At 70.4% G+C, this 111,610-nt stretch carries 106 protein-coding genes, 1 pseudogene and 1 riboswitch (2 of these 108 running past the window's edge); of the genes and pseudogenes, 51 read left to right on the top strand and 56 right to left on the bottom strand.

Features of this window, described 5'->3' with window-relative positions; all coding sequences use genetic code 11:
* Positions 1–326, top strand: the 3' portion of a protein-coding gene (locus HNR01_RS13835; RefSeq protein WP_183668086.1) for an amylo-alpha-1,6-glucosidase. The gene continues 2,011 nt to the left of window position 1, outside the view; only the last 326 of its 2,337 coding nucleotides appear in the window; its start codon lies off the left edge, out of view; its stop codon occupies positions 324–326.
* A gap of 148 nt (positions 327–474) precedes the next feature.
* Here the strand turns inward: HNR01_RS13835 and infC are convergent, their stop codons facing one another.
* Positions 475–996, bottom strand: coding sequence for a translation initiation factor IF-3 (gene infC, locus HNR01_RS13830; protein WP_231346348.1), 522 nt, complete (start codon positions 994–996; stop codon positions 475–477).
* Between the two features lie 176 nt (positions 997–1,172).
* Positions 1,173–2,402 carry a glycosyltransferase family 4 protein gene (locus HNR01_RS13825; RefSeq protein ID WP_017485083.1) on the bottom strand — a complete coding sequence of 410 codons (1,230 nt, stop codon included), beginning with the start codon at positions 2,400–2,402 and terminating at the stop codon, positions 1,173–1,175.
* A 156-nt stretch (positions 2,403–2,558) separates the two neighbouring features.
* On the opposite strand from HNR01_RS13825, the gene HNR01_RS13820 reads away from it, so the two are divergent.
* Positions 2,559–3,326: an alpha/beta hydrolase gene (locus tag HNR01_RS13820; RefSeq protein WP_183668162.1), complete on the top strand. Its 768-nt coding sequence runs from the start codon at positions 2,559–2,561 to the stop codon at positions 3,324–3,326.
* 45 nt (positions 3,327–3,371) lie between these two features.
* Here HNR01_RS13820 and HNR01_RS13815 read toward each other — a convergent pair whose 3' ends face one another.
* Positions 3,372–3,656 carry a BQ00720 family protein gene (locus HNR01_RS13815; RefSeq protein WP_017485085.1) on the bottom strand — a complete coding sequence of 95 codons (285 nt, stop codon included), beginning with the start codon at positions 3,654–3,656 and terminating at the stop codon, positions 3,372–3,374.
* A gap of 180 nt (positions 3,657–3,836) precedes the next feature.
* Positions 3,837–4,268: an Hsp20 family protein gene (locus tag HNR01_RS13810; protein ID WP_017485086.1), complete on the bottom strand. Its 432-nt coding sequence runs from the start codon at positions 4,266–4,268 to the stop codon at positions 3,837–3,839.
* 604 nt (positions 4,269–4,872) lie between these two features.
* On the opposite strand from HNR01_RS13810, the gene HNR01_RS13805 reads away from it, so the two are divergent.
* The 7 genes and pseudogenes from HNR01_RS13805 to HNR01_RS13775 all read left to right on the top strand — a co-directional run bounded on the left by HNR01_RS13805 (position 4,873) and on the right by HNR01_RS13775 (position 9,392).
* Positions 4,873–5,403, top strand: coding sequence for a Tat pathway signal protein (locus HNR01_RS13805; protein ID WP_183668085.1), 531 nt, complete (start codon positions 4,873–4,875; stop codon positions 5,401–5,403).
* Positions 5,404–5,468: 65 nt separating this feature from the next.
* Entirely contained in the window at positions 5,469–6,170 is a 702-nt protein-coding gene (locus tag HNR01_RS13800) for a MotA/TolQ/ExbB proton channel family protein (protein ID WP_153874968.1), read from the top strand.
* Positions 6,171–6,254: 84 nt separating this feature from the next.
* Complete coding sequence (gene tolR / locus HNR01_RS13795; protein WP_017485089.1) at positions 6,255–6,716, top strand: protein TolR; 462 nt, start codon at positions 6,255–6,257, stop codon at positions 6,714–6,716.
* A 55-nt stretch (positions 6,717–6,771) separates the two neighbouring features.
* Complete coding sequence (locus HNR01_RS13790) at positions 6,772–7,905, top strand: energy transducer TonB family protein (protein ID WP_017485090.1); 1,134 nt, start codon at positions 6,772–6,774, stop codon at positions 7,903–7,905.
* A gap of 72 nt (positions 7,906–7,977) precedes the next feature.
* A pseudogene (locus HNR01_RS13785) lies at positions 7,978–8,478 on the top strand (metallophosphoesterase family protein); the annotation flags it as partial.
* Between the two features lie 265 nt (positions 8,479–8,743).
* Complete coding sequence (locus tag HNR01_RS13780; RefSeq protein ID WP_017485092.1) at positions 8,744–9,070, top strand: hypothetical protein; 327 nt, start codon at positions 8,744–8,746, stop codon at positions 9,068–9,070.
* Positions 9,071–9,251: 181 nt separating this feature from the next.
* Entirely contained in the window at positions 9,252–9,392 is a 141-nt protein-coding gene (locus tag HNR01_RS13775; protein WP_017485093.1) for a hypothetical protein, read from the top strand.
* A 68-nt stretch (positions 9,393–9,460) separates the two neighbouring features.
* On the opposite strand, the gene HNR01_RS13770 is transcribed toward HNR01_RS13775, so the two are convergent.
* On the bottom strand, positions 9,461–9,703 hold the full coding sequence (locus HNR01_RS13770; RefSeq protein WP_017485094.1) for a hypothetical protein: 243 nt from the start codon (positions 9,701–9,703) through the stop codon (positions 9,461–9,463).
* Positions 9,704–9,879: 176 nt separating this feature from the next.
* Between HNR01_RS13770 and flaF the strand changes: the two genes are divergently transcribed.
* A complete protein-coding gene (flaF, locus tag HNR01_RS13765) occupies positions 9,880–10,254 on the top strand; it encodes a flagellar biosynthesis regulator FlaF (protein WP_017485095.1) in 375 nt (124 codons plus the stop codon).
* 271 nt (positions 10,255–10,525) lie between these two features.
* Here flaF and HNR01_RS13760 read toward each other — a convergent pair whose 3' ends face one another.
* Positions 10,526–10,873, bottom strand: a complete 348-nt coding sequence (locus HNR01_RS13760) for a flagellar protein FlaG (RefSeq protein WP_153874963.1) — start codon at positions 10,871–10,873, stop codon at positions 10,526–10,528.
* A gap of 231 nt (positions 10,874–11,104) precedes the next feature.
* Positions 11,105–12,997: a phosphomethylpyrimidine synthase ThiC gene (thiC, locus tag HNR01_RS13755; protein WP_183668083.1), complete on the bottom strand. Its 1,893-nt coding sequence runs from the start codon at positions 12,995–12,997 to the stop codon at positions 11,105–11,107.
* A gap of 73 nt (positions 12,998–13,070) precedes the next feature.
* A riboswitch (TPP riboswitch) is annotated at positions 13,071–13,176 on the bottom strand.
* Positions 13,177–13,444: 268 nt separating this feature from the next.
* Between thiC and HNR01_RS13750 the strand changes: the two genes are divergently transcribed.
* Positions 13,445–13,705 carry a hypothetical protein gene (locus HNR01_RS13750; protein WP_026105616.1) on the top strand — a complete coding sequence of 87 codons (261 nt, stop codon included), beginning with the start codon at positions 13,445–13,447 and terminating at the stop codon, positions 13,703–13,705.
* 9 nt (positions 13,706–13,714) lie between these two features.
* On the opposite strand, the gene trhA is transcribed toward HNR01_RS13750, so the two are convergent.
* Positions 13,715–14,395, bottom strand: coding sequence for a PAQR family membrane homeostasis protein TrhA (gene trhA / locus HNR01_RS13745; protein ID WP_017485099.1), 681 nt, complete (start codon positions 14,393–14,395; stop codon positions 13,715–13,717).
* Positions 14,396–14,666: 271 nt separating this feature from the next.
* The gene (locus HNR01_RS13740; protein WP_183668082.1) at positions 14,667–15,812 is read right to left on the bottom strand and encodes a COX15/CtaA family protein; all 1,146 of its coding nucleotides are present in this window, start codon (positions 15,810–15,812) and stop codon (positions 14,667–14,669) included.
* A gap of 183 nt (positions 15,813–15,995) precedes the next feature.
* On the opposite strand from HNR01_RS13740, the gene HNR01_RS13735 reads away from it, so the two are divergent.
* Together HNR01_RS13735 and HNR01_RS13730 are read left to right on the top strand one after the other, a co-directional pair.
* Positions 15,996–16,202: a DUF2842 domain-containing protein gene (locus HNR01_RS13735; RefSeq protein ID WP_017485101.1), complete on the top strand. Its 207-nt coding sequence runs from the start codon at positions 15,996–15,998 to the stop codon at positions 16,200–16,202.
* Between the two features lie 110 nt (positions 16,203–16,312).
* Positions 16,313–16,756 carry a hypothetical protein gene (locus tag HNR01_RS13730; RefSeq protein WP_017485102.1) on the top strand — a complete coding sequence of 148 codons (444 nt, stop codon included), beginning with the start codon at positions 16,313–16,315 and terminating at the stop codon, positions 16,754–16,756.
* Positions 16,757–16,768: 12 nt separating this feature from the next.
* Here HNR01_RS13730 and HNR01_RS13725 read toward each other — a convergent pair whose 3' ends face one another.
* Positions 16,769–17,821: a polysaccharide deacetylase family protein gene (locus HNR01_RS13725; protein ID WP_183668081.1), complete on the bottom strand. Its 1,053-nt coding sequence runs from the start codon at positions 17,819–17,821 to the stop codon at positions 16,769–16,771.
* Between the two features lie 193 nt (positions 17,822–18,014).
* Here HNR01_RS13725 and HNR01_RS13720 point away from each other — a divergent pair, with 193 nt between their 5' ends.
* Entirely contained in the window at positions 18,015–19,217 is a 1,203-nt protein-coding gene (locus HNR01_RS13720) for a GNAT family N-acetyltransferase (RefSeq protein WP_183668160.1), read from the top strand.
* 15 nt (positions 19,218–19,232) lie between these two features.
* Here HNR01_RS13720 and HNR01_RS13715 read toward each other — a convergent pair whose 3' ends face one another.
* The 5 genes from HNR01_RS13715 to HNR01_RS13695 all read right to left on the bottom strand — a co-directional run bounded on the left by HNR01_RS13715 (position 19,233) and on the right by HNR01_RS13695 (position 27,002).
* On the bottom strand, positions 19,233–19,445 hold the full coding sequence (locus tag HNR01_RS13715; protein WP_017485105.1) for a hypothetical protein: 213 nt from the start codon (positions 19,443–19,445) through the stop codon (positions 19,233–19,235).
* A gap of 156 nt (positions 19,446–19,601) precedes the next feature.
* Positions 19,602–23,354: a methionine synthase gene (gene metH / locus HNR01_RS13710; protein ID WP_183668080.1), complete on the bottom strand. Its 3,753-nt coding sequence runs from the start codon at positions 23,352–23,354 to the stop codon at positions 19,602–19,604.
* Between the two features lie 223 nt (positions 23,355–23,577).
* Complete coding sequence (metF, locus tag HNR01_RS13705; protein ID WP_017485107.1) at positions 23,578–24,498, bottom strand: methylenetetrahydrofolate reductase [NAD(P)H]; 921 nt, start codon at positions 24,496–24,498, stop codon at positions 23,578–23,580.
* 45 nt (positions 24,499–24,543) lie between these two features.
* A complete protein-coding gene (locus tag HNR01_RS13700) occupies positions 24,544–25,572 on the bottom strand; it encodes an ArsR/SmtB family transcription factor (protein WP_026105617.1) in 1,029 nt (342 codons plus the stop codon).
* Between the two features lie 254 nt (positions 25,573–25,826).
* Entirely contained in the window at positions 25,827–27,002 is a 1,176-nt protein-coding gene (locus HNR01_RS13695; RefSeq protein WP_183668079.1) for a patatin-like phospholipase family protein, read from the bottom strand.
* 325 nt (positions 27,003–27,327) lie between these two features.
* On the opposite strand from HNR01_RS13695, the gene ispG reads away from it, so the two are divergent.
* The 7 genes from ispG (at position 27,328) to HNR01_RS13660 (ending at position 37,383) form a co-directional block, all read left to right on the top strand.
* Positions 27,328–28,656 carry a flavodoxin-dependent (E)-4-hydroxy-3-methylbut-2-enyl-diphosphate synthase gene (gene ispG / locus HNR01_RS13690; RefSeq protein ID WP_026105618.1) on the top strand — a complete coding sequence of 443 codons (1,329 nt, stop codon included), beginning with the start codon at positions 27,328–27,330 and terminating at the stop codon, positions 28,654–28,656.
* 289 nt (positions 28,657–28,945) lie between these two features.
* Positions 28,946–31,027 (top strand): potassium transporter Kup, encoded by a 2,082-nt coding sequence (locus HNR01_RS13685; RefSeq protein WP_183668078.1) that lies wholly within the window; start codon positions 28,946–28,948, stop codon positions 31,025–31,027.
* A gap of 270 nt (positions 31,028–31,297) precedes the next feature.
* The gene (locus HNR01_RS13680) at positions 31,298–33,532 is read left to right on the top strand and encodes a TonB-dependent siderophore receptor (protein ID WP_183668077.1); all 2,235 of its coding nucleotides are present in this window, start codon (positions 31,298–31,300) and stop codon (positions 33,530–33,532) included.
* Between the two features lie 119 nt (positions 33,533–33,651).
* Positions 33,652–34,125 carry a hypothetical protein gene (locus HNR01_RS13675; RefSeq protein WP_183668076.1) on the top strand — a complete coding sequence of 158 codons (474 nt, stop codon included), beginning with the start codon at positions 33,652–33,654 and terminating at the stop codon, positions 34,123–34,125.
* A gap of 218 nt (positions 34,126–34,343) precedes the next feature.
* Positions 34,344–35,474, top strand: coding sequence for a histidinol-phosphate transaminase (hisC, locus tag HNR01_RS13670; protein WP_183668075.1), 1,131 nt, complete (start codon positions 34,344–34,346; stop codon positions 35,472–35,474).
* Entirely contained in the window at positions 35,471–36,421 is a 951-nt protein-coding gene (locus HNR01_RS13665) for a prephenate/arogenate dehydrogenase family protein (RefSeq protein WP_183668074.1), read from the top strand. Before hisC ends, HNR01_RS13665 begins: the two co-directional genes overlap by 4 nt.
* A gap of 17 nt (positions 36,422–36,438) precedes the next feature.
* On the top strand, positions 36,439–37,383 hold the full coding sequence (locus HNR01_RS13660) for a glycosyltransferase family 2 protein (protein WP_183668073.1): 945 nt from the start codon (positions 36,439–36,441) through the stop codon (positions 37,381–37,383).
* 184 nt (positions 37,384–37,567) lie between these two features.
* On the opposite strand, the gene HNR01_RS13655 is transcribed toward HNR01_RS13660, so the two are convergent.
* Together HNR01_RS13655 and HNR01_RS13650 are read right to left on the bottom strand one after the other, a co-directional pair.
* Positions 37,568–38,674 carry a DUF2125 domain-containing protein gene (locus HNR01_RS13655; RefSeq protein WP_183668072.1) on the bottom strand — a complete coding sequence of 369 codons (1,107 nt, stop codon included), beginning with the start codon at positions 38,672–38,674 and terminating at the stop codon, positions 37,568–37,570.
* 169 nt (positions 38,675–38,843) lie between these two features.
* Complete coding sequence (locus HNR01_RS13650) at positions 38,844–39,284, bottom strand: hypothetical protein (RefSeq protein ID WP_246417503.1); 441 nt, start codon at positions 39,282–39,284, stop codon at positions 38,844–38,846.
* Between the two features lie 339 nt (positions 39,285–39,623).
* Here HNR01_RS13650 and lptE point away from each other — a divergent pair, with 339 nt between their 5' ends.
* Together lptE and holA are read left to right on the top strand one after the other, a co-directional pair.
* Entirely contained in the window at positions 39,624–40,178 is a 555-nt protein-coding gene (lptE, locus tag HNR01_RS13645; protein WP_017485119.1) for an LPS assembly lipoprotein LptE, read from the top strand.
* 10 nt (positions 40,179–40,188) lie between these two features.
* Entirely contained in the window at positions 40,189–41,220 is a 1,032-nt protein-coding gene (gene holA, locus HNR01_RS13640) for a DNA polymerase III subunit delta (RefSeq protein ID WP_183668071.1), read from the top strand.
* A 143-nt stretch (positions 41,221–41,363) separates the two neighbouring features.
* Here the strand turns inward: holA and HNR01_RS13635 are convergent, their stop codons facing one another.
* The 7 genes from HNR01_RS13635 to HNR01_RS13605 form a co-directional block, all read right to left on the bottom strand.
* The gene (locus tag HNR01_RS13635; protein WP_017485121.1) at positions 41,364–42,260 is read right to left on the bottom strand and encodes a ParB/RepB/Spo0J family partition protein; all 897 of its coding nucleotides are present in this window, start codon (positions 42,258–42,260) and stop codon (positions 41,364–41,366) included.
* Positions 42,261–42,374: 114 nt separating this feature from the next.
* Positions 42,375–43,235 (bottom strand): ParA family protein, encoded by an 861-nt coding sequence (locus HNR01_RS13630; RefSeq protein WP_153874947.1) that lies wholly within the window; start codon positions 43,233–43,235, stop codon positions 42,375–42,377.
* Positions 43,232–43,867, bottom strand: coding sequence for a 16S rRNA (guanine(527)-N(7))-methyltransferase RsmG (gene rsmG, locus HNR01_RS13625; protein ID WP_183668070.1), 636 nt, complete (start codon positions 43,865–43,867; stop codon positions 43,232–43,234). Before rsmG ends, HNR01_RS13630 begins: the two co-directional genes overlap by 4 nt.
* A gap of 149 nt (positions 43,868–44,016) precedes the next feature.
* On the bottom strand, positions 44,017–45,891 hold the full coding sequence (gene mnmG, locus HNR01_RS13620) for a tRNA uridine-5-carboxymethylaminomethyl(34) synthesis enzyme MnmG (RefSeq protein ID WP_183668069.1): 1,875 nt from the start codon (positions 45,889–45,891) through the stop codon (positions 44,017–44,019).
* A 139-nt stretch (positions 45,892–46,030) separates the two neighbouring features.
* Positions 46,031–47,365, bottom strand: a complete 1,335-nt coding sequence (mnmE, locus tag HNR01_RS13615; RefSeq protein WP_183668068.1) for a tRNA uridine-5-carboxymethylaminomethyl(34) synthesis GTPase MnmE — start codon at positions 47,363–47,365, stop codon at positions 46,031–46,033.
* An 87-nt stretch (positions 47,366–47,452) separates the two neighbouring features.
* Positions 47,453–50,092: a leucine--tRNA ligase gene (leuS, locus tag HNR01_RS13610; protein ID WP_183668067.1), complete on the bottom strand. Its 2,640-nt coding sequence runs from the start codon at positions 50,090–50,092 to the stop codon at positions 47,453–47,455.
* Between the two features lie 122 nt (positions 50,093–50,214).
* Entirely contained in the window at positions 50,215–51,282 is a 1,068-nt protein-coding gene (locus tag HNR01_RS13605) for a DUF1963 domain-containing protein (protein WP_246417502.1), read from the bottom strand.
* Between the two features lie 111 nt (positions 51,283–51,393).
* Here HNR01_RS13605 and HNR01_RS13600 point away from each other — a divergent pair, with 111 nt between their 5' ends.
* The gene (locus HNR01_RS13600) at positions 51,394–52,158 is read left to right on the top strand and encodes a YggS family pyridoxal phosphate-dependent enzyme (RefSeq protein ID WP_183668065.1); all 765 of its coding nucleotides are present in this window, start codon (positions 51,394–51,396) and stop codon (positions 52,156–52,158) included.
* A gap of 33 nt (positions 52,159–52,191) precedes the next feature.
* Here HNR01_RS13600 and HNR01_RS13595 read toward each other — a convergent pair whose 3' ends face one another.
* A complete protein-coding gene (locus tag HNR01_RS13595; protein WP_183668064.1) occupies positions 52,192–52,779 on the bottom strand; it encodes a L,D-transpeptidase family protein in 588 nt (195 codons plus the stop codon).
* A 300-nt stretch (positions 52,780–53,079) separates the two neighbouring features.
* Here HNR01_RS13595 and HNR01_RS13590 point away from each other — a divergent pair, with 300 nt between their 5' ends.
* The 5 genes from HNR01_RS13590 (at position 53,080) to HNR01_RS13570 (ending at position 57,433) form a co-directional block, all read left to right on the top strand.
* Entirely contained in the window at positions 53,080–53,766 is a 687-nt protein-coding gene (locus HNR01_RS13590; protein WP_017485130.1) for a response regulator transcription factor, read from the top strand.
* A gap of 234 nt (positions 53,767–54,000) precedes the next feature.
* Positions 54,001–54,468, top strand: coding sequence for a Crp/Fnr family transcriptional regulator (locus HNR01_RS13585; RefSeq protein WP_183668063.1), 468 nt, complete (start codon positions 54,001–54,003; stop codon positions 54,466–54,468).
* 161 nt (positions 54,469–54,629) lie between these two features.
* Positions 54,630–55,472: a 2,3,4,5-tetrahydropyridine-2,6-dicarboxylate N-succinyltransferase gene (gene dapD, locus HNR01_RS13580; RefSeq protein ID WP_017485132.1), complete on the top strand. Its 843-nt coding sequence runs from the start codon at positions 54,630–54,632 to the stop codon at positions 55,470–55,472.
* Entirely contained in the window at positions 55,472–56,350 is an 879-nt protein-coding gene (locus HNR01_RS13575; protein ID WP_017485133.1) for an alpha/beta fold hydrolase, read from the top strand. Before dapD ends, HNR01_RS13575 begins: the two co-directional genes overlap by 1 nt.
* 204 nt (positions 56,351–56,554) lie before the next feature.
* Positions 56,555–57,433 carry an acid phosphatase gene (locus HNR01_RS13570; protein ID WP_017485134.1) on the top strand — a complete coding sequence of 293 codons (879 nt, stop codon included), beginning with the start codon at positions 56,555–56,557 and terminating at the stop codon, positions 57,431–57,433.
* Positions 57,434–57,548: 115 nt separating this feature from the next.
* On the opposite strand, the gene HNR01_RS13565 is transcribed toward HNR01_RS13570, so the two are convergent.
* Positions 57,549–58,838 carry a thermonuclease family protein gene (locus tag HNR01_RS13565; RefSeq protein ID WP_183668062.1) on the bottom strand — a complete coding sequence of 430 codons (1,290 nt, stop codon included), beginning with the start codon at positions 58,836–58,838 and terminating at the stop codon, positions 57,549–57,551.
* Positions 58,839–58,952: 114 nt separating this feature from the next.
* Positions 58,953–59,759 (bottom strand): hypothetical protein, encoded by an 807-nt coding sequence (locus tag HNR01_RS13560; RefSeq protein ID WP_183668061.1) that lies wholly within the window; start codon positions 59,757–59,759, stop codon positions 58,953–58,955.
* Positions 59,760–60,377: 618 nt separating this feature from the next.
* On the opposite strand from HNR01_RS13560, the gene HNR01_RS13555 reads away from it, so the two are divergent.
* From HNR01_RS13555 to HNR01_RS13545, 3 genes are all read left to right on the top strand, one after another.
* On the top strand, positions 60,378–61,307 hold the full coding sequence (locus HNR01_RS13555; protein ID WP_183668060.1) for a lipid kinase: 930 nt from the start codon (positions 60,378–60,380) through the stop codon (positions 61,305–61,307).
* A 27-nt stretch (positions 61,308–61,334) separates the two neighbouring features.
* Complete coding sequence (locus HNR01_RS13550) at positions 61,335–62,081, top strand: TerC family protein (protein WP_183668156.1); 747 nt, start codon at positions 61,335–61,337, stop codon at positions 62,079–62,081.
* Between the two features lie 228 nt (positions 62,082–62,309).
* Positions 62,310–63,263, top strand: coding sequence for a hypothetical protein (locus HNR01_RS13545; RefSeq protein WP_183668059.1), 954 nt, complete (start codon positions 62,310–62,312; stop codon positions 63,261–63,263).
* Positions 63,264–63,358: 95 nt separating this feature from the next.
* On the opposite strand, the gene fhuF is transcribed toward HNR01_RS13545, so the two are convergent.
* The 7 genes from fhuF to HNR01_RS13510 all read right to left on the bottom strand — a co-directional run bounded on the left by fhuF (position 63,359) and on the right by HNR01_RS13510 (position 73,064).
* Entirely contained in the window at positions 63,359–64,120 is a 762-nt protein-coding gene (fhuF, locus tag HNR01_RS13540) for a siderophore-iron reductase FhuF (protein ID WP_183668058.1), read from the bottom strand.
* A 25-nt stretch (positions 64,121–64,145) separates the two neighbouring features.
* Entirely contained in the window at positions 64,146–66,419 is a 2,274-nt protein-coding gene (locus HNR01_RS13535; protein ID WP_210313239.1) for a TonB-dependent siderophore receptor, read from the bottom strand.
* A gap of 283 nt (positions 66,420–66,702) precedes the next feature.
* Positions 66,703–68,436 carry a ubiquinone-dependent pyruvate dehydrogenase gene (gene poxB / locus HNR01_RS13530; protein ID WP_183668057.1) on the bottom strand — a complete coding sequence of 578 codons (1,734 nt, stop codon included), beginning with the start codon at positions 68,434–68,436 and terminating at the stop codon, positions 66,703–66,705.
* A 240-nt stretch (positions 68,437–68,676) separates the two neighbouring features.
* Positions 68,677–70,020, bottom strand: a complete 1,344-nt coding sequence (gene rho / locus HNR01_RS13525) for a transcription termination factor Rho (RefSeq protein ID WP_017485143.1) — start codon at positions 70,018–70,020, stop codon at positions 68,677–68,679.
* A 273-nt stretch (positions 70,021–70,293) separates the two neighbouring features.
* Positions 70,294–71,052: a Smr/MutS family protein gene (locus HNR01_RS13520; RefSeq protein WP_183668056.1), complete on the bottom strand. Its 759-nt coding sequence runs from the start codon at positions 71,050–71,052 to the stop codon at positions 70,294–70,296.
* Positions 71,049–72,332, bottom strand: coding sequence for a murein transglycosylase A (mltA, locus tag HNR01_RS13515; RefSeq protein WP_017485145.1), 1,284 nt, complete (start codon positions 72,330–72,332; stop codon positions 71,049–71,051). The genes HNR01_RS13520 and mltA overlap by 4 nt, the downstream gene beginning before the upstream one ends.
* Before the next feature lie 12 nt (positions 72,333–72,344).
* Positions 72,345–73,064 carry a Tim44/TimA family putative adaptor protein gene (locus HNR01_RS13510; RefSeq protein ID WP_183668055.1) on the bottom strand — a complete coding sequence of 240 codons (720 nt, stop codon included), beginning with the start codon at positions 73,062–73,064 and terminating at the stop codon, positions 72,345–72,347.
* Between the two features lie 516 nt (positions 73,065–73,580).
* On the opposite strand from HNR01_RS13510, the gene secB reads away from it, so the two are divergent.
* The 5 genes from secB (at position 73,581) to hisS (ending at position 78,265) form a co-directional block, all read left to right on the top strand.
* Entirely contained in the window at positions 73,581–74,087 is a 507-nt protein-coding gene (gene secB, locus HNR01_RS13505) for a protein-export chaperone SecB (protein WP_017485147.1), read from the top strand.
* Between the two features lie 248 nt (positions 74,088–74,335).
* Positions 74,336–75,589, top strand: a complete 1,254-nt coding sequence (locus tag HNR01_RS13500) for an MFS transporter (RefSeq protein WP_183668054.1) — start codon at positions 74,336–74,338, stop codon at positions 75,587–75,589.
* A gap of 98 nt (positions 75,590–75,687) precedes the next feature.
* Complete coding sequence (locus tag HNR01_RS13495; RefSeq protein ID WP_183668053.1) at positions 75,688–76,191, top strand: DUF3429 domain-containing protein; 504 nt, start codon at positions 75,688–75,690, stop codon at positions 76,189–76,191.
* Between the two features lie 109 nt (positions 76,192–76,300).
* Positions 76,301–76,672: a tRNA-binding protein gene (locus tag HNR01_RS13490; RefSeq protein WP_183668052.1), complete on the top strand. Its 372-nt coding sequence runs from the start codon at positions 76,301–76,303 to the stop codon at positions 76,670–76,672.
* A gap of 81 nt (positions 76,673–76,753) precedes the next feature.
* Positions 76,754–78,265 (top strand): histidine--tRNA ligase, encoded by a 1,512-nt coding sequence (gene hisS, locus HNR01_RS13485; protein WP_183668051.1) that lies wholly within the window; start codon positions 76,754–76,756, stop codon positions 78,263–78,265.
* A gap of 60 nt (positions 78,266–78,325) precedes the next feature.
* Here hisS and HNR01_RS13480 read toward each other — a convergent pair whose 3' ends face one another.
* The 4 genes from HNR01_RS13480 to HNR01_RS13465 are packed head-to-tail and all read right to left on the bottom strand — an operon-like array spanning position 78,326 to position 80,515.
* A complete protein-coding gene (locus HNR01_RS13480) occupies positions 78,326–79,159 on the bottom strand; it encodes a DUF883 family protein (protein ID WP_183668050.1) in 834 nt (277 codons plus the stop codon).
* Positions 79,160–79,217: 58 nt separating this feature from the next.
* Complete coding sequence (locus HNR01_RS13475; protein WP_017485153.1) at positions 79,218–79,601, bottom strand: DUF3618 domain-containing protein; 384 nt, start codon at positions 79,599–79,601, stop codon at positions 79,218–79,220.
* The gene (locus HNR01_RS13470; RefSeq protein WP_153874663.1) at positions 79,598–80,011 is read right to left on the bottom strand and encodes a phage holin family protein; all 414 of its coding nucleotides are present in this window, start codon (positions 80,009–80,011) and stop codon (positions 79,598–79,600) included. Before HNR01_RS13470 ends, HNR01_RS13475 begins: the two co-directional genes overlap by 4 nt.
* A 12-nt stretch (positions 80,012–80,023) precedes the next feature.
* Positions 80,024–80,515, bottom strand: a complete 492-nt coding sequence (locus HNR01_RS13465; RefSeq protein WP_183668049.1) for a hypothetical protein — start codon at positions 80,513–80,515, stop codon at positions 80,024–80,026.
* Positions 80,516–81,100: 585 nt separating this feature from the next.
* Between HNR01_RS13465 and HNR01_RS13460 the strand changes: the two genes are divergently transcribed.
* The 3 genes from HNR01_RS13460 (at position 81,101) to upp (ending at position 85,464) form a co-directional block, all read left to right on the top strand.
* The gene (locus tag HNR01_RS13460) at positions 81,101–82,522 is read left to right on the top strand and encodes an alpha,alpha-trehalose-phosphate synthase (UDP-forming) (protein WP_017485156.1); all 1,422 of its coding nucleotides are present in this window, start codon (positions 81,101–81,103) and stop codon (positions 82,520–82,522) included.
* 76 nt (positions 82,523–82,598) lie between these two features.
* Positions 82,599–84,692, top strand: coding sequence for a glycogen debranching protein GlgX (gene glgX / locus HNR01_RS13455; protein ID WP_183668048.1), 2,094 nt, complete (start codon positions 82,599–82,601; stop codon positions 84,690–84,692).
* 121 nt (positions 84,693–84,813) lie between these two features.
* A complete protein-coding gene (gene upp, locus HNR01_RS13450) occupies positions 84,814–85,464 on the top strand; it encodes a uracil phosphoribosyltransferase (RefSeq protein WP_183668047.1) in 651 nt (216 codons plus the stop codon).
* Positions 85,465–85,476: 12 nt separating this feature from the next.
* Here the strand turns inward: upp and HNR01_RS13445 are convergent, their stop codons facing one another.
* Together HNR01_RS13445 and HNR01_RS13440 are read right to left on the bottom strand one after the other, a co-directional pair.
* Positions 85,477–85,758: a type II toxin-antitoxin system RelE/ParE family toxin gene (locus HNR01_RS13445; RefSeq protein ID WP_017485159.1), complete on the bottom strand. Its 282-nt coding sequence runs from the start codon at positions 85,756–85,758 to the stop codon at positions 85,477–85,479.
* A complete protein-coding gene (locus HNR01_RS13440) occupies positions 85,755–85,979 on the bottom strand; it encodes a hypothetical protein (protein WP_017485160.1) in 225 nt (74 codons plus the stop codon). Before HNR01_RS13440 ends, HNR01_RS13445 begins: the two co-directional genes overlap by 4 nt.
* Positions 85,980–86,089: 110 nt before the next feature.
* On the opposite strand from HNR01_RS13440, the gene HNR01_RS13435 reads away from it, so the two are divergent.
* Positions 86,090–87,100, top strand: coding sequence for an NAD(P)H-quinone oxidoreductase (locus HNR01_RS13435; protein ID WP_183668046.1), 1,011 nt, complete (start codon positions 86,090–86,092; stop codon positions 87,098–87,100).
* A gap of 104 nt (positions 87,101–87,204) precedes the next feature.
* A complete protein-coding gene (locus HNR01_RS13430) occupies positions 87,205–87,483 on the top strand; it encodes a hypothetical protein (protein ID WP_183668045.1) in 279 nt (92 codons plus the stop codon).
* 82 nt (positions 87,484–87,565) lie between these two features.
* On the opposite strand, the gene HNR01_RS13425 is transcribed toward HNR01_RS13430, so the two are convergent.
* From HNR01_RS13425 to HNR01_RS13405, 5 genes are all read right to left on the bottom strand, one after another.
* A complete protein-coding gene (locus tag HNR01_RS13425; RefSeq protein WP_183668152.1) occupies positions 87,566–88,447 on the bottom strand; it encodes a 3-hydroxybutyryl-CoA dehydrogenase in 882 nt (293 codons plus the stop codon).
* A 140-nt stretch (positions 88,448–88,587) separates the two neighbouring features.
* Positions 88,588–89,541: an electron transfer flavoprotein subunit alpha/FixB family protein gene (locus HNR01_RS13420; RefSeq protein ID WP_183668044.1), complete on the bottom strand. Its 954-nt coding sequence runs from the start codon at positions 89,539–89,541 to the stop codon at positions 88,588–88,590.
* Positions 89,542–89,611: 70 nt separating this feature from the next.
* Positions 89,612–90,361 (bottom strand): electron transfer flavoprotein subunit beta/FixA family protein, encoded by a 750-nt coding sequence (locus HNR01_RS13415; protein ID WP_183668043.1) that lies wholly within the window; start codon positions 90,359–90,361, stop codon positions 89,612–89,614.
* Between the two features lie 161 nt (positions 90,362–90,522).
* Positions 90,523–91,095, bottom strand: coding sequence for a cob(I)yrinic acid a,c-diamide adenosyltransferase (locus HNR01_RS13410; protein ID WP_026105625.1), 573 nt, complete (start codon positions 91,093–91,095; stop codon positions 90,523–90,525).
* Between the two features lie 132 nt (positions 91,096–91,227).
* On the bottom strand, positions 91,228–91,866 hold the full coding sequence (locus HNR01_RS13405) for an acyloxyacyl hydrolase (RefSeq protein WP_096484759.1): 639 nt from the start codon (positions 91,864–91,866) through the stop codon (positions 91,228–91,230).
* Positions 91,867–92,133: 267 nt separating this feature from the next.
* Between HNR01_RS13405 and HNR01_RS13400 the strand changes: the two genes are divergently transcribed.
* Positions 92,134–92,634, top strand: a complete 501-nt coding sequence (locus tag HNR01_RS13400; protein WP_183668042.1) for a lipocalin-like domain-containing protein — start codon at positions 92,134–92,136, stop codon at positions 92,632–92,634.
* Between the two features lie 14 nt (positions 92,635–92,648).
* Here the strand turns inward: HNR01_RS13400 and HNR01_RS13395 are convergent, their stop codons facing one another.
* The 11 genes from HNR01_RS13395 to chpT form a co-directional block, all read right to left on the bottom strand.
* Entirely contained in the window at positions 92,649–92,834 is a 186-nt protein-coding gene (locus HNR01_RS13395) for a twin transmembrane helix small protein (protein WP_017485169.1), read from the bottom strand.
* A gap of 66 nt (positions 92,835–92,900) precedes the next feature.
* The gene (locus HNR01_RS13390; RefSeq protein WP_183668041.1) at positions 92,901–95,612 is read right to left on the bottom strand and encodes a TIGR02302 family protein; all 2,712 of its coding nucleotides are present in this window, start codon (positions 95,610–95,612) and stop codon (positions 92,901–92,903) included.
* A gap of 120 nt (positions 95,613–95,732) precedes the next feature.
* Positions 95,733–96,812: an apurinic/apyrimidinic endonuclease family protein gene (locus HNR01_RS13385; RefSeq protein ID WP_183668040.1), complete on the bottom strand. Its 1,080-nt coding sequence runs from the start codon at positions 96,810–96,812 to the stop codon at positions 95,733–95,735.
* A gap of 46 nt (positions 96,813–96,858) precedes the next feature.
* Positions 96,859–97,878 carry a 5-oxoprolinase subunit C family protein gene (locus HNR01_RS13380; RefSeq protein WP_183668039.1) on the bottom strand — a complete coding sequence of 340 codons (1,020 nt, stop codon included), beginning with the start codon at positions 97,876–97,878 and terminating at the stop codon, positions 96,859–96,861.
* A complete protein-coding gene (pxpB, locus tag HNR01_RS13375) occupies positions 97,875–98,600 on the bottom strand; it encodes a 5-oxoprolinase subunit PxpB (protein WP_183668038.1) in 726 nt (241 codons plus the stop codon). The genes HNR01_RS13380 and pxpB overlap by 4 nt, the downstream gene beginning before the upstream one ends.
* 47 nt (positions 98,601–98,647) lie before the next feature.
* Positions 98,648–99,502 carry a CheR family methyltransferase gene (locus HNR01_RS13370; RefSeq protein WP_183668037.1) on the bottom strand — a complete coding sequence of 285 codons (855 nt, stop codon included), beginning with the start codon at positions 99,500–99,502 and terminating at the stop codon, positions 98,648–98,650.
* Positions 99,502–100,650, bottom strand: coding sequence for a protein-glutamate methylesterase/protein-glutamine glutaminase (locus HNR01_RS13365; protein WP_017485175.1), 1,149 nt, complete (start codon positions 100,648–100,650; stop codon positions 99,502–99,504). The genes HNR01_RS13370 and HNR01_RS13365 overlap by 1 nt, the downstream gene beginning before the upstream one ends.
* A gap of 91 nt (positions 100,651–100,741) precedes the next feature.
* Complete coding sequence (locus HNR01_RS13360; RefSeq protein WP_375373192.1) at positions 100,742–101,179, bottom strand: response regulator; 438 nt, start codon at positions 101,177–101,179, stop codon at positions 100,742–100,744.
* Between the two features lie 19 nt (positions 101,180–101,198).
* Positions 101,199–101,678 (bottom strand): chemotaxis protein CheW, encoded by a 480-nt coding sequence (locus HNR01_RS13355; RefSeq protein WP_017485177.1) that lies wholly within the window; start codon positions 101,676–101,678, stop codon positions 101,199–101,201.
* A gap of 32 nt (positions 101,679–101,710) precedes the next feature.
* On the bottom strand, positions 101,711–104,446 hold the full coding sequence (locus tag HNR01_RS13350; RefSeq protein WP_183668036.1) for a hybrid sensor histidine kinase/response regulator: 2,736 nt from the start codon (positions 104,444–104,446) through the stop codon (positions 101,711–101,713).
* Between the two features lie 176 nt (positions 104,447–104,622).
* Positions 104,623–105,363 (bottom strand): histidine phosphotransferase ChpT, encoded by a 741-nt coding sequence (gene chpT / locus HNR01_RS13345; RefSeq protein WP_017485179.1) that lies wholly within the window; start codon positions 105,361–105,363, stop codon positions 104,623–104,625.
* Positions 105,364–105,669: 306 nt separating this feature from the next.
* Here chpT and HNR01_RS13340 point away from each other — a divergent pair, with 306 nt between their 5' ends.
* From HNR01_RS13340 to HNR01_RS13305, 8 genes are all read left to right on the top strand, one after another.
* On the top strand, positions 105,670–106,593 hold the full coding sequence (locus tag HNR01_RS13340; protein WP_183668035.1) for a 3'(2'),5'-bisphosphate nucleotidase CysQ family protein: 924 nt from the start codon (positions 105,670–105,672) through the stop codon (positions 106,591–106,593).
* Between the two features lie 6 nt (positions 106,594–106,599).
* Entirely contained in the window at positions 106,600–107,124 is a 525-nt protein-coding gene (locus tag HNR01_RS13335) for a GNAT family N-acetyltransferase (RefSeq protein ID WP_183668034.1), read from the top strand.
* A 165-nt stretch (positions 107,125–107,289) separates the two neighbouring features.
* Positions 107,290–107,904 (top strand): DUF1134 domain-containing protein, encoded by a 615-nt coding sequence (locus HNR01_RS13330; protein WP_017485181.1) that lies wholly within the window; start codon positions 107,290–107,292, stop codon positions 107,902–107,904.
* Between the two features lie 283 nt (positions 107,905–108,187).
* Entirely contained in the window at positions 108,188–108,886 is a 699-nt protein-coding gene (locus HNR01_RS13325; RefSeq protein ID WP_183668148.1) for a hypothetical protein, read from the top strand.
* A 220-nt stretch (positions 108,887–109,106) separates the two neighbouring features.
* Positions 109,107–109,385, top strand: a complete 279-nt coding sequence (locus HNR01_RS13320) for a 3',5'-cyclic-nucleotide phosphodiesterase (RefSeq protein WP_026105627.1) — start codon at positions 109,107–109,109, stop codon at positions 109,383–109,385.
* Positions 109,386–109,521: 136 nt separating this feature from the next.
* Positions 109,522–109,875, top strand: coding sequence for a hypothetical protein (locus tag HNR01_RS13315; protein WP_017485185.1), 354 nt, complete (start codon positions 109,522–109,524; stop codon positions 109,873–109,875).
* 130 nt (positions 109,876–110,005) lie between these two features.
* Positions 110,006–111,274, top strand: coding sequence for a diaminopimelate decarboxylase (gene lysA, locus HNR01_RS13310; RefSeq protein WP_183668033.1), 1,269 nt, complete (start codon positions 110,006–110,008; stop codon positions 111,272–111,274).
* 65 nt (positions 111,275–111,339) lie between these two features.
* On the top strand, positions 111,340–111,610 hold the 5' end (the start) of the coding sequence (locus HNR01_RS13305; RefSeq protein WP_153874649.1) for an RBBP9/YdeN family alpha/beta hydrolase. 281 nt of this gene lie beyond the right edge of the window; the window shows 271 of its 552 coding nt (coding positions 1–271); the start codon lies at positions 111,340–111,342; the stop codon falls past the right edge of the window.

Genomic DNA, 111,610 nt, shown 5'->3' with positions numbered 1-111,610 from the left:
AGCGGCTGCCGGAGCTGTTCTGCGGCTTCATGCGGCGGCGCCAGCGCGGGCCCGTGAGCTACCCCGTGGCCTGCTCGCCGCAGGCCTGGGCGGCGGCGGCTCCCTTCGCCTTCCTGGCGGCCTGCCTCGGGCTCGAGATCGACCACGCCCGCAACCGGATCCGCTTCCGCAACCCGATCCTGCCGCGCTTCCTCGAAGCGGTGGAGCTGTTCAACCTCAAGCTCGGCCCATCGCGGGTCGACATCCGCCTGCACCGCCATGGAAGCGACGTGACGGTCTCGGTGACGCGGCGCACCGGCGACGTGCAGATCTCGATGCTGAAATAGGTCTCCGCCCAGTGCCGAGCGGCCCCGTCCCTCGGGGCCGCCGGCGGGGATCTCTCGGCGCAAACGAAAAATGCGCCGCCCCCGCGAGGGAGCAGCGCATTCGCAGACGAGCCTTTTTCCGCGGGACGGCGGAAATGCCGGAACGTGTTCAGCGCGGCGCCAGGATCATGATCATCTGGCGGCCTTCGAGCATCGGTTCGCTCTCAACCTTGGCGATCTCCTGGGTCTCCTGCTTCACGCGCTCCAGGAGGCGCAGCCCGATATCCTGGTGGGCGATCTCGCGGCCGCGGAAGCGCAGGGTGACCTTGACCTTGTCGCCTTCCTCGAAGAACCGCTGCACGGCCTTCATCTTCACGTCGTAGTCGTGCTTGTCGATGCCGGGGCGGAGCTTGATCTCCTTCACCTCGACCGTCTTCTGCCGCTTGCGGGCCTCGTTCTGCTTCTTCTGTTCGTTGAAGCGGAAGCGCCCGTAATCGAGGAACTTGCAGACGGGAGGGACGGAGTTCGGCGCGATCTCGACGAGGTCGAGCCCGACCTCCTCAGCCATGGCCAGCGCGTCGAAGAAGGGCACGACACCCCGGTTCTGTCCGTCCTGGTCGATGAGCTGGACGTCGCGGACGCCGCGGATGTCCCGGTTTGCGCGCGGCCCGTCCTTCTGCGGGGCCGGCATGGCTCTCATTGGTCTGCGAATGGCTCAGTTCTCCTGTATCAACGACAAAACGGCAGCCTGAGAGCCACCGCGTCTGGCGAGCCCCGGCCACCGATTGATCCGGCTCGGCCGGACGGCACTAACTTGGCAAATCTTCTTGCGGAGTCAACTCGCGGGACTGATTTCGGTTCATCCTGTCACGTTTTCGCTCGGTTCAGAAGATCCGCGTAGACGTTCAGGGTGCCCTCGATCATGCGGTCGAGGGAAAAGTTCGCCTCGACATGGGCCTGCGCCCGCCGCGCCAGGGCGTCGCGGGCGCTGGCGCCCAGCGACAGGGCCTCCTTCAGCGCGTCGGCGAGCGCGGCGGCATCGCCCGGCGGCACCCGCCAGCCGGTGCGCTGGCCGGGCTCCACGTCGGGCGGGGCCAGCACCGTCTCCGGCACGGCGCCGAGATCGGAGACCACTACGGGGATGCCGAGCGCTTGGGCCTCGACCGCCGAGCGGCCGAACGCCTCCGGTTCGACCGAGGGCACCGCGACGACGGAGGCCGCGCGGAAGGCCGCCGGCATGTCGGTGCAGTGGCCGACCCGGCGCACGATGCTCCCCAGGTTGCGCGCCGCGATCAAGGCATCGAGCTCGCGCTCGTAGGCCGTGCGGCCCTGCGGATCGCCCGCGAGCACCACGGCGATGTCGGTCACGCCGAGATCGCGCAGGCGGGCCACCGCCTCGATCAGCACGCGCTGGCCCTTCCAGGCGGTGAGCCGGGCCGCGAGCAGCACGACCCGTTCGTGCGGCGCCACGTTCCAGGTCCGGCGCAGGCTCTCGACCCGGGCGGCCGAGACCGCCGAGGGCGTGAACGCCGCCAGATCCGTGCCGCGGTGGATCACGCTGATCCGGCCCCCGGCCTGATCGGGATGGGTCCGTCGGATCAGGTCGGCGGTGTAGTGCGAGTTGGCGATCACGACATCGCCCCGCGCCATCACCGAATTGTAGAGGATCTTGACGCTGGTCCGGCCCGAATAGCTGCCGTGATAGGTCGTCACGAAGGGCAGCTTCAGCCGGCGCGCGGCGCCCAGTGCCACCCAGGCCGGCGCCCGGGAGCGGGCATGCAGGATCTGCACGCCCTCCCGGCGGCACAGCCGGGCGAGGCGCTCGACGTTCAGCGCCATGGCGAGCGGGTTCTTGGTGTTGGCCGGGAACGGCACCCAGATCCCGCCCTTGGCCTGCAGCTCGCCGACGAGCCGGCCGCCCTCCGTCGCCACGAGCGGTCGCGCGCCGGCCTCGGCGAGCGCCGCCGCCACGTCGACGGTGGTGCGCTCGGCGCCCCCTGCCTCCAGCGCCGGGATGATCTGCAGCACCGTGACGCCCGCCAGCGGCGAGGTCTCGGAGAGTTGCACCGGGCCGCCCGACAGGCTGCCTGCGTTCATCGCGTCACCCGAGGCGGGACAGTCGCTTGGAAGTGGGTCATGGGATAAGGATCGTCCCCGCGGCTTTACGGTTCGGTAAACGAAGCGTCGTCGGCTTGTTTCGGAATCTCAGGAAATCCCGCGCCCGTGACTCAATCCACGCCCCATCCCCAGGCCATGCAGGGCGAATTGCCCGTCGTGACGCTCGATGTCGGACGGGGCGCCCCGCGCCGGCTGGCGGTGCGGGTGCGGGAGGGCGCCGGGCCGCCCGTGGTCTGGCTCGGCGGGTTCCGCTCCGACATGCGGGCCACGAAGGCCGCCGCCCTCGATGCCTGGGCCGCGCGGAGCGGCCGGCGCATGGTACGGTTCGACTATTCCGGCCACGGCGAGTCGCAGGGGCGCTTCGAGGACGGCACCATCTCCGACTGGCTCGCGGATGCTTGCGCCGTCATCGACCGCTACGCCGACGAACGGCCCATCCTCGTCGGCTCCTCCATGGGCGGCTGGATCGCCTGCCTCGTTGCCCGCGAGCGGGCGCGGCGCGGGGCGGGCGTCGGCGGGATGGTGCTGATCGCGCCCGCCCTCGACTTCACCGAGTCCCTGATGTGGGACGCGTTCCCGCCGGAGGTCCGTCAGACGCTGGAGCGTGACGGCGTGTGGTATCGCGCGACGCCCTACGCCCCGGAGCCCGATCCGATCCGCATGGCGCTGATCGAGGACGGACGGCGCCACCTTCTGCTCGATGCGCCCCTGGAGCCGGGCTGTCCGGTCCACATCCTCCAGGGCATGGCCGATCCGGACGTGCCCCATGCCCATGCCCTGCGCATTCTGGATCGCCTGCCGGCGCAGGGAGCGCGGCTGACGCTGATCAAGGATGGCGACCATCGCCTGTCGCGGCCCGAGGATATCGACCTCCTCGTGCGCACGGTCGCGGCGATGGCCTGAGGACGCCTCCCCGCCCTGCGGCGGGGCTGCGTCTCCGGTGCCGGTTCAGTGCAGGCTCACCGGGTAGAGCTGGTGGGCCATGGCGTTCGCCACCGCAACCTCGCGGGAATCGGTGAGCAGGATCGGCGCGCCGCTCGCCGAAAGCAGGGCGAACAGGTCGAGGCCGGGGCCCATCTCGGGCGCCTGCGGGAACAGGCTGCGGACCTCGTCCGAGCGGATCGGCCGGACATAGGCGATATGTCCCTCACCGAGCGCTGCGAACTCCGCCGGGTCGATGGCGGGCGTGGCGGTCGTGTCGATTGTCAGGTCGGTCGTGGTGACGTCGGTCATGAAGGCCCTCCTTCCGAGGCAGAGCATTGAATCGGATATGGTCCCGCGGATCGGCGGCGACAAATCCGGTTGGGGGTCGAGGTCCGGGTGACGGCCGGGCGCGGCCTGCGATGCATCGACGCGGTGATGGCGGGGGCGTGCCCGTCTTCCGCCGTTCACCGGTCCTTCTGCAGGTTCCGGTCACGGGTCCTTGGCGGCGATCGCGATCTTGCGCACGATCCGCTCCGGCTCCGGGCGCGCGAGATCGATCGACAGCAACCCGTTCGAGAGCTCCGCCCCCAGCACCTCCATGCCGTCGGCGAGGAGGAAGGCCCGCTGGAACTGCCGCGCGGCGATGCCGCGGTGCAGGAACTGGCGCGCCTTGTCATCGACCTGCCGGCCGCGCACGACCAATTGATTCTCCTCGAGGGAGACGTCGAGCTGGTCTTGCGTAAACCCGGCTACCGCGAGCGTAATGCGCAAGCGATCCGGCTCGCGCTCGCTGCGGGTGATGCGTTCGATGTTGTAGGGCGGGTAACCGTCGCTCGCGGCCTTGGAGACACGATCGAGTGCCTGCTCGATCTCGTCGAAGCCGAGCAGGAACGGATACCCGAACGGGGACGGCCGCGTCATCGTCACTCAAACCTCCGGCAAGGCCCTAGGGGTCGATCGGCATCGATCCCTTGGCGGCACCTCGCGGTTTCGAGCCCGCCTCGCGGCAGCGCTCTTGAGACGGGATATGGAAAGCGCAACAGCGCCGATCAAGGGTGCCGCCGGGGCGCCCCGCCCGATGCCGCGAGAGACAAATCGGGACAAATCGGCAATCAGCATCGGGATGGATCGGAAACGAAGGTCCGATCGAAATCGCTCGGTCCAATAGTTTGGAATTGCTCTGAAATTCTTTGCAAACCTTGATCAGCACCCTGATTGTCGGATAGGCACGCCCGCAAACGTACCGGAAGCGTACACGGTGCTGTGGGGAGCGCCGGACGTCACCTTTGCTGTATCCGCTGCTGTATCCGCATATCGCCACGCGGCCGAAAACCGCTTTGCGGTGCTCCGGTCCCGGCAGACGGCGCTCGCCGGTGCCGTGGACGCCCCGGGGCTAATGCCGGCGCGGGATGGCGGAACGCCTTGGGCCCCTTCTCGGGTCTTCGGGTCGAGCAGTCCGCCCCGGTTGTCCGGGGCGGCGCGAGAGTGAGGAGATGAGATCGTCGTGATTCAGGAAGGCTGGGGAATGGGACGTGCAATGCCGGGACGCGACGGGAACGGGGGACGCCGCTCGGGGCACCTGTTGGAGCGCCTCTTGGCAGGTCTCGCCCTCGCCGCAGCCCTGACCACGGCCATCCCCTCCGCGATGGCGCAGGATACCGCGCCGGAGGCCGGATCGGCGGCCCATGCGGCGGTCAAGTCGGATGCCGCGCCTCTGAAGATCGAACTGAACCGACTGGAACCCGCGGGCGAGGCCTGCCGCACCTATATGCTCGTCGATAACAGCCGCGGCCCGGCGCTGAAATCGCTCAAGGTCGACCTGTTCGCGTTCGACACCGAGGGCGTTGCCCAGAAGCGCCTCGCCGTCGAACTCGGCCCGGTTCAGGAGAAGAAGACCGTGGTCCGGCTCTTCGACTTCGCCGGGCTCGCCTGCCCGAAGATCGGCCGCCTGCTGCTCAACGACGTGCTGGCCTGCGAGGGCGGCGACGCCACCCGCGAGACCTGCCTGGAGCGGATCGAGCCCGCAAGCAAGACATCGGCCGCCTTCGATCGCTGAAGCCGGCCACGTCCGCCCGCCCGGCCGGTGCGACGGACGATCAATGGAGCCACGAGGAGTCACACATGGATCCGACGTCCGTGCCCGCCGAGGCGGTCGCTGCTGCCCACGACATGTCGTTCATCGGCCTGTTCCTTCAGGCCGACCCGATCGTCAAAAGCGTGATGATCCTTCTCGTGGTGGCCTCGCTCGCCTGCTGGACCGTCGTGTTCGAGAAGATCGTGCGCCTCTCCGCCGCCAAGCGGCAGGCCAGGGCCTTCGAGGCGATGGTCCGCTCCGAGGGCACCATCGACACGGGGCAGAAGGGCATCGCCGGCCACGTGGTCAAGGCGGGCCTCGACGCGTGGCGCGACCAGGATTCCAGCGAGAGCCGGGCCGAGCGCCGCGAGCGGATCGAGCGGGCGATGAAGGGCGCGCTCGGCGTCGAGGTGAAGCGCCTCCAGGCCGGCCTGCCGCTGCTGGCGACCTCGGGCTCCACCGCCCCCTTCGTCGGCCTGTTCGGCACGGTCTGGGGCATCATGAACTCGTTCTCCTCGATCGCGAAGAGCCAGGACACCAGCCTCGCGGTGGTGGCCCCCGGCATCGCCGAGGCGCTGTTCGCCACCGCCATCGGCCTCGTCGTCGCGATCCCGGCGGTGATGGCCTACAACAAGCTCTCCGGCGACGTCGCCCGCATCCAGTCGGGCTTCGTCTCCTGCATCGCGGTGCTCGGCAATCGCCTCGCCCGCGACCGCGGACCCCATGCCCGGGCCGCGGCGGCCGAGTAGCCCCCTTCTTCGCTGAACCCAGAAACCTTTGCGGCGTCCGCTGAAGCCCGGCGGAACGTCGCCGTCACCCGGGAGGGCGAAGCCATGGCCATGGGAACCGTTCGTTCGGCGAGCGACGACGAGGACGGCCTCGACGCGACGCCGATGTCCGAGATCAACGTCACGCCGATGGTCGACGTGATGCTGGTGCTGCTGATCATCTTCATGGTGGCGGCGCCGCTGATGACGACGGGCGTGCCGGTGCAGCTGCCGAAGACGACCGCCGCCAAGGTGGCGCAGTCGCAGAAGCCGCTCGAAGTCTCCATCGACAAGGACGGCAACCCGTTCATCGCCAAGGATGGCTTCACGCCGGAGACGATCCTGCCGCGGCTGAAGCAGCTCAAGGCGGAGAATCCGGATCAGGTCGTGCTCGTGCGCGGCGACCGCGACGTGCCCTACGGCAAGATCATGGAGGTGATGGGCCTCGTCGGCCAGGCGGGCTTCACCAAGGTCTCGCTGATCGCCCAGTCGGGCGGCGGCGCGCCGGCCCCGGGAACCGCCCGTTAAGCCGATGGCCGCTCCCAAGCCCGCCCCGAGCAAGCCTGCCCCGAGGGCCGTTGCCATGCCGCCGATGCCGGCTTCGATGCCCGCCCCCCTGCCCGCTCACACCGGTCACGGGCTTCCCTCTGGGCCTTCCGAGGGAGGTGGCCAGGGCCGCCTCGCGGCCGCCTTCGTCCTGGCCCTGGCCCTGCACGCCGCGGGACTGGTCGGCATCGCCTACCTGCGCCTGACGCCGCCCTCGCCGCCGGGGGACCAGGAGATCACGATCGATCTCGCGCCGCAGATGATGGAGGCCGAGACCCAGGCGCCCGCCGAGATGGCGCAGTCCGAGGCGATCCCCGAGGAGGCCAAGCCCGAGGGCGAGCCGGAGACGGTCCAGCCGGTGGAGACGCCCCAGGAGGTGCAGCCTCCGCCCCCGCCGGAGATGACTCAGGTCGCCCCGGACGAGGTGCAGCCGCCCCCGCCCACCGAGATGACGCAGGTGATGCCGGAGGAGGTGCAGCCGCCGCCTCCGCCGCCGGAGGCCGTCACGGAGGTCCCGCCCGACACGCCGCCCCCGCCGCCGGAGGACCAGATCATCGCCTCCGAGGCACCGGAAGCGGAGCCCCTAGCCCCGCCGCCGCCGGTGGTGGCGAAGACCGAGCCGCCCAAGCCCGATCCCAAGATCGAGGAGCGCCGCAAGGCCGCGCTGGAGAAGAAGCGCGAGGCCGAGCGCGAGGCGCGTCGCAAGGAGATCCTGGAGAAGAAGCGCGAGGAGGCGCAGAAGGAGGCGCGGATCAAGGCGGCCAAGGCCAAGGCCGAGCGCGAGGCCGCCCGGCGCGCCCAGGCGGCGCAGGCTGGCAATTCGCAGCGCAACTCCGCCGCCACCTCGCGTCAGAGCGCGACGGGCGCGGCGGCCTCGGCCAGCGATCCCAACGCCATGGCCGCCTGGAAAGGCTCCATCGCCGCGACGATCCGCGGCCGGATGAACCGCGAGGCCGCGGCTGGGACCAGCGGAGGCGTGGCCACGGTGCGGTTCACGGTGAGCCGCTCCGGCGCGGTGAGCGGTGCGGCCGTGGTCGGCAGCAGCGGGGTCGGGGCGATCGACGGTGCCGCGCTCGCGGCAGTGCGCGGCAGCCTTCCGCCCGCCCCCGCCGGCGTCACGCAGCCGAGCCTCGCCGTCACCGTGCCGCTGCGCTTCAGCCCGGGGCGCTGAGCCCGCGGACTGACCGCCGGCATCGTTCTCCCCTCCGCCGCGTTGTCCCGCTCACAGCGGACGGCGCGGCGGATGACGGTCTTCTTCACGAGCGATACGCATTTCGGCGATCCGCGAATCCTGCGGATCGACCGGCGCCCCTTCCCGGACCTGCCGACGCACGACGCGGCGCTGGTCGAGGCCTGGAATGCCGTCGTCGGGGCCGACGACACCGTCTGGCATCTGGGCGACTTCGCCCTTGGCCCGCCGCCGGAGCGCGTCGCGTCCCTGCTCGCCGCGCTTCGCGGCCGCAAGCATCTCATCATCGGCAACAACGACGGACCCGCTACCCTCTCGGCCCTCGGCTGGACCTCGGTGGCGCATTACGCCGAGACCGAGGTCGAGGGCCGCCGGCTGGTGCTGTGCCACTACGCCTTCCGGACCTGGAACGGCCTGGGCCGGGGCGCGATCAACCTGCACGGCCATTCCCACGGCCGGCTCAAACCGATCCCGCGCCAATACGATGTCGGCGTCGATGCGCAGGGCTCGGCGCCGGTCACCCTCGCCCAGATCCTCGTCTCTCGTCGCGGCCGGCAAGGTCTCGGCCTGGGTGCCGCCGCAGAGGCGCAGGGGATCTCGACAGGCCGATCGATCAAGCCGAAGCCGGCCGAAGATTCGGCCAAGAAACGGCGCAGATCCGATCGAGGAGTTTCGGAACCATCCGCTTAGCGTCGCCGTTCAAAAGACCGAAACGGACAGCGATGCATGGGCGGCAGCAGTGACGACACTGTGAAGCCCCCAGCGTCGAGCGATCCTTAACCTTCTCACGACTTCCTTCGAATTCAGCGTCGGTCTGCCCATGCGTCACCTCATGCGACACACCGCTCTCGCCGGCCTCGCGGCTTCCCTCGTCGGCGTCTCCCTCGTCTCCTCCGCGCTCGCGGCGCCCGGCTGCATCGACGGCCGCCGCAAGATCCAGGAGGCCAGCGCCCTGCGCTATCAGGCTCGACAGGAGGCCCGGCTCGGCAATCACGACCGGGTCTGCGACACCCTCGACGAGATCGGTGACCGCTATCACGAGGCCCAGGACGCCTTCGAGGATTGCGGTGCCGACATCGTCTCGATCGATCTGCGCAGCGAACTCCGCTCCCTGCGCGTCGCCAAGCACGTCAACCGCTGCGACTGAGCGGGGGACCCCCTCCGCCTTCGACGGGGCACCATGCAACGCGGTGTCGCGAAAGCCGGAATCGCCCCGGGGACGGGTGTGGTCCCGCACCGCGAAGCCTTGCCTTAAGGCGCAGGTTCATCCCAACGAAACGACTCGCCCCAGCCCGGACGAAACCTCTCATCTCCCTCAGGATTCCGCCATGATCACCACCGACGCCACCCTGCGCCAGCCCTCCGCCGAGATGCGGACCGGTCCGTCCTTCACCGCGGCCCTGTGCGGCTTCCTCGGCAGCACGGTTGCGACGACGATGGTGATGTTCCTGCTCAGCAGCAGCGTCTGAGCCAGGGGGCGAGCGCAAGGTCTCGTCGAAGGATCCCGTCGCAGGACGCGATCCTCAGAACGCGGCCCTCACGGCGCGACAGACCACAGGCGGCTGCGCGAGAACAGCATGTCCGGGCTGCCGACCGGCATCGTTGCCTTCGGCGCCGGGCACCGGGGTGACGTTTCGGGGCGCGGCGCTGGTGTGACCGCCGCCTGAGCCGCGGGCACGAGACCCAGCCGCAGCTGCACCGTCGGATGCCGCGCGGCGGTGATGGTGACGACGCCGGCGATGATGCAGCCGGCCATCAATCCAAGGAAGAAGTTCGTCATAGGTAGCGGGTTCCGGACCCGGTGCGGCGCGGTTGGGCGACGAGGCCGGCCACGGCGAAGCACTCTCCCCCTTTCGGGGCGCCAATGGGGCAGAACCCTTGCATACGGGCTTTTAACAAAGCGGATGCATGATTCGTCTGCGACCGGCCGAGGGCGGCGCAGGGAGAATTCCGATCATGCAGTATGCGGCCAATGCCTACGCGAAAGTCGCGCGCGTGGCGCTCTCGCCCCGGGAAGCGGAAGCCGCCGTTCTGCTGAAGGCTGCCGGACGTCTCCAGGCTCTCGGGTCCCAGGTCGAGATGGGGCCGGCCCTCAACGAGGCTCTCACCTTCAATCAGCGGGTCTGGACGATTCTGGCCTCCGCCGCGACCGAGCCGAGCAGCCCGTTGCCCGTCGAGGTGCGCAACGGCATGGCCCAGCTCTCGGCCTACGTGTTCCACACGATCGTCGATACGATGATCGAGCCCACGCCGGAGAAGATCGAGTCCCTGGTCTCGCTCAACAACCACATCGCCGCCGGTCTCCAGGGCGATGCCGGGCCGGGGGCCTGAGCCGCGCGAAGACGATTGCCCGGGGCGATCGCCGGCCTGCCCGCATCAGGCCTGCCTTTTCGAGCCTTCCGACGACATCACTCGTTCGCCGATGCAGCGTCCCGTCGTCGGACAGCGCTTCGGCCATGGGTGAGACGCGGCCGGAGGATGTCCCGCATCCGCCCGCGGGCATCGCGTGATTCCGGACACGTTCGGGCAACGCTCGCATGGCCCTTTCGCGAACAGGCTTCTCGGCGGGTTCGGCCGGACGGCGCTCAGGCGGTCTTGCCGTTCAAGCGGTCTTGGCGAAGCGCTCGCCCGGGAAGGGCGCCGTTTCCCGCGCGTAGGCGCGCGCCTTGAGGATCACCTCGTCGGGGATCTGCATCACCACGTCCCCGGTCTGCGGGTCGGTGACCCGGAAGACGAGGCTCTGGCTCTCCGCGTCGCGGATATAGGCGCGGCGCTCCGGCTCGGGCGGCTTCGCCTCGGTGCTCTCCGGGCTCACCGCGACGGTGACGGCGGGATCGAGCGGGCGGGAGGCCGGAGCCTCGTCGCGGACGGTCTCGGCGACGGGGCGAATGGGGGTGACCGGTGTGGTGGAGAGAGGCGGCGTCGTGGCCGCGGCCCTGATCGGGTCCATGGCTGCATTCCTTCGAGTTCCGGCACGGGGCCGGTCCTCAGGAAATTGCGTCCGTCGCTACCGGAGTCTTAAGGCCGGCGGCTTGTCCCCCGACAACGGCCGCCAGCCTGACTGAACCGTAAAGATTGCCTGAAGATTTTTCACGAAACGCGTCGGCGGACGCCTGACCTGGGATGGCTGCCCTTTCCGGGCGGCCATCCTCCGTTCGTCATCCTTCGTGTGGGGCGCCGTCTACTCCGCCGCGTCGACGTAGAGCTTGCCGCCCTCCGCCAAAAACTCCTGCGACTTCGCCGCCATGCCGGCCTTGCGCTCCTCCTCGGAGAGGGGCTTGGCCTGCCCGAGCACCACGCCGGCCTCCTCCATGGCGAGCACGTCGGCGCGCAGATCCTGCGTGATCTTCATCGAGCAGAATTTCGGGCCGCACATCGAGCAGAAATGCGCGACCTTGTGCGCGTCCTTCGGCAGGGTCTCGTCGTGGAAGCTGCGCGCCGTGTCGGGGTCCAGCGAGAGGTTGAACTGGTCCTCCCAGCGGAAGTCGAACCGGGCGCGGGAGAGGGCGTCGTCGCGCAGCTGCGCGGCCGGGTGGCCCTTGGCGAGGTCGGCGGCGTGCGCGGCGATCTTGTAGGTGATGACGCCGGTCTTCACGTCGTCGCGGTTCGGCAGGCCGAGATGCTCCTTCGGCGTGACGTAGCAGAGCATCGCCGTGCCGAACCAGCCGATCATCGCCGCGCCGATGCCCGAGGTGATGTGGTCGTAGCCCGGGGCGATGTCGGTGGTCAGCGGGCCGAGGGTGTAGAACGGCGCCTCGCCGCACTCGCGGAGCTGCTTCTCCATGTTGACCTTGATCTTGTGCATCGGCACGTGGCCGGGGCCCTCGATCATGGTCTGGCAGCCCTTGTCCCAGGCGATCTTGGTGAGTTCGCCGAGCGTCTCCAACTCGGCGAACTGAGCCGCGTCGTTGGCGTCGGCGATCGAGCCGGGGCGCAGGCCATCGCCCAGCGAGAACGACACGTCGTAGGCCCGCATGATGTCGCAGATCTCGTCGAACCGCTCGTAGAGGAACGATTCCCGGTGCCCGGCGAGGCACCAGCGCGCCATGATCGAGCCGCCGCGCGAGACGATGCCGGTGGTGCGCCGCGCGGTGAGCGGCACGTGGGCGAGCCGGACGCCGGCATGGATCGTGAAGTAGTCGATCCCCTGTTCTGCCTGCTCGATCAGCGTGTCCTTGAAGACTTCCCAATCGAGCTTGAGCGGATCGCCGCCGACCTTCTCCAGCGCCTGGTAGATCGGCACGGTGCCGATCGGCACGGGCGAGTTGCGCACGATCCACGAGCGGATGTTGTGGATGTTGCGGCCCGTGGAGAGGTCCATGACCGTGTCCGCGCCCCAGCGGATCGACCAGACCAGTTTTTCGACTTCCTCGGCCGCGGACGACGTCACCGCGGAGTTGCCGATATTGGCGTTGATCTTGACCAGGAAGTTGCGGCCGATCGCCATCGGCTCGAGTTCGAGGTGGTTGATGTTGGCCGGGATGATCGCCCGGCCCCGGGCCACCTCTTCGCGCACGAATTCGGGCGTGATGAAGGGCGGTACCGCCGCGCCGAAACTCTGCCCGTCGGCCAGGGCCGCCTCGGCGCGCTCCAGCATCTGCGCGCGGCAGGCGTTCTCGCGGTGCGCGACGTAGATCATCTCCTCGGTGATGATCCCGGCGCGGGCGAACTCGTACTGCGTCACCATCTGGCCGGGTTCGGCCCGGCGGATCGTGCGCTCGGCCGGGCAGGGCGCGACGAGCTTGTCTGCGGCGGCGAAACCGTTGTCCTCGGGCTTCACGTCGCGGGGCTTCACCGCCGCGTAGCCGCGCCCGACGATCCAGGGCTCGCGCACCGGAGCGAGACCCTTCTCAAGGTCGATCGCCGCATCGGTCTCAGTGTAGGGGCCCGACGGGTCGTAGACCCGCACCGGCTCCTCCTTCGGATCGGAGAGGGCGATCTCGCGGTAGGGCACGCGGATGTCGGGGCGGCCGGGGGCCTCGGCATAGACTTTTCGCGAGCCCTGGACCGGGCCGGTGGTGACGCTGGCAGGGCTGCCGTTGGGGAGATCTTTGGGACGGACGGGTGCGTTCATCGCTGTCGCTCCTGACGTGGGAGGCGACCCGTGGTCCCGACGATGGTGCGGATGGCCGCGGCTGCTTCGAGCAGCGGCCAATGGTTCCCGTCCCTCCGCCGGTACGAGCCGGATCAGGTTCAAGGGTCAGGGCGCCAGCCCACTCTCAGCCCCCTCACGGGGCCCCCCTCGGAACGATTCCAACCTCTTCCCTGTCGCGATCCTTGTCAATCCATCGCCGGAACGCCCCGATTTGGAGGAAACATTTTTCCGTTTCGGAGGGCGCCGCCTGTCACGGCGGATGCAGGGCGCAAAGCTTGATCGGTTGCGGCGGATCCGAGCCACGCTTTCGACGAAAAACTCACCAATTGCGACGGGAACTCCCCTTTTGCGACCGCGGGACGCGGCATGGGTGTGGATGACGCCCGGTCGGCGGGTGGCCATGCGCCCGCCTTTTCGCGACACACGATGGCGATGAGCACGATCATCCCTTTCCGCCGCCCTGCCCCCGCGACGCCGGCCCGCGCCGGCTGCGACGTGGCGGCCGTCGCGGGCGACCTGCTGGTCGTGCTGGATCAGCTGGAAGGGCTGGTGGCGCGCGCGGCCAACATGGACCGGCCGCGCATCGAGGTGGAGCGCAGCGTGCAGCATCTGCTCGACGCGATCAGCGCGGTCGAGCGGGCCTCGGACACGCTGGGCGAGGGCGGCAGCATCTCCGAGCCGGCGTGACGGACAGGCTCACGCGGCCGCGTTCAGAACGCTCGCCATGATCGTCCCGTAGTGGCAGGCGGTGGCGGCGAGCACGAAGGCGTGCCAGATCGCGTTCTGGAACGGCAGGCTCCGCCAGACGTGGAACACCACGCCCACCGAGTAGAGCAGGCCGCCGACCGCGAGGAAGCCCAGCGCCGACGGGGTGAGCCCGGAGATCACCGATTCGTAGGCGAGCACGCCGCTCCAGCCCAGCATCAGGTAGAGCACGATCGAGACCCGGTCCCAGCGGCCGGGCATCAGGATCTTGATCGCGATGCCGGCAAGCGCCACCGTCCAGATCAGGGCGAGCAGGGTCCAGGCGACGGGGCCGGAACCCACCAGCGCCACTACCGGCGTGTAGGTGCCGGCGATCATCAGGTAGATGAAGGCGTGGTCGAGCCGCCGCAGGATCCACTTGCGCGGGCTCACCGGCCACATGTTGTAGGCGGCGGACGCGCCGAGCATCGCCAGCATCGCGGTGGCGTAGACCAGCAGAGAAGCCCGCTCGATCCAACCGAGATGCGTCAAAGTCGCGGTGACGATCAAGCAGATCGCGCCGAGAACCCCGAGAGCGAGACCTGCGATGTGGACCGCACCATCCGCCCGTAATTCGCGCGGCGTGTAGTTCCAGGTCAGCGCAAGCGGGCGTCCGTCCTCGGCCAGAAACATCCTCTGCTCCTGTGTTGGCGAGGTATTTAAATCTATAGAGCCACGAGTCGTTCCATCGTCGAACTACCGAGTGCGGTGTCTTCCACCGAAATTGTCGCTGCGACGACTGGCATCCATCGATTGCGCCGCAAGATAAGCCGAATTTTATGCTGCGCCGCAATCGGCCGAGAGGGCGTTTCCAGCATCAGGGCCGATGGCGACGGTTTCGTGACCCCGCCCCGCGAGCGAGGCAGGTTTCACGCCAATCGGACGGGATAGATGCGCCGGTCCCTCAGATCCCGCGGCCAGCGAGCGCCTCCAGGCCGATCGGCACGTCTCCCGCCTCGGGCGCGGAAGCCGCGGGCACGCCCAGGCTGAGGCGGGCATGGACGGTCGCCATGATCAGCACCGCCATGGCGAAGACCTGATGCGCGAGCCCCGCCCAGAGCGGCACCTGCAGGAGCAGGGTGACGATGCCGAGACCCATCTGCGTCAGCGCCAGCGTGGCGACACCCATCGCCCGGCCCGCGGTGCTGCCGGGCGCGATCCGGACGGCCTGGACCGCGTGGGCGATGGCTGCCAGCACCACGAGGTAGGCGAAGAGACGGTGGTTGAACTGCACCAGAGCGAGGTTGTCGATGAAGTTCTCGATGAAGGGCACCTTGTCGAACAGCACCCGGGCCGGCGGCACGAGGCTGCCGTCCATGTCGGGCCAGGTGTTGTAGAGGAGGCCCGCCTTCGAGCCGGCGACGAGCCCGCCGAGCCAGATCTGAATCAGCACCAGCACCGGCAGCAGGCCGGCGAAGACCCGCACCGATTCAGGGGCGGGGGCAAGCGCCCGGGGGCGGGTGCCGGCGGCGAGCCAGACCAGGCCGGCGAGGATCAGGCTCGCGGTGGTGAGGTGGAGCGCGAGCTTGAGCGGCGCCACCGCCGTCATGCCGGGCTGGAGGCCCGAGGCGACCATGATCCAGCCGATCGCACCCTGGAGCCCGCCGAGCAGGCCCAGCCCGAGCAGGCCGAGCAGCAGGCGGCGCCCGAGCATGCCGCGGATCCAGAACCACGCGAAGGGCAGGAAGAACAGGAGGCCGACGATCCGCCCGAGCAGGCGGTGGCCCCATTCCCACCAGTACAGCGTCTTGAAGCCGTCGAGGCCGATGCCCTGGTTGAGGATGCGGTATTGCGGCGTGTCGCGGTACTTGTCGAACTCCACCGCCCAGTCGGCGGCGCTGAGCGGCGGGACCACACCGGTCACCGGCCGCCACTCGGTGATCGAGAGGCCCGAGCCGGTGAGCCGGGTCGCGCCGCCGACGGCGACCATCGCCACCACGAGCACGGCGAGCAGGTAGAGCCACGCGCGCACCGCGCCGTGGCCGGGGCGGTAGGAGGCCGCCGGGACGGCGTCGAAGCGGTCGAGGGACGGAGTGGTCGACAGTCTCATGGTCTCGCGCGTCAGGTCCGGCGGCCGGGATCGTTCGGGTGTGGCTTACGGGAAGCGGGGGCCCGCGCGCAACGCGGCCTATGACGCAGGCCCCCTGCATTGCGGCGCCCGAGCGGGACCGGTACGACCCGTTTCGGCGCGCGGACCGGCGCGCCGTCCCGACGCGAGAGATCGAAGGCCCCCATGCGCCGCCGTACGCGCACCCTGCTCGGAACCTTCGGGATCCTCGCCTTCGTGATCGTCTACGCGCCGCTCGCCATGGCGCTCGCCGACAGCCGCATCGCGGAAACCCATCCGGCGGTGCAGACGGTGATCTACTCGATCCTCGGGATCGCCTGGATCTTCCCGCTGATGCCGCTGATCCGCTGGATGGACCGGCCGGACGATTAGACCTGCGGACGCGGACGGACACGGCGGGCCCCTTTTTTCGCCGCACTCGCTGGCGAGAAGGCGGGACATCCTACGCTCAAGGTTCGTCTTCCGAAGGTCGACCGTCACCCATGCGCCCCTCCCCGCGCCGTCCCGCGCTTTCGTTCCGGCCGCATCGCCTCGTCGCCTCGCTCGTGATCCTCGCCGCGCCGCTCGCCGTCCTCAGCGCCGCTGCCCAGGGGACGCCGCGCTCGATGGCGGAATGCGAGCGGCTGAAGAACGACCTCGCCTACAACCAGTGCCTCGCCATGTTCGGTCCGCCCGCGCGGAACGTGGCGAGCGGCGGCGGCTATGTCAGCGGGGGCGACGCCGCCTCCAGCACCTCCTCGGTCGCCTCGACCGCGACCATCCCCGGCATTCCCTCGATCGAGGAGCCGGATGTCGAGCCGGTGCGTCGCCGGGGCCGGCGCTCCGGCCGCCGCGGCCGGGCCAGCGCCAGCTTCGATGTCGGCAGCGCCGATGCCGGGACGGGGGACTCGGAGGGCTCGCCGCGCTCGCGCCGCCGCCGCCGCTGACGGGCTGGCCCCTCACGCCACGTTGAGACGCCGCCCGCGATTCCAGGCCAGGAACGGCACGCCGGAGAGAAGGCTCGCCAGCGCCGCATCGCTCTGGTGCAGCCCGTTCACCGAGACCCGCGGCAGGGCGTGGCAATGGTCCGCGTGCTCTGTGAACAGATGGCCCGGCCGGGTCGTCACCGCGGTGGCGAAGCCGAGCTTTTTCGCGAGTCCGAACTCGCGCGGCCCCGCCGAGGTCGGGTCGCCGACGGGATAGGACAGGTGATGCACCGGGCGATCCAGCTCCGCCTCGATCCGTGCCCGGCTCTCGGCCATCTCCCGCTCCGCGAAGCCGGCCTCGTGCTTGGCGAGCATCGGGTGCGAGAGCGTGTGTGCACCGATGGTCACCGCGGGATCGCGGGCGAGCGCGCGCAGGGCGTCCCAGGTGAGGCAGAGGTCGCGGGCGAGTCCGCCCGGCTCGAACCCCGCCTCGCGGCAGAGGCGGGCGATGTCGTCCAGCAGCACCGCCTCCGATCCCGCTCGCAGGGTGCGGTAGACGGTCTCGAAGGCGGCCGTCTTCTCCGCGTCGGTCCGGGCCGGCAGGATGAGTCCGGAAGCGAGCGGCACCGCGTCGAGCCGGGCGATCGCCCGCTCCAGTTCGAGCCACCACAGCCGGCCGCGCCCGTCGGCGAAGTCGCTCGTCACGAACAGCGTCCAGGGCGCCCCGTGCCGGGCCAGGACCGGCCGGGCATGCTCGACATTGTCGCGGTAGCCGTCGTCGAAGGTCAGCACCGCGAAGGGCTTTTTGCTTTCCGGGGCCGCGAGCCGCTCGGGCACGCGGTCGAGGCCGATGAGGTCGAAGCCGCGGGCGGTTAGCAATCCGAGCGTCCGATCGAGGAAGGCGGGCGTGATCGACAGGAGGGCGTTCGGCGCGAAGCCCGGCACGGGGCCGGGGCGCACGTGGTGGAAGGTGAGGATCACGCCGCGCCCGCGGGCGGCGGGGGCGAGCCAGCGGTCGGCGCCCGAGGCGGCGATCGCCCGAAAGCCGGCGCGGAACAGGCGGTGTCGGGTGCGCGGCGACAGCATGGCGCCTCAGGGCTCGAAGCACCGGGCGGCCCCGGCATCGCCCGACCCTAGCGGGAGACGCGAAAAGCTTTCGTTACCCATCCCGGCAGATCGGACCTTCGCGTCAACCGCCGCTTGAGGCCGGGCGGGCAGGATCGCGCCGGCATTTCGCGCGGCTCGACGGTGACGGGCACAGGCGCCGGGGAACATGAGCATGGTGGCTCTCGCCGAGGATCTGGGGCAGCCCGTGCGCGCGGCTTTGCAAGGACGGGGCGGCCTCACCGCGGAGGTGTTCTCCGATCTCGCCGCGGTCGAGGGGCTGTGGCGCGCGCTCGAGGGCGATCCGGCGGTGCTGATGACGCCCTACCAGCGCTTCGACTGGGTGGCGGCCTATCTCGGCGGCGGGATCGACGCGGGCGAAGCGACCCGCATCCTCGTGCTGCGCGACGGGCTCGGGCGGGCACGGATGCTGCTCCCGCTCACCGTCGGGCGGCGCGGACCCTTGCGGGTCGCGCGGGTGATCGGCGATCGGCACGCCAATTTCCACATGCCGCTCTTCGCCTCCCGCGAGGCGGCGGCGATGCCGGCCGAGGAGCTGGCCGCGGCTTTGACCGAGGCCGGCCGCGCGGCGGGCATCGACGCCTTCGCCTTCCGCAACCAGCCGCGCTTCTGGGACGGAGCCCCGAACCCGCTGGCCGTGGGGGGCCTGCCGGCGCCGAGCGACGCCTACGGCATGCTGCTCGGCCCCGACGCCGAGGCCACCCTGCGCCGGGTGTTCAGCGGCGACACCCGCAAGAAGCTGCGGGCCAAGGAGCGCAAGCTCGTGGAGTTCCTCGGACCCGTCGAGCACCGGGTCGCCGGGACGCCGGAGGCGGCGGCCGAGATCCAGGCGGCGTTCTACGCGCAGAAGGCCGCGCGCTTCGCCGATCTCGGCGTCACCGACCCCTATGCGGACGCGGCGGTGCGCCGCTTCATCGCCGCCGCGACCGCGCCGGGCATGGACGGTGGCGCGCCGGCCGTCGAGGTTCATGCCCTGGTGGCGAGCGGGAGCGGACGCATCCTGGCGACCTTCGGCGGCGCGGTGGACGGCGCCCGCTTCTGCGGGATGTGGACCTCGTTCGACACCGACCCCGAACTCGGCCGGTTCAGCCCCGGCGAGATCCTGCTGCACCGGCTCGTCGGCGATCAGGCCGCGCGCGGCCGCAGGGCGCTCGACCTCGGCGTCGGCGAGGCGGGCTACAAGGCCAAGACCTGCGACGAGACCATCGAGCTCGTGGAGCACACCGTGCCGGTGAGTCCGGCGAGCCACGCGCTCGCGCTGGCCTCACGGCTGGCGGTGCGGCTCAAGCACCGGGTCAAGCGCTCGCCGCGGCTCTGGGCGGCGGCCCAGAGCCTGCGGCGGCGGCTGAGGCGCTGACGCCGTCCGGGGCTTTTAGAAGCCGCGGTTGGCGATCGAGGGCATCGAGGGCTGCGTGTAGGCGCGGTTCACGTCCCGGCGGGTCTGCGTGCCGTTGGTGTCGGACGACTGACGGAAGTTGCTGGCCTCGAACGCCGAGGACAGGCCGGGGCCGCCGGAATCGGTGCTGTTGCAGGCCGACAGCCCGGAAGCGAGGAGGGCGGCGAGGACGATCAGCGTGGGGCGCATCGGGACTTCCTGTCGAAGGCGGGGCTGCCCCGCGGGTCGGACGGACGGCGTGCCGCGCTCCGCCGTCCCGCGGCAAGGAAAAAGTCGCGGCGCGGGCGCGCCCGTGTGCGATCCCGCGCCGGGTGTGACCTATTCAACGTAGCCTATTTGGCGTGACTACTCGGCGGCCGCCTTGAGATAGCGGGCCGGGTCGTAGTTGAGGATCGGCCCGAGCCAGCGCTCGACCGCGGCGATGTCCATCCCCTTGCGCAGCGCATAATCCTCGACCTGATCGCGCTCGACCTTGGCCACGCCGAAGTAATGCGCCTCCGGATGGGCGAGATAGAGGCCCGACACCGAGGAGCCCGGCCACATGGCGTAGGACTCGGTGAGCCGCACGCCGATGCGGCTCTCCGCCTTGAGCAGGTCGAACAGCGTGACCTTTTCCGTATGGTCGGGCTGGGCCGGGTAGCCCGGCGCGGGGCGGATGCCGTCGTACTTCTCGTGGACGAGGTCGTCGGCGGTGAAGTTCTCGTCGGGGGCGTATCCCCAGAACTCCTTGCGGACGCGCTCGTGCATCCGCTCGGCGAAGGCCTCGGCGATCCGGTCGGCGAGCGCCTTGACGAGGATCGAGCGGTAATCGTCGTTCGCCCGCTCGAAGCGCTCGGCGATGCGCACCTCCTCCAGGCCCGCCGTCACCACGAAGGCGCCGACATAATCGGCGATGCCGGTCTCGGCGGGCGCCACGAAGTCGCTGATGCAGGTGTTGGGACGCCCGTCGCGCTTCGACAGCTGCTGACGCAGGCCGTGGAAGGTCGCGAGCGTCTCCTGCCGGCTCTCACCGGTGAAGAGGCGGATGTCGTCGCCGACGCTGTTGGCCGGCCAGAAGCCGATCACCGCCTTCGGGTTGAACCAGCGCTCCTCGACGATCTGCTTGAGCATCACCTGCGCGTCCTCGAACAGGGCGCGGGCCGCCGGGCCCTGCTCCGGGTCGTCGAGGATCGCGGGGTAGCGGCCCTTGAACTCGTAGGTCTGCAGGAACGGCGTCCAGTCGATGTAGGGGACGAGATCCGCCACCTCGTAGGAGCCGTAAGTCCGTGTGCCGGTGAAGCTGGGCTTCTTCGGAGCGTAGCCCGACCAATCGACCTTGAAGGCGTTCGCGCGCGCCTTGGCGAGCGGCAGGCGCTGCTTGTCGGCCTCGGAGCGGCGGTGGGCGTCGGCGACCTTGGCGTATTCCGCCCGCACCCGCTCGATCGTGGCGCCACGGCTCTCCTTCGAGATCAGGCTCGACACCACGCCGACGGCGCGGCTGGCATCGGTCACGTAGACCGCTTGGCCCCGCTCGTAGGCCGGGTGGATCTTCACCGCCGTGTGGACGCGGCTGGTGGTGGCGCCGCCGATCAGCAGCGGCATCTCCATGCCCTCGCGCTCCATCTCGGAGGCGACGTGGACCATCTCGTCGAGGGAGGGGGTGATCAGACCCGAGAGGCCGATGATGTCGACATTTTCTTTTTTCGCCGTCTCGAGGATCTTGGCGGCCGGCACCATCACGCCGAGATCGATGATCTCGTAGTTGTTGCAGGCCAGGACCACGCCGACGATGTTCTTGCCGATGTCGTGGACGTCGCCCTTCACGGTCGCCATCAGCACCTTGCCGGCGGCCTGGCGCTTGCCGTCGCCGCCGTTGGCCCGCTTCTCCTCCTCCATGAAGGGTTCGAGATAGGCCACCGCCTGCTTCATCACGCGGGCGGACTTCACGACCTGGGGCAGGAACATCTTGCCCGAGCCGAACAGGTCGCCGACCACGTTCATGCCGGCCATCAGCGGGCCCTCGATGACGTGGAGCGGACGCTCGGCCTCTTTGCGCGCCTCCTCGGTGTCGGCGACGATGTACTCGGTGATGCCGTTGACCAGCGCGTGCTCGATGCGCTTCGCGACCGGGGCCTCGCGCCAGGAGAGGTCGGCGGTCTTGGCCTGCGCCGAGGCGCCGGTCTTGAACCGCTCGGCAGCCTCCAGAAGGCGCTCGGTGGAATCCTCGCGCCGGTTGAGGACGACGTCCTCGCAGAGTTCGCGCAGCTCCGCCGGGATCTCATCGTAGACCGCGAGCTGGCCCGCATTGACGATGCCCATGTCCATGCCGGCCTTGATGCAGTGGAACAGGAACACCGCGTGCATCGCCTCGCGCACCGGCTCGTTGCCGCGGAAGGCAAACGACAGGTTCGAGACGCCGCCTGAGACGTGGGCGTGCGGCAGGGTCTCGCGGATGGTGCGGGTCGCCTCGATGAAGGCGACGCCGTAGGGGTTGTGCTCCTCGATGCCGGTGGCGACGGCGAAGATGTTGGGGTCGAAGATGATGTCTTCGGGCGGGAAGCCGACCTGCTCGGTCAGGATCTTGTAGGCCTTGGTGCAGATCTCGACCTTGCGCTCGTAAGAGTCGGCCTGCCCCTGCTCGTCGAAGGCCATCACGACCACCGCCGCGCCGTAGGAGCGGCACACCTTCGCGGTCTCGATGAACTTCTCCTCGCCCTCCTTCATGGAGATCGAGTTCACGATCGGCTTGCCCTGCAGGCATTTCAGGCCGGCCTCGATCACCTCGAACTTCGAGGAATCGACCATCACCGGCACGCGGGCGATGTCGGGCTCGGCGGCCACCAGATTGAGGAACTCGACCATCGCCTTCTGCGAGTCGAGCAGGCCCTCGTCCATGTTGACGTCGATGACCTGGGCGCCGGCCGCGACCTGATCGCGGGCGACGTCGAGGGCGGCGGCGTAATCGCCGTTGGTGATGAGTTTTCTGAATTTCGCCGAGCCCGTGACATTGGTGCGCTCGCCGACGTTCACGAAGGGAATCTCCTTCGTCAGAACGAAAGGTTCGAGGCCCGACAGCCGCATCAGACGCGGGATCTCCGGGATTTTGCGCGGCGTCTTGTCGGCAACGGCTTCCGCGATGGCGCGGATGTGGTCCGGCGTGGTGCCGCAGCAGCCGCCGACCATGTTGACGAGGCCGCTTGCCGCGAACTCGCCGACGAGCTTGCCCATCGCCTCCGGGCTCTCGTCGTAGAGGCCGAATTCGTTGGGCAGGCCGGCATTCGGATAGGCGCAGACGAGCGTGTCGCAGATGCGCGAAAGCTCCGCGATGTGGCCGCGCATCTCCTTGGCGCCGAGCGCGCAGTTGAGGCCGAAGGTCAGCGGATCGGAGTGGCGCAGCGAATTCCAGAACGCGGCCGGCGTCTGCCCCGACAGGGTGCGGCCGGAGAGATCGGTGATGGTGCCTGAAATCTGGATCGGGAGTTTGATGCCGACTTCGGAAAAGACCTGCCACGCGGCGGCGATGGCCGCCTTGGCGTTCAGCGTGTCGAAGATCGTCTCGATCAGGATCAGCTCGGCGCCGCCATCGATCAGGCCGCGCACCTGCTCGACATAGGCCTGCTTCACTCCATCGAAGGTGACGGCGCGGTAGCCGGGATTGTTCACGTCCGGCGAGATCGACAGCGTGCGGTTCGTCGGGCCGATGGCGCCGGCGACGAACCGGCGGCGGCCGTCCCGCTCTTCCGCGAGCTTCGCCGCCTCTCGGGCGAGCCGCGCGCCCTGCGCGTTCAGCTCATGAATGATCGCCTCCATGCCGTAATCGGCCTGGGCGATCGTGGTGCCGGAGAACGTGTTCGTCTCGCAGACATCGGCGCCGGCGAGGAAGTAGTCGAGGTGGATCTGCCGGATCGCGTCGGGCTGCGTCAGGATCAGGAGGTCGTTGTTGCCCTTCTGATCGTGGCCGTGATCCTTGAAGCGCTCACCCCGGAAATCCTCTTCCGTGAACTTGAGGCGCTGGATCACCGTGCCCATCGCCCCGTCGAGGACGAGGATCTTTTCGGAGGCACGCTGGCGCAGCGCGCGCTCGATCTCGGTGCCGTCGACGGGAGGGAAAGCGGTCATTCTTGCTATCTCGCAGTGATCCCAGAAGCCGCGGTGCCGATGACCGGAGGCGGTTTGGGCTCTGTCTGTCGGGTGTGCGATTCGAGGCGACGCCTCGATACCTCGTTTTGGCCTCGTGCCGTCATCGCGGGCGTGGGCGAAGCCATCCAGCCCGCTTGGTTGGCGCAGCCTGTGGCCGGATTGCCTCGGATGGCCTTCGCTTCGCCACGCAGCGCGAGGTGCCTTACGCCGCCTTCGCCGCCGGCTTGGCCGGGGCCTGCGAGCGCAGGCCGAGCAGATGGCAGATCGCGTAGACGAGATCCGAGCGGTTCATCGAGTAGAAGTGGAAATCCTCCACGCCCTCGTCGACGAGGTCGAGCACCTGCTCGGCGGCCACCGCCGCCGCGACGAGGCGGCGGGTCTCGACGTCGTTGTCGAGACCCTCGAACCGGGCGGCGAGCCAGTAGGGCACCGAGGCGCCAGTGCGCCGGGCGAAGTTGGCCGCCTGCTTGAAGTTCTGTACCGGCAGGATGCCCGGGATGATGGGAATGTCGATGCCGGCCGCGCGCACCTTGTCGAGGTAGCGCAGGTAGATCTCGTTATCGAAGAAGAACTGGGTGATCGCCTGATCGGCCCCGGCATCGACCTTGGCCTTCAGCGCGTCGATGTCGGCATCGAGCGAGGCGGCCTCCGGATGCTTTTCCGGATAGGCCGAGACCGAGACCTTGAAGTCGCCGATCCGCTTGATGCCGGCCACGAGGTCGGAGGTCTGGGCGTAGCCGCCGGGATGGGGCCGGTAGCTGTGGCCGACGCCCTCCGCCGGGTCGCCGCGCAGGGCCACGATGTGGCGCACGCCCGCATCCCAGTAGGACTGCACCACCGCGTCGATCTCCTCGCGCGTCGCGTTCACGCAGGTGAGGTGGGCGGCGGGCTTGAGGCTGGTCTCGCGTACCATGCGCGCCACGGTGTTGTGGGTGCGCTCGCGGGTGGATCCGCCCGCGCCGTAGGTCACGGAGACGAATTTCGGCTGCAGCGGCGCGAGGCGCTCGATCGACGACCAGAGGATCTTTTCCATCTCCTCGGTCTTGGGCGGGAAGAACTCGATCGAGACGCGGATCGGGCGGAAGCCGTCGCGGCTGGCGCGGTGCCGGGAAGCGCTGGGCATCTGTCGTCCCCTTCTTGAAGTCATGTTGTCGTGCGGTGCCGCGGCTCAGGCCACGGCGCGTTCGGATTCGGCCGTCCCGAAGCCGGCGGAGGCGTCGTGCGCCAGCCAGAGCGTGACGGTGAGAGGCAGTTCGGTGCCGTCCTCGGGGGCCAGATCGCGGCTCTCGACGTCGGAAAGGCCGGCCTGGACGAGCCAGCCCGCGACCTGATCGGCAGCAAAGCCGAGACGGCGATGAGCCTGGCTCTCGCGCAGTTGTTCCAGATTGTGCGGCGCAAAATCGACGACCAGAAGGCGGCCCCCCGGCGCGACGAGGCGTGCCGCCTCCCGGAGCGCCCGGGCCGGGTCGTCGAGGTAGTGCAGCACTTGGTGCAGCACCACGAGATCGAAGCCGCCGCGGCCGAAGGGCGGCGCGTGCAGGTCGCCCTGGCGCAGATCGACCCGCGACAGGCCGATCCGTTCGAGATTCGCGCGGGCGACCGAGAGCATAGCGTGGCTCGAATCGAGCCCGGTGGCACGGGCCGCGAGCGGCGCCAGCAGGCCGAGCATCTTGCCGGTGCCGGTGCCGAGATCGACCACGTGGCGGATCGGCCGGTCGCCCAGCGCGTCGAGCACCGCCGCCTCGACCGTGGCCTCCGGCACGTGCAGGGAGCGCAGCCCGTCCCATTTGGGAGCGAGCCGGGCGAAGAAGGCCTGGGCGGCCTCGGCGCGCTGGGCCCGGACCGATTCGAGCCGGGCGCGATCCTCCGAGAGCGGCGGGGCAGCGTGGTCGAGCGCCGCGATCAGCGGCTCGACGAAACCGATCGCCGCTTCACGCAGGCGGAAGAAGGCCCAGGCACCCTCGCGATGGCGTTCGATCAGACCGGATTCGACGAGAAGCTTGAGGTGGCGCGAGATGCGCGGCTGCGATTGACCGAGGATGTCGGTGAGGTCGGAGACCGAGAGCTCGCCCTCGGCGAGCAGGGCGAGGATGCGCAGCCGCGACTCTTCTGCCGCCGCCCGCAGCACGGCGAGCGCTTCGGCGAAGGGCACCGGGGCGGGATCGAGACTTTGCCTGGGGCTGCTCTCGCTAGACATAAAGATATCTTTATGTGCGTAGCGAATTTGGCGCAAGAGGGTTTCTCGAGGGCAGATCCACGGGTTCGGCCGGATGCAATCCGCCTCTCTCGTGATTCCGGGGCGCCGCAGGCGAACCCGGAATCCACCCGTGATGGGGTGCCAGGGCATCCTGTCGAGGCCGGGCATTAATTCCGGCTTCCGCCACGCGGCCCCGGAATGACGCTTCTTGTTCGGCCGTCTCCCGTGCAGAGCCTTGAGACAGCCTCGAGCCGCTACTGATAGGCCTTCTTCAGATCGAGCGAGCAGCGCAGGCCGACCTCGGCGTAACCCGTGTCGAGCCACGCCTTCGCCGCGTTGCGGCCCCGGTCGCGCAGGCGCTCGATGACGCGCCAGCGGGCATCGAGACGCGTGGAGGCGGCGTAGTCGTCGAGCTCGTCGGTGCCGTCGATGCGGTGGAGGAAGACCCGCTCCAGGCCCGGAACCTCGTGTCCGCCCTCTTCGATCAGGCCGTGCACGAAGTCGATGGCCCGCAATTCCCGCATCAGATTGGCGTTGAAGGTGATTTCGTTGAGCCGGTTCTGGATGTCCCGGGGCGAGCGCGGCGTCTCGCGGCGCTCGACCGGGTTGATCTGCACCAGTAGGATGTCGCGAGTGCTCGCCCCGTGCAGGGGATAGAGGGCCGGATTGCCGAGATAGCCGCCGTCCCAGTAGGGCACGCCCTCGATCTCGACCGCCTGGAACACGGTGGGAAGGCAGGCCGAGGCCATGAGGTGATCGGCGGTGAGGCGCTCGCGCTCGAACACGGCGAGCTTGCCGGTCCAGACATTGGTGGCGGAGACGAACACGTTGGCGGTCTCGGCCGCGCGCAGGCGGTCGAAATCGACCGTGCGCTCCAGCGCTTCGCGCAGCGGATTGATGTTGAGCGGATTGGCCGTGTAGGGGCCGGGATTGAGCACCTTCAGCCACGCCTCGATGAAGGGATTGCCCTTCCAGACATGGAACAGGCCGTCGATCCAGCTCTGCTGCGCGGGCTTCAGGTCGGCATCCAGGCTCGCCTCGCGCCAGAACTTCGCGAGCGCCGCCCGCGCCCCGTCCGGGCCGCCCGCGAGCCAGCCGTCCACGAGGACGACGGCGTTCATCGCCCCCGCGCTCGCGCCCGTCACCGCCTCGAAGGCGATGCGTCCGTCCTCGATCAGCGCGTCGAGCACGCCCCAGGTGAAGGCGCCGTGCGAGCCGCCGCCCTGGAGGGCAAGGGAGACCGCCTTCTCGGCCCGCGGTCCGGCCAAGCCCCGGAAGCCGCTTCCGACCCGCGTCGTATCCGCGATCGAATCCGTGATCGGTCTGGGCACGGCGGTCGCCGGATTATGGGCGTCGTCGTGCGGCGTCTCAGCTGGATTGGTCTCGGCTGGCTGCCTTTCGGCGGCGGGATCGGAGAGGGGGCTGTCCATCGTGCCTCGCACGGTTGTTGCGCTGCACCCCTAGATGGTGCATCGCGATAAAAAACTTGTGCGGTTCTTTGCCTCGCGCGGCGACGATGCCATAGGAGATAACGCGGATGGCTGCGTCGACATCCTTGCATCCGCACGGCACACGCTCGACATCCCGCTCGGGATGCGACATGGAAGCGGCCTTGTATCGAGGCGCGCTGCGCATCCGTTCGCGCGGGCGCGGCGGCAGGTCGCGGATCGCGCCGGATTCGGATAGGATCGTTCCGCGCCTGCGGGACGCCCGAGGCCGGCACGCGCGGACGACAGTTTGACCCGCGAAGGCACGATGGAAGTCATGGAAGCTCCCGACGCCCTGGCAAACCCGCTCGACTCCCGGAGCCCCGGCATGAAGGGGCCGGAGATCGCAGGGCCCGCGCCGCGTCACCGCACCGTCGGCGTGCAGATCGGCGAGGGCGAGGGCGCCGTCACCGTCGGCGGCGGCGCTCCGATCGTCGTCCAGTCGATGACCAACACCGACACGGCCGACATCGACGGCACGGTGGCCCAGGTGGCCCAGCTCGCCCGCGCTGGCTCGGAGTTGGTGCGCATCACCGTCGACCGCGACGAGGCGGCGGCGGCCGTGCCGAAGATCCGCGAGCGGCTCGACCGCATCGGCGTGCACGTGCCGCTGGTGGGTGACTTCCACTATATCGGCCACAAGCTCCTGTCCGACCATCCGGCCTGCGCCGAGGCGCTCGCCAAGTACCGGATCAACCCGGGCAATGTCGGCTTCAAGGAGAAGAAGGACACGCAGTTCTCGACCATCGTCGAGCAGGCGATCAAGTACGGCAAGACCGTGCGCATCGGCGCGAACTGGGGCTCGCTCGACGGCGAGCTGCTGACCCACCTGATGGACGAGAACGCCCGCTCGCCCAACCCGATCGACGCCCGCGCGGTGATGCGCGAGGCGATGGTGCAGTCGGCCCTGACCTCGGCCGACCGGGCGGTCTCGCTCGGCCTGCCGAAGGACCGCATCATCCTCTCGGCCAAGGTCTCGGCGGTGCAGGACCTCATCGCGGTCTACCGCGAGGTGGCGCGCCGCTCCGACTACGCGATCCATCTCGGCCTGACCGAGGCCGGCATGGGCTCGAAGGGCATCGTCGCGGCCTCCGCCGCCATCGGCGTGCTGCTGCAGGAGGGCATCGGCGACACGATCCGCTACTCGCTGACGCCGGAGCCCGGCGGCGACCGGACGGTGGAGGTGAAGGCGGCCCAGGAACTCCTGCAGACCATGGGCTTCCGCACCTTCGTGCCCCTGGTCGCCGCCTGCCCGGGCTGCGGGCGCACGACCTCGACGACGTTCCAGGAGCTGGCCCGCGACATCCAGAACTGGATCTCCACCTCCATGCCGGAGTGGAAGAAGACCTATCCCGGCGTCGAGGGGCTCAACGTCGCGGTGATGGGCTGCATCGTCAACGGACCGGGCGAGTCGAAGCACGCCGATATCGGCATCTCGCTGCCCGGCACCGGCGAGAGCCCGAGCGCCCCGGTCTTCATCGACGGCAAGAAGGCGATGACGCTGCGCGGCGCGACCCTCGCCAAGGACTTCGAGGCGATCGTGATCGACTACATCGAGCGACGCTTCGGCCAGGGCAAGCGCGACGCCGCCGAGTGAGTTCTTTCGGTGAGACGGCCGCCTTCATCGCCCGCGCGGGTGGATGGGGCGGCCGTCTTTCCGTTTCGGGACGGGTCGCCCGCTCCGGCGCGCGTCCCTCCGTCCCGGCCGCCGTGATGTCCGGTCCGCTCTCCGCGATCCGAACCTGCCCCGCCCCGCCTCGGGCTGACCGCTCCCGCGCGGCACGGTGCCTGTTCCGGCGTGATCGATCCGCACCACCGACGCATTTCCTTCATGCGCCTCCGCCACATCCGGTCGGACGACGCACGAGCCCAGGCAAGCCTGCCCGATGACCCAGCCTGTCAGCCCAAGCGGCGTGAGCCCAAGCGGCGCGAGCCCGAGTGGCACCGGTCCAAGCGGTGAGCATTCCGGCGCCGAGCGTTCGGGTGCCGAGCGTTCGACGGCTGCGGCCCCGCCGGCGGCTTCCGCCCCGGACCGCCCGGCCCCCGGCGAGGGAGGGCCGATCGCGGCCTCGGCGGGTGCGCACGATCCCACCGACGCGGCGGCCGAGGGGCATGCCAAGGCCGGCTTCTGGGCGCTCACCATCGGCTCCGTCGGCGTCGTCTACGGCGATATCGGCACGAGCCCGCTCTACGCCTTCCGCGAGGCCCTGGCGCCTTCGCGCGCCGACGGCATCCTGCTCGCCGAGGAGGTGATCGGCACCGCCTCGCTCATCATCTGGGCGCTGCTCCTGATCGTGACGATCAAGTACGTCGCGATCCTGCTGCGCATGGACAACAACGGCGAGGGCGGCATCCTCTCGCTGATGGCCCAGGCCCGCCACGCGCTCGGCGGCTCCAAGGTCGTGTTCATGCTCGGCCTGCTCGGCGCCTCGCTGTTCTACGGCGATTCCGTCATCACTCCGGCGATCTCGGTGCTCTCGGCGGTGGAGGGCCTGAAGCTCGTCACGCCGGCCTTCGACGACTACGTCCTGCCGATCACGGTGGTGATCATCCTCGGCCTGTTCGCGGTCCAGAGCCACGGCACGGCGCGGGTCGCGACCTTCTTCGGCCCAGCCATGGTGGTGTGGTTCCTGGCGATGGCCGCCGCCGCCCTGCCCCATATCGCCGGAAATCCCGGCGTGCTGGCCGCCTTCAATCCCTGGTACGCGGTGCATTACCTCCTCGGCCACGGCACCGGCGCGCTGGTGGCGCTCGGCGCGGTGTTCCTGGCGGTGACCGGGGCGGAGGCCCTGTTCGCCGATCTCGGCCATTTCGGACGCCGCCCGATCCAGGTGGCGTGGCTCGGCCTCGTCGCGCCTTGCCTCGTCCTGAACTATCTCGGCCAGACCGCCCTCGTGCTCGCCAAGCCCGAGACCACGGACCCGTTCTACCAACTCGTGCCGGAATGGGGGCTGATCCCCATGGTGCTGCTGGCCACCCTCGCCACCGTGACCGCGAGCCAGGCGGTCATCACCGGGGCCTTCTCCCTGTCGCGGCAGGCGATCCAGCTCGGCATGCTGCCGCGCATGGAGATCCGCCACACCTCCGAGGCGCATTCGGGGCAGATCTACCTGCCGCAGATCAACACGCTGCTCGGCCTCGGCGTGGTGATCCTGGCCGTCACCTTCCGCTCCTCCTCGGCGCTCGCCTCGGCCTACGGCATCGCCGTGACGGGGACGATGCTGCTCACCGCCTCCATGGCCTACGTGGTGCTGTGGAAGGTGGTGCGGCTCTCCCCGCTCGTCGCGGCGGCGGTGATCATGCCCTTCATCGTGCTTGAGTTCCTGTTCCTGCTCTCGAACCTCCTGAAGCTGCACGAGGGCGGCTACGTGCCGCTGATGCTGGCCGGCGGCCTGATGCTGATGATGTGGACCTGGGTGCGGGGTGTCACGATCCTGTTCAACAAGACCCGCAAGACCGACGTGCCGCTGATCGAACTCGTCGGCATGCTGGAGAAGAGCACCTCCTACCAGCGGGTGAAGGGCACGGCGGTGTTCCTCACCAGCGATCCCGAGATCGCGCCCGCCGCGCTCCTGCACAACATGAAGCACAACAAGGTGATCCACGAGAAGAACGTGGTGCTCACCGTCGAGACCATGGACCGGCCCCGCGCGACGCAAGCGGAGCGGGTCCGCATCGAACCGGTCGGCTTCGGCTTCTACCGCGTGGTGATGCGCTTCGGCTTCATGGAGACGCCCAACATTCCGCGCACCCTGACCCTGCTCAAGCGCGAGGGCTTCAAGTTCGACATCATGTCGACCTCGTTCTTCCTGTCGCGCCGCTCGATCCGTCCGGCGGCGCATTCCGGCATGCCGCTGTGGCAGGACCGGATCTTCATCACGCTGGCCAAGAACGCCAACGACGCCACGGACTTCTTCCAGATCCCGACCGGCCGCGTCGTCGAAGTGGGTACGCAAGTCACCGTCTAGTATCCGGCGCCGATCCCGGCGCCGGGAGCGCAGGGCGGGATTTCTTCTCAAGGCAACAATGAAGAGTTGCGCGAAGTTCTGTGGCTGACACGCTACAGGGCAGTGATTTGCGCGCGACTGTCTTGCGGCCTCGTACGGGGTCCCGTACGGCTGAGCCTTCGAAAAGCCAGCAACAACAACAGTTTAGCATAATTCCAAACAGCCGGCCGGTCTCGATCCGCACGTTGCTGCGGCGGCCGGCGGCTGGCCTGGACAGATGGGGTCACGGGAATGGGGTCGGTTCGCACTCTCGTCGGCGTCCGCGCCCTGCGGACGATGGCGCTGGCAGGCGCCTCACTGTTCGCGCTCACCGCGGGCGCCGCGGCGCAGCAGGCGACCGCGCGGCTGGAAGAACTGTCGGTCGAGGGCAGCGGCCGCGGCGCCGGCGCCAGCGGCGCGGGCCAGGCCGCCCAGCGCGGTCCGGACGGTCGCGCCGCGCCCGAGGATCCGCGCGGCCCCGTCCAGGGCTACGTCGCCACCCGTTCGGCGACCGCGACCAAGACCAACACGCCGCTGATCGAGACGCCGCAATCGATCACCGTAGTCGGGCGCGAGCAGATCGACGCGCAGAAGGCGCAGACGCTCACCCAGGCGACGCAGTACACGGCCGGCGTCTATTCGGGCACGTTCGGCGCCGATACCCGCGTGGATTACTTCACCCTGCGCGGCTTCATCGCCAGCGATTACGGCATCTACCGCGACGGCCTTCAGGTGCTGAATTACGGCTTCGGGACCTTCAAGGTCGAGACCTTCGGCCTGGAGCGGATCGAGGTGCTGCGCGGCCCCGCGGCCGTGCTGTTCGGCGCCGGAAATCCCGGCGGCATCATCAACCAGATCACCAAGCGGCCGACGACCCAGCCCTTCGGCTATGTCGAAGTCGGCGGCGGCTCGTTCGGACAGGTCTACGGCGCCTTCGACATCGGCGGCCCCGCCGATGATTCCGGGCACTGGTTCTACCGTCTGACCGGTTTCGGGCGGCAGGGCGGCACCCAGGTCGAGGGAGCCCCCGATGACCGCGCCTACATCGCGCCGGCCCTGACCTACCGCCCCGATGCCGGCACCTCGCTCACCATCCTGACGAGCTACCAGCGCGACTCGACCGCGGTCACGGCGAACTTCCTGCCCTATCTCGGCACCGCGCGGCCGAACCTGAGCGGGCTTCGCATCCCCCGCTCGCTCAATGTCGGCGATCCGGCCATCAACACCTTCCAGCGCGAGCAAGCCTTTGCGGGCTACGAGTTCGAGCACGCCTTCAACGAGACCTGGACCTTCCGGCAGAACCTCCGCTACTCGTTCAGCGACGCCTTCCAGAACTCCTATCTCAACCAGACCGGCTACGCCGATGCGGCGCAGACCCAACTGGCCCGCTACCAGTTCCTGACGAGCTCGAAGGTCGGGATCTTCCAGGTCGACAACCAGGCCGAGGCCCGCTTCTTCGACGGCTACTTCGCCCACGACCTCCTGATCGGCCTCGACTACAAGCGCTACGATCTGCACGACAACCAGGGCACCAACTTCGCGGCCAACTACACCGTGACGCCGCTGAGCATCATCAACCCGATCTACGGCCAGATCCTCGGTCGGCCCGCGCCCTATCTCGTCAATTCCGACACCTTCCAGCAGCTCGGCATCTACGTTCAGGACCAGATCAAGCTCACCGACCGTCTGACCCTCGTTCTCGGCGGCCGCCAGGACTTCGCCGACAACGTGGTGAGGGACAGGCTCAGCCCGGCCAATAGCAGCCGCCGCAGCGACGAGGCCTTCAGCGGACGCGCCGCCCTGATCTACAACTTCCCCGAGGGGCTCGCCCCCTATGTCAGCTACTCGACCTCGTTCCAGCCGCAGATCGGCTCGGACGCCAACGGTCGGAGCTACGCTCCGGAATACGGCGAGCAGGTCGAGGTCGGCGTCAAGTTCGAGCCCGTCGGCTACGGCTTCTTCCTGACGGCAGCGGCGTTCGATCTCGTGCGCCAGAACGTCCTGCAGCCAATTCCGGGCACGTTCTTCAGCGCGCCGCTCGGCGAGGTGCGCTCCCGCGGCGTCGAGGTGCAGGCGGTGGCCAACCTCGCCGAGGGGCTGAACCTCGTCGGCGCCTTCACCGCCTACGACCTGCAGACCATCAAGGGGAACGCCGATCAGGTCGGGCGCACGCCGACCCGCATCCCGGAGGTGCTGGCCTCGGTCTTCGCCGACTACACCATTCCGACCGGCGAGTGGCGCGGCTTCGGCTTCGGTGGCGGTGTCCGCTACGTGGGACGCTCCTTCGCCGACGTCGCCAACACGCTGACGGTGCCGGAATACGTGCTGTTCGACGCGCAGATCCACTACACCTGGGACAATTGGCGCGCGGCGATCAACGCCACCAACATCGGCGACCGCCGCTTCGTCTCCTCCTGCATCTCGGCCAACGAGTGCTTCTACGGCGAGGCCCGCCGCGTGCTGGCGAGCGTGAGCTACAAGTGGTGAGTCGCCGCAGGGCCCGTCCGCGGGCCCTGCATCAGCTTGGAGGCAGCCGGCGGTCGAGCTATCTCGGGCTTGCTTAAGCGGATCATGAGAATCCGCTCGCTCGAGGAACGCCCGCCGCCATGACCATCCGACCGATTCTCGCCGCCCTCCTCATCGGCGGCCTCGCCCTGCCGGCCGCCGCGCAGGACACCGCCCCGGCGCCCGCACAGCCCGCGCCGCAGGAGCCGTCCAAGGAGGCCGCGCCGCCGCGGTCGATTCGCAACGCGCCGAGCCCACGGGCGCTGGAATTCGCCGCCTACATCTTCTCGGCGGTCAACGTCTGCGGCTACCGGCTCAACACCGCGGAATTCGAGACGCTGCTCGCCAAGCAGAACACGCGGCCCGAGGACGTCAGCCCGCGCGGACCCTTCGGCAACCGGGTGATGGGCATCTTCACGCTGATGTCCAACCAGATGAACCTCAATCGCGAGCAGGCCTGCCTCGCGGTGGCCGGCGAGTACGGGCCCGAGGGGAACGTGGTGAAGAACGTCCTGCTGCCGCCGGGCTCCGACGACACGCCCGCCGCGCCCGCAGGCAAGCCGGCACAGCCCTAGCGGTCCGACAGATCGGTGGGCTCAGGGCACGACGGGCGGGGCGCTGCGCGGGATGAGGTGCGGATCATCGTGCCGGACGCCACCCGCCCCTGCGCTCACCCCTTCGCCGGCCCGACCGCGCCGCGTCGGCCTGCAGCGAAGTCGGCGGCTCCCCGTTCCCGCGAAATGCTGTAGAGGGACGGGCGAGACCCGTTCGACTCTTCCGCTGACCCTGGCCCATGTCCGCAACCGACCCCGCGCCCCGATCCCCCCTGCGCCCTCAGCCGCGTCCCGGCGTCCTTGCCATCGAGGCCTACGTGCCCGGCAAGAGCGCCGCGCCGGGCGTGGCGAAGATCCACAAGCTCTCGTCCAACGAGACGCCGCTCGGCCCGAGCCCGCGGGCGATCGAGGCCGTGCGCGCGGAGGCCGCGACGCTCGCCCTCTACCCCGACGGCAGCGCGACCCGCCTGCGCGCGGCGATCGGCGCCCGCTACGGGCTCGACCCCGCCCGCATCGTCTGCGGCGCGGGCTCGGACGAGTTGCTGACCTTGCTGGCGCTGGCCTTCGTCGGCCCCGGCGACGAGGGAATCTTCTGCGAGCACGGCTTCCTCGTCTACCGCATCGCGATCCTGACCGCGGGCGGTACGCCGGTGGTAGCGCCCGAGACGAACCTCACGGCGGATGTCGACGCGATCCTCGCCGCCGTCACGCCGCGCACCCGGATCGTCTACCTCGCCAACCCCAACAACCCGACCGGCACCTACCTGCCGTTCGAGGGGGTCCGCCGCCTGCATGCCGGCCTGCCCGGCAACGTGCTGCTCGTGCTCGACGGGGCCTATGCCGAGTACGTGCGCGCCAACGACTACACCGCCGGCCTCGAACTGGCGCTCGACGCACCCAACGTCGTCATGACGCGCACCTTCTCGAAGATCCACGGGCTGGCGGCGCAGCGCATCGGCTGGATGGTGGGATCCGAGGCCGTGGTCGATGCGGTCAACCGCATCCGCGGGCCGTTCAACGTCTCGGCCGGCGCCATCGCGGCCGGGTCGGCGGCGATCGCCGACGAGGGCCATGTCGCGGCGGCGGTCGCCCATAACGACGAATGGCTCGCCTGGCTTACCCACGCGGTCGAGGCGCTGGGCCTCGCCGTGACGCCGAGCGTCGGCAACTTCCTGCTCGTCCACTTTTCGGACAAGCCCGGCCGCACGGCGGCGGAGGCCGATGCGCATCTGACGCGCGCCGGCGTGATCGTGCGCCGAGTGTCGTCCTACGGCCTGCCCAACGCCTTGCGGGTGACCGTCGGCAGTGCGGAGGCCAACCGTGCCTTCGTGGATGCACTGACCGACTTCCTCGGGGTGCCGCGGTCGTGACGCAGGGCGTGGATCGCCTCGCCATCGTCGGCCTGGGCCTGATCGGCTCCTCGATCGCCCGCGGCGCCCGCACCTACGGGCTCGCCCGCGAGATCGTGGCGATCGACCGCGATGCGGGTGTGATCGAGCGGGTCAGGGCGCTGGGGCTGGCCGACGCGGCGAGCACCGAGGCGTCGGCCGCCGCCGGGGCCGACCTCGTCATCCTCTGCGTGCCGGTGGGGGCGATCGGCGAGGTGGCGGCGCAGATCGCGCCGCACCTGAAGCCCGGTGCCGTCGTCTCCGACGTCGGCTCCGTGAAGGCCGCCGTGGTGGCGGCCGTCGCACCGCATCTGTCGGCGAACAATCCGTTCGTGCCGGCGCATCCGGTGGCGGGCACCGAGTATTCGGGGCCGGATTCGGGCTTCGCCACCCTGTTCTCGAACCGCTGGTGCATCCTCACGCCGCCGGACGGGACCGACCCGGCGGCGGTCGAGCGGGTGCAGGCCCTATGGCAGGGGCTGGGGGCCATCGTCGAGACCATGACGCCTGAGCACCACGATCTCGTGCTCGCCATCACCAGCCACGTGCCGCACCTGATCGCCTACAACATCGTCGGCACGGCCGCCGACCTCGAGGAGGTCACGCAGTCGGAGGTCATCAAGTTCTCCGCCGGCGGCTTTCGCGACTTCACCCGCATCGCCGCCTCCGACCCGACCATGTGGCGCGACATCTTCCTGACCAACCGCGACGCGGTGCTGGAGATGCTCGGGCGCTTCAACGAGGATCTGTCGGCCCTGTCGCGGGCGATCCGCTGGGGCGACGGCGAGGCCCTGCACGACCTGTTCACCCGCACCCGCGCGATCCGCCGCGGCATCGTCGCCATGGGCCAGGAGACGGCCGAGCCGGATTTCGGCCGCGCCCGCAACGCCACGGCGCCGGCGGACCCGCAGAGCTGCAAGCAGAGCTGAACGAGAGAGCGCCCGAGATGCGGACATTCGCCATCGTTGCCGTCGTCGAGGGCGCGGCGCCCGACCTGTTCGAGTGGCTCGCCTTCCACCGGGCGGTCGGCGTGCGCCACTTCGTGATCTACGATAACGGCCTCGACAGCGAGGCCGCCGCGCTCCTGAGGGCGCACGAGACGATCGGCGTCACCACCCTGCCCTGCCCGACGCGTATCGACCTCGCGCCGCGCTTCGCCGCCTATAACCATTTCCTCGCCTCGCGGGCGCGGCTGTTCCGCTTCGCCGCCTTTCTCGGGCTCGACGAGTTCCTGGTGCCGGCGCCCGGCCGCTCGATCCAGGACTGGATCGCCCGCATCCCGCCGCATGCCGGCGCGGTGGTGGTCAATCGGCGGGTCTTCGATACATCGGAGCCGGTCGGGACGTCCGCAGGGCTCGTGCTGCGCCGATTCCCCCGCGCCCTCGCGGATCCGGAGCGCGAGGAAAATCGCCGCGTCACGGCAATCTATCGGCAGGGCGCCGTCGCTGCGATCACCGACGGGAATCTGGCGCCCCTGGTGCAGGGCGAGCGGCTGATGAGCGATTTCAGCCCCGCGGAGCCGGACCCGCGCCGGCCCGACGCCGTTCTCGGCGTGCGGCAGGGCGAGATCCGGCTCAACCACTATCCCCTCCCCGCCCCGCCGGTCTCCGCGAAAGGGCAGGGCACGGAGGCCGAGCCGTGCTTCCGGACGCAGAGCTGGATCGGGCCGACCCTTGAGGAGATGCGCCACCTCCTGGCCCACCTGGAAGGCGTCGCGCCGGCCGAGTCCCTGCGGCTGCGGGCGCGGGCCGCCGCCGTGCCGGAACTGGCGCGGCCCGTCGCGCCGCGGGAGCATCGTCTCTGGCGGCTGCGCCACCTGCACCGGCCGCGCGTCGAGGCCGCCGGACGCTTCGTCCAGCGCAAGCTCTTCGGGGCGCCGCGCCCCTGGTAGGTGGGAGCCGATCCGAAGTTCCGACCGATCTGGGATAGGCCCGAAAGGGCGGGATCGCTTCGTTGACGCCGCGGGCGGTGCGAGGCTCTCGCCCCATGGCGCACCGCCTCTCGCGACAGCCGGCGGCCCTTGTCGATGAGGCTCCGATGGCGCACGCAGAGCGCCGCTGGCTTGAAACCGGGCCTCAGTACAGGGCCGGCAGCACCACGTTCGGCACGGGGAGCGGGCCGAGCATCAGGCGCCCGTCGTTGAGGCGGAGCGTCGGCAAGGGCTTGAGGCCGTTGGGATTGCCCGCCGCCTGCGCCTCACCGGAGGCATCCTCGCGCTTGCGCAGGCCGCCGAGGAACTGGCCGACGAGGTTGCCGATCAGCGCGCCCTTGTCCGAGCCGAAGCGCTGCCCCATCACTTGCCCGACCAGGGCTTCGAGCCCGATCGCGCGGATATCGAAGCGTCCTTCGGGGCGGTGCGCCTCGTCGAGGCCGACTTCGCCCTTGGCCTGGAGGCGGCGCTCGCCCTTGGCAATCGACAGCCGGGTCACGTCGAGGCGGCCGTCGGCCTGGCGCCACTTCTCCAATTCCCGCGCCACGGTGCCGGTGCGAAGCACCGTCGCCCGCTCGATGGTCGTGTCGAGGTCGATATCGGCGGGGTCGCTGCTGCCGGCGAGCGCGTCGAGGCGCGGAACGGCGGCCTTGGCGAGACGCAGGCTGACATCGACGGCGCCGTCACTCTCGAAGCGGCCGGGCGTCGGCCGGGCGTGGAGTTCGAGGTGCTGGGCGGCGAAATCCACCGGGCCCGGATCGGGCGATTGGACCGTGCCCTGCGGAGCGTCGACGACGAGGGAGGCGCGGCTGAAGCCGTTCGAGGCGGCGTGGAAGCTCGCTTCCAGGGACTTCCAGGTCACGTCGCCGGTCAGGTCGCCCTGCTCGACATGGAAGGGGCCGGCGACCTCGAGCACGACGTGGCGCGGATCGTAGACCTGCACTACGGCGGTGGTCGGCCCGAGGGTGAAGCTGCCGTCGGAGCGGGCGAAGCGCACGGAGGCGCAGCGCAGCTCGAGGCGGAAGGGAAAACCGGTGATCGAGCGGTCGGCGCAGGTCCACTGGCGGCCGGCCTGGGCCTCGCGGGCGAGCCAGGCATCCATCTCGCTCTCGGCCTTGCCGCGGATGAAGAACCAGGCGGTGGTCCAGGCGACGGCGACGGTGGCGAGCAGGATGTAGGGAAGAAACAGGCCGATCCGCCTGCGCCGCCGCGGCAGCGGTCCGCCAGGGATCGGTTCGGGTGTCTGCACCATCGGCCTCGTTCCTGCGCGGTCCGGCAGGACCGGCCGGACGCCCCGTGTTTGGAGAGAGGGGCGACGCAAGGCAAGTGCCCGCCCTGGCCCGGCCATCACGGGCCTGAGAGCGGCGAGACTTGAAGACGCGACCTGAGAGGTGAGCCGGCGAGGCGGCCCGTAAGGGACGTCAGGCGCTCGCCTGTTCCCCATCGACGGCGAGGTCGGCCACGACGGCGCGCCGCTTCTCCTCGCCTTCGGCGAGGCGGTGGACGTGCATCTCCGTCGCGCCCTGCTGGCGGGCGCGGGCGAGCCAGTTTCGGTGCAGGCGCTCGCGCGGTCCCTTGCCGGACGCGGCGATCGAGACGGCCTGGGCGATGCCGGCATCGTCGCGCCGCACGGCGATCACCACCGCCTCGTCGACCTCGGCGAAGTCGGGCTCGGCCAGTTCGTGGACGCCGACGACGTAGCGGCGGCCCGAACGCCCGCGCCACGCGCTCAAGGCAGGGGCGGCACCCCGTAGGCCCGCCATGGTTCGGAGACGCTCCTCGCGCACGTCCGCTCTCCGGGATCGGTCGTCCTTCAGATCGCGGAGCGCGACCGACCAGGACAGGGCTCGTTTGTTCGCCATTTGTTCTGTTCTACGACGCTCGTCCGATCGCCGTCAAGGCGTTGGTTCGGAACAGGTTCAGGGGTCAGATCAAGGTGGGGATCGCTCCCCGGTTCCACAAGCGACGGGCATCCGCCTTCGCTCGCCCTCCTCTCGGCATTCGGGACGTCCCGATGCGACGTCCCGAATCGGACAACCGATCATCGTCTCGCCGCACAGCATTCGTAAAGCACGGGTCTGGCAGGGTGACCGGGCGCGGTGCCTGCCGTACAAGCGGAGCCGTGTGCCGGTCCGGTTTTCGAAGACTGCGGTCTCTGGCGGATCGGCGTAACGCGGCGGTGAACAGCCTTGAGGCGGGTGATGGGCGTGGCGACGAAGGGGCTGGGGGTTCGAATCGCGCGGCTCGCGCTCGCCGCCGGCCTCGCGCTGAATCTCGGTGCCTGCTTCCGTCCGCTCTATGGGCCGACGGCTTCGGGCGAGTCGATGCAGGGGCTGCTCGCCGCGATCCAAGTCGACGACGTGAACATGGCCCAGGATCAGGAACGCCTCGGGCACTACCTGCGCAGCGAGCTGATCTTCGATCTCGACGGTTCCGGCCAGCCCGCCGTGCCGAAGCGCTACCGCCTGAAGATGCAGGGGTCCGAGCAGGTGCAGACGCCGATCGTCTCCTCGACCACCGCGCGGGCGGAGGCTGGTACCATCGTCGGTACCGTGAAGTTTTCTCTGGAGAGCTTGGACGGGCGCCGCATCCTCACCGAGGGCGTCGCGACCGGCACCGCGACCTACGACCGATCGATCCAGCGCTTCGCCTCGCTGCGTGCCGCCCGCGACGCCGAGATCCGCCTCGCCAAGCTGCTGGCCGAACAGATCAAGACTCGGATCGCCTCCGTCCTCGCCGTCAAGCCGAACCCCTGACGGACGCGGCATGACGGCGGTCAAGGCCGGTGACGTCGAGGGGCTGGTCCGGCGCGGCCCCGATCCGCGCATCGCGGTGACCCTGGTCTACGGGCCCGATACCGGTCTCGTCGCCGACCGCGCGGCGCGGCTGGTTCGGGGCATGGTGGCGGACCCCGACGATCCCTTCGCCTTGATCAAAATCGACGGCGATACCCTGGCCTCCGATCCGGGGCGGCTCGTGGACGAGGCCGGCACCGTCGGCCTGTTCGGCGGCAGCCGCACGATCTGGGTACGCTCCGGCAGCCGCAACTACGCGCCGGCGGTCGATGCCGTGCTGAAGGCGCTGACCGAGGGGGCTCGGATCGTCGTGGAGGCGGGAGACCTCGCCCGTTCCGCCCCCCTGCGCACCCTCTGCGAGGGCTCGCCCAGGGCGCTCGCCCTGCCCTGCTACCCCGACGACGAGCGCACGCTCGCCGACCTGATCGAGCGCACGCTGCAGGAGGACGGCCTGCGCATCGACCGCGATGCCCGCGATCTCCTGGCGGGCAGCCTCGGCAGCGACCGCCGAGCCAGCCTGTCGGAGATCGGCAAGCTCGCTCTCTATGCCCGCGGACAGGACCGTATCGGCGTGGACGACGTCGAGGCGATCGTCAGCGATGTCGGCGCGAGCGTGCTCAACGCACTGATCGACGCGGCCTTCGCCGGCCGTGCGGGTGAGGCCGAGCGCGAGTACCGCCGCTTCCGCCACGAGGGCATGGATCCCTCGGCCATGCTCGGCGCCGGATTGCGGCACGCGCTCACCCTGCTCTCCCTGCGCCTCGACAATCCGCGCGGCAGCGCGAGCCAGCTCGTCGCCAACTGGCGCGGCCTGCACTTCCGACGCAAGGCGCTGGCCGAGACCCAACTAGCCCGCTGGTCGGCACCAGGCCTGCAACAGGCGGTGGCTTGGCTCCAGGACGCGGTGCTCGCCTGCCGCCGCTCCGAGCCGGAGCTCGCCCACGCCCAGGCGCAGGGCGTGTTCCTGCGCATCGCCGTCGAGGCGGCGCGGCGGCGCGGCTGACGGATCGCTGTTCAGGCTTCGCGCGAGCGGTTTTCGCCCGGAGCGGGCTCGTGACGATGTCGCGCAAAGCCCGCTTTCGGATCACGGCGCGCGCGTGGTGAGGCCGCCACCGGCCTCGCCACAGCGACGGTTGCGTGCGTCCTTCAAGCGCCGCCGAGCTTGCGGCAGAGCGCGTCGCGCTCCTCGGCGCTGGCGTAGCGGATGCGGATCTCGCCCTCCCCGCTCGCCTTGGCCTTCACCGCCACGCGGTAGCCCAGCGCCCGCCCCAACACGTCCTCCAGGGAGCGCAGGGCGGCGTCCCCCTCGGCGGAGCGGCGCGGCCGGCCCGGGCGCGGCGCGTCGTCCTGCGGCGCCTCGGCTGCGGCCAGCGCCTCGACCTCGCGGACCGACAGCCCCTCGGCCACGATGCGGCGCGCCACCGCCTCCGGGTCGCGCACGGAGAGCAGCGCCCGGGCGTGGCCGGCGGTGATCTCGCTGGCGATCACCCGGTCCTGGATCGTCGGAGGAAGCTGGAGCAGGCGCAGCGTGTTGGCGAGGTGGCTACGGCTCTTGCCGAGCAGGTCGGCCAGTTCGGCCTGGGTGTACTTGAACTCGCCCATCAGCCGCTCGTAGCCCGCCGCCTCCTCGATGGCGTTCAGGTCGGTGCGTTGGACGTTCTCGAGGATGGCGTATTCGAGCGAGGTGCGGTCGTCGATCTCGACCACCACCACCGGCACCTCGTTGAGGCCGGCCCGCTGGGCCGCGCGCCAGCGCCGTTCGCCGGCGACGATCTCGAACGTGCCGGGCACGCCCGGAAGCGCGCGCACGACGATCGGCTGGATCACGCCGCGCTGGCGGATCGAGGCGGCCAGCTCGTCGAGTTCCGGTTCCGAGAAGCGGCGGCGCGGATTGCGGGGATTCGGGCGCAGGAACTCGACCGCAACCTTGCGTTGCGGGTGGCCGGCGCTGCGGGTCGCCTCCTCCGGCGCGTCGTCGGAAAAGTCGCCGATCAGCGCCGCGAGGCCGCGTCCGAGCCGCGGCCGCGCCGTATCATCCGCCATTGCCACGATCCAAACTCCAAACTCTTGAATGACGAAGAGCGCCGCACAAACCGCCCGGTCACGGAGCGCGTCCCTTCCGGTCGCACCGGCGCGTTGGGCGTTGTGCGAGGGACACTAAGCGGCGGCCGCGGGCGGGGGCGCCCGCCCCTCCCGCTGGATCACTTCCGAGGCGAGCCGCAGATAGGCCTGCGAGCCGGCGCATTTGAGGTCGTAGAGCAGAACCGGTTTGCCGTGCGAGGGCGCCTCCGAGACGCGCACGTTGCGCGGGATCATGGTCTCGTAGACCTTGTCGCCCATGAAGCCGCGCACGTCGGCAACGACCTGCGTCGAGAGGTTGTTGCGCGGGTCGTACATGGTGAGCACGACACCCTGGATCTGGAGCTTGGGGTTCAGTGCCCCGCGTACCTGCTCGACGGTGCGCAGCAACTGGCTCAGGCCCTCAAGCGCGAAGAACTCGCATTGCAGCGGCACCATCACCGCATCGGCGGCGGCAAGCGCGTTGATGGTGAGCAGGTTGAGCGAGGGGGGGCAGTCGATCAGCACGTAGCTGATGGGCTCGATACCCGCCGGGGTCGTGAGCTCGCGCAGGATGTTGCGCAGGCGATGGGCCCGATCCTGGGCGCTCGCCAGCTCGAGCTCGAGGCCGAGCAGGTCCATGGTCGACGGGGCGACGGAGAGCCGCGGCACCGCCGTCGGCGTGATCGCATCCGCCAGCGGCGCCTCGCCCGCCATGACGTGATAGGTCGAGACCTTGCGGCGGCGGCGGTCGATGCCGAGACCCGTGGAGGCGTTGCCCTGCGGGTCGAGGTCGATCACCAGCACCTGTTCGCCGATGGCGGCCAGGGCCGTGCCGAGATTGATCGCCGTGGTCGTCTTGCCGACGCCACCCTTCTGGTTGGCGAGCGCGAGCACCCGGAGCGGTTTGGCTTGCGCCGGAGCAGCCTGGGCCGGTGAGGCCATGGATAAGTCGGTCATGGGTCCACGCGGGAAAGCGACGTGACGCGCACGATCCGTGCCTGCGAGTCGGTGCGGCTCGGAATCAGGTCGCGGGTGAATGTCCACGCATCCTCGGCCTCGGTCAATTCCGCGGCTGCATCACGTCCCTTCGGAAAAAGCCCGATGGTGCCGCTTGTCAACAAAGGTTCGGTCCATGCCAGGAGTTGCGAGAGCGGAGCCAGGGCGCGGGCGCAGACGATTTCGATACCACTCAGTGTGCCGACGACGGCTTCGATGCGCGCGTTGTGGACGGTGACGGGCGCACCGGTGAGGCGGGCCGTCTCCGAGAGGAAGGCGCATTTGCGCGCATTGCTCTCGACGAGGCTGACATGAAAATCCGTTTTTCCCCTCCCGGCGATGGCGAGGATGAGCCCAGGGATGCCGGCACCCGAACCGAGGTCGAGCCAGCGCTTGGCCTCCGGTGCGAGGGTGAGCAATTGGAGGGCGTCGGCGACGTGGCGCTGCCAGACCTCGGCTAAGGTGGCTGGGCCGACGAGATTCTTGACGGTTTGCCAGCGCGTGAGCTGCGCAACGTAAAGGTCGAGAGCCTCGGCTGTTTCACGTGAAACATTGTGCTCGTCGAGCACGCGACGACGCAAATCAGTGCTCATGCGCGGCGTCGGTCCGAAAATTGTCGGCGGTGACTTACAATTTCCAAGGGTTCACTCCCCCTTAGCCCGGCAACCCAACAGCGCGCGCGACAGGCCGTTGAAGCCATGGCCGGTCAGATCAAGGTCTTGGAATAAAATCCTCATGGCCCTCAAGTCGTCGCTTGGGTCCGGCTACGCCGCGCGTGGGCTGCGAGCAGCGTCAAGGCCGCCGGGGTGACGCCCTCAATGCGGGCCGCCTGGCCGAGGGTGATCGGACGCACGCTGTCGAGCTTGATCCGCATCTCGTTGGAGAGGCCGGGAATCGCGCCGTAATCGAGGGAGGCCGGCAGGCGCACCGCCTCGTCGCGACGGAAGGCGGAGATGTCGGTCTGCTGCCGGTCGAGATAGACGGCGTAGGTCGCATCCGTCCGCAGCCGCTCGGCGACCCGTGGCGGCACCCGCGCCAGCTCCGGCCAGACCGCCGCGAGCCGATCCCAGCCGATCTCCGGATAGGACAGAAGCTGGAAGGCGCTGCGGCGCAACCCGTCGCGGTTGAGAGAGAGGCCGTGGAGCGCGGCCTCGTTCGGAGTGAGGCTCAGGGCGTCGAGCCGTGCGCGCGTCGCGGCGAGCGCGGCCTGCGAGGCTGCGAAATGCGCGGCGCGGGCGGAGCCGACGCAGCCGAGGGCCATGCCGCGCGCGGTCAGACGCTCGTCCGCATTGTCCACGCGCAGGCTCAGGCGGTATTCCGAGCGCGAGGTGAACATGCGGTAGGGCTCGCTCACCCCATGGGTGACGAGGTCGTCGATCATCACGCCGAGATAGGATTCGGCCCGGTCGAAGATCGCGAGATCCGAGCCGCCAGCCAGCCGGGCCGCGTTGAGGCCGGCCACCAGCCCCTGCCCCGCCGCCTCCTCGTAGCCGGTGGTGCCGTTGATCTGGCCCGCCAGGAACAGCCCGGGCAGGCGCTTGGTCTGGAGCGTCGCGTCGAGTTCGCGCGGATCGACGTAATCGTACTCGATGGCGTAGCCCGGCCGCAGGATGCGGGCCCGCTCCAGGCCCGGAATGGCGGCGATGATGCCGGCTTGGACCATTTCGGGAAGCGCCGTCGAGATTCCGTTCGGATAGACCGTCGGATCGTCGAGCCCTTCCGGTTCGAGGAAAATCTGGTGGCCCTCGCGATCGCCGAAACGCACCACCTTGTCCTCGATTGAGGGGCAGTAGCGGGGGCCGCGGCTACTGATGCCGCCGGAATACATCGGCGAGCGGTGGAGGTTGGCCCGGATCAGGTCGTGGACCGCTTGCGTGGTGCGCGTGATGCCGCAGGCGATCTGCGGCGTCGTGATCCGCTCGGTCAGGGTCGAGAACGGCACGGGCTCGGCGTCGGCGTGCTGCATCTCCAGCGCGCCCCAGTCGATGGTGCGTCCGTCGAGGCGGGGCGGTGTGCCGGTCTTCAGGCGGCCGAGGCGAAAGCCGTGCCGGTCGAGCGTCCGCGCCAGCCCGAGGGCTGGCTCTTCATCGACACGGCCGGCGGGGATCTGACGCTCGCCGATATGGATCAGCCCGCGCAGGAAGGTGCCCGTCGTGATGACCACCGCCGCGGCGTCGAGGCGCCGCCCATCCGTGAGCACCGCGCCCGCGACGCGGCCCGCCTCGACGATCAGATCGTCGGCCTCGCCCTCGATCACGGTCAGGCCGGGCGTCTCGGCCACCGCCGACTGCATGGCACGGGCGTAGAGCGCCCGGTCGGCCTGGGTGCGGGGGCCGCGCACGGCCGGCCCCTTCCGGCGGTTGAGCAGGCGGAACTGGATGCCGGCGGCATCGGCGACGCGGCCCATCAGCCCGTCCAGTGCATCCACCTCGCGCACGAGATGGCCCTTGCCGAGACCGCCGATGGCGGGGTTGCAGGACATCGCGCCGATGGTCGCGGCCCGGTGCGTGACCAGTGCCGTGCGGGCGCCGACACGGGCGGCCGCAGCCGCAGCTTCGACGCCGGCATGGCCGCCGCCGACGACGATGACGTCGTAGCTGGAAGAGTGTTCGTGCATGCCTCGTGCTTATGCGCGCGCCGTGGAGGAGGTCAACGCGGAGTGGTCCGGTCGCACCCCTCGCCACGGTTCCAGACCGCCGGGGGCCGGCGGGCCGCGGTGCTCGGATGGCGGCGACCGAACGCGCGACGTGTCGATGCTATTTGCCGATGCAGAAGCCGGCGAACAGGCGGTCCAGCATCTCCTCGACCCCGACATGGCCGCCGACCTCGCCCAGCGCCCGGACGGCAAGCCGCAGATCCTCCGTGATCAGTTCCGGCGGGAAGCCGGCGGGTGCGGCGGCGACGCGGTTGAGGTGAGCGGCTGCCCGGGACAGCGCGTCCCGATGGCGCTCGCGGGTGACGAGGGCGTCGCCCCGGCCGAGAGAGGCCGCGGCCGCGTCCTGAACGGCGTCGAGCAGCGCGTCCAGGCCCGCGCCCGTGACCGCCGAAACGGTGAGACCGCCCTCCGCTGCCGCTCCGGTCGCGAGATCGCTCTTGGTGCGAACGAGAAGAGCGGGGATATCCGAGAGGCCCTCCGTGACGGCCTCGCCGTCCGGCGGAACGAGGTGGAGCACGAGGTCGGCGCTTCGGATGTGGCGATGCGTCCGCCTCACGCCCTCCGCCTCGATCGCGTCCTCCGTCTCGCGCAGGCCCGCGGTGTCGACCAGCACCACCGGCAGCCCACCGAGATCGCAGCGCACCTCGATGGCGTCGCGGGTCGTGCCCGGAATGTCCGAGACGATGGCGGCCTCGCGCCCGCTCAGGCGGTTGAGCAGGGTGGATTTCCCGGCATTGGGAGCGCCGGCCAGCACGACGCAGAAGCCCTCGCGCAGCCGCTCGCCCCGGCGCCCATCGGCGAGAGCGCCGCGAATCGCATCGCGCAGGGCGGCGGCGCGGCCGGACAGGGCGGCGTCGAGGCCGTCCTCGTCCACGTCGCCCTCGTCGGCGAAATCGAGGGCGGCCTCTGCGCCGGCGAGGAGTTCGATGCCGGTCTCGCGCCACGCGGCGACTTGGCGGCCGAGGGCCCCGTCGAGCTGGCGCAGAGCTTGGACGCGCTGCGCCTCGGTCTCCGCGTCGATGAGATCGGCGATGCCTTCCGCTTCGGTGAGATCGATGCGCCCGTTGAGGAAGGCGCGGCGACTGAAGGCCCCGGCCTCGGCCGGCCGGCAGCCCGGCACGCGAGCGAGGGCCCGCAGCACCGCGGTCCGCACCGCGAGGCCGCCGTGGAGGTGGAATTCGGCCATGTCCTCGCCGGTCGCGGTGGCGGGACCGGGGAGCCACGCGACGAGCGCCTGATCGAGCGTGTCCCCGGATTCGGGATCGCGCAGGCGGCGCAGGGAGAGCCGGCGCGGCTCCGGGCGTCCGCCGGCCAGGAGATCGAGGGCGCACCCCGAAGCCGGCCCGCTGATGCGCACCACCGCCACCGCCGCGCGGCCGGAGCCGCTCGCCGGGGCGAAGATGGTGTCGTCGCGGGCGGGGAGGGCGTCGGTCATGGCCTTTCGCTCACTCGGCCAGCCGCCCTCCCCGGAGAGAGACCGGCGGTCTGGCCCGCTCGGCAGGATCGCTTCGGGCGAGCCGGGTCACACAACCAGATTCACGATCCGCCCCGGCACCACGATGACCTTCTTCGGAATGCGGCCTTCGAGGGCGCGCTGCACCGGCTCCAGCGCCAGCGTCGCCGCCTCGACGGCCTTGGCGTCGGCATCGCGCGGCACGGTGACGTCCGCCCGCTTCTTGCCGTTGATCTGCACCGGCAGGGTGATTTCGTCCTCGACCAGCAAGGCCTGATCGGCCACCGGCCAGGACGCCTCGGCGACCAGCCCCTCCCCGCTCAGCACATGCCAGCATTCCTCGGCCAGATGCGGCATCATCGGCGCGATGAGCTGGACGAGGATGCGCGCGGCCTCCCCCGTTGCCCCCTTGGACGCGCCGCCGCGCAGGCCCTCGTCGAGGGCGTTGGCCAGCGTGTAGATGTGGGCGACGCAGCGGTTGAAGCGCAGGCGCTCGATGTCCTCGCCGACGGCCGCGAGGGCCTTGTGGGCGGCCTTGCGCAGGGCGATGTCGCCGGGGCCTTCGGATCCGTTCGCGCCCGCCGCGCCGTGGACGAGGCGCCAGACGCGCTGCACGAAGCGGGCGGCGCCCTGCACGCCCTCCTCGGTCCAGATCACGTCGCGCTCCGGCGGCGAGTCGGACAGCATGAACCAGCGGGCGGTGTCGGCGCCGTAGCTCGCGATGATGTCGTCGGGATCGACGACGTTCTTCTTCGACTTCGACATCTTCTCGGTCGGGCCGACCTCGATCGGCGCGCCGGTTTTCACGTGAAATGCCTTGCGCTCTCCGCCCTCGGTCTCGAATCGGATCTCGGCCGGCGGCACCCAGGCGCCCGCCGGGTCCTTGTAGGTCTCGTGGACGACCATCCCTTGGGTGAACAGGCCGGCGAACGGCTCCGAGACGCCCGACCAGCCGGTCTCCCGCATCGCTCGCATGAAGAAGCGCGAGTAGAGCAGGTGCAGGATCGCGTGCTCGACGCCGCCGATATACTGATCGACGGCGAGCCAGTGATCGACGGTCCTGCGGTCGGTCGGAGCATCGGCGAGCCAGGGCGCTGTGAAGCGGGCGTAGTACCAGGACGAATCGACGAAGGTGTCCATGGTATCGGTCTCGCGGCGCGCGGGCTCACCGCAGCGCGGGCACGGCACCTTGCGCCACGCATGGTCCCGCTCCAGCGGATTGCCGGGTTGGTCGAACGAGACCTCGTCGGGCAGCTTCACCGGCAGATCCGACACCGGCACGGGCACCGGGCCGCAGGCCTCGCAGTGGATGATCGGGATCGGGCAGCCCCAGTAGCGCTGGCGCGAGACGCCCCAGTCGCGCAGGCGGAACTGCACCTTTCGACGCGCCACCGGTCCGCCGTTCAGGGTCTCACCCTCCAGCCGGTCCGCAACGGTGCTGAACGCCTCGTCGGTGGTCATGCCGTCGAGGAAGCGCGAATGGATCATCCGCCCGTCGCCGTCATAGGCGGTGTCGGTGATGACGAAGGTCTCCGGATCCTGCCCCTCGGGGCAGACCACCGGCGTGTTGCCGAGCCCGTATTTGTTCGAGAAATCGAGGTCGCGCTGGTCGTGCGCCGGACAGCCGAACACGGCGCCGGTGCCGTACTCCATCAGCACGAAATTCGCGACGTAGACCGGCAGCTCCCAGGCGGGGTCGAGCGGGTGGCGCACGGTGAGACCGGTGTCGAAACCGAGCTTGTCCGCCGTATCGATCGCCTCCTGCGCCGTGCCGATGCGGCGGCACTCCTCGGCGAAGGCCTGCAGCTCCGCCGCCCGCGGGCCGGATTCGGCCAGGGCCTTGGCGAGCGGATGGTCGACCGAGATCGCCAGGAACCGGGCGCCGAACAGCGTGTCGGGGCGCGTCGTATAGACCGTCAGCTCCTGCGTGCCGGCGAACGGCGCGGCCAGCGCGAAGCGCACCTCCAGCCCTTCCGAGCGTCCGATCCAGTTGCGCTGCATCAGCCTGACCTTTTCCGGCCAGCGCTCCAGCCCGTCGAGGGCGTCGTGCAGATCCTGCGCGAAATCGGTGATCTTGAAGAACCACTGGGTCAGCTCGCGCTGCTCCACCAGCGCACCCGAGCGCCAGCCGCGCCCGTCGATCACCTGCTCGTTGGCGAGCACGGTGTGATCGACCGGATCCCAGTTCACCTTCGCCGTACGGCGCGTCACGAGTCCCTTGGCCAGGAAGTCGAGGAACATGCGCTGCTGGTGCTTGTAGTAGTCGGGGTCGCAGGTCGCGATCTCCCGGCTCCAATCCAGCGACAGGCCCATGCTCTGGAGCTGCCCGCGCATGGTCGCGATATTGGCGTAGGTCCAGTCCCGCGGGTTGACCTTGCGCTCCATCGCCGCGTTCTCGGCGGGCAGGCCGAACGCGTCCCAGCCCATCGGGTGCAGCACGTTGTGGCCCTTGGCCCGCTTGTAGCGCGCCACGACGTCGCCCATGGCGTAGTTGCGCACGTGGCCGATATGGATGCGCCCCGACGGGTAGGGGAACATCTCGAGCACGTAGTATTTCGGGCGCGGGTCGTCGTTCCTCGTCTCGAACAGCTTGGCCGCGTCCCAGGCCTGCTGCCAGCGCGGCTCGGCATCCTTCGCGTTGTAGCGCTCCTGGTGACGCTCTTGAGGGCGCTCTTGCGCGGCCGGAGAGGAATGTGCGGGATCGGTCATCGTGGGCGCCGGGATCAGCGTAAGGGGCGGGCCGCGCGAGGCAGACTCGGGGGCCGGAGCCCGGCACGTAGCATATCCGTGCGGTCAAGGGTCAACGATCGAGGGGCAGCGCTGAGGGCAGTTCAGGTCTGCTGATAGACCGCGACCACCCGATCGAAGCGGCGATCCGCGAGATCGGCGGCGCGGATCAGGAAATAGACGGTCCCCTCCCCGTTCTCCTGAAGGAAGTCGCCGACATCGATCTGCAGGAGCAGGCGCCAGGAGCGCGCACCCGCCTCGATCTCGGGCCTGCGCGCCGTCCACGCCTCCCGGCTGAGATGCTGCACGCCGAAACGGCTGACGACCTCCGCCTCGAAACGGGGGTCGCTCTGCTCGGGTAGCGGCGAGCCGAGGAACTGGTGGCGCCGGCCCGGATTGGCCGCGCCGTGATAGCAGTCGAAGGCCCGCGAAAAGAGCGCCTGATAGCTGTCGCGAAAGCGGTTCGCGCCGTTCGAATGCCGGCCCAGGGCAGTCTTGAGAGCCGGCCGCGCTTCCATTTCCAGGCTCTCGATTGCCGGCGGGCGCAGGATGACATGCAGGCTCATCGGCCGGGCCGGGCCGCCGTAGGGCGTGCCGGAATCCGGCTTCGGCAGGGGCAGCTTGAACTCCCGATTGACCCTCGCGATCTCCGCCCGGTGTTCCTCGGCCGCCGCGGCGAGGTCGGGCGGCAGGGCCTGAGCGGCGAGCCCCTCGCGCGGGCTCTCGTCCCAGATGACGCGGGCGGATTCGGATCCGTTGTCCCAGGGGCCGGCCGAGAGATCGTAGAAGAACAGCAGCCGGCCGTGCCCCGGAAGGGCGTCGGCGAGAGTGCCCTGCCCTCTCGTCCGTTCTCGCGCCTCGCCGAGATCGACCTGCGCGAAGAAGGCGTAGGGCAGTTCCTTGCGGAGGTGCCGCCGCATCTCCTCCCCGGCCTCGGCGTTCCCGCGCGCGGCGATCGCCTCGATGTCGGCGGGCTTGGCGCGGCGCGGCCATGCAAGGCCCGGCGGAAGATCGGGCGTCCCGCCGATCCGCGTGCCGCCGAGGCCGGCCCCGCCGTTCGGCCGAGGCCGGAACGCCAGCGCCGGCATCAGCGCCTCGACGACCATCTCGACCTGCGGGCGCGAAAAGTCCTGCGCGAGCTGAGTCTGGGCGTCGGCGGGCGTATCGAACATCGGGCCGGGCATCTCCGTTGGTCTCGGGAGATGCCAGCATATCGCGGGCGGGGGTGATGGAAAGGCGCCGCCGCCCTTGAAGTCGCGGCGGTGCCGCCGCAAGGAGGGCCCATGACCGATCAGAGCCAGACCCCCGATCAGAGCCAGACCCCGGATCAGCCCCTGGACATCGAGCCCCTCGACACCAAGCCGCCGGTCGGCGAGGCCGACGTCGCCGCGGGCCTCGCGGAGGTGCGCGCCAGCATCCGCCGGGCGGCCGAGGACAGCGAGCGCGATCCCGACAGCGTACACCTCGTCGCCGTCTCGAAGACCGTGCCGGCCGAGGGCATCCTGCCGGCCCTGGAGGCGGGGCAGCGGCTGTTCGGCGAGAACTACGTGCAGGAATCACGGGCCAAATGGCCCGCCCTTCGGAAGCGCTATCCGGACGTCGAACTGCACCTCGTCGGCCCGCTCCAATCGAACAAGGCGCGTGAGGCGGTCGAGCTGTTCGACGTGATCCACTCCCTCGATCGTCTCTCCCTCGCCGCGGCGTTGGCCAAGGAGATCGACCGGAGCGGCCGGGCGCCCAAGCTCCTGATTCAGGTCAATACCGGGGACGAGGCGCAGAAGGCGGGCGTCGCCCCCGATCAGGTCGATGTCCTGCTCTCGGAGTGCCGCGAGACCCACGGCCTGGCGATCCACGGCCTGATGTGCATTCCCCCGGCCGAGGATCCGCCCTCCCCCCACTTCGGCCTGCTCGCCCGCCTGGCCGAGCGCCACGGCCTGCCGATCCTGTCGATGGGCATGAGCGCCGACTTTCCGGCCGCGATCCAGATGGGCGCGACCCATGTCCGCGTCGGCACCGCCATCTTCGGGCGACGGGCAAAGCGGGACTGAGCCTGTCCGGTCGCTCGGTCGGTCAGCGGCCCGTCATCGCCCGATCATCATCCGCGTCCCGGGTCCGAGGCGGCGAAGCAGGCGCAGCAGATCGGCGGGCTTCAGGGCGACGCATCCCTCCGTCGGCCGGTAGCCGCTGCGGGCGATGTGCAGGAAGATCGCCGAGCCCCGGCCGGGGCGGATCGGCCCGCGGTTGTAGTCGAGATCGATCACGAGATCGTAGAGAGCGTCGTCGCGCCAGAGCCGTTCGGCGCTGGCCGCCGTGCTCGGGAGCCGGATCGGCCGGTTGTAGCGGCGGTCCTGCGGCGCGTCGCACCAGCCGTCGTCGCGCCGCGTCGCCCGGAGGGGCAGCGGACTGACCGGCCGGACGGGGAAACGGTCGGGCCGGTAGAAGCCGCCGCGCAGGCGAAACACGCCCCGCGGCGAGGCGCCGTCGCCTTCGCGCTTGCGGCTCGTGATGCCGGAGCGCCCGAGGGCGCAGGGGATCACGCTTCCGCCCGCGATCAGCGTGCCGCGGGTCGCGTCGCCGGGCAGGGGGCGCACCCGCAGCACTCCAAGGGCGCCGGCTCTCCCCGTCCCTGCCGTGCCGCCGTTCCGCTTCACAACTTGAGGGCGTCGCATTGCCGGTTCGTCCCAACCTGTCTCGAAGTTTGCCTGCACTTCGCCTGATCTGACGTCGTGTTGCGGCAGAGAATGGTGGAACATGGCGAAAATTCTGCATAAGCGCGCAATCCGGATTTCCCGGCGCGTAAAACGAACTAGGTTGATCGCCAGGCGGGGCTGTGCGGGTTCCGTCCGCGGCCAGCCATCGGGCGAAATGCCTCTTCGGATCAGCGTGCCGCCATGAAATTGTCTTGGCCGCCTGCCTGATCGTTCCGCGAAGCCCAGGTGGCCGAAAGCCTGTCGAGAGCCGCTGCGTCGATGTCCAACCCTTATTGCCTCCTCGTCTGCGACGACGACGACGCCCTGCGTGAGGCACTGACGGAGCAGATCGACGCCTATGAGGAATTCTCCGTCATCGGCGAACCGACCGCGACCGGGGCGCTCAACCGCGTCGCGCAGGAGCCGGTCGATCTCGTCGTGATGGATGTCGCCCTCCCCGACATGGACGGGCGCGAGGCGGTGCGGACCCTGCGCCGCAACGGCTACCGCGGCCCGATCATCATGCTGACGGCGCAGGAATCCGACGACGATATGGTCGAGGGCCTGGAGGCGGGCGCCAACGACTACGTGGTCAAGCCGTTCAAGTTCGCCGTGCTGCTCGCCCGCATCCGGGTGCAGTTGCGCCAGCACGAGGCGAGCGAGGACGCGGTGTTCCGCATCGGCCCCTACACCTTCCGGCCCGGGGCCAAGCTGCTGGTCGGCGAGCGCGGCTCCAAGCTGAAGCTGACCGAGAAGGAGACGGCGATCCTGCGCTACCTCTACCGGGCCGGCCGCGAGGTGGTGGGGCGCGACACGCTGCTCGCCGAGGTGTGGGGCTACAACGCCCACGTCACCACCCACACCCTGGAGACGCATATCTACCGGCTGCGCCAGAAGATCGAGCCGAACCCGGCGGTCGCGGCCATCCTCGTCACGGAAGGCGGCGGCTACAAGCTGCTGCCCTGATTCGACGGCGCCACGCGTCGGCTTCGGACCGAGGGCTCCGGGACCGGGCCTTCGCCCGCTATCCACCCTTGCTCACAGCCCGCGCCCGGACGGCGTATCGCGCCGTCCTCGCATCGGCTAAGCTTGCGCCCGAGCCGTCGGGCTTCGTTTCGACAGTATTCGAAAGTGCTTGCCTGCGCCCGGGTCGAAGGCGATGCAGGGGCGTAGCGTATCGCGGCCGAGGGGCGGACAGGCTTGGGGCTCGACGACGACATCGCGATCCTCGCCGCAGCGCCCGTGTTCGAGCTGTTCGGGCGCGATGCCCTGCGCCTGCTGTCCTTCGCCGGTGAGCGGCGTCTTCTGGCGGAGGGCGAGCTGTTGTTCGCCCGCGGCGAGCCCTCCGACGGCGGCTACGTCGTCATGTCCGGCTCCATCGCGCTGACTCCGACACGGCACGACGCACCGCCGGTCACGGTGTCCCGCTCCGGCGTGATCGGACGCAATGCCCTGTTTCGGCAGGTCGCGCGGCCGGCCGATGCCCGCGCGCGGGAGGCCTCGGAGGTGATGCGCGTGACGCCCTCGCTGATGAGCCGCGTCCTGCGCGAGTTTCCCGAGGCGGCGGCGGCGATCCATGACGGCATGGCCGAGGAACTGTTGAGCCTCGTGCGGGGCCTGTCCGGCGTGCGGGAGCGGCTCGTCGGCCTCGCGCCACGCAAACGGTGACAGGACCGGACGGCTTTTGTAAGCACGACCACCTTTGGTTCCGTCGCGAGACGCCGACCCGATCCGATCGAGCCGGCGCCTCCAGGTCCTTGTGTAACGTGCCTTCTCTCGACGAGCCGGTCGCCACTTCGTCGGAAGGCACTCAAGTCCGGAAAGTCCCGATGTCACACGCCGATCTCGAAAAGACCATCGAAGCCGCCTGGGAGGAGCGCGCGGGCATCTCGACCGCGACCACCGGCGCCGTGCGCGAGGCGGTGGACGAGGCGCTGAACCTGCTCGATTCCGGTCGGGCCCGCGTCGCCGAGAAGGCGGGCGACACCTGGCAGGTGAACCAGTGGCTGAAGAAGGCGGTTCTGCTCTCCTTCCGCCTCAACGACATGGTACCGATCGAGGGCGGCCCCGGCTCCTCGGCGTGGTGGGACAAGGTGCCCTCGAAGTTCTCCGGTTGGGGCGAGTCCGAGTTCCGCGCCGCGGGCTTCCGCGCCGTGCCGGGCTGCTTCGTGCGCCGCGGCTCCTACATCGCGCCCGGCGCGGTGCTGATGCCGAGCTTCATCAATCTCGGCGCCCATGTCGGCGAGGGCACCATGGTCGACACCTGGGTGACGATCGGCTCCTGCGCCCAGGTCGGCAAGAACTGCCACATCTCGGGCGGTGCCGGCATCGCCGGCGTGCTGGAGCCGCTCCAGGCCAACCCGGTCATCATCGAGGATAACTGCTTCGTCGGCGCCCGCGCCGAGGTCGCCGAGGGCGTGATCATCGGCGAGGGCTCGGTCCTGTCGATGGGCGTCTATATCGGCGCCTCGACCCGCATCATCGACCGCACCACCGGTGAGACCTTCTTCGGGCGCGTGCCGCCCTACTCGGTGGTGGTGTCGGGCACGACCCCCGGCAAGCCGCTGCCCGACGGCACCCCCGGCCCCGGCCTGTACTGCGCCGTGATCGTTAAGCGCGTCGATGCCGGCACCCGCGCCAAGACCGGCATCAACGAACTGCTGCGGACCTGATGACACCGGCCAGCTCCTCGGTCGCGACCCGGACCCTCGACCTCACGGTCGCGGGGCACCGGGTCGCGACGCCCTGCGCCGAGATCGGGGAGGGGGCGCCGGCCCTGCTCCTGCCCGCCCTCTCCTCGATCTCGGCCCGCGAGGAGATGCTGCCGCTGGCCCGCGAACTCGGCGGGACCCACCGCTGCCTCGTGCCCGACTGGCCGGGCTTCGGCGCCCATCCCCGCGCGCGGCTGCCGCTGAACCCGGCCAACCTGCATGCCTTCCTCGATGCGCTGCTCGAGGCCGCGCCCGGCCCCTACGCGCTCGCCGTCGCGGCGGGTCATGCCGCCCCCTATCTCGTGGCCGCCGCGCGCCGCCATCCCGGCGCCTTCGCGCGGCTCGTGCTCGTGGCGCCGACCTGGCGCGGGCCGCTGCCGACCGCCCTGGGGCCGGAGCGCGCCGCGTGGTTCGGCCGGATCCGCCGGGCGGTCGAGATGCCGCTCCTCGGCGAGGCGCTCTACCGGATCAACATCAGCCCGCCGGTCATCGGGCGGATGATGCGCGCCCATGTCTATGCCGAGGCGACCCATGTCACGCCCGCCGTCGTCGCCGCCAAGCACCGCATCACCCGGCAGAGCCGGGGACGCTTCGGCACGGCGGCCTTCGTGACGGGCGGCCTCGATCCGGCGGCCTCGCGCGAGGACTTCCTCGCCCTGTTCGGCCACGGCCTGCCGCCGGTGCAGGTGCTGCGCCCCGACCAGGCGCCGCGTCGCTCCGGCGCCGAGATGGACGCGCTGATCGCCACCGGCCGCGTCGTGGCCGCCCCCGTGCCGGGCGCGCTGAGTGCCCACGAGGAGTTTCCAGGCGCCGTCGCCGACGCGATCCGGGCCGTCTGATCCGATCGCGGGGAGGGCACGGTGCCGGTGCGCCGACATCGAGCGAACCGAGCGAATCAACGTCGTATGACAGGGGGATCGGACTGTGATGCGTCTGTCGTACCTCGCTCCTAGACAGGGCCGAGGCATCGGTTCGAGACTGATGCCCAGTCCCCCCTCCGCCGTCCCGATCCTTGGCTGCGGCGCCTGAAAGCTGCCACTCCGATGTCTCGCCCGACCCATGCGCCGGTGCGCCTCGCCGCCCTGCTGACGCTGATTCTCGCGACCGGACCGTTCCAGGCCCTACCCGCCCGTTCCCAGCCCTCGGGGGCGTCGAGCCCGGCGGCCGCCGCGCCGTCGCTGGAGAAGGACAAGCTCACGTCCGCCGCCCCGAAGGGCTATCTCAGCGACGAGGCAACACCCAATCTCGTGGCGATCCTGCCGCCGCCGCCGGCCGGGCACTCGGCGGGGGAGGCGGCGGACCGGGCGGTCTACAATGCCACGCGAGCGTACCAGGGCAGCCCGCGCTGGGCCCTCGCCACCAACGACGTCGCCGATGGCGGTGCCGCGCTTCTGGAGGACTATGCCTGCGTGCTCGGCCAGCGCATCGACCAGACCCGCGTGCCCGACCTGATGCGCCTCCTCGACCGGGCCCGCATCGACGTCGCGCGCGCCACCCGCGTGGCCAAGCGGCGCTACCGCCGCCTGCGCCCCTTCGTCGGCAACGAGGCGCCGATCTGCGTCGCTCGCACGCCCGAGCTCGCCGACAGCTTCAGCTACCCCTCCGGCCATGCCGGGCAGGGCTGGGCCTACGGGATGATCATGGCGAGCCTGATGCCGGAGAAGGCGACGCAGTTCCTGGTGCGCAGCCGGCTCTATGGTGAGAGCCGGGTGGTGTGCGGCGTCCACTGGCTCAGCGACGTGGAGGCCGCCCGCACCGGCGCCTCGGCGCTGATGTCGGTGCTGCAGGCCGATCCCGGCTTCCGCGCCGATCTGGAGCGCGCCCGGGCCGACCTGAAGCGCGCCCTGGAGGGAGAGGGGACGAGGCCCGACCCCGTCATCTGCGCCCGCGAGGACGCCGCCGCGCGCCAGCCGCTGCTCTGACACGTGGTCCGGTTCGATCGAGCGGACCAGACGATCGGCCGGTTCCCGCGCTGCCCACCCCGCGGCATCGACGGGGTTCGACTGGACAGGACGGGCTCGGCCGTTGCCCGGCGTCTCAGCGTTTCCAGACGCCGAGCCGTTCGGTGCGGGCGTGATCCTCGGCCGCGGCGAGATCCGGCGTCGCCTCGGACGAGGCGCGGCCGCCACCGTTGAACAGCACCACTTCGGAGAGGTCGCGACCCTCGACGGTGCAGATATAGGCGCTGCTGCCGGGGGCGGGCTGGCAGGTCACCGAGCGCTTGCGCAGGTACTTGCTCAACTCGTCGGCTTGACCGCCGCGGACCCACTCGACGCCGAACAGGCGCACGACCTTCCCGCCCACCCGCAGCGTCGCCGTATCGATCACCTCCGGCACGCCGACGAGGGCGTTGGCCGCCTTGCGCGGCTCCGGCTCCGGCGGACGCTCGGTCTCCGCGGGTGGCATCTCCGTGGAGGCGTCGGGGGCCGGCTCCTCGCCCGGCGCGCGCTCCGAGGTCGGCGGCGATCCCGCCGGCGCCGTCTGCGGCGCCTGCGTTTCGGCGCGCTGCTGAGCGGGGCGTTCTGCATCCCCCGTCTCGCGCCCGCTCAGCGAGAGCGCGGCGACGAGGCCGGCGCCGGCCAGGGCGCCGAGCGCGATCAGCGCGACCGGGCGGCGGCTGCGGGCCGCCAGCGCGTCCTCCGCCCGGTCGCGCAGCCGCATCGCGGTCTGCCGGGGCTGGACCCCGCCCGCCACGCGCCGCCAACTCTCCTCGACGCGGGCGCGCGCCTCGGCCAAGCGCTCCGCGGCGTTCGGGGCCGAATCGGTCGAATCGAGGGTGGCTTCGACCGGGGCGGGTCTCGGCCGAGCCTTCAGGCGCTCGGCGAGCCGGCTGCGCCAGCCCTCGACGGTCTCGGTCGCGGCGCTGGCGAGCGCCCGGCTGCGCTCGGCCGAACTGTTCGCCAGCGAGCGCGCCAGCGCCGACTGCGTCTCCACGAAGCGGGCACCCGCGGCCCGCACGTCGGCGATGGTGTCGCGGGGCGGCTCCGGTTCCGGCTCGGGGGCAGGGGGGAGGAACAGCGGGGCGTGCTGCGCGCGAAGCTCCTCGACGAGGTCGTGCAGGGTCAGCGGCACGCCGGTTCCGTCCTCGCCCCGCAGGCGCACCGCGCCGGTCCGGTCGACGATCCGGTAGCCGGGCACGCCGTCGGCGGGCTCGACGAAGCCCTCGGCGATCAGAGCCAGCGTGCGGCGCGCCACCGGCCGCGCCCCGCGCCGGTCGAGTTCGGCCAGGATCAGCGCGCGGATGCGGCGATCGTCCTCGGAGACCGGCGCCTCGGGAGGTGCCGTCTCGTCCTTGCTCCGGCCAGCGGCCTTTGCCGATCCCTTCACGCGCGCGATGCCCTGTTCTCGATCGTTCCGGAACGCCGCCCGGCGGCGCCCGTCCCCTGCTACTACAGCATGGACCGGCCCGAGTATCCGGTCGATGCGGCGGCGTATCCGGCGTCAGGCCCCGGCGCGGCTCAGGACGCGGCTCGATTCCGACACGATGACCGGCGCGCCGCCGGCGAAGCTCACCGTCAGCGTGAGTTCGGCGACCCCCTGCGAGCGCGCCCCGCGGGACGGGCTCAGCGCGGTGAAATCGTGAACGACGCGCACTTGGCAGGTCGCGCTCTGCCCGTCGCAGGCGACCCGCGGCTCCCCTTGCGGCTCGTAGCGCCGCTCGGGCCAGCGCCGGGCGAAGCGCTGCTTCTCGGCGAGCAGTGCGCTGAGCGACATCATGCGTCCATGGAAGCGGACCGGGCCGCCGTAGAAGCGAGGCGCGGAGGCCAGCATCGCGCCGTTGGGCGCGGATACGCTGTCGAGATAGTCGAGGCTGAGCCGACGCGCGGTGACGGCCCAGTCCCCGAAGCGCGGATCCGGCTCGCTCCGGACCATCCGGGCGGGCGGCGGGGCAGGGCGCTCCAGAGCGCGCTCGGTCCGGGCCGTGCGGGTGTGCTCCTGCTCGCGCGCCCGTTCGCGGATGGCGGCCCGACGGGCACGGCGCATCTCGGCCGCGCGGGTTCGGTCGTGGCGGCGCGTCTCTCTCCGGGCCGGAGGGGAGGCGGCTTCCCGATGCGCGCGGGCCCGTGCCTCCGGCTCCGCCTCGAAGCGGGGGCCCGGCTTGGCCGCGGGCTTCGCCCGCTCGCTCGCGGCCGGGGCGGGTTCGGATTTCGCCGGTGGATCGACCCAGTTCGAACCCGACTGAGCCAGGGCGGTTCCGGTGGCGCAGGCCGAGGAGAGGAGAAGGGTCAGGAGCAGGACGGGGCGCATGACGGGACCGATCGGGCGAGCAGGCCTGAAGGTGCCTCACGAAGCGCCCGGCGACCGTCGGCTCACACCTCGGACGGATGACGGCGGCGGGCATTCCGCGGGAGGCGGTCGGTGGGACGGAACGCATGAACGCGCCGCGACGGTTCCACGCTTTCCGCCACCGATGGCGTACCTAACCGAGTCCGGCCCCGTTTGCGACAGCTGGCGCGCCGGAGCGCCCGTTACCCCCGCTGTCCCTCCCCGCCGCGCTCCGGAAGCGGCCCGATCGCCGCGCAGCCCTGTCCGTCCCCGGGTATGTCCTGTTGCGCCTCCTGCTCCTTGGCTCCGTCCTCCTCTTGCCAACCTTCGGGCTCTTGCCAACCCGCGGGAACTCCCCACCTTGAGCGTGGCAGTCCCGGCTCATCCTGCCCTCGGGGCGGAACGGACGAGCGCTCCCGGCGGGCGCCTCCAGCGGGATTGCCGAAGACGGGTCCGGGCCCCTCTGACGGTCGAGGCGTCGATCGTGATGTCGGATCCCTGTTGACGCTGGCGCGAACGCGGCGCGGAAGCGTGCGAGGATAGGCTTTTGCCGGCCATGGTGGTCTCCCTGCTCCGTCCGATCATCACCGGAGCGGCCGCTTGAGCGCGAACGCGAAACCGAGGGGACGCCGCGCGCTCCTCCTCGTGAACAGCAAGGCCCGCAGCGGATCCGGGCCGCTGGACGCGATCCGAACGGTTCTGCGCGAGGGCGGGCTCGACCTCATCGAGCCCGAAGGCAGCACCGATTGCAAGGAAGTGATCGAGCGCCATGCCGGCGCGGTCGATCTCGTGATCCTCGGCGGCGGCGACGGCACCATGAATGCGGCGGCGCCCGCTCTGGTCGAGACCAAGCTGCCCTTCGGCATTCTGCCGCTCGGCACCGCCAACGATCTCGCCCGCTCCCTCGGCCTGCCCCTCGATCCGGAGGCCGCCGCGCGGATCATCCCGAGCGCGCCGGAAAAGGCGATCGATCTCGGCTGGGTCAACGGGCACTACTATTTCAACGTGGCCAGCGTCGGCTTCTCGGCCGATCTCGCCAGCGAACTGACGGCGAATGCCAAGAAGACCTGGGGGACGGTGGGCTACGCCATCGCCGCCATCCGCCTGCTGCGCCGCGCCCGCCCTTTCACGGTGACGATCGAGCATGACGGCCGCACCGAGAAGGTGACGACGATCCAGGCCTCGGTCGGCAACGGGCGCCATTACGGCGGCGGGATGACGGTGCAGGAGGACGCCACCGTCGATGACGGAAGGCTCGACTTCTACAGCCTGGAGGTCGCCCATTGGTGGCGGCTGATCGCGCTGCTGCCGGCCCTGCGCCGGGGCACCCACGGCAAGGCCGCGGATGTGCGCGCCTTCGAGACCACCGAGCTGGTGTTGACCACCCGCAAGCCCCGCGCCGTCAACACCGACGGCGAACTCACCACCTGGACGCCGGCCCATTTCAAGGTCGTGCCGAAGGCGGTGCGCGTGCTCGCGCCGCCAGACGCCGCACCGGGCGCCACGAGCCGCTTTCCCCTTCCCTTCTGAACCGACGAACGACGGGTGGACCTCCCCTTGGACAGCCTGCTGCAACTCGCCACCGATCCGACCGCCTGGGCGGCGCTCGCGACCCTCGTGGTGATGGAGGTCGTGCTCGGGATCGACAACCTGATCTTCATCTCGATCATCACCAACAAGCTGCCGGCCGACCAGCAGACCCGGGCCCGGCGCATCGGCATCGGCCTCGCCCTGATCCTCCGGCTCGCCCTGCTCGGCACCGTGGCCTGGATCGTCCACCTGACCGAGCCGGTCTTCGAGGTCTTCGGCAAGGGCTTCTCCTGGCGCGACCTCATCCTGATCGCCGGTGGTCTGTTCCTGCTGTGGAAGGCGACCAAGGAGATCCACCACAGCGTCGATCCGAGCCCGGAGGAGAAGCCCGGTAGTCAGGCGGCGATCACCTTCGGCTCCGCCATCGTCCAGATCCTGATCCTCGATCTCGTCTTCTCGATCGACTCGATCATCACCGCGGTCGGGATGACCGAGCACGTGGCGATCATGGTCGTCGCGGTTCTCGCCGCGGTCACGGTGATGCTGCTCGCCGCCGATCCGCTCTCGCGCTTCATCGCCGCCAACCCCACCGTGGTGATGCTGGCGCTCGGCTTCCTGATCATGATCGGCATGACGCTGCTCGCCGAGGGGTTCGGGGCGCATGTGCCCAAGGGCTACATCTACACCGCCATGGCTTTCTCGGCGGGCGTGGAGGCCCTCAACATGCTGGCCCGCCGTCGCAGGCGCGGAAATGCGCCGAAGGGCACGGCCTGAAGCGCGGCGGTTTTCCCGTGAAAACTGCGGCAGCGGGGCAGGGCGGTCAGACCGCCCCGCTCGATCGATCCCGAAAGGGTCGATCGGATCCGGTCGATTCGAGCGAGACGGTCAACGGGCAGTAAGGCATCGCGGCCGAAGTCCGGGCGTCATGTCCGTGCGGTAAGGGTCCGTTCACGCCGAACCGGTCGCTTAAGCCGATCGATCTGATCCCGGGCGACCGTCTCCATGCGCCTCCTCCTCGCATCGGTCCTGCTCGCAGCCGCATGCGGCTCGTCCCTGGCCGCCTCCCCTTCGCCGTTCCGCACCGCCCTCGCGGCGGTCGGCGGCTGCGGCGCCCACCGCGCCCTCGCCGAGAATAGGCTCGGCCGGCTCGGTGCCGTCGCTGCGCCGGCGGTTCCGCAGGGCGAGGCCGATCTGTTCGGCAAGCCGGCCGGGCAGTGGACCGAGGATGAGATCCGCGATGCCCTCGCCGCCTTCGCGGACTGCGAGACCCGTTCCGGCGCGGCCGGCAGAGGACGGAGCGAGCGCCTTTCTCGCGAACTGCGCGGCTTGGACACCGCCCTGCGCCGGGCCATCGTCGTCGGCCATGCTCGCGTCCCGCGCGAGGCGGGCGAGGAGCGGGCGCCGCATGGCTCCGGCCGCGGCGGCCCCCCGGTCGGGGCCACACGGTTGCGGCAGGGTCCGGCCTTCACACCCGCCCTGCAGGGCGGCGACGCCGCACGGGCAAAGCCGCGACCCGTTGCGTCGCCCGGCGGCAACCCGCCCGCGACCGCACCGGACGCCGGTGATGCGAGACCGGCCGTCGTCCCCGATGCATCGGAGAATGCGCCGCCCGCCCGGACCCCGCACGCACGGCCGACGGCGGCCGATCCGGGGCCGGCGGTGCCGCTCCGCCCGGTCGCCGCGCACCGGCCGCCGACGCGGCGGACACGGTGTCCGGTGAGCCTCGGCAGCTTCGATCTGCTCGAGGCCGAGATGCGTCTGTCGGACGTCGAGGACCTGCTCGGCTGCCGCGGCACGATCGAGGCCACCGCGACGATCCCCGGGCTCGGCACGTACGAGACCTACCTCTGGTCGGATCGCGACAGCGGCGCCACGGTCACGCTGATCTTCCAGAACAAGCGCCTGCGGTCCAAGGCGCAGCGCGGCCTCGGCGCGGAAGCCGGGCGCGGCGGCTGAGCGCGGCGCCGCTCGAACCCTGTCAGGCGATGAACGGCCATGCCCGGCCGATCGCCTCGGCCCCGCCTCATCATGACGGAGACGGCCCCAAGCAATCACTCGGACGCGGTATCAATGTCGAACGTCGGGTCCTTGCCCTCCGCCAGAGATGTCGCGCGGGGCCTGAGCAGGGGGCAGGTCCCCTCGCATTTCGAGAAGCCGGGCAGGCCGTGACGCAGACAGCAGATCCGGCGGCGCGGCGCATCGAAACCCGCCACGGCGTCGGCGCGCATCAGCGTCAGCGCCGCGCAGGCGTCGCGCGGCCAGCGCAGGGCCTGCAGCGCCTCGGCCGCCGCGCCGGCCCGCTCCGGGATGTCCCGCGCGATCATCCTCAGCGTCCAGAACAGGTGGCCGCCGGCATTCTCCCACAGCAGCCGGGCGGACAATCCCGTCTCAACCCGCAGGGCCTGAACCACCGGCGCGACGCCCTCGGCGAGCAGCCGGTCGACCTGGGCCGGGAGAGGGCAGGGGCGCGGCGCCTCCTGTGCGAGGTGGAGGGTGCCCGGCAGCCCGGTCCCCGGCGCGAAGCGGATCGCCTCGGCCGCGATGGCGACCCCGAGCCGCGCCCCCGCCGCGAGAGCCGGCGCGATCAGCGCGGCGAAGAGGTGGGCGCTCCACAGCGAGGCCACCGCCTTGCGCTCCGCTCCGGGATGGGCGTCCGCGAGGAGGGCGATCCCGTCTCGGATCGCACCGTTGCCCCCCAGATCCGACAGCGCGCAGGCAAGCGGATCCGGATCGCGGCGGAGGCGACCGGAGAAAGCCGCGAAGGCGCCGTCCAGGGCATCGTCGAGGATGGCCTGGGCGGGGATGTTTCGCATGACGCGGGTCAGGGCGGGCTTCGTCTCACCAGCGATAGATCAGGCTCGCATAGAATTGCCGGGGCTGGCCTCGGTAGCAGGCGCCCGCCTGGCAGTTGAAATAGCGGCGGTCGAACGCGTTGTTCACGTTGACCTGGAGTCGCATGCCGGTCAGCCGCGGATCGACCTTGGCGAAATCGTAGGCCGCCACCGCGTCGAACAGCGTCACGGTCGAGTTGCGGAAGCTGCCCGGCACCTCGTTGGCCGGGCTGGTTCCGGCGTAGCGGATTCCGCCGCCGAGGCTCAGGCCGAACAGGTCGGTGTCGGGCTGGAAGGCGTAGTTGGCGAAGGCCGTGACCGTGTTGGCGGGAATGCCCGAGAGCGGGATGCCGACGGTCTCCGGCGCGCCGGGATTGCGGGTCGTCCGGATATCGATGTGGCTGTAGGAGGCCAGCACGTTGATGCCGGGGCCGAGATTGGCGGTCAGCTCCAGCTCGGCGCCTTTCGAGCGCACCTCGCCGATGGCGGCCTGGAACAGGATCGGGTTGACCGGATCGGGCCGCAGGACATTCGACTGGGTGATGTCGAACACCGCCATGTTGAGGAACACGTTTCGGCCCGGCAGCTGGGTCTTGATGCCGGCCTCGAACTGCTCGCCGGTGGTCGGCTGGAACGGAGCGTTGTCGCGGCCGAAGCCGAGCTGCGGCGCGAAGGTGGTGGCAAAGCTCGCGTAGGGGACGATGAAGTCCGTCAGCAGGTAGTTGGCGCCGACCCGGTAGGAGAAGGCCCGGTCGTTCGCGGCCGCGGGGCCCGTCGCCGCCGGAGCGCTGTAGCTCTCGGAGAGCTGCGAGACTTGGTCGTGCCGTCCGGTCAGGGTGAGGATCAGCGATCCGATCCGCGCCTGATCCTGCACGTAGGTGCCGAGCTGCTCGATCCGCTGACGGGAGGCGCCTGTGAGCGCCGGGGTCGGGATGAACTGCGCCCCGTAATTCGGGCGGATCAGGCCGCCGATCTGCAGATCGGGCACGACGAGGAAGCCGCGCCGGTCGGTGTAGCGCGAATTGGTGTAGTCGATGCCGGCGATCAGGGTGTGGGCGACCGGGCCCGTGGTGAAGCGGGTCTCGAGTTGGTTGTCGAGCGAGAGCGTGTCGAGGGCGTTGGTGATGCGCCCGTTCGAGCGGCCGGCGGTCTGGAGATCCGGGCTGATCGTGTCGATCTGGGTGTATCTCAGGTCACCGAAGACGTTGTAATAGCGGAAGTTCTGCCGGAACACGACGTCCGGGCCGAAGCGGTGCTCGAAGGCGTAACCGATGCGGTACTGCCGGGTGGTGTAGTCTTGGAAGGCGGGATCGCCCGAGAACAGGTTCGTCTTCTGGAAGCGCGGATCGGCGAAGTTCGAGTAGAACGAGGCGTTGCCCGGCACGGTGTTGTCGAGATACTCGGCGAGCACCGTCAGGCTGGTATCGGCATCGGGCCGCCACGTGATCGCGGGGGCGATGAAGTTGCGGTCCTCCCGGCCTCCGGGCAGGAAGCTGTCAGCCTGCCGGAACAGGCCGGTGAGGCGGTAGGAGAGCTGCCCGTCGCTCGGCTCGATCGGGCCGCCGAGATCGAAGGCGCCTTGATAGCGGTCGTACTTGCCCCGCTGCAGCCAGATCTCGCCGAAGGGCACGGAGGTCGGGCGCTTCGAGGTGACGTCGACGATGCCGCCGGGCGCGCCGAGGCCGTAGAGGCCCGCCGCCGGCCCGCGCAGGATCGTCAGGGCGTCGAGGCCGTAGGGCTCGACGCGGGGGATCGCGAAGGGCGCAGAGGGCTGGCGCAGGCCGTCGCGGTAGATGCCGATATTCGTGACGTCGAAGCCGCGGATATAGAAGGCATCGAAGCGCGGATCGAAGCCGAACACGTTGGAGGAAACGCCCGGCGTGTAGGCGATCGCCTCGTTGAGCGTCTGGACGTTGCGGTCGTTGAGCTGCTCACGGGTGACGACCGAGACCGAGGCCGGCGTCTCGATGATCGGCGTGTTGGTCTTGGTCGCCGCCGCGCTGCCCTTGGCCGTGTAGCCGACGACGCCCGTCGGGCCGCCGCCGCCGCCGCTCGTGGCCGACCCCACGCCGACGGCGCCGGCCGGGCCGGGCGGCGCGACGACTGGGGACGCGGGCGGCCCGCCGCTGGCCGGCCGCGGAGCCGGCTGCTGCGCGCGGGAGGCCTCCACCGAGATCGTATCGAGCGTCGCGCTCGCCGGCTGGGCCAGGGCCGGAGCCGCGCCGACCAGCAGGAATGCAGCGAGAGGGGAAGTAGCGCGAGCGTATCGGGACGCGGACATGGCAGACCCTTGAGGCAGACCGCAGCCATGAATGTCGCCGCGAGCCTGATCGACAAGGGAAATCATAGTAAAATCAGGTACTTGTAGTTATTATAAAGTGAGATGCCGCGTTGATTGCGCTGTGCCGGCAGGCGCTTGCGGATGATGCGCGGTCGAATGCGCGGGCTATGTTGCAGCCCAGTGTGACTGCCTGGCAACGGCGTGCAGTTACAGGCTCGGCCTCGATTTGGCGATGACGTCCGCCGCGCCCGGACCGGTTCCGGAGCGCGGCGGACGCCCGACGTCAGCGGAGCAGGTTGGTCTTGGCCAGATCGAGGATGGCGTCGCCGCGCCCGTTCATCACCGCCTGGAGCGCGTAGAGGCTGAAACCCTTCACCTGCTCGGCCTGGAGCTTCGGCGGCATCGCCAGTTCCTGGCGGTTCGTCACCACGTCGAGCAGGGCGGGGCCGGGATGGGCCAGCACGTCCCGGATCGCGCCCTCCAGATCGCCCGGATCCTCGACCCGGCGGGCATGGATGCCGATGGCGTTGGCCATGGCGGCGAAGTCCGGGTTCTCGAGTGTGACGCCGGTCTCAAGATAGCCCGCGGCCTTCATCTCCAGCTCGACGAAGCCGAGCGTGCCGTTGTTGTAGATGACGACCTTCACCGGCAGCTTCTCTTGGCGGAGGGTGAGGATGTCGCCCATCAGCATGGCGAAGCCGCCATCGCCCGAGAGCGAGATCACCTGCCGCCCGGGGCTCGCCGCCTGGATGCCGATGGCGTGGGGCAGGGCGTTGGCCATCGAGCCGTGCGCCCAGGAGCCGATCAGGCGCCGGCCGGCGGTCATGGTGAGGTAGCGCGCCGCCCAGACGGTCGGCGTGCCGACATCGGCCGTGAACACCGCGTCGTCATGCGCCGCCTCGCTGAGGAGTCGGGTGAGGTATTGCGGGTGGATCGGCTTGCGCCCCGGCTTGCCGGTGGCGAGGTCGTCGAGATCTTCCCGTGCCTTGGCGTAGTGCTTGAGGCTGGCCTCCAGATGGCGCGCGCTGTCGTTGCCGGTCAGCCGCGGCAGCAGCGCCTCGAGGGTGGCGGCGACATCGCCGACGAGGCCGAGTTCGAGCCGGCAGCGCTTGCCCAGATTCTCCGGGCGAAGATCGACCTGCGCGATCTTGGCGTGCTCGGGGTAGAACTGGCGGTAGGGGAAGTCGGTGCCGAGCATCAGCAGGGTCTCGCAGGCCTCCATCGCCGCATAGCCCGACGAGAAGCCGATCAGGCCGGTCATGCCGACATCGTAGGGGTTGTCGTGCTCGACATGCTCCTTGCCGCCCAGCGCGTGGACGATCGGGCTCTTGAGCCGTTCCGCCAGACGCATCAGCGGCGCGTGCGCCCCGGCGCAGCCGCGCCCGCACAGCAGCGTGATCCTCTTGGAGCCGTTGAGCAGTTCGGCGAGGCGGTCGAGTTCGTCGGCCGGCGGCACGGCGACGGGCGCGCGCGGGCGCAGGGTCGCGGGGGCGGCCAGCGCGCGTTTCGGAGCCTCCTTGAGGGCGACGGTGCCGGGAATGACCACGACGGCGACGCCGCGCCGGCCCACGGCCGTGCGGATCGCGGTCTCGAGGACGTTGGGCAATTGCTCGGGGTCCGAGACCAGCTCACAGAAATGGCTGCAATCGCGAAACAGCTCTTCCGGACGGGTCGCCTGGAAGTAGTTGAGGCCGATCTCGCTCGACGGGATGTGGGCGGCGATCGCCAGCACCGGCGTGCGGGTGCGGTGGGCATCGAACAGGCCGTTGATGAGGTGGAGATTACCGGGTCCACAGGAGCCGGCGCAGACCGCAAGTTCGCCGGTCACCTGCGCCTCGCCCGCGGCGGCGAAGGCGGCGACCTCCTCGTGGCGGACATGGACCCAGTCGATCACGCCGCGGCTGCGGATCGCTTCCGTGATCCCGTTCAGGCTGTCGCCGACGAGGCCGTAGACGCGGCGTACCCCCGCCTGCTGGAGCGTCTCGACCACGAGATCCGATACGTTGCGGGTTGCCATTCGCCGTCTCCGTGCCCAACCGCCCGCGGGCGGTCATGGCGGGCCAACGTCACACGAAAACGAAGGTTCGAGTGGCCGGAAGATTTTGTGATTGCTGCATAATCTCACATGGTGAGCCGACGCGTTCCGGCAGGATTGCCCCTCGGACGGCAACGCCGAGGCACGGCCGGAAACGAATGAGGGGCCGGCCGATCGCATCGGCCAGCCCCTCGGCAGGACATCGCGATAAGGCGCCTCGCCTTACGTGTTCATCGAGTCGAAGAAGTCGCTGTTGCTCTTGGTCTGGCGCAGCTTGTCCATGAGGAACTCGATCGCGTCGGTGACGCCCATCGGGTTGAGGATGCGGCGGAGCACATAGGTCTTCTTGAGCGAATCCGGCGGCACCAGCAGCTCCTCCTTGCGGGTGCCGGAGCGGGTGATGTCGATGGCCGGGAAGATGCGCTTATCGGAGACCTTGCGGTCGAGAATGATCTCGGAGTTGCCGGTGCCCTTGAACTCCTCGAAGATCACCTCGTCCATGCGCGATCCGGTGTCGATCAGCGCGGTGGCGATGATGGTGAGCGAGCCGCCCTCCTCGATGTTGCGGGCCGCGCCGAAGAAGCGCTTGGGCCGCTGCAGGGCGTTGGCGTCGACGCCGCCGGTCAGCACCTTGCCGGAGGAGGGCACCACCGTGTTGTAGGCGCGGCCGAGGCGGGTGATGGAATCGAGCAGGATCACCACGTCGCGGCCGTGCTCGACCAGACGCTTGGCCTTCTCGATCACCATCTCGGCGACCTGCACGTGGCGGGTGGCCGGCTCGTCGAAGGTCGAGGCGATGACCTCGCCCTTCACCGAGCGGATCATGTCGGTCACCTCTTCCGGGCGCTCGTCGATGAGCAGCACGATGAGGTAGCACTCAGGGTGGTTGAGGGTGATCGACTGCGCAATGTTCTGCATCAGCACGGTCTTACCCGTGCGCGGCGGCGCGACGATCAGCGCGCGCTGGCCCTTACCGATCGGCGAGACGATGTCGATGATGCGGGGCGAGAAGTCTTTCTTGGTCGGGTTGTCCAGTTCGAGCTTGAACCGCTTCGTCGGGAACAGCGGCGTCAGGTTGTCGAAGTGGACCTTGTGCTTGATCTTCTCCGGGTTCTCGAAGTTGATCGTGTTGACCTTGATCAGGGCGAAGTAGCGCTCGCCGTCCTTGGGGCCGCGGATCGGGCCCTCCACCGTGTCGCCGGTGCGCAGGCCGAAGCGGCGGATCTGGGTCGGCGAGATGTAGATGTCGTCCGGACCCGGCAGGTAGTTCGAGTCGTTCGAGCGCAGGAAGCCGAACCCGTCCTGAAGCACCTCGACCGTACCGGAGCCGATGATCTCGGTCTCGTTGGCCGCGAGCTGCTTCAGGATCGCGAACATCAGCTCCTGCTTGCGCATGGTCGAGGCATTCTCGACCTCGACCTCCTCCGCGAAGGTGATGAGTTCGGTCGGCGATTTGGACTTGAGGTCCTGGAGCTTCACCTCGCGTCGGGTGGCGAGATCGGCCGGCGCGACGGCGGCTTCGGCCGGAGCTTCGACGGGGGCGAGAGCGTCGTTCTGTGACGTCATGTGGGGAGATGCAACCAACGAAGGGCGGGAAGAAATCGGCCGGTTCGGGAGCAGGGCCGGGCGCCGGGGAAGCGCCCCGGGGTCCGTAGCCGTCGCGGGCGCGCGGCCCGGCCCACGCATCGGTTCCGCTGGGCCGAAGAGACCGAGGAATGCGACACGGCTGCAATGGGAGAGCATGGCTCAGTAGCGCGTTTCGCCACCCGGCTCAAGACCCCCTCGCCGATTTGACCTCAGGTTCCGTCGGGCACGCATGACGGCCGGCCCTCCGGCGGATTAGCGCCGCCGCAGCCGCACGTAGAGGGCGCCGGCTCCGCCGTGGTGGCGCGCCGCCTCCTCGAAGCCGAGCACGAGCGCGCGCAGCTCCGGGCCCCTCAGCCAGTGGGGCACGCTGCGCCGGAGCACGCCCCGCTCGGAGAAGCCGCCGCGGTCGGGCCCGCCGAAACCCTCGCCGCCCTTGCCGGTCACCACGAGCACGCGGGCATGCCCCGCCGCGCGGGCCCGCAGCAGGAATCCGACGAGGGCGGCGTGCGCCTCCGCCTGATACAGGCCGTGCAGGTCGATGCGTGCCTCGATCGCCAGCGTGCCGCGCTCCAGGCCGCGCCGCTCGCGCCGTTCCAGCCCCGGCGCACCCGGCGGAAGCGGCGCAGGGGCCTGACCCGGCGCGGCGGAGGCGCGGGCGATTTCGGGGGCGAGGTCGCCGAGCTTGAGCGGCTTCGAAGCCGAGTGCGGCAGCGGGACGGCCGGTGCGGGCCGGGCCGGGGGAGGGGAGGCGGGCTTCGACGCGGATTTCAGGGCCGGCTTGGACGGCGTCTTCGTCGGTGTCTTCGGGGCCGGCCTCGCGACCGAGGCCGGGGGAGCCGCGCTCGGCCGGTCCGGCCCGGCGGATCGCTCGGCCTCGGCGGCGGGCGCCTTCGCCGCCTTCCTCAGCCGCGCCCGGCCCCGCAGCGGCGTGATCAGCTTGGCGATCTCGCCCCAGAGATGGGCCTCCTCGCGCGAGAGCAGGCGGGGGCGCCGCGGCGGTCGCTCCCTCACGGCCGGGACTCCCCGGCGGCGGCCTCCGGCACGGCCGGGTCGCGGGCAGGGGCCTTCGCATCCTGCACGGAATCCTTCGCGGGGCCCGTCTCGGCGGGCGCCGGCTTGGGGATCAGCACGATGAAACCCATGCGATCGTGCAGGTCGCCCGCCGCCCGGCCGGCGGCGGCCCCGGTGCCGACATAGAGGTCGCCCCGCGCCGGACCGACGATCGCCGAGCCGGTATCGGCGGCGACGACGAGATGGCCGCGTCCGGGCTGGCCCGGAAGCTTGCCCTCCAGCCAGAACGGCAGTCCGTAGCGCCAGAGGTTGCCGTCGACCGCCATGCTGCGTCCCGGGCTGAGGGGCACGCCCGCGGCGCCGGGCGGGCCGAGTGCCGGGTCCGTGACCGGCTCGGTCCGGAAGAAGATGTAGGACGCGTTCATCCGCATCAGTCGGCGGGCATGGTCCGGGTTCGCCCGCAGCCAGGCGGTCCAGCGCTCCAGGCTCAGGCCGTTGATCGGCAGGTGGCCCTCGGCGACGAGGAGCTTGCCGATCGAGGTGTAGGGCTGGCCGTTCTTGCCGTCGTAGAGCACCCGCATCCCGCGGCCGTCCGGCAGGCGCACCCTGCCCGACCCCTGCACCTGCAGCACGAACAGATCGACGGCGTCGCGCAGCCAGAGCAGCGGCCGGGTCCGCTCGCCGAGCGCCCCGTCCTCGATCGCCGCGCGGTCGGGATAGGGGACGAGGCCGGCCTCGGTGCGCCGACCCGCCCGGTAGATCGGATCGAGTCCCGGCGCGGTCTCTCCGGGGGCGAGGCTGACGAGGTCGTCGGGCCGGGCGAGCACCGGGGCGGTGTAGCCGGGGCCGGGCTCCAGGGATCCCGTCAGTTCCGGCTCGAAATAGCCGGTGAGGAAGCCGACCCGGCGTTCCGGCTCCTTTCCGGAGGCCGGGCGCACGATGCGATAGGCGGAGAAGTGCGCCTCGAAGAATGTCTTGGCTCCCTCCGGCCTCACCGCGGCGGCCGCAGCGCAGGCCGCCGCGAGGTCGGCCGGCGAGCCCGTGACAGCCTCGGCCTGGGGCGGGTTGGGGCCGGGCCCGGCGCAGGTGCGGCGGAAGGTATCGAGAGCCGCCGCGCCGTCGTCCTCGCGCCAGCCCGGCAGCGCCGCGAGCGCGACCGGCTCCAGCACCGCGCCGGGCACCTGCGGGGCGTCGGCCGCGCGGGGCGACGCGGCGGGAATGGAAACGGCCGCAGCGGCGAGGACCGCTGCGGCCGGAAGGGAAACACGCGAACGCGGCATGACGCGGATCGATCAGCCGCCCGCGTCGGTGGCGACGAGCTGCCAGTTCGGATCGCGCGAGCCGAGCGTGCGGGCGAAGGTCCACACGTCGGGCACCTCGACGCCGGTCTCGGCATTGCCGTCGATCACCTTGCCGTCCGCGTCGCGGGTGGCGGTGATGAGGTTCGAGAGGAAGCGCACGGTGACCTGCGCGATGCGGTTCTTCACCTCGACGGAGACCATCTCGGCCTTATCGATCGAGATGAAGGTGGTCTCGACGGTCTCGCGGCGCTTCTCGCGCTCCGAAATCGCCCGCTCGAAGCCCTCGCAGACCTCACGCGAGAGGAGCGCGCGCAGGGTCTTGCGGTCGCCCTTGGCGAAGGCGATGACGATGGCCTCGTAGGCCCCCTTGGCGCCCTCCAGGAAGGCGCGCGGCTCGAAGCTCGGCTCGACCTGAACCACCTGCTCAAGGCCACGGGCGACCGCCGAGCCGGGCTCGGCGATGCCGCGCCAGTCGCGGGCCGCGGTCTGCACCGCCGCACCCGCCTGCCCGCGGTCGGCGCCGGGCAGGCGCACCACGTTGTCGCCCTCGCCGCGGCCGGCGGCCGGCGGCTCGGTGCGGTTGCGCTCCACCGGTCGGAAGGGCGAGCGCTCGGTACCGGTCTTCTGGCCGAGGACCGAGCGCAGCCGCCAGATCACGAAGACGGCCAGCGCCAGGAAAATCAGAGTGGTTGCGTCGAAGGAATCCTGCATCACCGATCCGAATCGTGACCGTCGCACACATAAGTCCGGCGCCCGCGAGGCCGCCCGGACGAGAGGGGCCGTCCCGTGATCCCGCCCGCTGCGCTCCGGCAGATGGTCCTGCGAGTCCCCCGCCCGTGACCGGAAAAGGGTTCGCAAAACCGGCTCTTAGCCGAGGGCGGCGCGGGGATCGAGCCGGAAACGGACGTCTTGATAGGCGCTTGGGTCTGAGTGTCTCCGACTGTTCGAAGTCCGTGACCTTATCGTGATATGGGCGCACCTGCGAGGTATTCCAGGCAATCCGTTGAGACGAGCCTCCGCGTCCCATTCGCGCGCGTCTGCATTGGACCTGTGCGCAACCTGCCCGCCGATCGGAGGCCGTTCTTCGCCGCCGCGCGACGGGGGCCGCCGATCGCTTGGGTTCCGCTTGTTCGCCGGAAACGGGCATGGTAGCCGCAGCCCGCGCCGGAGGGGCGCTCTTGCGCGGCACCACAAGCGCGCAACGACGACGCTAGAAGGAGAGACGCCATGGCCGACACCGCGGCACCGAACGGCAACGGCGCGCAGGGCCAGGATCTCGCGCCCGCGATCAATGCGCTGGCGCAATATGCCAAGGATCTCTCCTTCGAGAACCCGAATGCGCCGCGCTCCCTGCAGCCGCAGGAGGGCGGGCCTCAGATCAACATCCAGGTCAACGTCAACGCCCAGCAGATCGCCGAGGCTGATTTCGAGGTCGAACTGACGCTCGAGGGCGATGCCAAGATCCAGAACGACGTGCTGTTCGCGTTCGAGCTGAAGTACGCCGGCATTTTCCGCATGCGCAATATCCCGCAGGAGCAGATCCACCCGGCGGTGATGATCGAGTGCCCGCGCCTGCTCTTCCCCTTCGCGCGCCAGATCGTCGCCGAAGCGGTCCGCAACGGCGGTTTCCCGCCGCTCTACATCGACCCGATCGACTTCGTCGGCCTCTACCAGCAGAAGATGATGGAAGCGCAGGCTGCCGGGCAGGGCACGGGCGCGCCGCTCGCCTCCTGAGGCGGGGCTTCGGACCCGTCGTCCTAAGCAAAGGTTCTCTGGACAAGACCCCGGCGCCATGGCGCCGGGGTCTTTTTGTTAGGCACGTCATCCCGGCCGCGCCGAGCGGTCGCGACCACTCGTAAGTCGCCTGCGGAGTTGAGGCGGGCACGATAGCCCCGCGGATCGTTCCGCGCATTGCCCCTTGAGCGGCACTGCGTTACGGGGCCCGCCCCCGGCCCGTCCCCGGTTCAGCCCTCAAGGACAGCATGGCGCCCACCACCCACCTCGCCCTGATCAACGTCTTCATCGGCGACATCCAGGGCGGGCTCGGGCCATTCCTCGGCACGTGGCTCGCGCAGATGCGGCAGTGGAGCCCGTCGCAGATCGGGCTCGTCACCACGCTGGTGGGCGCGGGCACGCTGCTGCTCAGCGGCCCCTTCGGCGCGCTGGTCGATCGCCTCGGGCGGCCGCGCCTGCTCATCGTGATCTCCTGCGCCGCGATCCTCGCCGGCACGCTGCTCCTGATGCCGGCCCACACCTTCCTGCCGGTGCTGGCCGCGCAGTTCCTGGCCGCCGCCGGCGGCACGCTGCTGCTGCTCGCCGTCACGGCGTTGACGCTGGGCGTCGTCGGCAAGGAGGCGTTCCCGCGCCAGCAGGGGCGCAACCAGGCCTTCAACCATATCGGCATCCTCATCGCCGCCGGTCTCATCACCTTCGGCACCGCCCATTTCGGAGCCGAAATCGCCTTCTGGGTCCTGGGTGGCATGGCCGCGGCGGCCATCGCCGCCACGCTGGCGATGCCGGCCCGCGCCTTCAACCGGCGCCGGGCCGCGGGCTGGAAGGAGGAGGACGAGGCGGAGCCGGCCCGCTCCTCCTACGCCCAGATCTTCACCAACCGGCGGCTGCTCGTGCTCGCGGTGGCGCTCGCCCTGTTCCAGCTCGGAAACGGCGGCATGCTGACCCTGCTCGGGCAGAAACTGGTCCACACCGCGGACAATCCCACCGCCTGGACCGCCCGCTACGTCATGGTGGCCCAGCTCGTGATGGTGCCGGTGGCGCTCGCCGCCGGCTCGCTCGCCGACCGGCGCGGCCGGCGCCAGCTCCTCCTCGCCGCCTGCCTCGCCCTGCCCGTCCGGGCGGCCCTCTCGGCCTTCATCGACGATCCCGTCTGGCTCATCTCGGCCGAGATCCTCGACGGTGTGGCCTCCGGCATCATCGGCGTGGCGGTGCCGGTGGTGGTGGCCGACCTGACCTGGGGCTCCGGCCGCACCCAGACGGCGCTCGGCACCGTCAACGCGGTGCAGGGGGCGGGCGGTGCGCTGTCGGCCTGGTATGGCGGTCTCGCCCAGGAATGGTTCGGCTGGAGCGGATCCTTCCTGGCGCTCGGGGCGGCGGGCATCCTGGCGCTCGCCCTGGTCTGGTGGCTCGCCGCCACCACCGAGGACGGCCGCTCGCAGCGCCGGCGCACCCGCCGGGAGGAGCGGCGGCGTGCCGCCCGTTCCGCCGAGAAGCCGGCGTGATCCGCGCCTGATCCGCACTTGAACCGCACTCGGCCGGCGCGGAACAGGCCGGCGCGCCAACCGTTCACCGGGCGCTTCCCACCGGTCACGAGGCGCGCATGGCCCGAACCCTGGACGACGAGAAGGGCCGCACGATCCGCGCCTACGAGCCCCGCGCCGTGCCCTGGCTCAGCGTCGTGTTCGGCTTCGGGCCGATGCTGCCCTTCGTCGCCGGCGCGGTGCTGGTGTGGCTGCTGCACGGCGCGCTGGCCGAGGCGGTCTTCAACCTGACGCTGCTCTGGGCTTGCGCGATCCTGCTGTTCCTCTCCGGCGTGCGCCGCGGCGTCAGCTTCCGCACCGAGGGCGGGGCGACCGGGGCGCAGATCGCCACGATGCTGAGCCTGTTCCTGCTGGCCTTCGGCGCCCTCGTCGCCTTCGCCCTGGGCAAGCCCGCCATCGCGCTCGGCCTGCTGATCGCCGGCTTCACCGAGATCACGATTCTCGATCCGATTGCCGCAAGCCGGGGCGAGGCGCCCCTGTTCTTCGAGCGCCTGCGGCCGGCGCAGATCCCGCTGGCGGTCCTCAGCCTCGGCGCACTGCTGGCCTATCGCCTCACGCTTTGAGACGCCGTTCGGCGGAAACATCCCCCTTGCTCGACCATGTGGTCCGGCTTGGAGACCGCCCTCGGCTTTCGTAGAAGGCCGCACCGCCTCCAAGCGCTCAGACCGGCCCATGCACGTCAGCCACGATCCCGCCGCTCCGGAATCGAAGAAAATCGGGTTCGACGCCTTCCTCGCCGTCGATATCCGCGTCGGGACCGTCGTCGCGGCCGAGCCCTTCCCCCAGGCGCGCAAGCCCGCGATCAAGCTCGTCATCGATTTCGGGCCGGTGATCGGCCGCAAGCGCTCCAGCGCGCAGATCACCGAGCACTACACCCCCGAGACGCTGGTCGGCCGACAGGTGGCGGCGGTGGTGAACTTCCCGCCGCGCCAGATCGGCAAGTTCCTGTCGGAGGTGCTGACGCTCGGCTTCGCCGACGCGGCCGGCGCCGTCGTGCTGTTCGCCCCCGATCAGCCGGTGCCGGACGGCAGCCGCCTGTTCTGACGCGCCCTCGGGTTGCCGCCTCACGGCCGCCTGCGATAGAGCCGGGCTTCCCTTCAAAGAACCGCTCCGATCGGCGACGACATGGCCAAGGCCGACACCCTGAAACCCCGCCTGCCGCGCGGCTTCCCCGACCGCACCGAGGCCGACATCCTGGCCCAGGGCCGCATGCTGGACACGATCCGGCAGACCTTCGAGCTCTACGGGTTCGAGGCGCTGGAGACGCCCTTCGTCGAGTACACCGAGGCGCTGGGCAAGTTCCTGCCGGATCTCGACCGGCCCAACGAGGGCGTGTTCTCGTTCCAGGACGACGATGAGCAGTGGCTCTCGCTCCGCTACGACCTGACGGCGCCGCTCGCCCGCCACGTCGCCGAGAACTTCGACGCGTTGCCGAAGCCCTATCGCAGCTACCGGGCGGGCTACGTCTTCCGCAACGAGAAGCCGGGGCCGGGCCGCTTCCGCCAGTTCATGCAGTTCGATGCCGACATCGTCGGAGCCGGCTCGGTCGCGGCGGATGCCGAGACCTGCATGCTGATGGCCGACACGCTGGAGCGGCTCGGGCTCGCCGGCCAGTACGTGGTCAAGGTCAACAACCGCAAGGTGCTCGACGGCGTGATGGAGGCGATCGGCCTCGCCGGTCCCGACAAGGCCGGCCAGCGGCTCACCGTGCTGCGCGCCATCGACAAGCTCGACCGCCTTGGCGCCGACGGCGTGCGCCTGCTGCTCGGCCCCGGCCGCAAGGACGAGAGCGGCGACTTCACCAAGGGCGCCGGGCTTGGCGACGACGCCATCGAGCGTATCCTGGCCTATGTCGGCTTCGAGGCGAGCCCGCATGACGGCGCCGACCGGATGGCGTTCTGGGAGAAGTTCTTCGGATCCTGGCACGCGGTGGTCGGCGACTCGGAGACCGGCCGCGAGGGCATCGCCGAACTCCACGCGATCATGCGGCTGTGCGAGGCGGCCGGCTACGGCCACGACCGGGTGCGGGCCGATCCGAGCGTGGTGCGCGGGCTCGAATACTATACCGGTCCCGTCTACGAGGCGGAGCTGACTTTCCCCGTCACCAACGAGGACGGCCAGACCGTGCGCTTCGGCTCGGTGGCGGGCGGCGGGCGCTACGACGGTCTCGTCGGGCGCTTCCGCAGCGAGCCGGTGCCGGCCACCGGTTTCTCCATCGGCGTCTCGCGGCTGTTCTCGGCCCTGCGGCTGACCAAGAGTCCGCTGGTGGAGGGCGCGGCCAAGCCCGGCCCTGTCGTGGTGCTGGTCTTGGATCGCGAAAACATCGCCGAGTATCAGGCGCTGGTCGCCCGGCTGCGTGCGGAAAACATCCGGGCCGAGCTCTATCTCGGTGCGGCCGGGATGAAGGCGCAGATGAAATATGCCGATCGCCGCCGGGCGCCTGTGGTGGTGATCCAGGGCTCGAACGAGCGCGAGGCCGGCGAAGTCCAGATCAAGGACCTGATCGAGGGGGCCCGCGCGGCCGCGGCGATCGCCAGCAACGCCGAGTGGAAGGCGACGCGCCCCGCGCAGATCTCCGTGCCGGTGGAGCGGATGGTCGAGGCCGTCCGCGAGACGCTGGCCCGGCATTTCGGCTGAGACGTCGGGTTCTCACGGGAAGCCCTCTCCCCGCATGGGGGAGAGGGGCTCGCGCGTCTCTCAGAGGCGGTGCGCCGTCCGCTCGGTCGGGTCGAAGCCCGGTCCGGAGCCGGTGGCTGTCCCCGTGCCTTGACCGGTGCCCTGGCCCGTCCCTTGTCCCGTCGCCGCTCCCCCCGGCTGACCTCCCGGAGCACTCGCCCGCTTGACCGCCGCGTCGAGATTCTCGGGGTCGAGCGCCGTCTCGACGAAGGCGCGGCCGCGATGGGTCAGGTCGCGGGCGTAGCGGATGCCCTGGTCGCGCAGGTCGTCGGCGTAGGGGCCGAGCGCCCGGTCCTCCTGGCGGGTGCGCGGCAGGAGCGCGCCGAGCAGCAGGCCGGCGGCGAGGCCGACCACGCCGACGAGGAGCGGGTTCTCGGTGACGAACTGCTCGGTGGCCGTGCGGCCCTCGTGCAGGCGCCGGGTGCCGCGATCGGCGAGGTCGGCGGCGCGCTGGCGATGCCTGTCGTAGCGGTCCTCCGCCCAGGAGCGGGCATCCTCGTAGGTCTCGCTCGCCCGCTCCCGGGCCGCGCGGACCGTGTCGCCGGCCTGAGCGCGGACCGATTCGGTGGCCTCGCCCACGCGGTTCTTGATCTGGGAGGCCTGATCCGCCGCCTGATCCCTCAGGTTGCGCGCGCCTTCCCGGGCCTGCTCGGCGGTGTCCTCCAGTCCGGCCTGGAGGCGGGCATTGGCGTCACGCCCCTGCGCGGTCGCCCGGTCGGATATGTTGTGAAGGCTGTGATCGACGCCGGTTTCGCGAGGCATGCCGGAGCGGCCGGCGATGTTCTCCGGCAGGGTCTCGACGGGTGCGCCGACGGGCGGGGTGGTGGGGCCTTGATGGTTGGGGCCTTGGCTCATGATCGACTCCATGTCTTGCGGCCGTCGGCGCGGGGATTCGCGCGCGGCCCTTGCAGGATCAGACCTGACGCTCGGGCGGCAGATCGTGGGCGGGACGTCCGCCGGGGGCGTCGGGGTCGTAGGTCCGGTCGGCGCCCGTGACGGTGACGGGCTTGGAATCCACCGGCACGAGGGCGCGGGTGGATGGGCGCCGAGCGGTCCGCATGCCGTTGAGCAGCATGCCCACGCCCGCCGCGATCAGCAGCACCGGCAGGGGATTGCGCCGCACGGCCAGCAGGGCGTCGTCGTAGAAGCCGCTGTAGGGTGTCTGCCGGGCCGAGCCGAGCATCTCGTCGACCAGGCTCGACGCGTTGAGACGCCCCTGAATCCGGTCGATCGTCTCGTCGAGCCGGGCACGGCTCTGCTCGATGTCCTTCTCCAGGTCCGAGATCGATTCGCTCATCCCGAAACCCTTTCCGTCAGTGCGCGGGCATCCTGTTGGACCTGCCGCGTGGTCCGGGTCGGCGCGAGATTCGACAGCGACATCGCCCGGGCGCCGATGACGCCGAGCACCACCGCGATGAGCAGCATGCCGCCGCCGACCAGCAGCGCCGCGAGCCATTCGGAGCCCACCAGCGTCGCGACGAACTTCACCAGCGCGCCGATCAGCACCAGCATCGCCGTGACCGCGAACACCGCCGCCAGCACCATCATCGCCAGGCCGACGAACAACGAGCGGACGTTGCTCGTCATTTCCGTGCGGAAGAGAGCGATTTCCTTGCTGGCAAGCTCGCTCGCCTCGCGCAGCGCATCCGCGACGAGGGCCTGGATCGAGGAGGGGGGAGGGGAGGAGGATGGATTGGGGCTTGCCATGGTTCGGTCCCCTCAGGCCCGGTAATTGGTGCGGGAGCGGTTGTAGGACCGATCCGCCTCCGTCTCGCCCGACGCCTTGACGAAGCGCGACAGCAGGAAGCCGGCCGCGAAGGCTCCCACCGCGACGGTCACCGGCGAGCGGCGCGCATAGGCCTCCGCCTCACGGTAGAAATCGTCGAGGCTGCGCCGCTCGATCGAGCCGGCGAGATCGTCGAGCCCCTCCGCCGCGCTGTCGAAGAAGGCGCGGATATTGGGGCGGTCGTCGAAGGTTTTTCCCGAGTCGCGCAGGGACTTGGCGAGGTCCGAGACGGAGCGGGCGGCCTCGCCCTTGCGGTCGTCGACGTAGGCCAGGGCCTGCTGGCGCGCGGCTGCGGCGAGCCCCTTGCTTCGCTCGGCCGCGAGGCTGGCGGTGTCCTCCACGTCGTGGCGCAGATCCCCCAGATCGGCCTTGGTCTCAGCCGACTTGGGGCCGCCGACGGGATCTGGGGACGCGGACGATGTCATGGGCGTGTCTCCGGTGTAGGCTCGCTGGATCGGCGCGGATTGCACTTCGATCTGCGATGAACTCGGCCGGAGAACCGTTTGCCGCCTCGTGGGGTTCCGCTTTCACGACCCCTTCCGCGCGGCCTTCGCCGGACGGAGAGGGTTCGGGCGTAAGAAGAAAAAGCGAGGAAGCACCGCCATTCCCATGGCCACTCCCATTGCGAGGTCCCCGTCGATCGCGTGCCCCGGCGCGCGTCCGGGACGATATCGATTGCGAAATCGGTTGCGAGATCGGTTCCTGGGTCGGATGTCAGCGCCCGTTCAGCTTGGCCCTTGCATGGTGGCGGCGGCTCTGCTGCACTGCCAAGAACGCCGGCGAGAACAGAGACGCGGGCGAGAGCGCGGGCAGGCGTGGGGACCGGACGGGCGGATGCGGGGTGGATCAGCGGTGACATCGTCGGGCCGCCTGCTTGACCCGCAGGGGGCGATGCGCTTGGCTGCCGCCCGACGGATCGCGCCAGGCTTCCGCGCGTTTTCCCACAGACGCAAGACCCTTAGGCCGGCGCGCCCCGCGTGCCGGCCCCAGCGAGGACCGGAGCCGGGTTCGTGGCACGTCTGATCATTGTCTCCAACCGTGTCGCCGTGCCCGCCGAGGGCAAGGATGCGGTCTCCGCAGGGGGGCTCGCCGTCGCGGTCAAGGAAGCCTTCTCCTCCTACGAGGGGCTGTGGTTCGGCTGGAGCGGAAACATCTGCGACAACCCGAGTGCCGAGCCGGAACTGATCGATCGTGGGCCGATCCAGTACGCCGTCCTCGACCTCTCGCCGCAGGACCATCGCGAGTACTATGCCGGCTTCGCCAACCGGGCGCTCTGGCCGATCATGCATTACCGGATCGGACTGGGGACCTTCTCCCGTTCGGACTATGCCGGCTACCAGCGCGTCAACCAGACCTTCGCCCAGGCGCTTGCCAAGCTGGTCGAGCCCGACGACCTGATCTGGGTGCACGACTACCACCTGCTGCCCCTGGCGAGCGAGCTGCGCGGCCAGGGCATCGCCAACCCGATCGGCTACTTCCACCACATCCCGTGGCCGGCCGCCGACGTGTTCAACACCCTGCCGGCCAGCAGCGAATTGCTGCGCGCCATGGCCGATTACGACCTGATCGGCCTCCAGACCGATTCGGACGTGCAGAACCTGTCGCGCAACTTCATCGACACGATGCGGGCGATTCCGCTCGGCGGCGGCTCGATGATGGTGGACGGGCGCCGCACCCGGATCCGCGCCTTTCCCATCGGCATCGATGTCGCCGGCTTCAAGGACGCCGCCGACAAGGCCGGCTCCAACAAGGTGGTGCGCGAGACCATGGCGGGCCTGCGCACCCGCAAGCTGCTGATCGGCGTCGACCGGCTCGATTACTCGAAGGGCGTGCCCGAGCGCATGGAAGCGGTGGACCGCTTCTTCGCCTCGAACCCGGACCAGCGGGGCAACGTCGTCTATATCCAGATCACCCCGAAATCCCGCAGCGAGGTGCCGGAATACGAGCAGCTCGCCCGCGAGGTGAACGAGAAAGTCGGCGATATCAACGGCATGCTCGGCGAGCCGGCCTGGACGCCGATCCAGTACGTCACCAAGGCCTATCCGCGGCCGGTGCTCGCCGGCCTCTACCGGGCGGCCCGCGTCGGCCTCGTCACGCCGATGCGCGACGGCATGAACCTGGTCGCCAAGGAATACGTCGTCGCCCAGAGCGAGGAGGATCCCGGCGTTCTCGTGCTCTCGAAGTTCGCCGGCGCCGCCCGGCAATTGCCCGAGGCGCTGCTGGTGAACCCCTACGACCGCTTCGAGGTCGCCGAGGCGATCCGGCAGGCGCTCTACATGCCCCGCGGCGAGCGCCTGGAGCGCTGGAAGCCGATGGCCGAGCGCATGCTGCGCGAGGACGTGGATTGGTGGGCGCGCAACTTCATGGCGGAGCTGGAAACCTTCCGCACCGTCGAGCGCGAGCCGCCGACCACGGCGGCGGCGGCGGAGTAGCTTCCGCCCGGGCGACGAATCGGCCTAAGTCGAGGCGTGGCCTGTTCTTTTGGGCCCCGCTTCACGAAGGACCGGAATGATCGTCATCGAGGAGGGCCTGCCGACGCCGCTCGGCGCGCATTTCGACGGCCGCGGCGTCAACTTCGCCCTCTTCTCGCAGAACGCGACCCGGGTCGATCTCTGCCTGTTCGAGCCGGGCGCGCGGCACGAATCGCGCACGATCCGCCTGCCCTGCCGGACCGACGACGTCTTCCACGGTTATCTGCACGGCCTGCTGCCGGGCCAGCTCTACGCGTACCGAGTGTTCGGCCCTTGGGACCCGGCCGCCGGGCACCGCTTCAACCCGGCCAAGCTCGTCCTCGACCCCTATGCCCGCGAGATCGCCGGCCGCATCCGCTGGCACGATGCGCTCTACAGCCACCGCCATGGCGGCGCCCGCGAGGACCAGATCGACCGGCGCGACAGCGCGCCCTTCCTGCCCCGCGGCGTGGTCACCCGACCCGACACGCCCGATCCCGTCGGCCTGCCCAACGCGCGCCCGCTCCACGAGACGGTGATCTACGAGGCCCATGTCAGGGCGCTCACCATGACCCATCCGGCGCTCTCGGAGGCCGAGCGCGGCACCTATCTCGGCCTTGCCCATCCGGCGATCATCGAGCACCTGTTGAAGCTCGGCGTCACCGCCCTCGAACTCCTGCCGATCCAGGCCTTCGCCGACGACCGCTTCCTCGTCGACAAGGGGCTCGTCAATTTCTGGGGCTACCAGCCCTACAACTACTTCGCCCCCGAGCCGCGCTATCTCGGCGAGGGCGGGGCGAGCGGGCTGCGCTTCGCCATCCGCGAACTCGCCTCGGCCGGCATCGAGACCCTGATCGACGTGGTCTACAACCACACGGCGGAAGGCGACCATCTCGGGCCGACGCTCGCCTTCCGCGGCATCGACAATGCGAGCTACTACAAGCTCGACCCGGAAAATCCGCGCCGCAACATCGACTGCACCGGCTGCGGCAACACCCTGAACGTCGCCCATCCGCGGGTGATGCGGATGGTGCTCGACAGCCTGCGCCACTGGGTGACCGCCTACGGCGTGGCGGGCTTCCGCTTCGATCTCGCCACCAGTCTCGGCCGGGCGCCCGGCGACTTCACGCCCCAGGCCGCCTTCTTCCAGGCGGTGCAGCAGGACCCCGTCCTCTCGCGGGTCAAACTCATCGCCGAGCCCTGGGACATCGGCGGGGGCGGCTACCAGCTCGGCGGCTATCCCTACGGCTGGAGCGAGTGGAACGACCAGTTCCGGGACAACCTGCGCGGCTTCTGGCGCGGGGATTCCGGCACGCTCGCCAAGCTGACGCAGGGGCTCTCCGGCTCGCGCGAGATCTTCCTGCCGTCCGGCCGCTCGCCGCTGGCCAGCATCAACTTCGTCGCCTCGCATGACGGCTACACCCTCGCCGACGCGGTCGCCTACGAGGAGAAGCACAACGAGGCCAATGGCGAGGGAAACCGCGACGGCCACGGCCACAACCTCTCGGCCAATTACGGCGTCGAGGGTCCGACCGACGATGCCCGCATCCTCGGACTTCGTGCCCGGCAGAAGCGCAACATGCTGGCCTGCGTGTTCTTCGCGCAGGGCGTGCCGATGCTGCTGATGGGCGACGAGCGGTCGCGTACGCAGGGCGGCAACAACAACGCCTATTGCCAGGACAACGCCCTGAGCTGGATGGACTGGGAGCACGACCCCGATCCGACGCTCACCGCCTTCGTGGCCAACCTCGCCGCCCTGCGGCGGGCGTGCCGTTCCCTGCGGCGGCGCCACTTCCTCCTCGGCAGCCGCGTCGGCGAGACCGAACTGAAGGATGTCCATTGGCTCTCCCCGGACGGGACCGAGATGGACGAGGCCGCCTGGGGCGATGGCGAGCGCCGCGCCTTCGGCATGCAGATGAGCAACGACATCGAGGGATCGGAGCGCGTCCTCATCCTGATGAACGCGGCGGCGGAGCCCTGTCCCTTCGCCCTGCCGCCGGCGCTCGGCGGCCCTTGGCGCCCGGTCTTCGACACCACCCTCGACACCGGCGCCGTGCCCGACGGAGCGCGCGCGCCGGTCCGTGCCGGCGGCACGGTCGATCTGCCCGAGCGGGCGGTGCTGGTGCTGAAGTCGCCGCCGATTCTCGATTGAGCGATTCGCCAACGGTTCGTCCAGGAAAACGTCCCGCGCGTCTCGGTTTCCTCCGCCCCCCGTGGCATCGTGCGGCCCGGATTGCGACAGGCATATCGCGGCAGGCACGGGAACGGGTTCGATGCAGGTGGAGAGCGGCGGCACGGCACGGGTGACGGTGGTCGATCACCCCCTCGTCCAGCACAAGCTCACGATGATGCGGGACGGCGAGCGCTCGACCAAGGGGTTCCGCGAACTCCTCAACGAGATCGGCATGCTGCTGGCCTACGAGGTCACTCGCGACCTGCCGCTCGAACCGGTCACCATCCAGACGCCGATCCAGGCGATGGAAGGGCGCCGGATCGCCGGCAAGAAGCTGGTGCTCGCCCCGATCCTGCGCGCCGGCGTCGGCTTCCTCGACGGCATGCTCTCTCTGATGCCCTCGGCCCGCGTCGCCCATGTCGGTCTCTACCGCGATCCCGACACGCTTCAGGCGATCGAGTACTACTTCAAGAGCCCGTCGGATCTCGCCGACCGCACGGTGCTGGTGCTCGATCCCATGCTCGCCACGGCCAACTCAGCCGTCGCGGCGGTGGAGCGGCTCAAGAGCCGGGGCGCGAAGGATCTCCGCTTCGTCTGCCTGCTCGCCGCGCCCGAGGGCATCGCCCGCTTCCAGGCGGCCCATCCCGACGTGCCGGTCTGGACCGCGGCGATCGACAGCCACCTCAACGACCACGGCTACATCGTGCCGGGCCTGGGTGACGCCGGCGACCGGATGTACGGTACGCGCTGAGCTTTCCGTCCGTCAGCTCTGGCGGCGCCGAGCCGCATGGCGGATCGTGACGACGATGACGGCATCGGTCGTTTCATCGACGGTGTAATAGATCAGGTACGGAAGCCTCGGCACGACGAAACGGCGCAGCTTCGGCCGCACGACGCGCCCGGCGTCCGGATACGTCGCCAGGAGCGCGAATGCCTCTCGGATCGTCCTCTGCACATGGAGGGCGGCCGAGGGGTTTTCGCGATGGATGTAGTCGGCGATCTCGTGCAGGCGCCGGGCTGCGCGTCGGGAGACTTCGAGCTTCATCGCTCGAAGCTGCGAAAGGCGGCTTCGACCTCTTCGGGGGATGCCAGCTCACCGCTCTCGATCTCGGCGAGCCCGGCCAGCACATCTTCAAGATGCTCGGGATCGATGTCTTCCGCCGAGCCGAGCCCTGCGAGGCCGAGCATGGCCTGCGCGATGGTATCCTGATCGGCCGCGGGAAGCCCGCGGACGGTTTCGACAGCTTGTTCGAGCAGCTTCGTCATGAGGTCACCTTCGGCGTCCGAGTATAACACGGCTCGACGCGCCCCGCCCCATGCGCCATGTGACCCAAACTGCGAGCGACCAACCCGCCGCGTGAGTCCGAGGAGACCCCATGCCCAGAAACCTGCCCGAGACCATGCGCCAGATCCGCTTCAACGGCGCGGGCGGTCCGGAGGTCATGGCGGTCGAGACCGTGCCGCTGCCCGAGCCCGCGGCCGGGCAGGTTCTGATCGAGGTGGTCGCGGCGGGGGTCAACCGGCCCGACATCATGCAGCGCCAGGGCAGCTATCCGCCGCCGAAGGGTGCGACCGAGATCCCCGGCCTCGAGATCGCGGGCCGCATCGCGGCGCTGGGCGAGGGCGTGACGGGGTTTGCGGAAGGCGACGAGGTCTGCGCCCTCGTCATCAGCGGCGGCTACGCCGAGTTCGCGGTGGCCGAGGCCGGGCAGGTGCTGAAGCGGCCGGGGCCGCTCTCCCTGGTGGAGGCCGCCGGCCTGCCGGAGACGGTCTTCACCGTCTATTCCACCGTGATCCAGCGCGGGCGGCTGCAGAAGGGCGAGACCTTCCTCGTCCACGGCGGCTCGAGCGGCATCGGCACCACCGCGATCCAGATCGCCAAGCAGCACGGCGCCCGCGTCCTCACCACCGCCGGCTCGGCCGAGAAGTGCCGGTTCTGCGAGGAGCTGGGTGCGGATGCCGCGATCAACTACCGCGAGACGGATTTCGCCGAGGAGGTGAAGCGCCTGACCGATGGGAAGGGCGTCGACGTCATCCTCGACATGGTGGGCGCCGCCTACCTGCAGAAAAACATCGCCTCACTGGCGGTGGAGGGACGCCTCGTCCAGATCGCCTTCATGCAGGGCTACAAGGCCGAGAACCTGACCCTGACCCCGATCATGCTCAAGCGCCTGACGATCACCGGCGCGACCCTGCGGGCCCAGGCCAAGGAAGCCAAGGCCGCCATCGCCGAGGGGCTGAAGCGGGACGTCTGGCCGCTGGTCGAGGCGGGCAAGGTCCGGCCGATCGTCCATGCCACCTTCCCCCTGGAGGAGGCGCGCAAGGCCCACGAGCTGATGGAGACGAGCAGCCACACGGGCAAGATTCTGCTCGTCACGGGGCGCTGACGGTACAGGTTCCGCTAGGAACTCTCCAAGCCTGACCGGCGTTGGCGACGCATATCCCGATGCGAAACCACGCCGCTCTCACGAGGGCGAAGGAGAGACACTTCATGGCGCAGATCGAGAACCAAACCGATGCCCGCCAGGGCGCGAAGGGCAAGCCCGTCCTCTACGTGCTGGTGGCGAGCCTCGTGCTGCTGGCGGTGGCCACCGTCGGCCTCCTGAGCTGGAACCGGGCGGAGACGACCTCCGACTACGCCGGCAAGAGCCAGGAATCGTCCCGCGAGATGACGACGGGTTCCGTGAACAAGGCCCCGTCCTCCAACAGCGGCAACGTGCCGACCGAGAACCCGGCCTACCCGCAGCCGGCGCAGAAGTCGGCTCAGTAAGGCGGCAGCGCCCGGATCACGAAAAAGCCGCCCGGGACAGCATCCTGGGCGGCTTCTTCGTTCAGGAGGCGAGATTCGCGCCTCAGCGCGTCGGGATCGGCGTCTCGCCGCGGTAGTCGTAGAAGCCGCGCTTGGTCTTGCGGCCGAGCCAGCCGGCCTCGACGTACTTCACCAGAAGCGGACAGGGCCGATACTTCGAATCGGCCAGCCCCTCGTAGAGCACCTGCATCACCGACAGGCAGGTATCGAGGCCGATGAAGTCGGCCAGCTGCAGCGGACCCATCGGATGGTTCGCACCGAGCCGCATCGCCGTATCGATCGACTCCACCGAGCCCACGCCCTCGTAGAGGGTGTAGATCGCCTCATTGATCATCGGCAGCAGGATGCGGTTGACGATGAAGGCCGGGAAATCCTCCGACATGGTCGAGGTCTTGCCGAGCCGGGCGATGAAGGCCTTGGCCGATTCGTAGGTCGGGTCCTCGGTGGCGATGCCGCGGATCAGCTCGACGAGCTGCATCACCGGCACCGGATTCATGAAATGGATGCCGATGAAGCGGTCGGGCCGGTCCGTCGCCGCCGCGAGCCGGGTGATCGAGATCGACGAGGTATTGGTCGCGACCAGGGCGTCGGGCTTGAGCGAGGGGCAGAGCGTCTGGAAGATCTTGCGCTTGGTCGCCTCGTCCTCGGTGGCGGCCTCGATGACGAGGTCGCAGGCGCCGAGATCGTCGAAGGTCGGCGCGACGCCGATCCGCGCCAGGGCGCCGCGACGCTGCTCGTCGCTGAACGTCCCCTTCTGAACCTGGCGCGTCAGATTCGCGTCGATCAGGCCGAGAGCGGCGTCGATCCGCTCCGAATCACGGTCGTTCAGCCGAACGTCCAGGCCCGATGCCGCGCAAACATGCGCGATCCCGCTGCCCATCTGGCCGGCACCGATGATGCCGACCGTCTTGATCTCGATGCCCATACCCGTATCGCGTCCTGCCTGCTGCGGCATCGTCCCTCAATCCGCACCCCTAGAATGCGGCACTGCAACAAATGCGTCAAACCGGTCACAAGCCGCAGGGTTGCCGGACCGGTCCGACACGGTGTTGCTGGTCGTGACCCCTACCGATCCTTGGCCTTGGCGATCTCGGCCTGCAGCTCGGGAACGACCTGGAACAGGTCGCCGACGAGGCCGTAATCCGCAACCTGGAAGATCGGGGCGTCCTCGTCCTTGTTGACCGCAACGATCACCTTCGAGTCCTTCATGCCGGCGAGATGCTGGATCGCGCCGGAGATGCCGACCGCCACGTAGAGATCGGGCGCCACCACCTTGCCGGTCTGGCCGACCTGCCAGTCGTTCGGCGCGTAACCGGCATCGACCGCCGCGCGGGAGGCGCCGACCGCAGCACCGAGCGCATCGGCCAGCGGCTCGATCAGCTCCTTGAACTTCTCCGCCGAGCCGAGCGAGCGGCCGCCGGAGACGATGAACTTGGCCGATGCCAGCTCCGGCCGGTCGGACTTGGCGATCTCTTCCGACTTGTAGGCGGCGCCCAGCGCGTCGGGGGCGGCGGCTGAGACCGCCTCGACCGCGGCGGCGGCGCCACCCTCTTCGGCCGGCTTGAAGGCCGCCGTGCGCACGGTGATGACGCGCTTGCCGGCGCCGGCCTGCACGGTCTGGATCGCGTTGCCGGCGTAGATCGGCCGCTCGAAGGTGTCGGGCGAGACCACCTTGATGATGTCGGAGATCTGCGCGACGTCGAGGAGGGCGGCCACCCGCGGCAGGGTGTTCTTGCCCGTGGTCGTTGCGGCGGCGACGATCGCGTCGTAGGGCTCGGCGATCCCGGCGATCAGCGCGGCGGTCGGCTCGGCGAGGTCGTGGTCGTAGGCGGCGTCCTCGGTGTTCAGCACCTTCTCGACGCCGTCGAGCTTGGCCGCGGCCTCGGCCGCCGCCCGCGAGCCGGAGCCGAGCACCAGGGCGTGGATCGGCTGCCCGAGTTGCTTGGCCGCGGTGAGGGCCTTGAGGCTGCCGTCCTTGATCTGTCCGTTGGCATGCTCGACGTAGAGGAGCGTTGTCATCGACGAAGCTTTCGAAAACGAGGAGGGGGGCGCCGCTCGACCGGGATCGGGAGCGGCGCGGCCTGAGAAATCAGAGCACGCCGGCTTCGATCTTGAGCTTCTGCACCAGATCGGCCGCGGAGCCGACCTTGACGCCCGCCTGACGGCCCGGCGGCTCGGCGACCTTGAGCACGGTCAGCTTCGGCGTGACGTCGATCCCGAGGCCCTCCGGAGACAGCTCCTCCAGCGGCTTCTTCTTCGCCTTCATGATGTTGGGCAGGGACGCGTAGCGCGGCTCGTTGAGGCGCAGGTCGGTCGTGACGATCGCCGGCAGCTTGAGCGAGACGGTCTGGAGGCCGCCATCGACCTCGCGGGTCACGTCGATCGCGCCCTCACCGAATTCGAGCCTGAAGGCGAAGGTGCCCTGCGGCCAGCCGAGAAGGGCCGCCAGCATCTGGCCGGTCTGGTTCGAATCGTCGTCGATCGCCTGCTTGCCGAGGATGACGAGGTTCGGGTTCTCCTTCTCGACCACCGCCTTCAGCACCTTGGCGACGGCAAGCGGCTCGCAATTCACGTCGGTTTTCACGAGAATCGCCCGGTCGGCGCCCATGGCGAGCGCGGTGCGCAGGGTCTCCTGCGCCTGCTGCGGACCGATCGAGACGGCGACGATCTCGGTGACCTTGCCCTTCTCTTTCAGGCGGATCGCCTCCTCGACGGCGATCTCGTCGAAGGGGTTCATCGACATCTTGACGTTGGCGAGCTCCACGCCCGACCCGTCGGCCTTGACGCGGATCTTCACGTTGTAATCGACGACCCGCTTGACGGGCACCAGGACCTTCATGGCTTTCGCATTCCTCCGTTCCTGCGAAGTCCCGGCGTCACTTGACGGACAGCTCTCGGACCCGCTTGACCGCACTCGATTGGATTGTCGGGGCGGCGGGACCGTAGCGAGGCGATTTCCCGATTGTCAACGCGCCTGAGCGGGGCGTGACTGACGGACTCTCAACGGTTTTGCCCGGGGACCCAGAGCACGTCGTCGGCGCCGTCGCGGTTGGCCGCGCGGGAGGCTACGAACAGGAAGTCCGAGAGCCGGTTGAGATATTGCAGGGCCTCTCCCGAGATCGCCTCGCGCTCGATGCCCGACAGGGAGACCACGAGCCGCTCGGCCCGGCGGCAGACGGTGCGGGCGAGGTGGAGCGCGGCGGCCGTCGCCGAGCCGCCGGGCAGGACGAAGGACTTCAAGGGCGGGATGTTGGCGTTGAGCGCGTCGATCTCGGCCTCGAGCCGCTGCACCTGGGCGGCGACGACGCGCAGGGGCTCGTAGCCCAGCGGTGCGTCGCTCGGCGGGGTGGCGAGGTCGGCGCCGAGGTCGAACAGGTCGTTCTGGATGCGCGCCAGCATCGCGTCGAGGGCGGGTTCGGCGGTGAGGCGGGCGAGGCCGATGCAGGCATTGGTCTCGTCGACGGTGCCGTAGGCCTCCACCCGAAGATCCGCCTTGGAGCGGCGCTCGCCGTTGGCGAGCCCGGTCGTGCCCTGGTCGCCGGTGCGGGTGTAGATCCGGTTGAGCTTGACCACGACGTCCCTCCCGCGGGGCATGGTGTTCATCGAAGAGAAAAGACCCGCCGGGCGATGTTTCGCGCCGGGCGGGTCTTTGCAAGCCGTAAAAGCCCGGCAAGCCGCAAAAGCGGCCGGCGGCCGGGCGTCAGGTCAGAAGGTGTAGCCGAGCTTGCCGCCGAAATTGGTCAGGCCGCGGTTGTCGCCGCACAGGCCGGCATTCGACATGTGCTCGACCGTGGCCATCACGCTCCAGTGCTCGTCGATGCGGAAGCCCAGCGCCGCCGCCTCGCGGAACAGCGGGTTGCAGCCCAGGGCGTTGAAGCCGTAGGGGGCGTTCGCCTTCAGGCCGGTATAGCCGTTATGCGCGGCGCCGCCGAAGAAGCCTTCGAGGAAGACGCGTCGGCCGAGGGTCTCGGGGAAGAGATCCACGGTCCAGGTGGCGCCGATATAGGCGTAGCTGGTGCGGCCGCCGGTGTTGTAGCTGCCGCCCACGGTGGGCCGCGGCACGAAGGCCTGCCAGAACGGGTCGGTGGTCACGAGCGGCTTGGCGAACAGGATTTCGCCGTTGACGTTCGCCGTGCTGAAGCCCGGAAGCTTGCCCTCGGCGCTGCCCGGATCCTGGACCGAGCCGCCGATGCGGATCTCGGAGACGATCGAGTAGGGCTGGACGGGGGCGAAGTAGGGCGGTGCGGCGGGGGCCCGGGCGGCGCCGAGATCGGCGGCCTGCGTGGCCGTGATGGCCGAGCCGGCAAGAACGCCGACGAAAATCCGGGCAAGAGGTGACTTCATCGGCGGTCGATCCGTCCGTTTCAACCCGCCTCGAATATCACGACGCCTTGAGCACAGCCCGCGGATTCATCCGCCTTCGGCGCTTTTGCCCATCCGGTGGGGCGCCGACGCCACACTCCGGTCTGACCCGGCATCGCCGATCGCGGACGCATCCGTCGGCGGCGGTGCCCGCACAGGGTGAGTCAGTCGCGATCATGCATCCGCTGCGCTCCTCTCGCGTTGGACCCGGCGATCCCGGTGAGGGGTGCGCCGGAGCCGGGGGAAGCAATGCGGACGACGATGGTGGCGATGGGGATGGTGGGCGCGGTGGCTCTGGCCGCCGGCCCGCAGCCGGTCCGGGCGGCGGACGAGGCCCGTCTGACCGGGCTTTGGAAGCTCGTCTCCTACGAGGTCGAGGTGCGCGAGAACGGCGAGAAGCTGCCGGTGATGGGGGCGCACCCGACCGGCTACGCCTACTTCACGCCGGAGAAGCGCGTCTTCTTCATCCTGACCGGGGAGGGCCGCAAGCCCGCCGAGACCGAGGCGCAGCGCGCCGCCCTGATGGGCACCCTCGTCTCCTATTCCGGGACATTCCGCCTCGACGGTGACAGCTGGACCGCCGATCTCGACGTCGCCTGGGATCCGAAATGGGTCGGCACGAAACAGACCCGGATGTTCACCCTCGACGGCGACCGGCTGCGGGTGCTGACGCCCTGGCGGGTGATGCCGAACTGGGCCGACCGGGGCGAGACCCGCAGCATCGTGACCTTCGAGCGCGGCAAGGAGTGAGGAGAGGCGGCCGCTCAGGCCGCACGCCACCAGACCACGCCCATGATGACGATGATGGCCACGAATTGCAGGAGCACGCGCAGGCGCATCAGCTTCTGCGAGAGGTTGGCGCTGCCACCCCGCATCATGTTGACGAGGCCGAGGAGCAGCACCACGGCGACCGCGAGGCAGGCGAGGAGAACGAGCTGGTTGGCGGACATGGGTCGTTGATCTCGTGAGGGACCGCGCTCGCGCGGGGGCGGCCCGGGCGGTAGTTGTTCGGGGCGTCAGTTCCGCCGGAGCAGGCGCTCGAAATAATCGAGTTCCTCCTGCGGACGCGAGGGGTCGCCGAGCTTGCGCCGCAGCTCTTCCATGATCCGCCGGGCGCGCTGCACTGCCGACTCATCCGCGTTGGGCACCCGGACGTTGCCGTTCGAGAGGTCGCGCCCGCGGGTCGGGCGGCCGAGCGGATCGTCGTCGGCGGAGCCCGAGCGGCCCTGGCGGCCCTGCGATTGCCCGTCCTGCTGGCCCTCGCCCTGGCCTTCGCCCTCGGCCATCTGCTGCATCTGCTTCTGCATGCCCTCGGCGCCGCGCTTCAGCCCGTCGAGCGCGCGGCCCTGGGCGTCCACCGCGTCGCCGTTGCGGCCGCGGCCCAGGGCCTCTTCGGCCTCGCGCATGGCCTCCTCGGCATCCGCCAGGCCCTCCTCGCCCTGAAGCCCCTGCTGCTTCATGCGGTTCTTGAGATCCTGGAGCTGCTCGCGCAGGCCCTGCTGGCGCTGGCCCATGTTCTGGCCCTGCTGTCCGCCGCCCTGACCCTGCTGGCCCTGACCCTGCTGACCCTGGCCCCGCTGCCCCTGCTGGCCTTCGCCCTGCTGGCCGGGCTGCTGCCCGCGCTGGCCCTGCTGCCCCTGCTGCTGGCCCGGCTGCGGCCGCTGGCGCTGACCGGGGCGCTGCTGGCCCTGCTGCCCTTCCTTGTAGGTCTCGTCGCGCAGGTCCTGCTGGTCGCGGGACATCTTGTCGAGCTCGTCGAGCTGCCGGTTCATCTCGGCCATGCCGCCGTCGGACTTCTGTCCGCCCTCGGCATTCTGGAGGTTCTCCAGCACGTTGCGGAGCTGGTCGAGCAGGCGCTGGGCTTCCGCTGTGTCACCGCGCTGCATCGCCTCCTGCATGTCCTTGATCATCTTCTCGAGATCGTCGGGCGTGACGGTCTGGCCGCCCTGCTGCTGCCGGCGCTCCGCCTGCGGCTGGCGCTGCGGCTTCGCGCGCTGGGCGAACTCCTTCATGAACTTGTCGAGGGCCTGTTTCAGATCCTCGGTGAGCTTCTTGATCTCCTCGTCGGGCGCGTTGCGGTCGATCGCCTCCTTGAGGCGGTCCTGGGCGGCGCGCAGGGCCTTCTCGGCATCCGAGAGGTCGCCGTCCTCGATCTTGAGGGCCATCTCCCACAGAAGATCCGCGACGTTGGTGAGATCCTCGTCCGACTTCGCCGCGCGCAGGCGATTGGCGGCGGTGGTGAGCCCGAGGAAGATCGCCGGCTGCGGCGTGAAGCGCTCCGGGGCGATCCGCAGGGCGTCGAGAGCGGTCTGGACGCGGGCGCGATCCTCGTCCGGCGCGGTCACGAGACGGCGGCGCTCCTCGGCCAGCGCCCGGGCGAGCGGCTGGCTGAAGGGACGGGCCGGCAGCACGATCTCGGCGGTCTCGGTGCGGCCCTCCTGCCCGGCCTCGTCGCGCACCACGAGGGTGAGCTTCACCCGCGCGCCGGACCAGGGATTGTCGGTGAGATCGACCAGCGTCTTGGTCTCGGTCTCGCCGGTGGCGTCGGTGGGAAGCGCGAGCGCGATCTTGGGCACGGGCACGAGCGAGCGGCCGGCCTTCAGCGGTTCGATCAGCCCCTCCGCCGAGGCGATGCCGTAATCGTCCTTGGCGCGGTAGGTGATGTTGAAGGTGCCGCGGCCGTTGACCTCCAGGTCGCCGACGCGGCTCACTTCCGGCGGCCGGTCGGGGATCGTCTCGATCACGAGGCGGTGCGGCTCCGATCCGGAGGCGGCGATGCCGAGTTCGGCGGTGCCGCCGGCAAGCCGGAAACGCTCCTCCCGCAGGCTGGCGCGGGTCTCGCTGCTCTTCCCGCCGTTCTGTCCGCCATTCTGCGGGGCACCCTGCGGCGCGGGCCGGTTCGGTGCGGCCTTCTCGTCCCGGGGGATCGGCACCAGGGCGGCGTTCGGGGTTAGTTCCGCCTCGCCCTGTCCGGCGATGCGCACGATCAGGGTGGAATTCACCGGGGCGCGCAGGCGCTGCACGGCCTCCTTGGCCGTGCCCGACATCGTCACGATCAGCGGGGGCACGCGGGTGTAGATCGGCGGATCGATCCATCCGTCGACGCGGAAGCTCGGCGCGGCGGCCTGCGGCTCGCGCCAGTCGAAGGCGGCGGCGACGCGTCCGCGCCATTCGGGGCCGGCGACGAACAGGGCGGCGAGCGCCGCGACGAGGATGCCGGCGCGCAGCGCCAGGGGATCGTGACCCGGCATATGCGGGCGCGGGCGGCCGGCCTTCAGCCGCGCCACGGCGGCGGCGGCCCGCGACTGGTGCAGGGCCCAGAGGGCGCGGGTGACGGGGTCGCTCTGGCCGACGGCCAGCGTGTCCTCGATGGAGGAGGCCGGATCGTGGGCGCTTCCGCCCTGGCGAGCCGCCTCCCGGTCGATACGGGCGAGCGCCTCGCGGCGGCTCAAACTCCGCAGGCGGAGGGCGGGCAGCAGCGCCGCGACGAACAGGAGTGTGAAGAGGCCGAGTCCGACCATGCGCCCGAGCGGGGACAGGTCGAGCCACAGGCCGAGCCACGACACGGCGAGGAAGGCGAGGGCGACCCCGAGGCCGCGCCACAGCACCGGCCAGGCCCGCTCCCACAGGCCCGCCGCCCGCGCCCGCGCCACCAGCCGGTCGAGGCGGCGGCGCGCCTCGCCCTGGCGGTCGTCGCTGACGGAATTCGTCCGATCGGCCTCGCTCATCGTGTCCGGTCGCGGCTCCCACGGGCACCGGGCCGAGAGGGCCCGCGCACGAATGAGGAAGCTAGCATGGTGACGGGCGCCGTCCGCCGGGTCAAATCCGCCCAGCCGCGCTTCGAGCCGTCACGCCGCGGCCAGGGACAGGTCGCGTCCGATCCGCACGGCCAGCGGCACGCTCGCCCGGTTCTTGCCCTTCGCCTCGATCTCGAAATCGGTCCAGGCGAGATGGCGGGCGACGAGCGCGTTGACGGCCTCGTTCCACATCAGGTCGGAATGCGCCGCGAGATCGCGCCAGGAATGGCCCTGGCCCGAGAGGGCGGCGTAGTCCGGCAGGGCGGCGGGGTCGTGGTCCGGCAGCAGTGTTTCCCGTGAAACGCTGATGTGGCTCACCGGCCGCACCCCGCGCCAGGAGGCGATCACCGCCTGGACGCGGGGATCGTCGGGCTCGATGTACTCGCCCCGGCTCTCGACCCAGTGGTGATGGAGGTCGAGCACCACCGGCACCCGGTCCCCGAGCCGCAGCACCGCGTCGAGGCCGAACAGCGACTCGTCGTTCTCGACGGTGAGCAGGTTGCGCGCCGTCTCCGAGATCAGGGACAGGCTCTCGCGAAACCCTTCGATGCCGGGCTCGCGACCGCCGATATGGATGTTGAGGTGAGCGCCGAACGGGTGCCAGCCGGAGCCGTAGCCCAGCATCGTCATCACCTCGGCGTGGTATTCGAGTTCGGCGATGCCGTTGGCCTGCGCGTTCGGGTTGCGCGAGGCGATGATGCAGAACGGGCCGGGATGCATGCTGAGGCGCACGCCCCCCGCCCGCGCCCGTTCACCGATCCGGGCGAGACCGGTCTCGATCAGGGCGCGCATCGCCGGCTCGGCATAGAGCGGCTCGGCCACCGGATGGGTGTAGCCGGGCAGAACGGAGCTCGCCATGCGCAGGAGCCGCTCCAGCGGCGGCCGGCCCGAGACCCAGGCGACCTGACGCTCCAGGGCCGCGAGGTTGTGGCGCACCACGCCCTCCAGCTTCTCGTATCGCGCAGCCGGTCCGAGGCGCTCCAGATGCGCCATGGTCACCGTGCCGAGATTCATCAGCTTGGCCGCATCCTTGGCGGCCTTCAGGGTTTTGTGGGCCGGATCCGGATCGGGAATGAAGGTGCAGCAGAAGCCGAGGCGGGGCGGCTCGGAGGTTTTGGGTTCGCGCGACATGGCCCGACAACGCGTCAGGGCCGGTTTTGGCCCCCACGCGAAGGCATCAATCCTCCGTTCCCAGCGCGTCGACCGCGGCGCCCGCGAGGTTGGCGGCCATCAGCCGCTCGGTCTCGCTCTCGACCGGCTTGAGCTGGGCGCCCAGCGCCGCGATCCTCGCCGCCTCCTCGCGGGCAAGGCGGGTGGCGGTGGCGAGGTCGATCGCCTCGAACCGTACGGGTTCCCCGGGCCGGCGCTGGGCGATCCGTCGGAGGTCGGCGGAGATCACGGTGGCGATCTTCGGATAGCCGCCGGTGGTCTGGCGGTCGGCCAGCAGGACGATGGGCCTGCCTGAGCCCGGCACCTGCACCGAGCCCGCCACTGTGGCGTCGGAGACGATGTTGAAGCCGCCCGGGCCGTGGGCGATCGCCGGGCCGTCGAGCTGGTAGCCCATCCGGTCGGCCCGGTTCGAGACGGTGAAGGTCTCGTGCAGGAAGGTCGCGAGACCGGTCTCGGAAAAGAGATCGTCCTGGGGGCCGAGGACGACGCGGATCGGAGCCGTCCGCTGCAGGGGGACCGGGTCGAGGCAGACGTCCGTCCCGCCTGTGGGCGAGGCGGTCAGCGGCAGGCGGTCGCCCTCGCGCAGGGCGCGTCCGTCGAGGCCCCCGAGCGCCGCGCGCTGATGCAGGGCGCGGCTGCCCATCACGCTGCGGACGGCAAACCCGCCGGAGACCGCGAGATAGGCAAACACCCCCTCGCGCGGACGCTCGATCGTCAGTTCGGCGCCGTCCGGCAGGACGAGGGAGCGGTGCGCGGCGACCGGTTCGCCGTCGAGGCGCATTCCACTCGGCGCGCCCGCCAGGGCGAGGCGCACCGCGCCGCTCTCGGCCCGCAGGCGGGCCCCGGCGAGCCCGAATTCGAGCGCCGCCGCATCGGCCGGATTGCCGACGAGGCGGTTCGCTGCGGCGAAGGCGAGCGGATCCATCGGCCCGGAGGCCGAGAGGCCGTAGCGGAGATAGCCGTGCCGGCCGCCATCTTGGATCGAGGCCGCGCCGGCGAGGCGGGCCAGGCGCAGATGGGCGCTCATCCCTGGCACAGCTCGGCCACCGGCTCGCCGGCCTCCGCCGCGGCGGCCAGGGCGTCCCAGCGCGCGGCCGGGGTCGGGACGAACCGTACCCGGTCGCCGGGGCGGAGCAGGAAGACCGGATCGCGCTCGGGCACGAAGGTCCGTTCGGGCGTTCGCCCGAGAAGATGCCAGCCGCTCGGCGCGGCGATGCTGGCCACCAGCGCCTGGGCGCCGCCGATGGAGATGGTGCCGGCCGGCGTGACCGGACGCGGGCTGGGCCGGCGCGACAGGGCGAGACCGGGATCGAGGCCTTCGAGATAGGCGTAGCCCGGCAGGAAGCCGATCATCGCCACCCGGTATTCGGGGGCGCTGTGGCGCTCGATCACCGCCTCCGGCGCGAGCCCGTGATGCGCGGCGACCGCCTCCAGATCGATCCCGAACGCGCCGCCATAGACCACGGGAACGCGCCATAGCCGCGGGGTCGCGACCGCCGCGAGCGGCTCGCCCGCGAGCGCCAGGACAAGGCGGCCGAGTTCGGCCGGAACGGCCAGCAGCGGATCGAGATGGACGGTCAGCGAGCGGTAGGTCGGCACCGTCTCTCGGATGCCGGGTAGCGCGCGCGCGGCGAGCGCCGCGTCGAGGGCGAGCACGCGGGCGCTGCAGGGCGCCTCGATCCGCTCGCCGAACTCGATGGTGAAGGCCGTGTCTCCGCAGGCGAGGAGCCGCGGCGCGTCGTACGTCATGGCCGGCAGGCTAGCCGATCCGGCCGCCCGCCGCGAGACGACGCGCCCTAGAACCCCGCCGCGAGGCGGTGGGGTGCCGCCCGCCCGGCGACCGTGGCCTGGCGGTAGAGGCCGCGGTTCTGCGGATCGGGCACCAGCGCCTCGGTCAGGCCGATCACGGTCTCGGCGGCACCCAGCAGCAGCGCGCCGTCGGGGGCGAGGGCCTTGGCGATCCGTTCCAGCACGTCGGTCTTGGTCGGCGCGTCGAAGTAGATCAGCACGTTGCGGCAGTAGATGATGTCGAACTGGCCGAGATGCTCGAACGGGCTCAGCAGGTTGAGCGGCCTGAAGCTCACCATCCCGGCGAGCGCCGGGCTGATCCGCCACTGCTCGCCGACCTGGGTGAAGTGCTTCACGAGCAGCTGCACCGGCAGGCCGCGCTGCACCTCGAAATGGCTGTAGAGGCCGAGGCGGGCCTTCTCCAGCACCTCCGTCGAGAGGTCGGTGCCGACGATCTCGACCTGCCAGCCCGCGAGCTGCGCCCCGGCCTCGTGGATCATCATCGCGAGCGAGTACGGTTCCTGACCCGTGGAGGCCGCCGCCGACCAGATCCGCAGGCGACGCTGGGCGGCGCGGGCGGCGATGGCCTTGGGCAGCAGCACGTCCCGGAACAGGTCGAACGGCGCCCGGTCGCGGAAGAAGAAGGTCTCGTTGGTGGTCATCGCCTCGACCACCGCCCGCTCCAGCTGGCCCTCCCGCGACAGGCGCAAGGCCCCGACGAGATCGGTGAGGGTGGCGATCCCGAAGCGGCGGCAGACCGGGGTGAGCCGGCTCTCCACCAGATAGCGCTTCTCCGCCCCCAGGCTCAGCCCGGAGCGCTTCCTGAGATAGTCGCGCAGGAACGCGAAATCCGCCTCGGTCATCAAGCCCGCTCCGCGATCGCGCTGCGCAGGGCCGGCCCGATCTCGGGAAGCGGCAGGACGGCGTGGCACAGGCCCGCCTTGGCGACGCTGCCGGGCATGCCCCAGACCGTGCTCGTCGCCTCGTCCTGGGCGAGCAGGGTACCGCCGGCCTCGACCAGCGCGCGGGCGCCCGCCGTGCCGTCCGAGCCCATGCCGGTGAGGATGACGCTGAGCGTCGCCCCGCCGTAGAGGGCGGCGGCGTCGAGGAACATCACGTCCACCGCCGGGCGGCAGAAATTCACTGGCGGTCCGTCGTCGAGACGGATCACGGTCTCCGCGGCGGAGCCCGCGAGCCGCATGTGGCGCCCGCCGGGAGCGACGTAGATGCGGCCGGGCTGGAGCCGCTCGTCGGCCTTGCCCTCGGCCGCAGGCAGGCCGATCCGGGCGCCGAGATGCTCGGCAAACACGGCGGTGAAGACCGGCGGCATGTGCTGCACGATCAGGACCGGCAGGCGCCGGAGCGTGGCCGCGCCGATCTTCTCCAGCACCTCGCCGACCGCCCGCGGACCGCCGGTGGAGGAGCCGATCAGCAGGGCGCGGGGCGGCACCACGGTGCGGGGCTTCGGCCGCAGCGTCACCGTGCCGGACAGGCGCGAGACCGCCGGCGCGGCGGGTACGGCGGAGGTGGCCGCCTCGACCGCGGTCGGGGCCGGTCGGCGCCGGGCGCGGGCCGCGCCGAACACCCGGATGCGCTCGAGCAGGTCGGTGCGGAAGCCGTCGGACGTGGTGACGCCGCGGTTGCTCTCGGGCTTGGGGATGTAGTCGACCGCGCCCAGCGACAGGCAGCGCAGCGAGACGTCGGCGTTGCGCTGGGTCAGCGTCGACATCATCACGACCTGGATCCCCGGCTGCTTGGCGAGCATGAGGGGCAGGGCCTGGATGCCGTCGAGTTCCGGCATCTCGATGTCGAGGAGCACGACGTCGGGGTAGCAGCGGGCGAGCGCGTCCACGGCGGCGCGGCCGTTCGGGGCGGTGGCGACCACCTCGTGGCCCGCCTCGCTGAGCCAGCGGGAGACGAGGCCGCGCACCACCGCCGAATCGTCGGCGACCAGCACCTTGACCGGGCTGCGCGCCGCGGACGCCTGTGCGACGGCGGGAAATGCCGACATGGGGAACTCGTTTCCGCGGAGCGAGAGGGGGCGGGGACCTCGCGGCCCCTGAGGATGCGGCCCCTGAGGATCCGGAGGGGCCGGGGAGGGATCAGGCGGCTTCGGAGGAGCGCATCGCGAAACCGACCTGGTCGAGCTTGGCGATCATGATCTCCCGGTCGAAGGGCTTCATGATGTACTCGTCGGCGCCCGCGTGCAGGGCCCGGGCGATGGCGCCGACATCGTTCTCGGTGGTGCAGAACAGGACCTTGGGCCGGTCGCCGAGGGGCGCCTGCCGCAGGTGCCGCAGCACCTCGTAGCCGTCCATGTTCGGCATGTTCCAGTCGAGCAGGATCACCGTCGGCATCGCCTCCGCGCACATCGCCAGAGCGGTGGCGCCGTCCTCGGCGTCGCGGACGGTGAAGTCGAGGGTCTCGAGGATGCGGCGGGCAACCTTGCGGATCACCGCCGAGTCATCGACGATCAGGGCCGTCTTCGCCGTGTTCTCGGTCGAGCTCTTGATCGCGTTCTGGGCCGAGCTGGTCATCATGGGCGCATCCCTCTCGGCTTCAGGCGACCTGCGACTCGCGGGCGTCGCCGAAGGCGAGCAGCGCATCGACGTCGAGGATGACGAGGAGCCGTCCGTCGAGACGGTGCACGCCCAGCGAGATGTCGCGCCAGCGGGCATCGAGGTTGATCGGAACCGGCTCCTGCGTGTCGGCGCCGAGTTTCAGCACCTCGCCGACGCCGTCGACGATGAGGGCGAAGGTCTCGCCGGACTGCTCGAGGCCGATCGCCATCTCGGCCGCGCCCGCCTCGCGCCCGGGGATGCCGAGGCGGCGGCGCAGGCACAGGGCCGTCACGACCCGCCCGCGCAGGTTCAGGAGGCCGACGATCTCCCTGGGCGCCAGCGGCACCGGGGTGATGCCGGCGGGCACGAACACGTCGTGCACCCGGTCGATGGTGAGCCCGAACATCGTCTCGCCGACGAAGACGGTGACGTAGTCGGTGGTGTCCGTGGGAACGGCGTTGCCGTTGGCGGCCTGCATGGCGGCGTGTCCTTATCCGGTCCGTTCGGGTCTCAGGCGGCGGCGCGGGCGGCGGGTTCGGCGGCCTCACCGATCTCGGCGAGCGCCGCGAGCAGACCGCTGCGGTCGAACTTGGCGACGAGGTCGCTGATCGCGAGGCGGCGCGCCTGCTCGATCGCGTCGGCGGCGACCGTGCCGGTCAGGGCGATCACCGGCATCTCGGCCAGCCGCCCGCCGCTCTTGCGCATCGCGGCCACGAGGTCGAAGCCGCTGCGGCCGGGCATGTCGAGGTCGCTGACCACGAGGTCGATGCCGGCACTGCCCTTGAGCAGGCCCATCGCCTCGTCGGCGGAGGCGGCGGTCGTCACGCCGTAGCCCGCCGCCTTGAGCACGGGGGTGAGCATGTCGCGGAAGAAGGCCGAGTCGTCCACGAGCAGGAGCGAGGGCGCCTTCACCACCGTCTTGCGCGGGCCGCGCGCCCAGTCGTCGTAGGCGAGCGGCAGGAAGTGGGCGATGTTGATGATGTCGGTGGCCCGGCCCCGCAGCACCGCCGAACCGATCAGGTCGGAGCGGTCGGCCGAGATCTCGATGTCGAGACGCTCTTCGACGATGTCGACGATCTCGTCGACCACGAGGCCCATCGCCCGGTCGCCGTCGGAGAACACGACGAGCGCCTGGTTGCCCTCGGAGCGGATCTCGATGCCCGGATCGGCCGGGACCAGCGGCATCAGACGGCCGCGGTACTGGATCAGCGGGCGCCCGCCGAGATGCTCGATCTTCGAGGCGTCGATCTCCTCGAGGCGGGTGACGAGGGAGAGCGGCACCGCCTTGAAGCCGCCCGCGCCGCCCTTGAACACGAGGAGCGTCGCCTTGGCATCGCCGGCCTCGGTCTCCTCGACCTCGGTCTCCGTCGCGGCGCCGGACTGCGCGCTCTGGCCGACCAGCTTGGCCACGCCGTTGGGATCGACGATCAACACCACGGCGCCGTCGCCGAGGATCGTGTTGCCGGCAAAGAGCGGGATGTGGCGCAGTTTGGACGACATCGGCTTCACGACGATCTCTTCCGTGTGGAAGACCTCGTCCACGAGCACGCCGAAGCGCTGCCGGCCGACCTGGGCCACCACCACGAAGCCCGACTCGACGAGCTCGCCCTCCTCGACGGTCGCCTGCCCGCGCATCAGCCCCTCGAGGGTGACGATCGGCAGGAGCCGCTCGCGCAGCCGCAGCACCGGCGCGCCGTGGATGCGCTCGATCGAGTTCGTGCTCTTGTTCTCGCCCTTGGGATCGACCCGGACCAGTTCGAGCACCGCGATCTGCGGCACGGCGTAGCGCTGCTCGCCCGCCTTGACGATGAGCGCCGAGACGATGGCCAGCGTCAGGGGGATCTTGATGGTGAAGGTCGTGCCGCGGCCGAGTTCGGTCGCGATATCGACCACGCCGCCGATGGTCTCGATGTTGGTCTTGACGACGTCCATGCCGACGCCGCGGCCGGAGACCGAGGTCACCGCCTTGGCGGTGGAGAAGCCGGCATGGAAGATGAACTTCGCGACCTGCGCGTCGGTCATCCGCTCGACATCGGCCGCGGGGGCGAGGTTGCGCTCGACCGCCTTCTTGCGGATCGCGGCGAGGTCGAGGCCCTTGCCGTCGTCGGCGATCTCGATCGTGATCGTGCCGCCCTCGTGATAGGCCGAGAGGCGGATCGTGCCGCGGGCCGGCTTGCCGGCCTTGAGACGCTCGTTGGTGGCCTCGATGCCGTGGTCGGCGGAGTTGCGCACCATGTGGGTGAGCGGGTCCTTGATGACGTCGAGCACCTGCCGGTCGAGTTCGGTCTCGGCGCCGGACATCACGAGGTCGATGCCCTTGCCGAGTTCGGCCGAGAGGTCGCGCACGACGCGCGGCAGCTTCTGCCACGCATTGCCGATCGGCTGCATGCGCGTCTTCATCACGCCTTCCTGCAGCTCGGCGGTGACGTGGCTGAGGCGCTGCAGCGGGACCTTGTAGCCGGAATCCTCGTGACGCCGGGCGATCTCGAGGAGCTGGTTGCGGGTCAGCACCAGTTCCGAGACCATCGTCATCAGGTGCTCGATGGTGTCGACGTTGACGCGGATCGTCTGCACCTTGGCGGCCACGGCGCTCTCGCCGCCCTCGGCCGCGGGCGCTGAGGGCGCGGCGGCGGGACGCTCGGCGGCCTGGACCGGCGCTGCCGGCTCGGGCGCGCTCTCGAAGGTCGGCGCGGGCGCTTCGAGGACGGGCGCGGGCGCTTCGATCGCCGGCGCGGCGGGGAAGTCGTCGGGGCCGGGCGCCTCCATGAAGGCGCGCTCCAGATCCTCCAGCGAGACTTCGCCGGGCTTGAGTTCCCGCTCGACGATCGGCGGCAGTTCGGGCGGGGGCGGCGGAGCGGCGGCGGCAGGCGCCTCCTCGGAGGCCATCTGCTCAAGGGCACCGATCAGGTCGGCATCGGCGCCGGCCGGCTCGGAGCCGGTGGCCTCGAGGTCGGCGAGAATCGCCTTGAGCCGGTCGAGGGTGGCGAGGATCAGCGTGACCGAGGCGCCGCTGACGGGATAGCCGTCGCGGAAGCGCCCCATCAGGGTCTCGGCGGCGTGGGCCAGCGCCTCCAGCCGCGGCAGGCCGAGGAAGCCGCAGGTGCCCTTGATGGTGTGGACGAGCCGAAAAATGTTGCGCAGGATCTGCTGGTTATTGGGGTCCTGCTCGAAACGGACAAGCTCCGCATCGACCGTGTCCAGATGCTCGGCGCTCTCGACCAGAAACTCGCGAAGCAGATCGTCCATGGGGGGTACTCGTCTACGCGCACTAAGGGACGTGCGACGAGCACTCTCGCCTTGGAAAGTTAGTGAAGCGTTGAGGGCGGGCCCGGCTTCACAATTGTTTTTAGAAAGAAGCCGGAAGAATTTGTGCCCGGGCGCCGCCCGCTTTCCGCCGCGTGGTTTCCAGGGGCCGACGCGCCTCAGGCGAGCTGGGTGTCCGGCGGGGCGCTGTCGGAGGGACGCTCGTTCTCGAGGCTCGGGGCAGGGGCGCCCGGCAGTCCCACGGCGGCCTCGGTGGGCGTGGCGGTGACCGTCACCTCATCGCCCTCGATCGTGAAGCGCACGTCCATCGCGGCCGCGCGGGCGACGAGGCCGGCATAGAAGGGCAGGATGCCGTGGGCATCGACGCTGCCGCCCTCGGGCGTGCCGGCGATCAGCGCCTCGACATGGGGCGGGATGCGCGCGTGGCTGCCCTTGGCGCGCAGCACGAAGCGCGGGGCGTCGCCGTCGCCGGTCACGGCCACGTTGATCAGACCGCCCCGGGGGATCGCGCTCGAGGCGATCACCACGAGGTTGAGCAGGAGCTTGACCTTGTTCTTCGGGAACAGGGCCTGGGGCGCGCTCCAGGCGATCTGCGTCTTCTCGTCGGCGAACATCGCCCGGGACACCTTCTCGGCGTCGGCCAGATCGATCGAGGCGCCGGCCGAGCCCGCCGCGCCGAAGGCGATGCGGGCGAACTGCACGCGGGCCGAGGCGGTGCGCGCGCTCTTGCGGATCAGTTCGAGGGCGAATTCGCGCATCGAGGGATCGTTGTCGTCCTCGAGCACTTCCAGGCCGTTCACGATCGCGCCGATCGGGCTGATCACATCGTGGCACACGCGCGAGCACAGCAGCGCCGAGAGGTCGAGGGCGTCGAGGGTGAGGCTATTGGTACCGCTCATACTGCGCTCCGTTCCCGGCTGTCGAAAGTGGTGTCGCAAAGAGGTGTCGCGAGGTGCCGCCGGCCGGTCGGGCAGCCCGCCCCCCGGATGCGGCCAACACCGGATGGGGCAAGCGAATAGTCACCGGCGACCGCTTTGGAAAGCCGCGCGGAGCGGTGCGCCGCCGTCGCCGGTCCGGAGCGTCGGCACGGATGTTCCGAATCCGCCGCGACCTTAGGGCATAGAATCCGGCTCACGCAGGCTTGCGTACCCAATTCGGACACATGTCGGATCGACAAGTCCCGTTCGTTCATTGATGACATTGCGATGACTGCCCCCGCCCCCCATCCGGCCGCTCCATCGGCGGTCCTGACGGCGCCCGTTCCGGCCTCGCTGCGCGACGCCATCGCGGACCGGCTCGCCGGGATCGCCTGCGAGGCGGGGCGCATCCTGCGGGGCTATCACGGCGGCGACTGCCCGCACGTGATCAAGCCGGACGGCTCGCCCGCGAGCCTCGCCGACACCCGCTCCGAGGAGCTGATCGTCGCCGCGCTGGCGCAGGCCTATCCCGGCATCCCGGTGATCGCCGAGGAGACCTCCTGCACCGCGCGGCCCGCGCCCCTGTTCTTCCTCGTCGATCCCCTCGACGGCACCCGCGACTTCCTGGCCGGCAACGAGCAGTACTGCGTCAATATCGGCCTCGTTCAGGGGGACCGCCCGATCGCCGCCGCGCTGGCGGCGCCGGGCCTCGGCCGGGTCTGGGCGGCGGGCACCACCGCCCGCGAGGCGCCGATCCGCGAGGGCCGGCCGGGCCCGTTCCGGGCGGTGCATGTGCGCGCGGCGCCTGCCGAGGGCCTCGTGGCTCTCGTCAGCCGCCTGCACGGCGACAGCGACACCGATGCCTGCCTGGAGCGGATGCCCATCGGCGAACGGCGGGTCACCTCCTCGGCCCTCAAGTTCTGCCTGATCGCGGCGGGGGAGGCGGACATCTACGTGCGCTGCGTTCCCACCATGGAGTGGGACACCGCCGCCGGCGACCACGTGCTGACCATGGCCGGCGGGCGGGTCGTCGGGCCGGGGGGCGACACGATCACCTACGGCCACCATACCCGCTTCTACCGCAACGGCCCCTTCGCCGCGCTCGCCTCCGCGGCCTACCGCGACGCGCTCGATCTGCCGCAGCAGGGCGCCGTGTCGTATTTCGACCGACGCCGGGCGGGGGAGACGGTCGAGGCGACGAAGCAGGGATAGGGCGCGATGGCCGTGTCTGCGGAAATCGTGATCAGGGTGGCTCGGCCGGCAGACGCGGCCGCCGTCGGGCGCGTCCTGAGCGCCTCCTATCCAAGCCTCATGGGCGAGGCCTACGACGTCCGCCTCCTCTCCCGTGCCCTGCCGATCATGACGCGCGCCAGCCCCGTGCTGCTGAGCGGCGGAACCTACTATCTCGCCGAACGGTCGTCGGAGGCCGGGCTGCAGGCCGTCGGCTGCGGCGGCTGGTCCGCCGAGCGGCCCGGAACGGGCGCGCTCGAGCCAGGGCTCGGTCACATCCGGCATTTCGCGACGGACGCCGCCTGGATCGGGCGGGGCATCGGCCGGGCCCTGTGCGAGCGCTGCGTGGCGGATGCACGCGCCCACGGGTTGAGCCGCCTCGAATGCTACGCGAGCCTCAACGGCGAGGCCTTCTACCACGCTCTCGGCTTCCGGCGGATCGGCGATATTGCCGTGGCGATGGGACCGGACCTGGTCTTTCCCAGCATCCGCATGGTCCGGCCGCTCCGATGACGGCCTGCCTCCGCTTAACCATACGTTAACCCAATCTTGACTTGATCGGTCGCGAGACTGCGCGCTCCCTGCGTGCCTCGATCCGACGGCTTCCGGTCGCGGAGGCCCCCGCCCGGCGATGGGCGGGCAGCGGCGAGCGAAGGGGGAGCCGGTAGGGAGACCGACATGCCGCACGATCCCATCCGCACGGCGACGACCCGCCGCGCCGCCCTGCTCGGGCTCTCCGCCGGGCTCTCCGGCGGACTTCTCGCTAGCGCCGTCCCCGCCCTGGCCTATCAGGACGACGGCGTGCGTCCGGACTCGTTCCGCGCCTCCGAGGTGGTCGAGAACGGGCACCGCTTCTTCGGCAGCGTGTCGCGCGGCCTTGCCCTGACCGTCGAGGAGGCGACCCGCCGCTGGGGCGAGCCCAACGGCTACATCCTCGGCCAGGAGGCGTCCGGCGCCATCGTCGGCGGCCTGCGCTTCGGCGAGGGCACGCTCTACACCCGCAATGCCGGGCAGCGCCGGATCTACTGGCAAGGCCCGACGCTGGGCTTCGACGTCGGCGGCGACGGCGCGCGCACGATGATGCTCGTCTACAACCTGCCCGCCGTGCGCGACCTCTACCGCCGCTTCGGCGGCGTCGACGGCTCGGCCTACTTCATCGGCGGCTTCGGCATGACCGCCGTGACCGACGGCGGCATCATCGTGGTGCCGATCCGCTCCGGCGTCGGCGCCCGGCTCGGCATCAATGTCGGCTACCTGAAGTTCACCGGCCGGCCGACCTGGAACCCGTTCTAGCTTTCTTCCGGGCGGCCTGAGCGGCTGCTTGGCCCGGCTGCCCCGCTCCTTCGCTCGGGGAGCGGAGACCGGGCGCGCAGCGCCCCCGGCGCGGGTCGCGGCCGAGGCATCGAGCGCATCGAAAGCCGGAAGGGTTGACGAATGGCCGCGGAGGCGGTCTCGGTCTTTGAGGCCGGGGAGAGGACAGCCCGCTTGCCTCCCCGCGGGCAAGACGGGCAAAAGACGCAGCGGCCGGATCTGCTGGCCGAGGCGGCGTGAGGGCCCGTTCGTGATCGAGACCGTGATGATCTTCGGGCTCGGCTTCCTCCTGGCGAGCCTGTGCGCCCTGACGATCCTGCCGACCGTGAACGCCCGCGCCGGCCGCCTGGCCCGGCGGCGGATCGAGGCGACCCTGCCGGTGAGCGTGTCGGAGGTCGTGGCCGAGCGCGACCACCTCCGGGCGGAATTCGCCGTGGTGCAGCGCCGACTGGAGCGGAAGGCCGAGACCATCGCCGCCCGGCGCCATGCCGACATGGCCGCCATCGGGGCCCGCACCATGGAGGCCGAGGCGGCGGTCGCCGCCCGGATCCTCAGCGAGGCGGAGGTGGCCCGCGCCCTCGAGCGCATCGCCGGGCTCGACCAGGATCTGGCCAAGGCCCGCGCCGAGGGCGAGACGGGGCTCGCCACCCTTCACGCCCTTGAGGAGGCCCACCGCGCCGTCCTCGACGATCTCAAGGCGGCGCGCCGGGCGCAGGCGGGCGCCGCCTCGGCCGCGGACGAAGCGGGCGGGGCCGTGCTCGCCCGCCCCGGGATCGAGGCCGAGGTCGAGAGGCTGCGCGCGGAACTGGCGGCCGCCCGGGCCGCCCAGGCCGCGCCCGGGAGCGACGACACCGCCGAGCTGCGCCGCCGCATCAATGAGGTTGCCGACGCCCTGGCCCGGCGCGACCGTCTGCCCCAGACCGGAAGCTTCCCCGTCGCCTCCCCGGCCCTCGCCGAGAGCTGAAACGCCAGGAGCCGAAACGCCAGGAGCCGAAACGCACTGCGCGGGGCGGGCCCGCCGCCTATCGTGCCGGCCTCCCTTGCGATGCTCCGCACGAGCCCGTAAGCACCGAACCACCTTGCGTTTGCCCCGGACCCGCCTTGTTTCGGACATGCGGGAGCATCATCGCGCCCGGATCTCCTCGCACGAACCCTTCCCTTCGAACCGCGATCGAGCGAACATCATGGCCTTGAAGCTGACGCCTCTGGTTCTCGCATTGACGGGCGCGGCCGCCCTGCTGGCCGCTCCGGCGCAGGCGCAGCAGTCGAAGCGCGGCAACGAGACGCTCAAGAAGTACTGCACCGGCGATTACCTGAGCTATTGCGGCAACCTCGACCCGGACGATCCGGCGACCGATCAGTGCTTCAAGACCAACTGGTCCAAGCTCTCCGAGAACTGCCGCCGGGCGATCGACGCCTACACGCCGCCGAAGGACGCTCCGCGCGGCAACAAGAAGAGCTGAGGTCGCGCCGCCGGCTCGGGGCGGGGCCGGCCTCGCGCCGGCATCGTCCCGCCCGCGATGCCGGTGGCCATCTTTCGGGATGAGGCTCCAACGGCTAAGCTCGCGCCGTCCTGCCGGAAAGACCGCCGGAAATCCGATGCCTGCCCGCTCCGCCCGCCTCTCGATCCTGATCGCGCTCGGCCTCGTCCTGGCCTGCACGGCCTGCGGCCGGCGCGGCAGCCTGGAACCGCCGGGCGCCGCCCTGTCCGAGACCGCTCCGACGAGCACGCGGCCCGGCGTGCCGGCCTCGGCGCGCAGCCTGCCGGGCAGCACGGTCTCCGTGGGGGATCGCGGCGCGGCTCCCGATCCGGAGGCCGTCCAGGCGGGCGACGAGCTGAGCGCCGCAGCGATCCCGGCGGGCGGCGACGGCGTTCCGGTCACGACCTCCCGCGGATCGAAGCGCGGCTACAGGGTCCCCAAGGAGCCGTTCATCCTCGATCCGCTGCTGTAGCGGCCGCCCGGGCTGTCCTGATGCCGCGGCCGAAGGTGCGCCGGAGGCCCGGTTCGCGGTAGACAGCGCACCGCGCACAGGGGCATTCGGGCGTGCCGGCCCCCTTTTCCGCGCGGCGGATGATCCTGACATGCACCACTTCCACTATCGGGACGGGCGTCTCCACGCCGAGGACGTCGATCTGACGGCACTGGCGGACGCGGTCGGCACACCGTTCTACTGCTACAGCACCGCCACCCTGGAGCGGCACTACCGCGTCTTCGCTCAAGCCTTCGCCGGCGACGACGCGCTGGTGTGCTTCGCCATGAAGGCCAATTCGAACCAGGCCGTGCTCGCCACCCTCGCCCGCCAAGGCGCGGGCATGGACATCGTCTCCGAGGGCGAGTTGCGCCGCGCATTGGCCGCGGGCGTGCCGGGCAGCCGCATCGTCTTCTCCGGCGTCGGCAAGACCCGCGCGGAGATGGCCGCCGCGCTCGACGCGAACATCCTCTGCTTCAACGTCGAGAGCGAGCCCGAACTCGCCGCCCTGTCCGAGGTCGCCGCCTCGCGGGGGCAGAGGGCGCCGGTCTCGATCCGCGTGAACCCGGACGTCGATGCGCGCACGCATGCCAAGATCTCGACGGGCAAGTCCGAGAACAAATTCGGCATCCCGATCTCCCGCGCGCGCGAGGTCTATGCCGGGGCGGCCCGGCTGCCGGGCCTCGAGATCGTCGGCGTCGACGCGCATATCGGCAGCCAGATCACGGACCTGACCCCGTTCGACAACGCCGCACGGCTGCTCTGCGAACTCGCCCGCGACCTCCTCGCCGACGGACACCGGCTGCACCACGTCGATTTCGGCGGCGGGCTGGGCATCCCCTATCGCGACGACAACGCCCCCCCGCCGGATCCGGCGGCGCTCGCCGAGATCCTGCGCCCCCATTTCCGGCCGCTGGGCCTGAGGCCGGTCTTCGAGATCGGGCGGATGATCGCGGGCAATGCCGGCATCCTTGTCACCCGGGTGATCTACGTGAAGCCGACGGAGGACAAGACCTTCGTCATCGTCGACGGGGCGATGAACGACCTGATCCGCCCGACGCTCTACGACGCCTTCCACGCCCTGCGGCCCCTGCGCGAGCCTGCTCCCGACACGCCGCGGCTGACGGCGGACGTGGTCGGCCCGGTCTGCGAGAGCGGCGATTATCTCGCGCTCGGTCGCGAGATGCCGGCGGTCGGGCCGGGGGACCTGATCGCGGTGATGAGCGCGGGGGCCTACGGTGCGGTCCAGGCCGGCACCTACAACAGCCGCCGTCTCGTGCCCGAGGTGCTGGTGACCGGCGACCGCTCGGCGGTCGTGCGCCCGCGCCCGAGCTACGACGACCTGATCGGCCTCGACCGCCTGCCCGACTGGCTCGCGTGACGCTGCCGGTGGAGCCGGGCGGGCCGCCGCCCGTTGCGTAGGGACGCCCTTCCGAGAAGACTTCGATGAAGACTGCCGATTGCGACATCCTGATCCTGCCCGGCTATGCCGGCTCCGAGGAGGAGCACTGGCAGGCGCGCTGGGCGGCCCGGCTCAAGACCGCGCGGATCGTCGCGCAGGACGACTGGCATCGACCCGACCCGGAGGCGTGGCGCAGCCGCGTCGTCGAGGCGGTCGAGGCGGCGACCCGGCCGGTGATCCTCATCGCCCACAGTCTCGGCGTCGTCGCGGCGGTGGAGGCCGCGCCGCGTTTCCCCGAGGGCGTCGTGCGCGGGG

The organism is Methylorubrum rhodesianum, assembly GCF_014199985.1.
Classification (GTDB): domain Bacteria; phylum Pseudomonadota; class Alphaproteobacteria; order Rhizobiales; family Beijerinckiaceae; genus Methylobacterium; species Methylobacterium rhodesianum.
This window is presented reverse-complemented; position numbering and strand designations above follow the sequence as displayed.

Coding starts and splice junctions, on each gene's coding strand:
- lptE (WP_017485119.1), top strand. CDS start 39,624: ATGGGCGTGGCGACGAAGGGGCTGGGGGTTCGAATCGCGCGGCTCGCG.
- HNR01_RS13820 (WP_183668162.1), top strand. CDS start 2,559: ATGCAGGGCGAATTGCCCGTCGTGACGCTCGATGTCGGACGGGGCGCC.
- HNR01_RS13660 (WP_183668073.1), top strand. CDS start 36,439: ATGCGGACATTCGCCATCGTTGCCGTCGTCGAGGGCGCGGCGCCCGAC.
- HNR01_RS13400 (WP_183668042.1), top strand. CDS start 92,134: ATGCGGACGACGATGGTGGCGATGGGGATGGTGGGCGCGGTGGCTCTG.
- HNR01_RS13685 (WP_183668078.1), top strand. CDS start 28,946: ATGACCCAGCCTGTCAGCCCAAGCGGCGTGAGCCCAAGCGGCGCGAGC.
- HNR01_RS13425 (WP_183668152.1), bottom strand. CDS start 88,447: ATGGGCATCGAGATCAAGACGGTCGGCATCATCGGTGCCGGCCAGATG.
- HNR01_RS13475 (WP_017485153.1), bottom strand. CDS start 79,601: ATGAGCGAATCGATCTCGGACCTGGAGAAGGACATCGAGCAGAGCCGT.
- HNR01_RS13415 (WP_183668043.1), bottom strand. CDS start 90,361: ATGAAGGTCCTGGTGCCCGTCAAGCGGGTCGTCGATTACAACGTGAAG.
- HNR01_RS13600 (WP_183668065.1), top strand. CDS start 51,394: ATGACCGATCAGAGCCAGACCCCCGATCAGAGCCAGACCCCGGATCAG.
- HNR01_RS13590 (WP_017485130.1), top strand. CDS start 53,080: ATGTCCAACCCTTATTGCCTCCTCGTCTGCGACGACGACGACGCCCTG.
- HNR01_RS13535 (WP_210313239.1), bottom strand. CDS start 66,419: ATGTCCGCGTCCCGATACGCTCGCGCTACTTCCCCTCTCGCTGCATTC.
- HNR01_RS13395 (WP_017485169.1), bottom strand. CDS start 92,834: ATGTCCGCCAACCAGCTCGTTCTCCTCGCCTGCCTCGCGGTCGCCGTG.
- HNR01_RS13330 (WP_017485181.1), top strand. CDS start 107,290: ATGCCGCACGATCCCATCCGCACGGCGACGACCCGCCGCGCCGCCCTG.
- HNR01_RS13315 (WP_017485185.1), top strand. CDS start 109,522: ATGCCTGCCCGCTCCGCCCGCCTCTCGATCCTGATCGCGCTCGGCCTC.
- poxB (WP_183668057.1), bottom strand. CDS start 68,436: ATGGCAACCCGCAACGTATCGGATCTCGTGGTCGAGACGCTCCAGCAG.
- HNR01_RS13365 (WP_017485175.1), bottom strand. CDS start 100,650: ATGTCGGCATTTCCCGCCGTCGCACAGGCGTCCGCGGCGCGCAGCCCG.
- mnmE (WP_183668068.1), bottom strand. CDS start 47,365: ATGACCGACGCCCTCCCCGCCCGCGACGACACCATCTTCGCCCCGGCG.
- rsmG (WP_183668070.1), bottom strand. CDS start 43,867: ATGAGCACTGATTTGCGTCGTCGCGTGCTCGACGAGCACAATGTTTCA.
- HNR01_RS13575 (WP_017485133.1), top strand. CDS start 55,472: ATGACACCGGCCAGCTCCTCGGTCGCGACCCGGACCCTCGACCTCACG.
- HNR01_RS13680 (WP_183668077.1), top strand. CDS start 31,298: ATGGGGTCGGTTCGCACTCTCGTCGGCGTCCGCGCCCTGCGGACGATG.
- HNR01_RS13350 (WP_183668036.1), bottom strand. CDS start 104,446: ATGGACGATCTGCTTCGCGAGTTTCTGGTCGAGAGCGCCGAGCATCTG.
- holA (WP_183668071.1), top strand. CDS start 40,189: ATGACGGCGGTCAAGGCCGGTGACGTCGAGGGGCTGGTCCGGCGCGGC.
- hisS (WP_183668051.1), top strand. CDS start 76,754: ATGGCCAAGGCCGACACCCTGAAACCCCGCCTGCCGCGCGGCTTCCCC.
- metF (WP_017485107.1), bottom strand. CDS start 24,498: ATGCCCAGCGCTTCCCGGCACCGCGCCAGCCGCGACGGCTTCCGCCCG.
- HNR01_RS13635 (WP_017485121.1), bottom strand. CDS start 42,260: ATGGCGGATGATACGGCGCGGCCGCGGCTCGGACGCGGCCTCGCGGCG.
- HNR01_RS13630 (WP_153874947.1), bottom strand. CDS start 43,235: ATGACCGACTTATCCATGGCCTCACCGGCCCAGGCTGCTCCGGCGCAA.
- ispG (WP_026105618.1), top strand. CDS start 27,328: ATGGAAGTCATGGAAGCTCCCGACGCCCTGGCAAACCCGCTCGACTCC.
- HNR01_RS13805 (WP_183668085.1), top strand. CDS start 4,873: ATGGGACGTGCAATGCCGGGACGCGACGGGAACGGGGGACGCCGCTCG.
- HNR01_RS13750 (WP_026105616.1), top strand. CDS start 13,445: ATGGCGATGAGCACGATCATCCCTTTCCGCCGCCCTGCCCCCGCGACG.
- HNR01_RS13480 (WP_183668050.1), bottom strand. CDS start 79,159: ATGAGCCAAGGCCCCAACCATCAAGGCCCCACCACCCCGCCCGTCGGC.
- HNR01_RS13560 (WP_183668061.1), bottom strand. CDS start 59,759: ATGCGCCCCGTCCTGCTCCTGACCCTTCTCCTCTCCTCGGCCTGCGCC.
- metH (WP_183668080.1), bottom strand. CDS start 23,354: ATGACCGCTTTCCCTCCCGTCGACGGCACCGAGATCGAGCGCGCGCTG.
- HNR01_RS13790 (WP_017485090.1), top strand. CDS start 6,772: ATGCCGCCGATGCCGGCTTCGATGCCCGCCCCCCTGCCCGCTCACACC.
- thiC (WP_183668083.1), bottom strand. CDS start 12,997: ATGAACGCACCCGTCCGTCCCAAAGATCTCCCCAACGGCAGCCCTGCC.
- hisC (WP_183668075.1), top strand. CDS start 34,344: ATGTCCGCAACCGACCCCGCGCCCCGATCCCCCCTGCGCCCTCAGCCG.
- HNR01_RS13370 (WP_183668037.1), bottom strand. CDS start 99,502: ATGACCGAGGCGGATTTCGCGTTCCTGCGCGACTATCTCAGGAAGCGC.
- dapD (WP_017485132.1), top strand. CDS start 54,630: ATGTCACACGCCGATCTCGAAAAGACCATCGAAGCCGCCTGGGAGGAG.
- lysA (WP_183668033.1), top strand. CDS start 110,006: ATGCACCACTTCCACTATCGGGACGGGCGTCTCCACGCCGAGGACGTC.
- pxpB (WP_183668038.1), bottom strand. CDS start 98,600: ATGACGTACGACGCGCCGCGGCTCCTCGCCTGCGGAGACACGGCCTTC.
- HNR01_RS13760 (WP_153874963.1), bottom strand. CDS start 10,873: ATGGACCCGATCAGGGCCGCGGCCACGACGCCGCCTCTCTCCACCACA.
- HNR01_RS13605 (WP_246417502.1), bottom strand. CDS start 51,282: ATGTTCGATACGCCCGCCGACGCCCAGACTCAGCTCGCGCAGGACTTT.
- fhuF (WP_183668058.1), bottom strand. CDS start 64,120: ATGCGAAACATCCCCGCCCAGGCCATCCTCGACGATGCCCTGGACGGC.
- mltA (WP_017485145.1), bottom strand. CDS start 72,332: ATGCCGCGTTCGCGTGTTTCCCTTCCGGCCGCAGCGGTCCTCGCCGCT.
- HNR01_RS13390 (WP_183668041.1), bottom strand. CDS start 95,612: ATGAGCGAGGCCGATCGGACGAATTCCGTCAGCGACGACCGCCAGGGC.
- secB (WP_017485147.1), top strand. CDS start 73,581: ATGGCCGACACCGCGGCACCGAACGGCAACGGCGCGCAGGGCCAGGAT.
- HNR01_RS13405 (WP_096484759.1), bottom strand. CDS start 91,866: ATGAAGTCACCTCTTGCCCGGATTTTCGTCGGCGTTCTTGCCGGCTCG.
- HNR01_RS13325 (WP_183668148.1), top strand. CDS start 108,188: ATGATCTTCGGGCTCGGCTTCCTCCTGGCGAGCCTGTGCGCCCTGACG.
- HNR01_RS13780 (WP_017485092.1), top strand. CDS start 8,744: ATGCGTCACCTCATGCGACACACCGCTCTCGCCGGCCTCGCGGCTTCC.
- HNR01_RS13470 (WP_153874663.1), bottom strand. CDS start 80,011: ATGGCAAGCCCCAATCCATCCTCCTCCCCTCCCCCCTCCTCGATCCAG.
- flaF (WP_017485095.1), top strand. CDS start 9,880: ATGCAGTATGCGGCCAATGCCTACGCGAAAGTCGCGCGCGTGGCGCTC.
- HNR01_RS13775 (WP_017485093.1), top strand. CDS start 9,252: ATGATCACCACCGACGCCACCCTGCGCCAGCCCTCCGCCGAGATGCGG.
- HNR01_RS13385 (WP_183668040.1), bottom strand. CDS start 96,812: ATGTCGCGCGAACCCAAAACCTCCGAGCCGCCCCGCCTCGGCTTCTGC.
- tolR (WP_017485089.1), top strand. CDS start 6,255: ATGGCCATGGGAACCGTTCGTTCGGCGAGCGACGACGAGGACGGCCTC.
- HNR01_RS13800 (WP_153874968.1), top strand. CDS start 5,469: ATGGATCCGACGTCCGTGCCCGCCGAGGCGGTCGCTGCTGCCCACGAC.
- upp (WP_183668047.1), top strand. CDS start 84,814: ATGCAGGTGGAGAGCGGCGGCACGGCACGGGTGACGGTGGTCGATCAC.
- HNR01_RS13770 (WP_017485094.1), bottom strand. CDS start 9,703: ATGACGAACTTCTTCCTTGGATTGATGGCCGGCTGCATCATCGCCGGC.
- HNR01_RS13570 (WP_017485134.1), top strand. CDS start 56,555: ATGTCTCGCCCGACCCATGCGCCGGTGCGCCTCGCCGCCCTGCTGACG.
- HNR01_RS13435 (WP_183668046.1), top strand. CDS start 86,090: ATGCCCAGAAACCTGCCCGAGACCATGCGCCAGATCCGCTTCAACGGC.
- HNR01_RS13340 (WP_183668035.1), top strand. CDS start 105,670: ATGACTGCCCCCGCCCCCCATCCGGCCGCTCCATCGGCGGTCCTGACG.
- HNR01_RS13595 (WP_183668064.1), bottom strand. CDS start 52,779: ATGCGACGCCCTCAAGTTGTGAAGCGGAACGGCGGCACGGCAGGGACG.
- HNR01_RS13355 (WP_017485177.1), bottom strand. CDS start 101,678: ATGCAGGCCGCCAACGGCAACGCCGTTCCCACGGACACCACCGACTAC.
- HNR01_RS13465 (WP_183668049.1), bottom strand. CDS start 80,515: ATGACATCGTCCGCGTCCCCAGATCCCGTCGGCGGCCCCAAGTCGGCT.
- HNR01_RS13500 (WP_183668054.1), top strand. CDS start 74,336: ATGGCGCCCACCACCCACCTCGCCCTGATCAACGTCTTCATCGGCGAC.
- HNR01_RS13735 (WP_017485101.1), top strand. CDS start 15,996: ATGCGCCGCCGTACGCGCACCCTGCTCGGAACCTTCGGGATCCTCGCC.
- HNR01_RS13725 (WP_183668081.1), bottom strand. CDS start 17,821: ATGCTGTCGCCGCGCACCCGACACCGCCTGTTCCGCGCCGGCTTTCGG.
- leuS (WP_183668067.1), bottom strand. CDS start 50,092: ATGACCGATCCCGCACATTCCTCTCCGGCCGCGCAAGAGCGCCCTCAA.
- HNR01_RS13815 (WP_017485085.1), bottom strand. CDS start 3,656: ATGACCGACGTCACCACGACCGACCTGACAATCGACACGACCGCCACG.
- HNR01_RS13510 (WP_183668055.1), bottom strand. CDS start 73,064: ATGCAGGATTCCTTCGACGCAACCACTCTGATTTTCCTGGCGCTGGCC.
- HNR01_RS13720 (WP_183668160.1), top strand. CDS start 18,015: ATGGTGGCTCTCGCCGAGGATCTGGGGCAGCCCGTGCGCGCGGCTTTG.
- HNR01_RS13320 (WP_026105627.1), top strand. CDS start 109,107: ATGGCCTTGAAGCTGACGCCTCTGGTTCTCGCATTGACGGGCGCGGCC.
- HNR01_RS13655 (WP_183668072.1), bottom strand. CDS start 38,674: ATGGTGCAGACACCCGAACCGATCCCTGGCGGACCGCTGCCGCGGCGG.
- HNR01_RS13360 (WP_375373192.1), bottom strand. CDS start 101,179: ATGATGACCAGCTCGGCCCAGAACGCGATCAAGAGCTCGACCGAGAAC.
- HNR01_RS13420 (WP_183668044.1), bottom strand. CDS start 89,541: ATGACAACGCTCCTCTACGTCGAGCATGCCAACGGACAGATCAAGGAC.
- HNR01_RS13495 (WP_183668053.1), top strand. CDS start 75,688: ATGGCCCGAACCCTGGACGACGAGAAGGGCCGCACGATCCGCGCCTAC.
- glgX (WP_183668048.1), top strand. CDS start 82,599: ATGATCGTCATCGAGGAGGGCCTGCCGACGCCGCTCGGCGCGCATTTC.
- rho (WP_017485143.1), bottom strand. CDS start 70,020: ATGACGTCACAGAACGACGCTCTCGCCCCCGTCGAAGCTCCGGCCGAA.
- HNR01_RS13445 (WP_017485159.1), bottom strand. CDS start 85,758: ATGAAGCTCGAAGTCTCCCGACGCGCAGCCCGGCGCCTGCACGAGATC.
- mnmG (WP_183668069.1), bottom strand. CDS start 45,891: ATGCACGAACACTCTTCCAGCTACGACGTCATCGTCGTCGGCGGCGGC.
- HNR01_RS13695 (WP_183668079.1), bottom strand. CDS start 27,002: ATGGACAGCCCCCTCTCCGATCCCGCCGCCGAAAGGCAGCCAGCCGAG.
- HNR01_RS13810 (WP_017485086.1), bottom strand. CDS start 4,268: ATGACGCGGCCGTCCCCGTTCGGGTATCCGTTCCTGCTCGGCTTCGAC.
- HNR01_RS13490 (WP_183668052.1), top strand. CDS start 76,301: ATGCACGTCAGCCACGATCCCGCCGCTCCGGAATCGAAGAAAATCGGG.
- HNR01_RS13650 (WP_246417503.1), bottom strand. CDS start 39,284: ATGGCGAACAAACGAGCCCTGTCCTGGTCGGTCGCGCTCCGCGATCTG.
- HNR01_RS13380 (WP_183668039.1), bottom strand. CDS start 97,878: ATGAGCGCCCATCTGCGCCTGGCCCGCCTCGCCGGCGCGGCCTCGATC.
- HNR01_RS13440 (WP_017485160.1), bottom strand. CDS start 85,979: ATGACGAAGCTGCTCGAACAAGCTGTCGAAACCGTCCGCGGGCTTCCC.
- HNR01_RS13545 (WP_183668059.1), top strand. CDS start 62,310: ATGCGCCTCCTCCTCGCATCGGTCCTGCTCGCAGCCGCATGCGGCTCG.
- HNR01_RS13430 (WP_183668045.1), top strand. CDS start 87,205: ATGGCGCAGATCGAGAACCAAACCGATGCCCGCCAGGGCGCGAAGGGC.
- HNR01_RS13730 (WP_017485102.1), top strand. CDS start 16,313: ATGCGCCCCTCCCCGCGCCGTCCCGCGCTTTCGTTCCGGCCGCATCGC.
- chpT (WP_017485179.1), bottom strand. CDS start 105,363: ATGAGCGGTACCAATAGCCTCACCCTCGACGCCCTCGACCTCTCGGCG.
- infC (WP_231346348.1), bottom strand. CDS start 996: ATGCCGGCCCCGCAGAAGGACGGGCCGCGCGCAAACCGGGACATCCGC.
- trhA (WP_017485099.1), bottom strand. CDS start 14,395: ATGTTTCTGGCCGAGGACGGACGCCCGCTTGCGCTGACCTGGAACTAC.
- HNR01_RS13825 (WP_017485083.1), bottom strand. CDS start 2,402: ATGAACGCAGGCAGCCTGTCGGGCGGCCCGGTGCAACTCTCCGAGACC.
- HNR01_RS13335 (WP_183668034.1), top strand. CDS start 106,600: ATGGCCGTGTCTGCGGAAATCGTGATCAGGGTGGCTCGGCCGGCAGAC.
- HNR01_RS13740 (WP_183668082.1), bottom strand. CDS start 15,812: ATGAGACTGTCGACCACTCCGTCCCTCGACCGCTTCGACGCCGTCCCG.
- HNR01_RS13700 (WP_026105617.1), bottom strand. CDS start 25,572: ATGTCTAGCGAGAGCAGCCCCAGGCAAAGTCTCGATCCCGCCCCGGTG.
- HNR01_RS13675 (WP_183668076.1), top strand. CDS start 33,652: ATGACCATCCGACCGATTCTCGCCGCCCTCCTCATCGGCGGCCTCGCC.
- HNR01_RS13715 (WP_017485105.1), bottom strand. CDS start 19,445: ATGCGCCCCACGCTGATCGTCCTCGCCGCCCTCCTCGCTTCCGGGCTG.